The 115,343-nt window shown below is 69.1% G+C and carries 99 protein-coding genes, 2 tRNA genes and 1 pseudogene (1 of these 102 only partly in view); 51 read left to right on the plus strand and 51 right to left on the minus strand.

Translation table 11 applies throughout. The features are described from left to right. Positions 1–67: 67 nt before the first annotated feature. Positions 68–541 carry an SSI family serine proteinase inhibitor gene (locus tag BA175_RS13630; RefSeq protein ID WP_069171537.1) on the plus strand — a complete coding sequence of 158 codons (474 nt, stop codon included), beginning with the start codon at positions 68–70 and terminating at the stop codon, positions 539–541. Positions 542–799: 258 nt separating this feature from the next. Beyond that, the gene (locus BA175_RS13635) at positions 800–5,023 is read left to right on the plus strand and encodes a PAS domain-containing protein (RefSeq protein WP_069171538.1); all 4,224 of its coding nucleotides are present in this window, start codon (positions 800–802) and stop codon (positions 5,021–5,023) included. A 108-nt stretch (positions 5,024–5,131) separates the two neighbouring features. Here the strand turns inward: BA175_RS13635 and BA175_RS13640 are convergent, their stop codons facing one another. Both BA175_RS13640 and BA175_RS13645 read right to left on the minus strand, forming a co-directional pair. Further along, positions 5,132–6,778, minus strand: coding sequence for a long-chain fatty acid--CoA ligase (locus BA175_RS13640; RefSeq protein WP_069171539.1), 1,647 nt, complete (start codon positions 6,776–6,778; stop codon positions 5,132–5,134). 275 nt (positions 6,779–7,053) lie between these two features. After that, positions 7,054–7,608 carry a SigE family RNA polymerase sigma factor gene (locus BA175_RS13645; RefSeq protein WP_069171540.1) on the minus strand — a complete coding sequence of 185 codons (555 nt, stop codon included), beginning with the start codon at positions 7,606–7,608 and terminating at the stop codon, positions 7,054–7,056. Between the two features lie 243 nt (positions 7,609–7,851). Between BA175_RS13645 and BA175_RS13650 the strand changes: the two genes are divergently transcribed. Together BA175_RS13650 and BA175_RS13655 are read left to right on the plus strand one after the other, a co-directional pair. Further along, a complete protein-coding gene (locus BA175_RS13650; RefSeq protein WP_069171541.1) occupies positions 7,852–8,343 on the plus strand; it encodes a hypothetical protein in 492 nt (163 codons plus the stop codon). A gap of 469 nt (positions 8,344–8,812) precedes the next feature. Then, complete coding sequence (locus BA175_RS13655; protein WP_069171542.1) at positions 8,813–9,292, plus strand: hypothetical protein; 480 nt, start codon at positions 8,813–8,815, stop codon at positions 9,290–9,292. A gap of 81 nt (positions 9,293–9,373) precedes the next feature. On the opposite strand, the gene BA175_RS13660 is transcribed toward BA175_RS13655, so the two are convergent. From BA175_RS13660 to BA175_RS13710, 12 genes are all read right to left on the minus strand, one after another. Then, positions 9,374–10,519 carry a tyrosine-type recombinase/integrase gene (locus BA175_RS13660; RefSeq protein ID WP_069171543.1) on the minus strand — a complete coding sequence of 382 codons (1,146 nt, stop codon included), beginning with the start codon at positions 10,517–10,519 and terminating at the stop codon, positions 9,374–9,376. Next, positions 10,519–10,740: a helix-turn-helix domain-containing protein gene (locus BA175_RS13665; RefSeq protein ID WP_069172103.1), complete on the minus strand. Its 222-nt coding sequence runs from the start codon at positions 10,738–10,740 to the stop codon at positions 10,519–10,521. Before BA175_RS13665 ends, BA175_RS13660 begins: the two co-directional genes overlap by 1 nt. Before the next feature lie 2 nt (positions 10,741–10,742). Continuing rightward, positions 10,743–12,158, minus strand: a complete 1,416-nt coding sequence (repSA, locus tag BA175_RS13670; protein WP_069171544.1) for a replication initiator protein RepSA — start codon at positions 12,156–12,158, stop codon at positions 10,743–10,745. A 91-nt stretch (positions 12,159–12,249) separates the two neighbouring features. Continuing rightward, positions 12,250–12,564 (minus strand): SpdD-like protein, encoded by a 315-nt coding sequence (locus BA175_RS13675; protein ID WP_069171545.1) that lies wholly within the window; start codon positions 12,562–12,564, stop codon positions 12,250–12,252. A 27-nt stretch (positions 12,565–12,591) separates the two neighbouring features. Then, entirely contained in the window at positions 12,592–12,747 is a 156-nt protein-coding gene (locus BA175_RS30550; RefSeq protein ID WP_098894951.1) for a hypothetical protein, read from the minus strand. A 12-nt stretch (positions 12,748–12,759) separates the two neighbouring features. Beyond that, positions 12,760–12,951: a mobile element transfer protein gene (locus BA175_RS13680; protein ID WP_003967784.1), complete on the minus strand. Its 192-nt coding sequence runs from the start codon at positions 12,949–12,951 to the stop codon at positions 12,760–12,762. Between the two features lie 5 nt (positions 12,952–12,956). Next, positions 12,957–13,142 carry a hypothetical protein gene (locus BA175_RS13685; RefSeq protein WP_069171546.1) on the minus strand — a complete coding sequence of 62 codons (186 nt, stop codon included), beginning with the start codon at positions 13,140–13,142 and terminating at the stop codon, positions 12,957–12,959. 18 nt (positions 13,143–13,160) lie between these two features. Continuing rightward, positions 13,161–13,826 (minus strand): DUF2637 domain-containing protein, encoded by a 666-nt coding sequence (locus BA175_RS13690; protein ID WP_069171547.1) that lies wholly within the window; start codon positions 13,824–13,826, stop codon positions 13,161–13,163. Then, a complete protein-coding gene (locus tag BA175_RS13695; RefSeq protein WP_069171548.1) occupies positions 13,826–14,008 on the minus strand; it encodes a hypothetical protein in 183 nt (60 codons plus the stop codon). The genes BA175_RS13690 and BA175_RS13695 overlap by 1 nt, the downstream gene beginning before the upstream one ends. Positions 14,009–14,087: 79 nt before the next feature. Then, entirely contained in the window at positions 14,088–15,440 is a 1,353-nt protein-coding gene (locus BA175_RS13700; RefSeq protein WP_069171549.1) for an FtsK/SpoIIIE domain-containing protein, read from the minus strand. 2 nt (positions 15,441–15,442) lie between these two features. After that, the gene (locus BA175_RS13705) at positions 15,443–15,802 is read right to left on the minus strand and encodes an SCO3933 family regulatory protein (protein WP_069171550.1); all 360 of its coding nucleotides are present in this window, start codon (positions 15,800–15,802) and stop codon (positions 15,443–15,445) included. Between the two features lie 139 nt (positions 15,803–15,941). Then, on the minus strand, positions 15,942–16,721 hold the full coding sequence (locus tag BA175_RS13710) for a GntR family transcriptional regulator (RefSeq protein WP_003967790.1): 780 nt from the start codon (positions 16,719–16,721) through the stop codon (positions 15,942–15,944). A gap of 18 nt (positions 16,722–16,739) precedes the next feature. On the opposite strand from BA175_RS13710, the gene BA175_RS13715 reads away from it, so the two are divergent. The 4 genes from BA175_RS13715 to BA175_RS30875 all read left to right on the plus strand — a co-directional run bounded on the left by BA175_RS13715 (position 16,740) and on the right by BA175_RS30875 (position 23,793). Then, complete coding sequence (locus BA175_RS13715; protein WP_026241770.1) at positions 16,740–17,204, plus strand: NUDIX hydrolase; 465 nt, start codon at positions 16,740–16,742, stop codon at positions 17,202–17,204. 566 nt (positions 17,205–17,770) lie between these two features. After that, entirely contained in the window at positions 17,771–18,976 is a 1,206-nt protein-coding gene (locus BA175_RS13720) for a DNA cytosine methyltransferase (protein WP_217493216.1), read from the plus strand. A gap of 39 nt (positions 18,977–19,015) precedes the next feature. Beyond that, complete coding sequence (locus BA175_RS29570; RefSeq protein WP_139131390.1) at positions 19,016–22,015, plus strand: ATP-binding protein; 3,000 nt, start codon at positions 19,016–19,018, stop codon at positions 22,013–22,015. Positions 22,016–22,092: 77 nt separating this feature from the next. Further along, positions 22,093–23,793, plus strand: a complete 1,701-nt coding sequence (locus BA175_RS30875; RefSeq protein ID WP_139131391.1) for a response regulator receiver domain — start codon at positions 22,093–22,095, stop codon at positions 23,791–23,793. A 540-nt stretch (positions 23,794–24,333) separates the two neighbouring features. Here BA175_RS30875 and BA175_RS13725 read toward each other — a convergent pair. From BA175_RS13725 to BA175_RS31760, 4 genes are all read right to left on the minus strand, one after another. Continuing rightward, positions 24,334–24,642, minus strand: coding sequence for a hypothetical protein (locus BA175_RS13725; protein WP_069171552.1), 309 nt, complete (start codon positions 24,640–24,642; stop codon positions 24,334–24,336). Beyond that, complete coding sequence (locus BA175_RS13730) at positions 24,639–25,382, minus strand: GntR family transcriptional regulator (protein ID WP_069171553.1); 744 nt, start codon at positions 25,380–25,382, stop codon at positions 24,639–24,641. The genes BA175_RS13725 and BA175_RS13730 overlap by 4 nt, the downstream gene beginning before the upstream one ends. Further along, positions 25,379–25,603: a hypothetical protein gene (locus BA175_RS30555; RefSeq protein ID WP_069171554.1), complete on the minus strand. Its 225-nt coding sequence runs from the start codon at positions 25,601–25,603 to the stop codon at positions 25,379–25,381. Before BA175_RS30555 ends, BA175_RS13730 begins: the two co-directional genes overlap by 4 nt. 526 nt (positions 25,604–26,129) lie before the next feature. Beyond that, positions 26,130–26,408, minus strand: coding sequence for a hypothetical protein (locus tag BA175_RS31760; RefSeq protein ID WP_069171556.1), 279 nt, complete (start codon positions 26,406–26,408; stop codon positions 26,130–26,132). 78 nt (positions 26,409–26,486) lie between these two features. On the opposite strand from BA175_RS31760, the gene BA175_RS13750 reads away from it, so the two are divergent. After that, positions 26,487–27,242, plus strand: a complete 756-nt coding sequence (locus BA175_RS13750) for a GntR family transcriptional regulator (RefSeq protein WP_024491523.1) — start codon at positions 26,487–26,489, stop codon at positions 27,240–27,242. Positions 27,243–27,405: 163 nt separating this feature from the next. Here BA175_RS13750 and BA175_RS13755 read toward each other — a convergent pair. Continuing rightward, positions 27,406–27,492, minus strand: a tRNA-Ser gene (locus tag BA175_RS13755). Positions 27,493–27,549: 57 nt separating this feature from the next. Then, positions 27,550–29,046 (minus strand): S1C family serine protease, encoded by a 1,497-nt coding sequence (locus BA175_RS13760; protein ID WP_069171557.1) that lies wholly within the window; start codon positions 29,044–29,046, stop codon positions 27,550–27,552. Between the two features lie 197 nt (positions 29,047–29,243). Between BA175_RS13760 and BA175_RS13765 the strand changes: the two genes are divergently transcribed. From BA175_RS13765 to BA175_RS13775, 3 genes are all read left to right on the plus strand, one after another. After that, positions 29,244–30,071, plus strand: a complete 828-nt coding sequence (locus BA175_RS13765) for a glycerophosphodiester phosphodiesterase (RefSeq protein ID WP_069172104.1) — start codon at positions 29,244–29,246, stop codon at positions 30,069–30,071. 140 nt (positions 30,072–30,211) lie between these two features. Next, a complete protein-coding gene (locus BA175_RS13770) occupies positions 30,212–30,829 on the plus strand; it encodes an ATP-binding protein (protein ID WP_254667863.1) in 618 nt (205 codons plus the stop codon). A gap of 387 nt (positions 30,830–31,216) precedes the next feature. Next, positions 31,217–32,182: a DUF5926 family protein gene (locus BA175_RS13775; protein ID WP_069171559.1), complete on the plus strand. Its 966-nt coding sequence runs from the start codon at positions 31,217–31,219 to the stop codon at positions 32,180–32,182. A gap of 380 nt (positions 32,183–32,562) precedes the next feature. Here BA175_RS13775 and BA175_RS13780 read toward each other — a convergent pair whose 3' ends face one another. After that, the gene (locus BA175_RS13780) at positions 32,563–33,246 is read right to left on the minus strand and encodes a bifunctional DNA primase/polymerase (protein ID WP_069171560.1); all 684 of its coding nucleotides are present in this window, start codon (positions 33,244–33,246) and stop codon (positions 32,563–32,565) included. Positions 33,247–33,836: 590 nt separating this feature from the next. Here BA175_RS13780 and BA175_RS13785 point away from each other — a divergent pair. Next, positions 33,837–35,261 carry a PP2C family protein-serine/threonine phosphatase gene (locus tag BA175_RS13785; protein ID WP_254667892.1) on the plus strand — a complete coding sequence of 475 codons (1,425 nt, stop codon included), beginning with the start codon at positions 33,837–33,839 and terminating at the stop codon, positions 35,259–35,261. 99 nt (positions 35,262–35,360) lie between these two features. After that, a complete protein-coding gene (locus BA175_RS13790) occupies positions 35,361–36,839 on the plus strand; it encodes an aminopeptidase P family protein (protein WP_069171562.1) in 1,479 nt (492 codons plus the stop codon). Positions 36,840–36,878: 39 nt separating this feature from the next. Here BA175_RS13790 and BA175_RS13795 read toward each other — a convergent pair whose 3' ends face one another. Continuing rightward, the gene (locus BA175_RS13795) at positions 36,879–37,469 is read right to left on the minus strand and encodes an ATP-binding protein (protein ID WP_069171563.1); all 591 of its coding nucleotides are present in this window, start codon (positions 37,467–37,469) and stop codon (positions 36,879–36,881) included. A gap of 257 nt (positions 37,470–37,726) precedes the next feature. Between BA175_RS13795 and BA175_RS13800 the strand changes: the two genes are divergently transcribed. From BA175_RS13800 to BA175_RS13840, 9 genes are all read left to right on the plus strand, one after another. Next, positions 37,727–38,527: a hypothetical protein gene (locus BA175_RS13800; protein WP_069171564.1), complete on the plus strand. Its 801-nt coding sequence runs from the start codon at positions 37,727–37,729 to the stop codon at positions 38,525–38,527. A 102-nt stretch (positions 38,528–38,629) separates the two neighbouring features. After that, positions 38,630–39,373 carry a YcnI family copper-binding membrane protein gene (locus BA175_RS13805; RefSeq protein ID WP_069171565.1) on the plus strand — a complete coding sequence of 248 codons (744 nt, stop codon included), beginning with the start codon at positions 38,630–38,632 and terminating at the stop codon, positions 39,371–39,373. 46 nt (positions 39,374–39,419) lie between these two features. Further along, positions 39,420–40,073: an SCO family protein gene (locus BA175_RS13810; protein WP_069171566.1), complete on the plus strand. Its 654-nt coding sequence runs from the start codon at positions 39,420–39,422 to the stop codon at positions 40,071–40,073. After that, positions 40,070–40,516, plus strand: a complete 447-nt coding sequence (locus tag BA175_RS13815) for a copper chaperone PCu(A)C (RefSeq protein WP_069171567.1) — start codon at positions 40,070–40,072, stop codon at positions 40,514–40,516. The genes BA175_RS13810 and BA175_RS13815 overlap by 4 nt, the downstream gene beginning before the upstream one ends. Positions 40,517–40,530: 14 nt before the next feature. Then, positions 40,531–42,498 carry a copper resistance CopC/CopD family protein gene (locus BA175_RS13820; protein WP_069171568.1) on the plus strand — a complete coding sequence of 656 codons (1,968 nt, stop codon included), beginning with the start codon at positions 40,531–40,533 and terminating at the stop codon, positions 42,496–42,498. A 17-nt stretch (positions 42,499–42,515) separates the two neighbouring features. After that, positions 42,516–43,796, plus strand: coding sequence for an iron uptake transporter deferrochelatase/peroxidase subunit (gene efeB, locus BA175_RS13825; RefSeq protein WP_069171569.1), 1,281 nt, complete (start codon positions 42,516–42,518; stop codon positions 43,794–43,796). 40 nt (positions 43,797–43,836) lie between these two features. Next, complete coding sequence (gene pheA / locus BA175_RS13830; protein WP_069171570.1) at positions 43,837–44,772, plus strand: prephenate dehydratase; 936 nt, start codon at positions 43,837–43,839, stop codon at positions 44,770–44,772. 863 nt (positions 44,773–45,635) lie between these two features. Then, a complete protein-coding gene (gene serS, locus BA175_RS13835; RefSeq protein ID WP_069171571.1) occupies positions 45,636–46,913 on the plus strand; it encodes a serine--tRNA ligase in 1,278 nt (425 codons plus the stop codon). Next, on the plus strand, positions 46,910–47,725 hold the full coding sequence (locus tag BA175_RS13840) for an HAD family hydrolase (protein WP_069171572.1): 816 nt from the start codon (positions 46,910–46,912) through the stop codon (positions 47,723–47,725). Before serS ends, BA175_RS13840 begins: the two co-directional genes overlap by 4 nt. Positions 47,726–47,906: 181 nt before the next feature. On the opposite strand, the gene BA175_RS13845 is transcribed toward BA175_RS13840, so the two are convergent. The 6 genes from BA175_RS13845 to BA175_RS13870 form a co-directional block, all read right to left on the minus strand. Then, positions 47,907–47,992 (minus strand) — tRNA-Ser (locus BA175_RS13845). Positions 47,993–48,289: 297 nt separating this feature from the next. Continuing rightward, on the minus strand, positions 48,290–48,982 hold the full coding sequence (locus BA175_RS13850) for a hypothetical protein (RefSeq protein ID WP_069172105.1): 693 nt from the start codon (positions 48,980–48,982) through the stop codon (positions 48,290–48,292). Between the two features lie 279 nt (positions 48,983–49,261). Continuing rightward, positions 49,262–49,981 carry an ABC transporter permease gene (locus BA175_RS13855; RefSeq protein ID WP_069171573.1) on the minus strand — a complete coding sequence of 240 codons (720 nt, stop codon included), beginning with the start codon at positions 49,979–49,981 and terminating at the stop codon, positions 49,262–49,264. Positions 49,982–50,011: 30 nt separating this feature from the next. Then, entirely contained in the window at positions 50,012–50,923 is a 912-nt protein-coding gene (locus tag BA175_RS13860; RefSeq protein WP_069171574.1) for an ABC transporter ATP-binding protein, read from the minus strand. After that, positions 50,920–51,828 carry an ABC transporter permease gene (locus BA175_RS13865; protein ID WP_069171575.1) on the minus strand — a complete coding sequence of 303 codons (909 nt, stop codon included), beginning with the start codon at positions 51,826–51,828 and terminating at the stop codon, positions 50,920–50,922. Before BA175_RS13865 ends, BA175_RS13860 begins: the two co-directional genes overlap by 4 nt. Beyond that, a complete protein-coding gene (locus tag BA175_RS13870) occupies positions 51,818–52,837 on the minus strand; it encodes an ABC transporter ATP-binding protein (RefSeq protein ID WP_175420822.1) in 1,020 nt (339 codons plus the stop codon). Before BA175_RS13870 ends, BA175_RS13865 begins: the two co-directional genes overlap by 11 nt. 331 nt (positions 52,838–53,168) lie before the next feature. On the opposite strand from BA175_RS13870, the pseudogene BA175_RS13875 reads away from it, so the two are divergent. Next, positions 53,169–54,268 (plus strand): annotated as a pseudogene (locus BA175_RS13875) (SDR family oxidoreductase); the annotation flags it as partial. A gap of 335 nt (positions 54,269–54,603) precedes the next feature. Next, entirely contained in the window at positions 54,604–55,146 is a 543-nt protein-coding gene (locus BA175_RS13880) for an RNA 2'-phosphotransferase (RefSeq protein WP_069171577.1), read from the plus strand. Here BA175_RS13880 and BA175_RS29590 read toward each other — a convergent pair. Further along, positions 55,103–55,483 carry a hypothetical protein gene (locus BA175_RS29590; RefSeq protein WP_254667864.1) on the minus strand — a complete coding sequence of 127 codons (381 nt, stop codon included), beginning with the start codon at positions 55,481–55,483 and terminating at the stop codon, positions 55,103–55,105. The genes BA175_RS13880 and BA175_RS29590 overlap by 44 nt on opposite strands. Positions 55,484–55,684: 201 nt before the next feature. Between BA175_RS29590 and BA175_RS13885 the strand changes: the two genes are divergently transcribed. Further along, positions 55,685–56,581 carry an LLM class flavin-dependent oxidoreductase gene (locus tag BA175_RS13885; RefSeq protein ID WP_175420823.1) on the plus strand — a complete coding sequence of 299 codons (897 nt, stop codon included), beginning with the start codon at positions 55,685–55,687 and terminating at the stop codon, positions 56,579–56,581. 345 nt (positions 56,582–56,926) lie between these two features. Further along, positions 56,927–57,772, plus strand: coding sequence for a Cof-type HAD-IIB family hydrolase (locus BA175_RS13890; protein WP_069171578.1), 846 nt, complete (start codon positions 56,927–56,929; stop codon positions 57,770–57,772). Positions 57,773–58,031: 259 nt separating this feature from the next. On the opposite strand, the gene BA175_RS13895 is transcribed toward BA175_RS13890, so the two are convergent. The 5 genes from BA175_RS13895 to hisC all read right to left on the minus strand — a co-directional run bounded on the left by BA175_RS13895 (position 58,032) and on the right by hisC (position 67,498). Further along, complete coding sequence (locus BA175_RS13895; protein WP_069171579.1) at positions 58,032–59,732, minus strand: sensor histidine kinase; 1,701 nt, start codon at positions 59,730–59,732, stop codon at positions 58,032–58,034. Positions 59,733–59,902: 170 nt separating this feature from the next. Beyond that, a complete protein-coding gene (gene cydD / locus BA175_RS13900; protein WP_069171580.1) occupies positions 59,903–63,457 on the minus strand; it encodes a thiol reductant ABC exporter subunit CydD in 3,555 nt (1,184 codons plus the stop codon). Positions 63,458–63,505: 48 nt separating this feature from the next. Further along, the gene (cydB, locus tag BA175_RS13905; protein WP_069171581.1) at positions 63,506–64,516 is read right to left on the minus strand and encodes a cytochrome d ubiquinol oxidase subunit II; all 1,011 of its coding nucleotides are present in this window, start codon (positions 64,514–64,516) and stop codon (positions 63,506–63,508) included. A gap of 18 nt (positions 64,517–64,534) precedes the next feature. Further along, positions 64,535–66,043 (minus strand): cytochrome ubiquinol oxidase subunit I, encoded by a 1,509-nt coding sequence (locus BA175_RS13910; RefSeq protein ID WP_069172107.1) that lies wholly within the window; start codon positions 66,041–66,043, stop codon positions 64,535–64,537. A 375-nt stretch (positions 66,044–66,418) separates the two neighbouring features. Further along, positions 66,419–67,498, minus strand: a complete 1,080-nt coding sequence (hisC, locus tag BA175_RS13915) for a histidinol-phosphate transaminase (RefSeq protein WP_069171582.1) — start codon at positions 67,496–67,498, stop codon at positions 66,419–66,421. A gap of 425 nt (positions 67,499–67,923) precedes the next feature. On the opposite strand from hisC, the gene BA175_RS13920 reads away from it, so the two are divergent. The 3 genes from BA175_RS13920 to BA175_RS13930 all read left to right on the plus strand — a co-directional run bounded on the left by BA175_RS13920 (position 67,924) and on the right by BA175_RS13930 (position 71,433). Continuing rightward, positions 67,924–69,033 (plus strand): LacI family DNA-binding transcriptional regulator, encoded by a 1,110-nt coding sequence (locus BA175_RS13920; RefSeq protein WP_069171583.1) that lies wholly within the window; start codon positions 67,924–67,926, stop codon positions 69,031–69,033. A 174-nt stretch (positions 69,034–69,207) separates the two neighbouring features. Next, a complete protein-coding gene (locus BA175_RS13925) occupies positions 69,208–70,266 on the plus strand; it encodes a metallophosphoesterase (RefSeq protein ID WP_069172108.1) in 1,059 nt (352 codons plus the stop codon). A gap of 345 nt (positions 70,267–70,611) precedes the next feature. After that, positions 70,612–71,433 (plus strand): hypothetical protein, encoded by an 822-nt coding sequence (locus BA175_RS13930; RefSeq protein WP_069171584.1) that lies wholly within the window; start codon positions 70,612–70,614, stop codon positions 71,431–71,433. A 188-nt stretch (positions 71,434–71,621) separates the two neighbouring features. On the opposite strand, the gene BA175_RS13935 is transcribed toward BA175_RS13930, so the two are convergent. Both BA175_RS13935 and thiC read right to left on the minus strand, forming a co-directional pair. Beyond that, positions 71,622–71,978, minus strand: a complete 357-nt coding sequence (locus BA175_RS13935) for a DUF805 domain-containing protein (RefSeq protein ID WP_069171585.1) — start codon at positions 71,976–71,978, stop codon at positions 71,622–71,624. Positions 71,979–72,350: 372 nt separating this feature from the next. After that, positions 72,351–74,135 (minus strand): phosphomethylpyrimidine synthase ThiC, encoded by a 1,785-nt coding sequence (gene thiC, locus BA175_RS13940; RefSeq protein ID WP_069171586.1) that lies wholly within the window; start codon positions 74,133–74,135, stop codon positions 72,351–72,353. A 197-nt stretch (positions 74,136–74,332) separates the two neighbouring features. Here thiC and BA175_RS13945 point away from each other — a divergent pair, with 197 nt between their 5' ends. Continuing rightward, the gene (locus BA175_RS13945; RefSeq protein ID WP_069171587.1) at positions 74,333–75,688 is read left to right on the plus strand and encodes a YibE/F family protein; all 1,356 of its coding nucleotides are present in this window, start codon (positions 74,333–74,335) and stop codon (positions 75,686–75,688) included. 72 nt (positions 75,689–75,760) lie between these two features. Here BA175_RS13945 and BA175_RS13950 read toward each other — a convergent pair whose 3' ends face one another. From BA175_RS13950 to BA175_RS13965, 4 genes are all read right to left on the minus strand, one after another. Further along, the gene (locus BA175_RS13950; RefSeq protein ID WP_069171588.1) at positions 75,761–76,198 is read right to left on the minus strand and encodes an SsgA family sporulation/cell division regulator; all 438 of its coding nucleotides are present in this window, start codon (positions 76,196–76,198) and stop codon (positions 75,761–75,763) included. Between the two features lie 101 nt (positions 76,199–76,299). Then, positions 76,300–77,034, minus strand: coding sequence for a helix-turn-helix domain-containing protein (locus tag BA175_RS13955; protein ID WP_079159638.1), 735 nt, complete (start codon positions 77,032–77,034; stop codon positions 76,300–76,302). A 334-nt stretch (positions 77,035–77,368) separates the two neighbouring features. Continuing rightward, positions 77,369–77,578 carry a DUF5326 family protein gene (locus BA175_RS13960; RefSeq protein WP_069172110.1) on the minus strand — a complete coding sequence of 70 codons (210 nt, stop codon included), beginning with the start codon at positions 77,576–77,578 and terminating at the stop codon, positions 77,369–77,371. Positions 77,579–77,704: 126 nt separating this feature from the next. Then, on the minus strand, positions 77,705–78,022 hold the full coding sequence (locus BA175_RS13965; protein ID WP_069172111.1) for a cupin domain-containing protein: 318 nt from the start codon (positions 78,020–78,022) through the stop codon (positions 77,705–77,707). A 76-nt stretch (positions 78,023–78,098) separates the two neighbouring features. Between BA175_RS13965 and BA175_RS13970 the strand changes: the two genes are divergently transcribed. The 3 genes from BA175_RS13970 to BA175_RS13980 all read left to right on the plus strand — a co-directional run bounded on the left by BA175_RS13970 (position 78,099) and on the right by BA175_RS13980 (position 80,820). Next, positions 78,099–78,476 (plus strand): phage holin family protein, encoded by a 378-nt coding sequence (locus BA175_RS13970; protein ID WP_069171589.1) that lies wholly within the window; start codon positions 78,099–78,101, stop codon positions 78,474–78,476. Between the two features lie 63 nt (positions 78,477–78,539). Further along, positions 78,540–79,664, plus strand: coding sequence for a cystathionine gamma-lyase (locus BA175_RS13975; RefSeq protein ID WP_069171590.1), 1,125 nt, complete (start codon positions 78,540–78,542; stop codon positions 79,662–79,664). 676 nt (positions 79,665–80,340) lie between these two features. Next, positions 80,341–80,820: an NUDIX hydrolase gene (locus BA175_RS13980; RefSeq protein ID WP_069172112.1), complete on the plus strand. Its 480-nt coding sequence runs from the start codon at positions 80,341–80,343 to the stop codon at positions 80,818–80,820. Between the two features lie 313 nt (positions 80,821–81,133). On the opposite strand, the gene BA175_RS13985 is transcribed toward BA175_RS13980, so the two are convergent. Then, complete coding sequence (locus BA175_RS13985; RefSeq protein WP_069171591.1) at positions 81,134–82,345, minus strand: MFS transporter; 1,212 nt, start codon at positions 82,343–82,345, stop codon at positions 81,134–81,136. Positions 82,346–82,491: 146 nt separating this feature from the next. On the opposite strand from BA175_RS13985, the gene BA175_RS13990 reads away from it, so the two are divergent. The 3 genes from BA175_RS13990 to BA175_RS14000 are packed head-to-tail and all read left to right on the plus strand — an operon-like array spanning position 82,492 to position 84,638. Continuing rightward, positions 82,492–82,950, plus strand: coding sequence for a MarR family winged helix-turn-helix transcriptional regulator (locus BA175_RS13990; RefSeq protein WP_069171592.1), 459 nt, complete (start codon positions 82,492–82,494; stop codon positions 82,948–82,950). Positions 82,951–82,977: 27 nt separating this feature from the next. Beyond that, complete coding sequence (locus BA175_RS13995; RefSeq protein ID WP_069171593.1) at positions 82,978–83,430, plus strand: GNAT family N-acetyltransferase; 453 nt, start codon at positions 82,978–82,980, stop codon at positions 83,428–83,430. A 44-nt stretch (positions 83,431–83,474) separates the two neighbouring features. Beyond that, positions 83,475–84,638 carry a winged helix DNA-binding domain-containing protein gene (locus BA175_RS14000; RefSeq protein ID WP_069171594.1) on the plus strand — a complete coding sequence of 388 codons (1,164 nt, stop codon included), beginning with the start codon at positions 83,475–83,477 and terminating at the stop codon, positions 84,636–84,638. An 83-nt stretch (positions 84,639–84,721) separates the two neighbouring features. Here the strand turns inward: BA175_RS14000 and BA175_RS14005 are convergent, their stop codons facing one another. Beyond that, the gene (locus BA175_RS14005) at positions 84,722–86,101 is read right to left on the minus strand and encodes a serine hydrolase domain-containing protein (RefSeq protein ID WP_069171595.1); all 1,380 of its coding nucleotides are present in this window, start codon (positions 86,099–86,101) and stop codon (positions 84,722–84,724) included. 141 nt (positions 86,102–86,242) lie between these two features. Between BA175_RS14005 and BA175_RS14010 the strand changes: the two genes are divergently transcribed. Next, positions 86,243–86,716 carry a hypothetical protein gene (locus tag BA175_RS14010; protein WP_069171596.1) on the plus strand — a complete coding sequence of 158 codons (474 nt, stop codon included), beginning with the start codon at positions 86,243–86,245 and terminating at the stop codon, positions 86,714–86,716. A 553-nt stretch (positions 86,717–87,269) separates the two neighbouring features. Here BA175_RS14010 and BA175_RS14015 read toward each other — a convergent pair. Further along, a complete protein-coding gene (locus BA175_RS14015; protein WP_069171597.1) occupies positions 87,270–87,899 on the minus strand; it encodes an SMI1/KNR4 family protein in 630 nt (209 codons plus the stop codon). 231 nt (positions 87,900–88,130) lie between these two features. After that, positions 88,131–89,609, minus strand: a complete 1,479-nt coding sequence (gene dnaB / locus BA175_RS14020; RefSeq protein ID WP_069171598.1) for a replicative DNA helicase — start codon at positions 89,607–89,609, stop codon at positions 88,131–88,133. 458 nt (positions 89,610–90,067) lie between these two features. Here dnaB and BA175_RS14025 point away from each other — a divergent pair, with 458 nt between their 5' ends. Further along, positions 90,068–91,405: an MATE family efflux transporter gene (locus tag BA175_RS14025; RefSeq protein WP_069171599.1), complete on the plus strand. Its 1,338-nt coding sequence runs from the start codon at positions 90,068–90,070 to the stop codon at positions 91,403–91,405. Positions 91,406–91,702: 297 nt separating this feature from the next. Here the strand turns inward: BA175_RS14025 and rplI are convergent, their stop codons facing one another. The 4 genes from rplI to rpsF form a co-directional block, all read right to left on the minus strand. Continuing rightward, positions 91,703–92,149, minus strand: a complete 447-nt coding sequence (gene rplI / locus BA175_RS14030; protein WP_014155197.1) for a 50S ribosomal protein L9 — start codon at positions 92,147–92,149, stop codon at positions 91,703–91,705. Between the two features lie 18 nt (positions 92,150–92,167). Next, positions 92,168–92,404: a 30S ribosomal protein S18 gene (rpsR, locus tag BA175_RS14035; RefSeq protein WP_003967857.1), complete on the minus strand. Its 237-nt coding sequence runs from the start codon at positions 92,402–92,404 to the stop codon at positions 92,168–92,170. 43 nt (positions 92,405–92,447) lie between these two features. Beyond that, complete coding sequence (locus BA175_RS14040) at positions 92,448–93,065, minus strand: single-stranded DNA-binding protein (RefSeq protein WP_069171600.1); 618 nt, start codon at positions 93,063–93,065, stop codon at positions 92,448–92,450. 71 nt (positions 93,066–93,136) lie between these two features. Continuing rightward, complete coding sequence (gene rpsF, locus BA175_RS14045) at positions 93,137–93,427, minus strand: 30S ribosomal protein S6 (RefSeq protein WP_031090355.1); 291 nt, start codon at positions 93,425–93,427, stop codon at positions 93,137–93,139. A gap of 285 nt (positions 93,428–93,712) precedes the next feature. Here rpsF and BA175_RS14050 point away from each other — a divergent pair, with 285 nt between their 5' ends. The 3 genes from BA175_RS14050 (at position 93,713) to BA175_RS14060 (ending at position 96,500) form a co-directional block, all read left to right on the plus strand. After that, positions 93,713–94,069, plus strand: a complete 357-nt coding sequence (locus tag BA175_RS14050) for a hypothetical protein (RefSeq protein WP_069171601.1) — start codon at positions 93,713–93,715, stop codon at positions 94,067–94,069. Positions 94,070–94,252: 183 nt separating this feature from the next. Beyond that, positions 94,253–95,371 carry a lipid II:glycine glycyltransferase FemX gene (locus BA175_RS14055; protein ID WP_069171602.1) on the plus strand — a complete coding sequence of 373 codons (1,119 nt, stop codon included), beginning with the start codon at positions 94,253–94,255 and terminating at the stop codon, positions 95,369–95,371. Positions 95,372–95,468: 97 nt separating this feature from the next. Further along, the gene (locus BA175_RS14060) at positions 95,469–96,500 is read left to right on the plus strand and encodes an alanine racemase (protein ID WP_069171603.1); all 1,032 of its coding nucleotides are present in this window, start codon (positions 95,469–95,471) and stop codon (positions 96,498–96,500) included. 7 nt (positions 96,501–96,507) lie between these two features. On the opposite strand, the gene BA175_RS14065 is transcribed toward BA175_RS14060, so the two are convergent. Both BA175_RS14065 and BA175_RS14070 read right to left on the minus strand, forming a co-directional pair. Beyond that, positions 96,508–98,013, minus strand: a complete 1,506-nt coding sequence (locus BA175_RS14065) for a glycosyltransferase family 87 protein (protein ID WP_175420825.1) — start codon at positions 98,011–98,013, stop codon at positions 96,508–96,510. A gap of 139 nt (positions 98,014–98,152) precedes the next feature. Further along, positions 98,153–100,873: a transglycosylase domain-containing protein gene (locus BA175_RS14070; RefSeq protein WP_079159536.1), complete on the minus strand. Its 2,721-nt coding sequence runs from the start codon at positions 100,871–100,873 to the stop codon at positions 98,153–98,155. Between the two features lie 386 nt (positions 100,874–101,259). On the opposite strand from BA175_RS14070, the gene BA175_RS14075 reads away from it, so the two are divergent. From BA175_RS14075 to BA175_RS14085, 3 genes are all read left to right on the plus strand, one after another. After that, positions 101,260–101,961 carry a PadR family transcriptional regulator gene (locus BA175_RS14075; protein ID WP_069171605.1) on the plus strand — a complete coding sequence of 234 codons (702 nt, stop codon included), beginning with the start codon at positions 101,260–101,262 and terminating at the stop codon, positions 101,959–101,961. A 62-nt stretch (positions 101,962–102,023) separates the two neighbouring features. Beyond that, positions 102,024–103,106: an inositol-3-phosphate synthase gene (locus BA175_RS14080; protein WP_069171606.1), complete on the plus strand. Its 1,083-nt coding sequence runs from the start codon at positions 102,024–102,026 to the stop codon at positions 103,104–103,106. 120 nt (positions 103,107–103,226) lie between these two features. Continuing rightward, positions 103,227–104,516 carry an MFS transporter gene (locus BA175_RS14085; protein WP_069171607.1) on the plus strand — a complete coding sequence of 430 codons (1,290 nt, stop codon included), beginning with the start codon at positions 103,227–103,229 and terminating at the stop codon, positions 104,514–104,516. 151 nt (positions 104,517–104,667) lie between these two features. Here BA175_RS14085 and BA175_RS14090 read toward each other — a convergent pair whose 3' ends face one another. Continuing rightward, the gene (locus tag BA175_RS14090) at positions 104,668–106,110 is read right to left on the minus strand and encodes a CCA tRNA nucleotidyltransferase (RefSeq protein WP_069171608.1); all 1,443 of its coding nucleotides are present in this window, start codon (positions 106,108–106,110) and stop codon (positions 104,668–104,670) included. A 180-nt stretch (positions 106,111–106,290) separates the two neighbouring features. Between BA175_RS14090 and BA175_RS14095 the strand changes: the two genes are divergently transcribed. From BA175_RS14095 to trxB, 6 genes are all read left to right on the plus strand, one after another. Continuing rightward, positions 106,291–108,588 (plus strand): DUF6049 family protein, encoded by a 2,298-nt coding sequence (locus BA175_RS14095; protein ID WP_069171609.1) that lies wholly within the window; start codon positions 106,291–106,293, stop codon positions 108,586–108,588. A 49-nt stretch (positions 108,589–108,637) separates the two neighbouring features. After that, positions 108,638–110,797: a murein biosynthesis integral membrane protein MurJ gene (murJ, locus tag BA175_RS14100; RefSeq protein WP_069171610.1), complete on the plus strand. Its 2,160-nt coding sequence runs from the start codon at positions 108,638–108,640 to the stop codon at positions 110,795–110,797. Between the two features lie 153 nt (positions 110,798–110,950). Continuing rightward, positions 110,951–112,660 (plus strand): protein kinase family protein, encoded by a 1,710-nt coding sequence (locus BA175_RS14105; RefSeq protein WP_069171611.1) that lies wholly within the window; start codon positions 110,951–110,953, stop codon positions 112,658–112,660. A gap of 631 nt (positions 112,661–113,291) precedes the next feature. Further along, entirely contained in the window at positions 113,292–113,987 is a 696-nt protein-coding gene (gene sigM / locus BA175_RS14110; RefSeq protein ID WP_069171612.1) for an RNA polymerase sigma factor SigM, read from the plus strand. Then, complete coding sequence (locus BA175_RS14115; protein ID WP_069171613.1) at positions 113,984–114,892, plus strand: hypothetical protein; 909 nt, start codon at positions 113,984–113,986, stop codon at positions 114,890–114,892. The genes sigM and BA175_RS14115 overlap by 4 nt, the downstream gene beginning before the upstream one ends. 126 nt (positions 114,893–115,018) lie before the next feature. Further along, positions 115,019–115,343, plus strand: partial view of a thioredoxin-disulfide reductase gene (trxB, locus tag BA175_RS14120; protein ID WP_069171614.1) — the beginning only. Its footprint extends 647 nt past the window's final position; the window shows 325 of its 972 coding nt (coding positions 1–325); it begins with the start codon at positions 115,019–115,021; its stop codon lies off the right edge, out of view.

The following is a 115,343-nucleotide window of genomic DNA, read 5'->3' on the forward strand; positions in this document are numbered from 1 at the left end:
AACCACCGCGCGCCTGCCGAGCAGCCCGGCGCGCGCCCGCGTGCGCCAGAACACAACAGGAGCCCGCATGCTGCGCCGTCTCACCGTCACCGCCGTCGCCTCCCTCGCCGTGCTGTCGGCCGCCGCGCCCGCCGCCACGGCCGCCTCCCCGCTCGTACCGCTGCCCCCGCTGCTGCCCGTGCTCCAGGGCGACTGGCTGGACGGGAAGGAAGCGCAGACCCGGCTCACGGTGACCGTCTCGGAGTCCGGCAACCCGGCGGCCGACGGCACCTTCGAGCTGAAGTGCGGTCCGGCGGGCGGGAGCCACCCCGCGGCGCAGCGGGCCTGCGACCTTCTCGACGAGGCCGCGGCCTCGGGCGAGAACCCCTTCGTACCGACGGACCGGAACGCCATGTGCACCCTCCAGGCCGGCGGGCCGGCGGCCGCCCGGGTCCAGGGGACATGGCAGGGCGAGGAGATCGACGCCCGCTTCAGCCGCTCCAACGGCTGCGAGATCTCCCGCTGGAACAACCTCGTGCCGGTCCTTCCCTCGGCGAGGTAACCCCCGGGCCAGGACGTGCGCCGGTGCGCCCACGGGGACCGGCCGGCGCATGTCCGTGCATGTCGTAGGGGGGCGCTCGCGGTCACGGCCCGACCGCCGGCGTGCACCGTGTGCACAGAACCTTGGTGAGAGCTCCCCCTCATCCGCCGCCCCATGTACCGTCCCAGCCTTTAGACTCGTCCCGTGACAGCCTGAGGCCCGAGGGGCAGGATGGGGCCCGCTGTCGGCAAGGTGCGGTAATCAGGGAGGAAGCGTCTCGTGAGCAGCAGGCCATCCAGAGGCGCTGCTCGCCTCGCAGCCATACTCGACGCCCTCCCGGACGGGCTCCTGCTCGTCAACTGCAACGGCACGGTCGTCAACGCCAACACCATCGCCCTCGAAATGTTCGAGACCCCGGGCACCGCCCTCGTGGGGCGCGGGCTGCTCGATCTGCTCCCGGAGTTCGACTCCAGGCTGATCCCGGGTTCGATGCGCAGGCCGGATGCTGCGGACGAGCAGGGCAGGACCAAGCCGACGCGGATGACCGCGCGCCGCACCGACGGCAGCGAGTACCCCGTCGAGGTCACCAGCGCCAGCCTGGACAGCGGCCAGGCCGGGTACAACGACATCCACTCCAGCTACACGGGCGACGAGCTCCTCATGCTCGTCGTGCGGGATCTCTCCGGCACCGTCGACACCGAGGCCGAGCTGGCCCGTTCGCAACGTCAGACCGAGATGATCCTGCGGGCCGCCTCGGAGGGCGTCGTCGGTACGGACATGGACGGCCGGGTCGTCCTGGTCAACCCCGCCGCCGCCCAGATCCTCGGTTTCCGCGCCAGCGACCTCGGCGGCAAGGAACTCCACACGCTGGTCCTGCACTCCCGGGCGGACGGCGAGCCGTTCCCCTACGACGGCTCTCCGCTCGCGGACACGCTCAAGTCCGGCCGGAAGCACAGGGTGCGCGGGCAGGTGCTCTGGTCCAAGAGCGGGGCACAGGTGCCGGTCGACCTGACGACCGCACCGGTACGCGACGGGGACCAGCTGGTCGGCGCCGTCATGACGTTCACCGACCGCAGGCCGTTCGAGGAGCTCGCCCAGCAGCACACCGACGAGGTCACCGGGCTGACCGAACGGCACGCCGCCGCGGTCGCCGAACTCACCGAGAGCCACCGGGCCGAGATCGACGAACTCACCGAACGGCACGCGGCCGAGCTGGCCGACCGGACCGAGCGGTACGCGTCCGAACTCGAGGAGCAGACCGAGCGCCTGGCCGACCTCGGCGAGCGTCACACCCAGTTGACCGCGGTGCTCGGGGAGTCCCTGCGTGGTCCGCTGGAGGAACTCCGCGGCGAACTGTCCGCACTCGCCGCGGACCCGGCCGGCCAGCTCTGGCCCGAGGCCAACCAGATCCTGCACCACCTGGCCGCCGGCTACGCCCGGATGACGACGCTCGTCGACAACGTCCTGGGCTACCAGCGGCTGGACAGCGGCGCGGAGGAGCTCGTCAAGCAGCGGGTGCTGCTCGACTCCGTGGTGACCGCCGGTATCGACGGGGCGGTCGAGCTGATCGGGCCCGGCCGCGCCCAGTTCGCGGTGCACGCGCCCCCGATCGAGGCGGAGGTGGACCCGGGCCGGCTGATCACGGCACTGGCCCACCTCGTCGCGGACGTGGCCGGTGTCGACTCGACCGGCAAGGCACGGCTGGTCCCGGGCGGCGGCTACGTCGACTCGACGGTCGTCGTGGCCGCGGCGCAGCGTGGGGACGTCGTACGGATCGAGGTGCGTGGGCCGTTCGCCGGGGGAGACCCGGTGCACGTGCCGATCGTGCGCGGGATCGTACGGGCGCACGGCGGCGTGCTCCAGACGCACGAGATGCCGGGGATGAGCGGCAGCGCGTACGTCCTGGAGGTGCCCCTCGGTGCGGGTGCCGGGACGGTCGTGCCCCCGCCGCCGGTGGCCGCAGAGGCTCCCGGCCCGGTGCCCGCAGAGGCCCCCGCCCCGGTGCCCGCAGAAGCTCCGGTCCCGGAGCCCGAGGCCGCTCCCGCGTCCCAGCCCCAGCCCGGTGGCCGGCGCAGGGCGCGCCGGTCGTCGACGGACGCGTTTCTGGAGAGTGCCGTCGAGGCGCCGCCGGCCGGGGACACCGAGGCGGCGGAGCCCACCGGGCGGCGCAGGGCCCGGCGTGCGGCGGCCCCCGGCGAACAGCAGGAGCAGGAGGACGTGGTCCTGCCGCAGCAGAGTGGGGGTTCCGGCCGCCGGCGCGGCCGTCCCAGCCCTGCCGAGACGGGTACGGAGGCCTCGGTGGCCGAACCCCGTCGAGCGCTGGCCCTGCCCGCGGCGGCCTCCGCGGCTCCCGCCCCGTCCGAGGGGTCCGTGGTGACGGCGGCGGAGGGCGCGCAGGGTGCCGGCGGGCGCCCGCAGCGCGGCCGGACCGTGCCGCCGCAGGGCGTGCCGCACGGTGCCCAGGGGCGTCCGGAGGGTGGGCACCAGCAGGCGCTCCCGGCCCTCGCCTCCTCCGAGACGTCGTCGCAGCAGGCTCACCAGCAGTCCGCGCAGCAGCCCGGGGGGCGGCGGGCCCGGCGGGCTCTCGCCGCGGCCCAGGAACGCTCCGCCGCCGCCCAGCCGACGGGGCCCCGTACCGCGTTCGCGCTGCCGCCCGCCGACGCCGACCGCGTACCGCCGGCCGCACCGGGTGCCTCCGCCGCCCCGGTCCCGCCCACCGCACCGGTCCCAGCACCCGCTACCGCCCCGTCACCCGCGGCCGTCCCGCCGGGAGCGCCGGGGCCCGCCGCACCGGTCCCGCCGGGAGCGCCGGGTCCGGCCGCACCGGTCCCGCCCGCCTCCACCGGGGTACCCGCGTACCCCGGGCCGGTGGGCCCCGGTGCTCCCGGTATGCCGGTCGCTCCGGACGGGTTCGGTGCGGCCGGTGCGCCGGTGGAGCGGCACGACGCCGCCCGTACCGCACCGGACGCGGACCACACCTCTCCGCAGGCCCACCCCGTACCGTCCGGCCGCCGCAGGGCGCGCCGGGTGGACGTACCGGAGCAGCAGCAGCCCCGGCCCGGCCACCCCGTCCCGGGGCAGCCGCTGCCGGCCGTTCCCCCGCAGCCCGACTGGGCGCAGCCGGGCGCCCCGGGTCGGGAGCCGGCCGCGCCGACGGCGGACGAGTCCGCTCCCGCCGCCGCACCTGGTCACGCCGATGACGAGTCCTGGGCCGGCCCCGGCAGCACCACACACACCTCGGGCACCATGAGCGTGCCGGGCGATGCCGTCCCGGATCCGTCCCCCGCAGCGGCGCATCATCCCGCCGACGCCGACGCGCAGGCCCTTCCCGTGCGGGACGCCCGGCGGCAGCCGCTGCCCGCGGAGACGCCGTCGCCGGCGGGCGCCTCGCCGGACTCGACCCAGGGACGGGCGTTCAGCGTGCGGACGCTGGGTCAGGGCGTGCCGTTCGCGCAGCACCTCGCTCATCAGCAGAACCAGACGTTCAGCGGTGCCGGACGCCGGCGCAAGCTCGCGGCCCCGCCCGAGACGGAACCCGCGGCCCAGCCCGGCCCGGCCCCCGTTCCGCCGCAGCCCCACGTGCCGGGTGCGCCCGGTGCCGCGCAGGGCAGCACGACGCAGGGCTCGGGGCAGTTGCTGTCCGCGCCCGCGGCGGAGGGGCGCGCCTACGCCATAGGGGCGCCCGACGAGGGCGCCGAGGGCCCGGAGCCACTGGACGGCCCCGGGGGCGCGGTGGAGGTGGCCAACCGCCCGCAGCCGCTGCCCGTCGACGACGAACTGCCCCCGGAGCCGCTGGACAACCCCCGGCGGCTGCTCGTCTGGCCCGCCCCGGACGCCTCCACCCAGCAGGCCCTCAGCGACCGCGGCTACCGTCCGGTGATCGTGCACTCCCGCGAGGAGGTCGACGCCCAGATCGCGGCCTTCCCCGCCGCGCTGTTCGTCGACCCCCTGACCGGGCCGATCACCCGTACGGCGCTCCAGTCGCTGCGCCAGGCCGCCGTGGCGGCGGAGGTGCCGGTGCTGGTGACGGCCGGCCTGGGGCAGGCGACCCGGGAGGCTGCGTACGGCGCCGACCCCGCGGTACTCCTCAAGGCGCTCGCGCCGCGCGACAGCGGCCAGCACCCGCCGCGGGTGCTGGTGATCGAGGAGCACGAGGAGATCGCGCTGGCGCTCACCGAGACGCTGGAGCGCCGCGGCATGCAGGTCGTCCGGGCGTCCGGCGACAGCGAGGCGGTCGACCTCGCCACCCGGATGCGGCCGAATCTGGTGGTGATGGACCTGATGCAGGTGCGCCGCCGGCGCGCCGGGATCATCGACTGGCTGCGGGCGAACGGGCACCTGAACCGCACGCCCCTGGTCGTCTACACCTCGGCCGCCATGGACGAGTCGGATCTGGCGCGGCTGGGTTCGGGGGAGACCGTGCTCTTCCTGGCCGAACGATCCACGAGTGACGAGGTGCAGTCCCGGATCGTGGACCTGCTGGCGAAGATAGGGACCAACTGAGCACCGCGCGCGGCACGCACACGTCGAGGGCGGTACGGGAGGATCCGTACCGCCCTCGAAGCGAACCGGGCCCGGGCGACCCTCGGGCCCTGGAAGCGTCCGGGCTCGTCAGAGCCGGGTGACGTCCAGCTCGCCCTCCGCGTACTGCCGGCGGATCACCTTCTTGTCGAACTTGCCGACACTCGTCTTCGGCACCGCCGGAATGATCGTCCACCGCTCCGGGAGCTGCCACTTGGCGACGGACCGGGCGAGGAACGTCTTCAGGGAGGCGTAGTCGGCCGTGGCGCCCTCCTTGAGGACGACGGTCGCCAGCGGGCGCTCGCCCCACTTGTCGTCGGGAACGGCGACGACGGCCGCCTCGGCCACATCCGGGTGCGCCATGATCGCGTTCTCCAGCTCCACGCTGGAGATCCACTCACCACCGGACTTGATGACGTCCTTCGCCCGGTCGGTGAGCGTGAGGAAACCCTCCGCGCTGATCACCCCGACGTCGCCTGTCTTCAGCCAGCCGTCCTCGCTGAACTTGTCCTCGGGCCGCAGAGGCTCGCCGTCCGCCCCGCCGTAGTACGCACCGGCGATCCAGGCCCCGCGCACCTCCAGCTCTCCTGCGGACTCGCCGTCCCACGGCAGGCGTTCGCCGCCGGGGCCGGTCAGGCGTGCCTCGACGCCGGCCGGGAAACGGCCCTGCGTGATGCGGTAGGGCCACTGCTCCTCGTCGGTCAGCCCGGCGGGCGGGTTGGCCATCGTGCCGAGCGGTGACGTCTCCGTCATGCCCCAGGCGTGGTGGAGCCGGACGCCCAGCTTGTCGTACGCCTCCATCAGGGAGGGCGGACAGGCCGCGCCGCCGATCGTGACGCTGGCCATGGACGTGAGGTCGCGCGGGCGGGCGGTGACCTCGGCCAGCAGCCCCTGCCAGATGGTGGGGACCGCGGCGGCGTGCGTCGGCTTCTCGCGCTCGATCATGTCGGCGAGCGGGCCCGGCTGGAGGAAACGGTCGGGCATGAGCATGTTGACGCCCGTCATGAACGTCGCGTGCGGCAGACCCCACGCGTTCACGTGGAACTGCGGGACGACCACGAGGGTCGTGTCCTTGTCCGTCAGCCCCATCGACTCCGCCATGTTGACCTGCATGGAGTGGAGGTAGACGGAGCGGTGGGAGTAGACCACGCCCTTGGGGTCGCCGGTGGTCCCGGAGGTGTAGCACATGGCGGCGGCCTGGCGTTCGTCCAGCTCGGGCCAGTCGTACGTGGTGGGGCGGCCGGCGAGCAGGTCCTCGTACTCGTGCACCCGCGGTGCGAGGCCGTCGAGCACCGACCGGTCACCCGGCCCGGAGACGACCACGTGCTCGACGGAGGGCAGGTGCGGGAGGAGTGCCGCGAGCAGCGGCAGCACGGAGCCGTTGACGAGAACAACCTTGTCGTCGGCGTGGTTGACGATCCAGATCAGCTGCTCGGCGGGGAGCCGGAGGTTGAGCGTGTGGAGCACGGCGCCCATGGACGGGATCGCGAGATAGGCCTCGACGTGCTCCGCGTTGTTCCACATGAGGGTCGCCACACGCTGATCGCCGTCGATGCCCAGCTCCTCGCGGAGGGCGTGCGCCAACTGCGTGGCACGCCTGCCGATCTCGGCGAAGCTGCGCCGCTGCGGCTCCGGATCGCCGGTCCAGGTCGTCACCTGCGACTTCCCGTGGATGGTCATCCCATGGTTCAGGATGCGGGTGACAGTCAGCGGTACGTCCTGCATGGTGCTCAGCACGGCGTCCTCCCGGTGGGCGCTACGTGGCAGTAGGGGTTCCGCTGATTCTGCTCACATACCGAGCGGTATGTCACTAGTCCCGGGAGTACCAATCCGACGTCGGCGGGCAGGCCGGCGGCCCGGGGGCACCGCGGCGCGACGGTGGCGGCGGGCAGGACGGGGGCCCATCGGTGGCCGTGACAGGCAGCGTGCGGCCGGACGTACGGACGCCACGCAGGCCGTCGTCCCACCGGGGGCACGCGGGACGTCGCCCAGGCGGCGCGCGGGTGGCCGGGTCAGCGCACCGGGGTGAGGTCCGGGTCCTCACGGAGCTTCCCGAGGGCCCGGGAGACGGCGCTCTTGACGGTACCGACGGACACCCCGAGCAGCTCGGCCGTCTGCGCCTCGCTGAGGTCCTCGTAGTACCGCAGGACGACCATGGCCCGCTGACGGTCGGGGAGCTTGAGGACGGCACGCCACATCGTGTCGTGCAGGGCCTGGTGCTCCGCCGGGTCGGGAGCGGGTGCGGCCTCCTTCTCGGGAAGCTCCTCACAGGCGAACTCGTCGACCTTGCGCTTGCGCCACTGCGAGGTGCGGGTGTTCACCAGAGCGCGGCGGACGTACCCGTCCAGGGCACCGTGGTCCTCGATCCGCTCCCAGGCGACGTAGGTCTTGGTGAGCGCGGTCTGCAGCAGGTCCTCGGCGTCGCTCGGGTTGGCGGTGAGCGAGCGGGCGGTGCGCAGGAGTACGGGGCCCCGCGCCCGTACGTAGGACGAGAACGACGGGTAGCGGCGGTTTCCGGCGGAGGCAGCGAGCGCCGTGGAGGCGCCGGTGCACACTGGCGTGGTCATAGCCCCACGCTAGGAGCGGGCGCCGTCGAGGGGATCGGCCCCAGGTCGCGAAGCCACGTCCGCCTCAGGTTGTAGAGGTAGGGCAGGCCCCACCTCCTGAAGGTGGAGGGGCCCGCCCGGACTCCTCGGGGCCGCCACCCGGGGGGCCCGGTGCCGCCGGCCCGGGCGTCACGACGCCCGAACCGCCGTCCGGCCCGGGCGCGGCGCAGGTAGCGTCACGGCCATGATGCCGCCATAGCCACCATGCTCACCGCAGTCGCCGGAGTCCTCGGCACGCTGTTCGCACCGCTGGTCGCCAGCCGGGTGACGGCGCGTCAACGCGCCGAGGCGGCCCTGGCCGACGGGAAGCGACGGAACTTCGAGGAACGACGCGCCGCGTACACCTCGATGAACCGGGCTTCCCGCCACTTCCACACGCTCCTCAAGGACGCCCTCCATCGCCTGCGGGACGGGGTCTACACCGACGAGGACAGGGTCCAGCTCGAAGTGGGCCGCCGGGACTACCGCGACCGGTACGCCGAAGCCCAGATGATCATCCCCACTACGGTGATCAACGCCTCGCGCGACCTCAACACCGTCCTCGCCGCCGTGGACTCCGCCGTCAAACGCATCGACCGCGGCAGGGCTGCGGGAACCGAGAACCCGGAACAGGTACTCCTGGCCCTGAAGGCGGCGGAGCCCAAACTCACCGCCATGCACCGCATCATGCGCGAGGACCTCGGCATCAGCGACTGACGGTGCCGGCCGTCGGGCTCCCGCCACCGGAACCGGCACGGGACCGGGAGCGCCCCTCGTCCACAGGGGCATTGCCGTCGCCCGTGTGGCACGGGTCCCGGAGGGTGTGCGAGGTGCCCCTGACGTGCCCGGTCAGCGGAGGGCCGACGGAAGATCCGTGGTTCCCGACGACTGCGCGAAAGAGGACGGCCCCCGACCGATTCGCCTGGTCAGGGGCCGTTCACCTGCGGTGGGTGTGGGATTTGAACCCACGGTCACATCGCTGCGACGACGGTTTTCAAGACCTTTCGGCGGGTGGAAGGCTACCGGTCTCCGCCGCAGGTCAGAGGGATATGAGCGTCCCAGTAGAGCCACAGTCATCGTTGTCGTGCCCGCTACGTGCCCCCAGGCGTGATCGTGCTCGTTGAGTTGGGGATCCACCTCTTCAATGCCCCGAACCGCAGCGTCCCGCGAAGGTACGTTGTCAATCATGGCCACCCAGATCTTCACCTTGGTCGGCGTCCTGATCGGCGCCTTGACGTCCTACTTCGCAACGACCACGGCTGAACGGGTGAAGTTTCGACGGGAGATGGCCACGCGTTGGGACGAGCGAAAGCTTGATACGTACATCGAGTACCTGTCGTGCATCAAGGAAATCCAGAGGGCTGCCATGGAAGCCGGGCGGGTCCGCGACCAGGGAGCCGACGCGTCCGACCCTTTGAACGAGATGGAGGCCAGCGAGAACAGAAGGTCGATCCTCTTCGAGACCTTCATCCTGCTGAGCAACGAGCAGGCTGCCACCGCTGCTCACACGGTCAACCAGCGGACGTGGGAGCTGCTGCGGATTGCCCGGATCCCCTCAAGTGGGATAGCCGAACTTCGCACGGTTCCGCTGGTGGAGGCCCTCAACGTGCTCCACGAGGCAGCGCGATCCGATCTGACGATATCGAGGAGCGTCCCCGTCCGGTGAAGTCTGCACGCGCCGGGACACGCCGCGACCCCCGACCACGTTCATGGTCAGGGGCCTGGACCCGGTGGGGGGGCTGCGCCTTCAGTCCGAAGTGGCTTCCACAGCACCGCCGTTCTCGGCGTCCGACCCGCTGAGCCAGAAGTCCGACGCCTTCGCCACCTGGTCGTCGCGACCGGCGACAGGCCGGGCGTAGTGCCGAGTGGTAACGCTCGCGTTCGAGTGCCCGAGCCGGTGCGCGGCGGTCATCACGCCATACCGGTCAGCGACCCACGTCCCGTGTGAGGCGCGGAGATCGTGCGGCGTGACGTCGGTGAGCCCGGCAGCCGCCACGGCGGGATCGAAGTACGCCTTGCGCCACTGGTTGTAGCGCAGAGGCTTGCCGCCGGGCGTGACGAAGAGGAGAGCGTCCTCCGCACCCGACAGCGTCTCCAGGTGCCGGCCGATCCGCGCCGCGAGTGACGGCCCGATCCGCAGGACCCGCTTCTGATGGGACTTGGGAGTGTCGAAGACCAGGGTGCCGTTCGCTTCGGCCAGGTTCTCATCTACGAGGACCAGGCCACCGGACACATCGATGTCCGCTCGCCGCAACGCGAACGCCTCCCCGACCCGCAGACCCGCGTAGGCGAGCAAGGAGATCAGCAGGTCATGCGGTTTCGTCGCGCTCCGCACAATCCATGAGGCTTCCAGCGGGGTGAGGATGTGCGGCTCGGTCTGCGGCATGCGGGGCAGCTTCACGCCCCTGCACGGGGTCTGCCCGATCATCTCGTTGTCGACGGCCGCCCGCATGATCTGCGAGAGCACCCGGTAGGCCTGCCTGATCCGCGAGGCGCTGAGACCACGGGTCTTCATCGCACCGACCCATTCGACGATGGTGATCGGCCGAAGGCTGGAAAGCTCACGATCACCGAGCGCCGGAACGATCAGCGAGTTGATCAGGGATCGGTACGAGGCCTGTGTCTTGTGCTTGAGCTGCGGGGAGACCGCGGTGAGCCATCGTGCCGACCAATCGCGGACGGTGGTCCGTCCCTCGGCGGGGTCGAGCCAGCGGCCCTCCTCCATCTCGATTCGCTTCCGTGCCAGCCAGCGATCGGCGTCCGTCGTTGTCGCGAATGTCTGATCAGCGGCACGCAGCACGCCATCAGGCCCCGGATACCGAGCCTGGAACCGGCCGGACGGCAGCTTACGGATCCGCCCGAAGGCGCGTCGGGACTTACGCTTGGCGGCCATCAGGCAGCCCTCCGGTACGAGTACGCCGAGGCGGGCCGCAGGACGATCGGCGCCACCGTGTGGGCACTGACGTACTCCTCCACGGCACTCTCGGGGATGCGGACGTGTCGGCCGACCTTGACGAACGTGATGCGGCGTTCCTCGATGAGCCGGCGAGGGAAGCGGAGACCGGTGCCGAGGCGTTCGGCGACCTGGTGCACGGTGAGCAGTCGGTCTGCCACGGTCACCACTCCCCCTCGTCGGTAGTGCGCTCCTTCAGTGCGTCGCGGGCGGTCTCGCGGTTGGTCTGGAGGTCACGGGCGATGGTGGCGGCGAGAGCGCCTTCGCCGGGGGTGTGCCCGTGGCCGACGTACTGCCAGTCCGTCAGGACGAGGACAGTGTCAGGTTCACGGTCGGCCAGGCCGAGGACGGTCGCTTCCTGTGAAGCGCGGTAGTCGGCGCGTTCCTGGCGGAGGGCACCGAGGGTGGTCGAGTACGTGCGGGACTTGGACGAGAAGTGGCCGCGAAAGCCGAGCATGTGCGCCCAGGCCCAGAGGCGCCGGTCCGGATAGAGGCTGTCGAGCTCACGGCATACGGTGATGAGTCGGCGGGTGTGAACGGGAACGCGGTGGCGGTCAAGTTCGGCGAGTTCACCGATACGGCGGTCCAGGGTGCCGGTGTTCTCGGCGGCTTTGGTGGCGTACTTGGCCACGTACGAGGCGACAGCCTGTTCGGTGACATCTGAACCGTCGCCGAAAGCCTTGACCGGGCGGACGTCGAGCTGTCGGCCCCACCGGAAGGTCCGGGCCGGCTGTTCACCGGCAGCCGGGACGGAGACCGACGTGTACGAGTGCGCGGCTGCGGCGCGTATCGCGTCGGTGAGGAGATCAACGGTGGCCCAAGAGGGCGGCGGCGTACGAGGTCCCTCGGGGCCGTCGAGACGTACGACAGCGTGGAAGTGGAGGGCTCCGCGCTTCTGGAATTCGGCGACCTTGCCGAAGGAGACGCGGAGATGGTCGCCCAGCTCACGGCGTGGGATGCCCGTGTGGATGGCGAGTTCGCGGCGGAGTCGGGTGGTGAAACGCTGCCAGAGCTCCCCGGCGTGGTTGTTGAAGAGCACGGCGCCCGCGTAGTCGTAGGTCTCCGGATCAAGGGCGGAGCCCAGGTCCCCGGAGTCCGAGGCGTGCGCGATGCCGCAACGGCAGGTGCCCCGGTCGGGTCGGTTGTGGACAGGGCCGAACGAGGGTGCGGTGAGGGTGGCGAAGACGCGCGGGTGGTCGCGTACGGCGGCGGTGATGTCGCGGCGGTCGTCTCCGGCGAGGCCAGCGCGGATCAGGTGGTAGGTGTCGCCCGCGTAGGTCCAGGCGCAGGAAGGACAGCGGGAGGCGCGGCGGTTGCCACAGGCGATACGAAGGCGTCCGCCCGGCTCGTACGCGGTCGAGTAGCGGTGCAGGGTCTCGCCGGTGGTCTTGTCCTTGTGGGTTACCCAGCCGCTCAGATGGACGGGGTCGGCACAGCCGCCGGTGCGGCGGATCTGGTCCTCCCAGCGGGTGTAGTCGGAGGCCGAGGCCACCCGGAGGACGTCCCCGAGGACGGTCGGGTCGAGCTGTGGGGCGGGCATGGACCGCTTCTCTTTCGAGGGTGAGGGCCGGTGGGCCATGCTGGGGGTTCCTTCCGGTTGCGAGATCGATCGGTGGGCACGGCTCCCGGGCGGCGGATGCTTGGCGGTATCGAGGCCGCCCGGGGGCCGGTCAGCGGCGTTTGGCGTCGGACGCGATCAGGGATCGCAGGACGACCGTGCAGACCGCGACCGAGGCACTGGTGACGGCGACCGCCAGGAGCAGCGAGACCAGGACGGTGCCGACGACCAGGACGACGGCAGTGCCGGCACCGACGAGCGCGACCGCGGTGCCTGGGGTGAGCTGTACGACCGGACGGGACGGCTCAGGGGCGGCGGCGGGTGCCGGGGCAGGCGTGCCCGGCGTGATGGTGGTCGGCTGGACGACGGCGGGCGGGGTGACCAGGCCCGAGGGCTGCGGCATGGTCGGGATCTTGGGCTGGAACATGGGTGGTTCTCCTCTCCCGGGCGCGGGCTACTTGACGGCGGTGTCGATGACGGAGGCGAAGAGGCTGTCGGCGAGGAGGTAGCCGCCGAGGAGGAGCACGCAGATCAGCCACGCCGGCGGACGGAAGAGCTTGATGCCGAGGTAGCCGACGACCAGCAGGGCGATCCAGAGGGGGACGTCCATGGACGCTGTCTCCTAACGGACGGTGCAGCGATGGGTACGGGCGGCGAGTTGGGCGGCGGTCCGGCTGGAGTAGTCGGCGGACCAGCCGCAGCGGTCGGCCGTGCAGACGGCGGCGTGGGCGGTGCGGCCGGTGCGGTCGCGGTGGGTGCCGATCTGCACGGGGCCGATTCGCATCACGGAGTGGAAGCTGTCGCGGGCGGGCATGCCGGTCAGCCCCTGTCGGTCGTCGGGTCGGTGTACTGGGTGCGGATGCTGCGGGCGGTGGCCGGGTCGTCGACGCGCCGTGCGGCTTCCTCGGCGAGCAGGTGGGCGGGGTACGGACGTCCGGCTGCGGCCATCTCACGCGCTCCGTCGAGGTAGTCGGCCACGGTCAGGCCGGCGGGATCGTGGGTCATCTCAGTTCTCCTCTGCGGTCAGCTGAGGCGGGCAGCGATGGCATCGGCGAGGTGGGGCGGAACGCCGAGGCGGGAGCGGAGGGTGTCGGTGTCGATCGGTGATCCGGTACGGGTGCGGTACTCGTCGGCGACCTTGCGGGCGTGGTCGATCAGCACGGCGGGAACTGGCGTATCCGGGGACGGGGCCGGTGGCGAGGACAGGGCCGTTGTCGCAGGGAGTTCATCGGCCGGGGATGAGGTCGGGGCGGCGTCAGGCACACGCGTCGGCCCGACGTCCTTTGCCTCCGTGACGGCGGCTGGAGGAACCGGCTCCGGCTTCCCCGACGAGTGGGCGAGGAGAGTGCCACCGAGGAAGGCGAGTGCGGGCCATCCGGCGATGCCGAGCCGGAGCAGGGCCGGCGGGTCGGCCAGGTCGAGGAACCCGGCGGTGGCGACGTTGGCGCCGAGCGACGCGAACAGGGCGATCAGGAACCAGCACCAGGCCAATCGGGACGGGCCCTCACTGCGCAGCCGACGCCAGGAGGCGACAAGGAGCAGGTCGACGCTGACCGGGTAGGCCCATGCCTTCCAGCCGTCCTGTCCGGCCGCGGCCGCGAGGTCGTGCAGGTGGGCGAAGGACAGAGCTCCGGCGATGACCGCCTGGATCAACACCGCGTCGATCCGGAGACCGTGCCGGGCGCCCATCAGGAGTCCTCAGCGGGGTCGGAGCCGTCCGGGAACGTGCCCGGCGGCTCCGGCAGCGACACGGCGAGGGCCTGGCTGACGACGTCCACGAAGTCGAGGTCGGCGCCGGCCATGTCGGCGTACAGAGCGAGTTGGCCGAGCAGAAGCACGGTCCGGGCGAAGTCCTCGCAGTCGGGGCACATGGCGGTTCTCCCTTCTTTGGGCATGGCGGTGGTAGGGACTCGGCGCGAAGACGGTCACGCCTACCGGTGGGGGGAGAGATCAGGCGGTGGCCGGAGAGGCCTTCGCTGATGGCACAAGGTCGGTGGCGGTGCCGGTGGTGGGCCGGAAAGGGGCCAGCTCTGGCAGGTCCGGTGCCCTGTCGGCGTACCGGTTGCAGAGGTTCACGGCCTGGCGGAGCGAGGTGTGCGGAGCGCGAATGCGGTGCCAACCGCCGGACGCGTCTCCCGCGATGGCGAGGCCTCGCAGTTCGGCGGGAATCTGGATGGCGGCGAGGACCGCGTCCGGGGAGATGTCGCCGAAGGCCATGTTGGCAGAGGTCTCGTCGTTGAGACGGTGGGCGGTGCGGCCGGTGAGTTGGGCGCGAAGCATGGTGATGCCCTTGCCGAGTTCGGAGCCGAAGCGCTGTCCGCAGATTTCGAGGTAGATACCGGCGGCGCGGCCGAGCTGCGCGAGACGGACCAGGGCGGTGATGATGCGGTCCCGTCGCCTCTCCTCCTCCTTCGTTGCGTACAGGGCGAGTTCGGCCACCTCGTCGACCAGGACGACGACGGGGGTCGGGCGGAGCTCATCAGGCAGGTCCCAGATGTCGGCGGCGATCTCCGCGTCCGGCACATCGACGGTGATGCGCTGCTGGGTACGGATGAGGCGGTAGACGTCCGCCATCCGCGCCACGAGTGCATCGAGGAGTTCGGCGGCGGTGTCCGGGCTGTCGGCCAGCGCTGAGAACCGGCGGGCCAGCGGGAAGAGCTCGACCCCTTGCTTGCAGTCGATGCCGACGAGGGCGACGTCCAGAGGTGCAAGGCCGGCGACCAGGTTGCGTTGGTAGACCGACTTGCCGGACTCCGTGGCGCCGAGGGTGAGGGCGTGAGGTATCGCGCGGTAGTCGCGGTAGTGCACCGCCCCGTCCTCCCGAAGGGCGACCGGTACCCGCATCGCCCGGGTCTCCGTCTCAGCAGGCATCTGCACCCGCTTGAGCACGTCGTATCCGGTCATTCGCACCTCGACGACCCCAGACCGCACCTCACGCGAGGTCACGCCGAACATCGAGAACGAGTGCCGAAGCCGGTCCGAGGCCGCAGCGATGTCGAAGATGTCCTGGCCGGGACGGAGCTTGAGTCGGAGGACCAGGCCGGTGCGAGTCGGCCGCAGTCGCCGGATACGCGGTGGGCGGGGCTCAGGTATCGGCCGGTTGGTGGCCCGAGCCAGAGATAACCGCCATCGCGCCGGCGGAACGGTCAACCCGCACGCGTCCATGACCGAGCGGTACCGGACCAAGACCCGCAGTGCGGCCAGGGTGGCCCCGAAGGCCAGCCAGTACCAGGCGGGCAGCCGCCACCGCAGGAGACCCGCAGCGGCGACGACCAGCACCAGAGCGACCGTGAAGGCGGTCATGATCAGGCCGCCTTCGACCCTGCGGTGGCGACGTCGGCGAGCGAGGTGACCGCGACCGCGCGGAACGCGATGCCATGCCGCCGCTGACCGTTGAAGTCGTTCTCCCACGGACGGGCGACCAGGCCGGTGAGCGCGACCGGCGTGCCCATGGACAGCTCACCGGTGATCCCGGGCTCCGGAACGGTGACGGACAGGATCTCCACCTCCTCGTTCGCCGCGAACATCACGTCCACGGTCATGAGCTGAGCACCGGTCTCCGTGTCGGTGGCGACCTCACCGGTGCGGCGGTCACGGACCTTGACCTGCGGAGTCTTGGCGACCATCACGACAGCGCTGGAGGTGTCGACGGGAATCTGACGCACAGCAGATCACTCCTCTATAGATGCTGAACTCCGTCACTCATGTATATGAGTGACATGAAGAAGAGTGCATGACTCCTGTACATGAGTCAACCCGCCGCGAAGAAGAACTCGCGACGGGTTGCGGGGAGTTGAGCGGCCGTCAGTCGTCGGCAGGGATCCGGTACTCGAAAACGAACTGGTCAGCGGCCATGAGCGTGTCGCACACCTCGACCACCCGACCCGCGGTCGTACGGGCCTCCCGGATCAGGTGGACCACGGGCGCACCGGGGCTGAGCGCCAGTTCCGACGCCTCCGACTTCGAGGCCGGGCGCGCTTGCAGCGTCTCGACGAACTCCGCGAACTCATGCCCGTGATCTTCGAGTCGGGCATAGATGCCACCGCCCCCGGGGTTCTCGGCGAACAGCTCGGGGATCTCCTTCACCACGTCCCAGGGCAGGTACGACGAGGCGGTTTCCACCGGGGTGCCGTTGCGGAAGTAGAGGCGCCGGCGGGCCAACACCTGCGTACCGGCGGGAACGCCGAGGCGCTCGGCGGCGTCCTCGGGCGCGTCCATGGGACCGATGTAGAGGACGCTGACTTTGGCAGTGGCGCCGGACTGTGCGGACTCCGCGAGGTAGGCGGCCTGGCCCCCTTGCCGGAGCGAGCGCCGGAACCGGTCGGAGGAGCGGTGCCGTACGGGGGGCCGGTTCTTCACGATCGAGCCCTTGCCGTGCCTGGTCTCGACGAGCCCACTCGCCCGTACCTCGACCATGGCCTTACGGATCGTCCCGCCGGAGACGCCGTAGCGGTCCACCAGCTCGGATTCGCTCGGCACCATGTCGCCGGCTTTGAGAACCCCCGCCCGGATCTGCTGCACGAGGTCATCAGCGATCTGCACATATCGAGGACCGGAACCGGCCCCTCCCGCCGCAGTTCCCATAGTCCTTCCCTGCCTCCTATGCTCCTCTACATGAGTCAATCACAGGAAGCGGCACCCACTCCCCTGCACTCCGTGTCCGTCGCCGGAGTAGTGGTGCGCGAGGACGGCCGTCTCCTGGCGATCCGCCGAGCCGACAACGGCACCTGGGAGCTCCCCGGCGGCATCCTCGAACTCAACGAGACACCCGAGGCCGGCGTTGCACGCGAGGTCTGGGAAGAGACAGGCATCCACGTCGAGGTGGACCAGCTCACCGGCGTCTACAAGAACACGACCCGAGGCATCGTCGCCCTGGTCTTCCGCTGCAAGCCCTCCGGCGGCACCGAGCGCACATCAAGCGAGTCGACAGCCGTCTCCTGGCTCACACCCGACGAAGTCAGCGAGCGCATGGCCGAGGTCTACGCGGTCCGTCTCCTGGACGCCCTGGACGGCAACGGCCCTCACGTGCGGAGCCACGACGGCAAGCAGCTCATCACAGCGGGATAAGACTTTCTCTACTTCATCAAGGCCCGCGCACGGCGCGGGCGCGCGCCGCCTCTGCGGCGCGGCCTGCCTCCTGTCTCCGCCCCGGCTGGCCGCGCCCGGCGGCGCGCTCGACGGCTGCGGGCATGAAGTGGGGAGACACCCTCTTTGGCTGGGGCGGTCGGCTCCACGGCTTTAGCCACCTCCCCGGTTCGGGTCCCGCGTCGAGCAAGACCAGGGGGCCACTCGTTCAAATTCCGGGCAGGATCACAGCCTGCCCGAGTTGCCGGCCAGCGTACGGCCCCCTGATCATGCTCGACCCCAAACCGGGCAGGACACCGGCCAAACCCGCTCCGCCGACCTCAACAGGGCTACCACGGCCATGCGGGGAACTGGACACCCATGGCCCCCTCCGGCATCGGTGAGAAGCTATACCAAAGGCCTGGAAGTGAACGCTGCGTAAGCTACCATCTCCCCATGTGCGCCCTCTTGATCCACTGCCCCCAATCGAGCGCGGAGCTTCCCCGCTGGGCGGCCTTCCTGCCGCAAGGTCAGTGACCGCGCGCGATAGACGCTGGACAGTTGTTGACTTGTTCAGCGGCGCTGGGGGAATGAGCTGTGGGTTCCATGCTCATCCGGCATTTCGCATCGCAGCGGCGGTGGATGCCCAGAAAAGCAAGCCGAGCCGAAGCACGCTTGATTGCAATGATACTTACGAACGCAATATTGGCATCAAGCCCCTCGCGTACGATCTTCAGGAAATAGGCGCTTCAGAGCTGCTTAAAGCAGTTCGCCGTGAGGGCAAATTTCGCAGCCCCACAATTCTGCTTGCCTGCCCTCCCTGCACTGGATTCACTCGAACGCTGCCCAAAAATCATCTCGAGGACGACCCTCGCAATAGCCTAGTAGGTCGCGTAGCTGAGTTTGCGGCGATCCTGAAACCCAAAATTATAGTTCTCGAGAACGCTAGAGAGTTGATTCGAGGTTCTTTTAGGTCACATTCAGAGAATCTTACTTCGCAGCTCGAGAAGTTGGGCTACTCAGTCCACTCGCAAATTTACCGATTTGACCGGATGGGGCTGCCACAGCGCCGCGAGCGCGCCATCATTATTGCAGTGGCCCCCGATATGCCACTCCGCACCCTTGACGACCTTTGGGCGGGATGGGAGGTCGACCCAAAGGCGACCACGGTCCGGCATGCGATTTACGACCTACCCGAAGTCAGTGCCGGCGAAGCGCACCCGGCGGATCGATCGCATGTGAGCAGCAATGTGACAGATGTAGTTCTGCGCCGAATTCAGGCAATTCCGACAGACGGCGGATCCTGGATTAGCCTCTTCGAAAAGCCTGAGACAGTCGAACTGGCTACGCCAGCGATGCGAAGGTCGGTGGAAGCTGCTCGCACGAACCACTTCAGCGATGTGTACGGTCGAATGGCATGGGATGCACCCGCACCAGTCGTTAAGCGCGAATGTAGTCACGTAGGAAACGGCCGCTACACACATCCGCGGCAGGATCGTCTTTGTACCGTGCGAGAGCTTGCGCTGCTACAAGGATTTCCGACCACCTACGATTTCGAAGGAACCAGCCGACAGAACGCTTACCGTCACGTAGGCGACGCCGTTCCCCCTCTGATTAGCCATCAACTAGCTTGGGTATGCAGTTGGATGTTGGGCGGAAAGAGGCCAAATCCAGACCAGTTCGTGCTGCCGGGTACGACACTTCACGCACGCGACATACTTGAATCCAAGGCGCCACACGTCAAACAGCTCAAGATTTCTACAGAACAAGCCTAGTGGCTCGAGGGGAAACCACAAACCGGAGGTCTGCACAGAATGGCTAATTTTAAAGCCCGTGCCCGTGCAGTCGACATGCTCGGGCGCCAACAGATCGCCGGCATCCCTACGGCAATCAATGAGCTCTTCAAGAACGCACACGACGCCTACGCTGAGAACGTCATCGGGGATTACTTCCGCGAGGAGAATGTTCTAGTAATTCGTGACGACGGTGTCGGCATGACCCAGCGTGATTTTCTTGAAAAATGGCTTGTTGTTGGAACAGAGAGCAAGGTCAACGCAGCCTCCTCTCCCGATGTTCCGGACGGGACGCGGCGCCCCATCCTTGGGGAGAAGGGCATCGGACGTCTGGCTGTGGCTGCGGTTGGCCCTCAGGTCATGGTTCTGACCCGCAGCACTAAGGATCGCTTCCTGACCTTGTCCCTCGTTAATTGGACCCTATTCACAGCACCTGGGATTGACCTTGAAGAGGTTGAAATCCCCGTCCGCCAGATCCCAGTCGGACGACTTCCCGACCAGAATGACGTCCGCCAACTCGTACAGGCAATTCGAGATAATCTCAGCCTGCTCGACGGAAGAATCGCCGAGAATATCTCTCAGACGGTCCATCATGAGATCTCATTGCTGGAGAATCTGGACCCTGTCGTTATTTCTCAGCGCATGTCTGGTCCGAGTCTTCGAGAGGCATCAGGGACCCAGTTCTGGATCACTCCGACTGACGAGATGCTCGCATTCGACGTAAGCGGAGATCCCAGAGGTGAGCAAGAAGCCTCACCTCTCTTTAGGACGCTGATCGGCTTCAGCGATACTATGGTCCCCGGCAATCCGCCGCCACCCATGGTCGCTCACTTCTATGATCATCGCTCGCGTGAAGTATCTCTGGACGTGATCGGCGACGGCGAGTTTTTCACGCCTCAGGATTTCCAACTCGCAGATCACCAAATTTCGGGCCGCTTCGATGAGCATGGCCAATTTACGGGTCAAGTGTCCGTATACGGCAGAGAACCTGTTTCTCACGTAGTTCCGTGGCCAGGATCCCGAGGGAATAGAACTCTTTGTGGTGAGTTTGAGCTAAACCTCGCATATGTGCAAGGGAATAAGAGTCAATCCCGTTTGGGAGACGAAGACTTCAACAGGCTGGCGCGTAAGCTCGCCCGCGTCGGAGGCCTGTACGTCTATCGAGACAGGGTCCGTATGCTTCCATACGGACGCAGTGATTTCGACTGGCTCGACATTGAACGCGAGCGCAGCAAAAGCGCTTCTGATTACTTCTGGTCCTACCGGCGCATGTTTGGCGTCGTTGGGATCAACAGTAGGGAAAACTTTCGCCTGCAGGAAAAGGCGGGACGCGAGGGTTTCCGAGCAAACGCGGCATATCGCGAGTTTAGAGATCTGCTTCAAAACTTCCTCGTACAAACAGCTCGAGACTTCTTCCGTAATGACAGCTCGGACGATTCCTGGAGAATCACTCGCAGCGAACTGGAACGCGAATCGGAAGCACGGCAGAGACACGATAAGCAATCTCGAGTACGGAAGGCAGATTTTCGGCGTGAACTACAGCTCGCGGAACAGCGCCTGAATAGTGGAACACCAGAACAGGAGGTAGGGGTCCTTCTTCGAGAACTTGAGATAAACCTTGCTGATGCCACCTCCGACACAAACCAAGCGAGGGCATCTGAGAAGGTCGTGATGGCTGAGACGCGAGCGCTTCGAGCCATTATCGAGATCCGGACCAGATATAGGGTTTCCAAGCCTAGAGGAGTGGCGCTACCAAAGAGTGTCGCCCAGGACTGGGACGACTATCAGCGAGAATTTGAGGTCATGGAACACGGCCTACTAGATGAAATTAGAAAGGAAGTTGAGAGGCGGAGCTCCGCAGCAGCTGAGCGGTTGGGCTCTTCTCTTGATAGGCGCCGGCGTCTAGAGTCGGGAATCAAGGGTCGAATTTCCGACGCGCAAGGAACCCTGGGACGGACGCACCGACAGACTACTGAAGTCGTAGAGGTGATGCGCGAATCGCTAACGCGTCAAGCAAGCGACAGCCGGAAGGCCTTCGAAGACGATTGCCGACTTGTCCTTCTTGAACTTGCAGGCATGGACACCGACAGGCTTAACGATCAGGAAATCGCAGACATCCGTCGTCGTTTTGAGGACAGGATCGATGGAGCCCTGTCACGAGACCTTTCGAAACTGAACCAGCTCGTTGATCGTGTAAATATGTCGCTCGGAAGTGAAACTGATTCTTCCAATGGAGATTTTGTCGATGTAATCGGCTCCCTCGAGCAAGAAGTAGTCTCACTGCGAGACCGAGCCGATGAAGATCTAGAACTTGCCCAACTCGGCTTGGCACTTCAGGTCATTAATCACGAATTTTCCTCTAGCATTCGAGCAGTTCGAAATAACCTACGCAGGTTGAAGTCCTGGGCAGACGCTAACAAGGGCCTGCGCCCCGTATATTCTGATCTTCGAGCCAGCTTCGAGCACTTGGATGCGTACCTTCGACTCTTCACGCCTCTAAACCGTCGCCTCTATAGGCGGGACACAATCATGAAGGGGGCCGAGGTTGAGCGATTTCTTGTCGACCTGTTTCAAGAGCGAATTTCGCAAGAAAGTATTCAACTCGAAGCAACCGCGGAATTTCGCTCTGCAAAAGTACGAGCTTACCCATCGACACTCTATCCAGTCTTCGTCAACTTGGTTGACAATGCCATTTACTGGCTAAGTACGCGCGGCAACCCGCGTGTACTTCGCCTAGACCATAAAGAAGGGGAATGGATCGTCGAGGACAATGGCCCTGGCGTTCCCACAGTAGACCAGGCTCGAATCTTTGAGCTCGGATTCTCTCGTAAGCCAAGTGGCCGCGGAATGGGTCTGCATATTAGTCGAGACGTTCTTAAGAAAGAGTCGTGGTCCTTGTCTCTATCGACGTCGCCCCTCGGCGGAGCAAGATTCACTCTCGGCGAGCCTGATGATGACTCCGCATCTCCATCGAAGGAGCAGGATATTGCGGACACGCTAGCCCTGGAGTTCGATGACTAAGGGCTGATCTTTGGTACCGCTTCATCCATTGCACTACCCTGACTCATAGCGAAATAGATCGACAGGAGACCGCACAGATGGCAGCGACTAAAATGTCGTCTTCTTTGCATCCGGTAGATTCAGCTCTGAATTACCAGGATCTTTGCATACGTGCGGCCCAGGAGTTTATCCACACGATTGTGGTTGTCGATGATCGCGCTACTTATGGGGAGCAGGAGAAGGTAACAGGGCTTATCGATCCTAACTCAGGCACCGCCTTTTCGGAGTCCTTCGATGACTCGACTGATTTTGAGCTTGGTGGGGCATCTCTCGATGTTTCGGTACTCACTGATGCCAGCGCAGATATCGGTCTGACCTGCGCGGTCCTTCGTCCGTCTCAGGATGAGCAGGACGATGGGACCCTCAATAGGCGGCTCGTAAAAGCAGCACGCCGCGCAGATGTTTTGGTCCTGGACTGGCAGCTAAACGACGCTGTCGACGGCCAAGCGGCCCTAAAGCTGCTGTCTGAGGTGGCAGCAGAGGACCAACTGGGTCAAGGTCGACTCAGATTGGTGTGCTTCTATACTAGTCATCCAGATTTGGAGAGCGTTTTTCAATCAATCGCAGGCCATCTCGACACCGCAGTTCTTTCTTCATCTGGACCAAACGATTCGTCGCGTTGGCTTGACTGCGGCTGCATGCGAGTTGTGGTGCTTGCAAAAGCTGGCGGCCTGACAATAGATTCAGTGCACTCAAATCTCCAGGTAGAAGAAAATGATTTGCCTCAGAAGTTGGTGGAGGAGTTTGCCGTACTCACTGCCGGCTTGGTGAGCAACGTTGCCGTGGCCTCACTTGCTGCCGTTAGGGCTGATGCACACAGGCTGCTCACCCGATTCGGGGTCAACCTCGACACACCATTCCTGTCGCATCGATTCTACGAGGGCGGCCCTGAGAGTGAGGAGCTGCTTGTTCGTTTGGTCTCTGATGAGATTAAGACCCTTTTGGACAGCGCAGACGTTCGTCGCTGGTTGGAGCCCAAGGCCATCGCGCTTTGGGCTGAGCAGCATATAGCCGATCAAGTCGAGTTGACAGTCAAGAAGAAGACTGCCTTGATATCTAAAGATGAGCTAGTCCAGGCCATTTCCGGCGACAGGCACCGAGGTCAATTCGAGGTGACCAATCAGGCCATGGCTGGCCATAAATTTAACCTGGGCCGAGAGTACAAAGAAACCATTACTAGCGTACTCTCTCCCGATGGATCTGCCGAGAGCTTGGATTATGATTTCGCTCGCCTGACATGCCTAGCCCGAAATGATCCCTCTCCTTTCCCGGGAGATCGGACACCTATTTTGACAGAAGGCACCGTGGTGAGAGGGCGGTATGGTCAGGAAAAGATATACCTTCTTTGCTCCATGCCTCTGTGTGACACCGTCCGCGTAGGCAGCGAACGTTCATTTCCCTTCGTTCCTCTTAAATCTGTCGGCCCCGCAGACCGATACGACCTCGTTGCCTTGAGCCCGGAAGGGCAGCGCCTTTATCTCGCTTTCTCGACCGGAAAGCACTATGACACTGTCCGTCACACTTTCGCTGGCGATGAGAGTGGCGTCGTTCGCTCGAGAAAAAAGTCTGGTCAACTGGCGCAGTTCGTCTTCTACGATTCAAGCAGGAAGCCGTGGGTCTGGGTAGCAGAACTTCGGTTCCAACATGCCCATCGCAAACTGAATGACCTCGGTGCCGCTGCCAGTCGAGTAGGACTTGATGAGGCTTCCATACTGCGTTCCGCAAGCCAGAGGAAATAGTGGGACGAAAGCCTCTCACCCCACCCGAAAGCCGTTGGCCGGGTCTGGGACCGAGTACCCGTCGAACGCGGCATAGCCGCCCAGCGATCAACATCCTGAGCGCCCGGGCGCCTCTGCGGCGGCACCGACGCTACGGTATGAACGCACAGGTTGCGACCTAGTCGACCGAGCAGGTGCCATAGCGCTTTGCCGGTCTTGTTGCACAATCTGGCTACGGCGCACACCCACCAGATCATCCGGAGTTATGACGAAGATGACGCCCCGGTCCTAGCCGGCCGGGCACGTGAGCTCCCGGGCTCCTCGGTTGCCACCAGTCGCAGGCAGCCGCTCGGCTGACGGCTGTCCCACCACACTGTGCTCCTTACGCCAGGTGAGAGCCAGGTCAGCCCAAGGCAGCGTTCTTACCAGGTTGCTGGGGGGCGCAGCAGTCCTCAGGCCGTCCAAGATCAGCGGAAGTCAGTCGGCAAAGCCAGACGCCCACGGCATCTGATCTGGTCAGAGCCGTGGGCCTCTTTTGCTGTGCTGTTCGGCGTGGGTAGATCAGTAGGCGGACTCACACGGATCGCTCGTTGCCCGAAGGTGGCCGCGGCTCGTTGCGACGCGGTAGACGTCCCGTAGAGCCCCGGTCAGCTCTTTGACCAGGCCCCGCATGTCGTCGAGTGACGTCCCCTGGTTGTCGAGAGCCCCTGAGGCTTCTTCCAACAGTTCCTTCGCCGTGCCGAGTTGGATCGCTTCGATGCCGTCCGCGAGGCGGGACATGTAGCCGTCCGGGTCGTCAGTGCTCAGGTAGCAGGGCTTGTCCCCCGGGCCTGACCACGGGAGGAGCCGAAGTTCGTTCGGTGTTGTCATCCTTGGGTTGGCCTCTCGTTGAGCAGATGGTGGGCGGTGAAGACGGCGTCGACTCGGTCTCCCGGAAAGGCCAGGAGCGCGGCTTCAACGACGCGGCCGTTGGTGTCGGTGGCAATGCGCGTGATCGCGAGAACCGCCATGTTGTTTCCGATGCGGAGGGCCGACGCTTCGTCTGGGGTGGGAGAGCGGGCAGAGACCGTCTCTCGGATGGTGGCTGGCGACGGGCCGAGGACGGCGAATCGCGTGGCTGCCTCCTGGCACGCGGAGTCGTCGTCGAGGACTCCGGCCGGGGCCAGGTCGCGCGGGATGTAGATGCGGGCCAGGCCGTGCGGCGAGCCTTGTTCGAGGCTGAGACAGGTGTACTCCGCGAGGGGGCTGCCCGTTGGCACCTTCAGCAACGTCGTCAGGTGCACGGAGGCCGGAACCGTGGTGCTGCGAACCGTGATGCGCAACGTTGGCTCAGCGGCGGTCCAGGGGTCCAGCGTGCCCCAGCCTCCGACGTACATGATCTTGCGGCGAGGGTGACGTACGTAGTTGCCCTTGCCGTGAATCTTCTCGACGAGTCCTTCGCCCTGGAGCAAGGCGAGAGCGCGTCGCGGGGTCACCGTGCTGACCCTGTACCGGGCGGCCAGGCCAGCTTCGGACGGGAGGCGTTCGCCAGGCTTGATGCTGCCCGTTGCGATCTGGTGGCGTAGGTCGTCGGCGATGTCGTGATGGCGTCGGGGCACGGAGCGAGTCACCGCCTTCTCAGCGGTCGCAGGGCGGTGAGCCGGGTGCGGGCGTGTATGGCCAGCAGTTCGCCCGACTCGAAGACCAGTTGCTTGGCCCCGCAGGGAAGCTGGAAGAGGTCGCTCACTCGGCAGGCCTGACCGCCGAGTTGCATGATGTCGCCGCGTTGCACGGTGGCCGGCGTGACCTCGACGGTGGAAACCAGCGCGCCGCCGGGGGCTGGTGCCCTCATGCCATCACCTTCACGGGCGCGGACGGGCCGGGGGTCGAGTGGCACGGGCAGATGCACACTTCGTAGATCACTGGTACGTCGTCCGTCGTCGCAGGCGGGGACGGCTCGATGCAGGAGTGGTGCGTCCCGATCCAGCAGGCGATCGAGCGGTAGGGGACTGAAGTCGTGTCCGTTGGGTGCGGTTGCCGGCGAGGAGGCATCAGTGGGCCCCCGCGAGGGCCGACCAGGCATCGGCCGGCAAGTGCGGGGCGACGAACACTGAGCGCGTCCGTGCACGCTGCTCTTCCCACGCCAGCAGGTACGGACGGACAAGCGCGACGTCCTCTCCCCTCAGCGGGTAACGGTGGAGCGGGCCGACGGGAATCCGCCTCAGGGCGACGGTCGAAGCGTCAGCGGGCGCGGGGCAGGTGAGAGGGGCCAGCGGCCGGGCGGGCATTAACGCGCGGCGGTGCCGACCGTTGGGGAAGCACCGCGCTCTGGTGCGCGAGATGGCTCGGCGGATACGGTTGAGCATGCTGTTCAGCTCCTATCGCTGATAGCCCGGTCCCCCGACGTCGCCTGTCGTGGGGACCGTTTTACGTACGACCGCCCATAAGGTGCGGCCGTTCAAGCTGGTGGCCACGAGCCCGAATCGATCGGCATCGGCCACCGCGTCCAGGACCTCCCGCCATGAATCGGCGGAGAGCGTGTCCGGTACTTCTGCCTCGACCGTCGTGAACTGGGTGTCCTCCTCCACACGCGGGCGGAGACCAGCGGCAGACAAGCGGGCGGCGATAGCCGCCGCGGTCACTTCCGAAGCGGACACAGCGCACCCTCCGTTGCCAGCGATCACTTTCAGTGAAGCTAGTTAACTAGATTAGAGCTAGTGGACTAGATTTTCCATATGTCTGAGCAACCGCCGTACCTCCGCATCGCCGACGAACTCCGGCAACGCATCGCGGAGCACGTCTGGGAACCGGGCGACCGCCTCCCATCCCGCGCCCAGATCGGCCAGGAGTGCGGCGTGGGCGAGAACGTGGTGCGCAGAGCCCAGGAGTTGTTGATCTCCCAAGGCGTGCTGGAAGGCCGGGCCGGATCGGGGACCTACGTCGCCGAGCCCCGGGAGCGCGTGAGAGTCGTCCGGTCGTCGGCGCGTGAGCAGCCCAGCGGATCCCCGTTCCGCCAGGACATGAAGGCCCTTCGCCTACAGAGCGACTGGGAGAGCCGGACCGACGCGAAGGTGCCGGCCCCGGCGGAGATCGCGACGCGGCTCGGGATCGCCGAAGGCGAGCCGTGCGTGCGGACGACGTACGAGTTCCTTGCGGACGGGAAGCCGGTTCAGCTGTCGACGAGTTGGGAGCCGTACGCCGTCACTGGCGGAACCCTCGTCGTTCTTCCCGAGGGAGGGCCCCACGCGGGGGCCGGGGTCGTGAACCGCATGGCCGAGATCGGAGTCACCATCAGCCACGCGGTGGAGCAGCCCGAACCCAGGCACGCGACCGCCGAGGAAGCATCGCTACTCGGCATCCAGAAAGCCGCACTCGTGACGCACATCCGGCGGACGTACTACAGCGACGACGGTCGTCCCGTGGAGACAGCGGACATCGTGGTGCCCGCAGCGCACTGCGAGATCGTCTACGAGATCCCCATCAACCGCTGACGAGCTGGCCCCGGCAGCTCCAAAGCCATGGCCCAGCCGTGCCCCCCGCGTGCCCCTTCCGTGCCCGACAGAGCGGGAAACCGGGGGGAACAGCGGTGCCCGGCGGGGAGCAGGCATGGCAGAGGCCCCCGACCATATGTACTGGTCGGGGGCCTCTCGCCTGCGGTGGGTGTGGGATTTGAACCCACGGTGACATCGCTGCCACGACGGTTTTCAAGACCGTTCCCTTAGGCCGCTCGGGCAACCCACCCCGCGTCGTCGGCCCCGGCAGTGGGGTCCGGCTCGACGCGAGGGACAGCCTAGCCGGTCAGCTGTCGCCCTCGCGCTCGCCCAGGGTGAGTTCGGCCGTCGCCGTCCTGCCGTCGCGCTTGTAGGTGAGGGTGACCTTGTCCCCCGGCTTGTGGGTCCAGATCTCGCCGATCAGGGTCGGCCCGCTCTCGACCACCGTGTCGTTGAACCTGGTGATCACGTCGCCGGCCTTCAACCCCGCCTTGGCCGCGGGGCCTCCGGGGGTGACTGCGGCGGTGCCGCCCGCGCCCTGGTCGGAGATGACGGCGCCGCCCGTCTTCTCCTCCATGGTCACCGTGGCGCCGATCACCGGGTAGACGGGCCGGCCCGTCTTGATCAGCTGCTCGGCGACGTTCTTCGCCTGGTTGACCGGGATGGCGAAGCCGAGGCCGATCGAGCCGGCCTGCGACTGGCCGACGCCGCCTCCGCTGGTCGACTGGATGGCCGAGTTGATCCCGATGACCGCGCCGCCCGCGTCCAGCAGCGGGCCGCCGGAGTTGCCCGGGTTGATCGAGGCGTCCGTCTGCAGGGCGCTCATGTACGAGTTCTTGTTGCTGGAGCCGTCTCCGGAGGCGACCGGGCGGTTCTTCGCGCTGATGATGCCGGTGGTGACCGTGTTGGAGAGGCCGAACGGGGCGCCGATCGCGATGGTGGAGTCGCCCACCGCGACCTTGTCCGAGTCACCCAGGGGCAGCGGAGTCAGTCCGTCAGGGGCCTTCTTCAACTTCAGCACGGCCACGTCGTAGCCCTGGGCCCGGCCGATGACCTCGGCGTCGTACTTCTTGCCGTCCGAGAACGTCGCGGTCAGCTGACCGCTGTCCGCCGCGGAGGCCACCACGTGGTTGTTCGTGAGGATGTGGCCTTCCTTGTCGTACACGAAGCCGGTGCCCGTGCCGCCCTCACCGTCACCGGACTGAGCGTCGATGGTGACGACGCTGGGCAGTGCCTGCGCCGCGACGCCCGCGACCGTGCCCGCGGGGCGCTTGAAGTCCTTGGGGCTGTTCGAGGCGGCGACCGTGGTCGAGCCCGCCGAAGAGCCGCCGTCCCTGCTGTCGGCCGCCCAGAAGCCGAGGGCGCCACCGATGCCTCCCGCGACGAGTGCGGCCACGGCCACGGCGGCGACGAGGCCGTTGACACGTCGCTTACGGGGTGGTTCGTGGGCCGACGGTGCCGGGGCACCCCACTCCGCCGTAGCACCGTCCGCGTAGGCCGGAACCGCCGGAGGCGGCGGCGGCCAGCCGGCCGGGCCGGCAGGCGGCTGCGGGGGGGCAGGCGGCTGGTGGGATGGCTGCTGGTGGCCGTCGAAGGGCGACCCGGCTCCGTGCGGGTGCGCCGCGCCCGGAACCTGCGGAGCCGGTGCCTCCCCGTGCGCCGTGGGAGTCCCCTCGGCGCCGGACGCCGGCGGGGCCTCCTGCGGGGTGCCCTCAGGAGCGGCAGCCGGCACGGGAGGTACGGACGGAACAGACGGTACGGGCGGAACCGTGTTGCCCTCGTTGCCCTCGTTCTCGGTGCTCACAGCTCTTTACTCCTCGGTTCCACTCGGCATTCGGCAAGAGATCCGCTGTGCACGTGTCTGCGCCCAGCTTTTCCCACAGCACGTCAGGCCACTGTAAGCAGGACCTGTGCATCCGCACACCAATCTTTACATCAGACAAAACGGTCCGACCTGGCATCGCGGCGACCTCCGTCGCGTCACGGTGACACCATGTGGCCGTGACTCACGCACGCCTACCCTCCCCGGGCCGCCCCATCCAGGTCATCGCGCACCGTGGAGCCTCGGACGACGCCCCCGAGCACACCCTGGCCGCGTACCGGAAGGCGATCGAGGACGGTGCCGACGCCCTGGAGTGCGACGTCCGTCTCACCGCGGACGGCCATCTCGTCTGCGTGCACGACCGCAGGGTGAACCGCACGTCCAACGGCAGGGGCGCCGTCTCCGCCCTGGAACTCGCCGATCTGGCCGCCCTCGACTTCGGCTCCTGGAAGGACCGCGAGGAGTCCCCGGACTGGGACCCGGTGCCGGGCGAACTCACCTCCGTACTCACGCTGGAACGGCTCCTCGACCTGTTCACCGAGGTACGGGCGACCGGGCGGCCGTTGCAGCTCGCCATCGAGACCAAACACCCCACCCGCTGGGCCGGACAGGTAGAGGAGCGGCTGCTCGACCTGCTGAGGCGTTACGGCCTGGACGCACCGCCGGCCGACGGGCCGTCCCCGGTGCGCGTCATGAGCTTCTCCGCACGGTCCCTGTACCGCGTCAGGTCCGCCGCGCCCACCCTGCCCACCGTCTACCTGCTGCAGTTCGTCTCACCGCGGCTGCGCGACGGACGGCTGCCCGCCGGCGCGCGCATCGCCGGGCCGGGGATGCGGGTCGTACGCAATCACCCCGCATACATCGACCGCCTGCACCGCGCGGGCCACCGCGTGCACGTGTGGACCGTGAACGAACCGGAGGACGTGGAGCTCTGCGTGCGCCTGGGCGTGGAGGCGATCATCACCAACCGGCCCAGACAGGTTCTGTCGCAACTAGGACGCTTTTAGCATCAGTCACCCGTAGTGCACCGGCGCATTCACTCCGTATCCGAACGTTGCGAGTGCATCACCGACAAGGCTTTGGCCGGTTTCCGGCGGAGTTCAGGGGGGCATCCCATTCGTGGCGTGGGGCAAAGGAGGTCTCGGGGGTGACGTTTGTGGTGGCACAGGAGGTGCCCGCGTCGTCGAGCATGGCCGTACCCCATGGTCCTGCGGGTGTGGGACAGGCGCGGCACCGCATGCGGGAGCAGCTGCGCGGCAACGGGGTATCGGACGCGGTGGTCGACGACGCAGTCCTGATCCTTTCCGAACTTCTCAGCAACGCCTGCCGTCACGGCAGGCCACTGGGCCGGCACACGGAGGTCGGTGACGGCGACATCCGCGCCGCCTGGCGCGTGGACGGAGCGGGCGACCTGACCGTCGAGGTCACGGACGGCGGCGGCCCGACCAGACCGGTCCCGTCCACCCCGTCGGTCACCGCGCGGGGCGGACGCGGGCTCACCATCATCGGTGCCCTCGCCCGGGAATGGGGCGTACGGGACGGCACCTCGGGCGAGGTCACCGTCTGGGCGCTGGTCTCCGGGCATCACGCGAAGAAGGCCCACGGGTCACACGCCGCACACCTCGGCCGTACGGGCCCCGGGCGTACGGCCCCCGGCCGGCGGGAGGCGGGCAGGCTGCACGGACAGGCCGGGCACAGTGGGCTCGGCTCCCTGGACGGGCTCGACCTCTCCGACATCCTCGACGCCCTCGACGACGCGGGCTGAACGCGGGACCGGCCGCACCGCTCACGCGGGCGACGGGTACGAAGCCCGGAGACCGTCGGCACCGGCACGCCCTGCCGAACCTGCGTACCGGCACGCGAGGGGCAGGCGCGACGACCGGACGCCGTAGGCACGCCCTGCCGAACCGGCTCGCCCGGGACCCGGCGGGCGGCCGCGACGCCCGGACCTCGTAGGCACGCCCTGCCGAACCGGCGTACCGGCACCCGGTTCCGACGGTGCGGCACCTTCGTGCGCCCCACCCGGCGCCGACGGGCGGGGCGGCACGGTGGTGCCGTCGCGGCCCGGCGTGGAACGAGTGGCCTCGGGTGGGGACGGGGACGGCTAGGCTCGCGGCGAGACCGCACTGTCGCAATCGGGAGAACGCCCACCATGGCCAAGAAGCGCCCTCAGTCCAAGGCAGGGAAGCCGCAGCTCAAGGACGGTGAGATTCCGGTCGTCGGGGCCCGCGAACCCTGCCCGTGCGGATCGGGCCGCCGCTACAAGGCCTGTCACGGGCGCGCCGCCGCCCACGCGGTGACCGAGCTGGTCCAGCGCCCGTTCGAGGGACTGGCCGGGGAGTGCGACTGGGTCGCGCTGCGCGAGCTCGTCCCCGCCGCGACGGTCGAACTGACCCTGAAGGGCGGGCTTCCGGAGGGCGTGCCGTCCGTGTCGCTCGCGACCGTCCTGCCGATGGCCTGGCCCGCGCTGCGACGTGACGACGGCTCCGTCCTGCTGGCCCTGCAGAACGACACCTCGTCCGGCGACCTCAGCCGCGACCTCGCGGACACCCTGCAGCGCGCGCTCGAGGCGGAGCCGGGCTCGCCCGTCGCCGCCCGCCGGGTACCCGTCGACGGCCCGCGCCTGCAGGACCTCCTCGACCCCGGCGCCGCCTTCGAGCCGGTCGTGCACCCGGGGTTCGAGTTCTGGGTCCCGGATGCGGAGAACGCCTCCCCCGAGGTGTCCGCCTCCCTCGAGCGTGCCAACGCGGCGGCCATCCCGACCACGCTGCTCTCCGGTGTGGACGCCGCCTACTGGTGCGAGACCCCGGAGAAGAACCACCTCCGCTGGGTCATGCCACACCCCGAGGAGCATCTCCTGGACGCCCTCGCCCGGTTGCACGCGGCCGGCACGTCCTCGCTCGGCGAGGGAACCCGCCTCGTCGGTTCGTTCCGCGCGCACGGACTCATGGTCCCGGTCTGGGACCTGCCCAGCGCGATGGGTGCCGAGGAGTGCGAGAAGCCGGCCGCGCAGTTCGCGGAACGCCTCGCCGAGGCGCTCGCGTCGGACGCCCCGCTCACGGGTGAGGAGCGCCGGGCACGGGGCGGGCTCACCAACCGCCAGGTGACGCTCAGCTGACAGTGACAGGAGCCGGTGCAGTCCCGTGACTCGCGTCACAACAGCTCGTACTCACCGGTAAATCGCCGCTCTGACAGGCGAGATCGAATTTGCTCAGGGCAGATCTCTTGTTACCGTTCTGGAAGCCCGGTCGCTGGTGCATCCCCCGTCGCCAGCGATCGGGCGTCCTCGTTCCCGGGCGCAGCAGCCGGGCATACCAGCCGGGCCGGGCCGAACAGGCGCACGCCGGAGCACCGGCGGTTCGACGCCGTGGCCGCCCGCCCCTCCGGCGCTCCGCCTGACCGGCGTGTACGCCTCCGCCCGGGCCACCGCGTTCCGTAGGCCGGGCGCCCCCGCGCGCGTCCGGCGCGCGAGGCGGCACCTCACACCCCCGCCGACGCTCAGAACGCGAGTCGACTACCACCGTCGGGTGCGCTGTTGCTCGCTTCCACGAGCGCGTCCAGCACCGTTCCCACATCCGGAAGCCACGGCGCCTCGGTGTCGGACGAGGGCGGTCGTACCCAGCGCACCTGCCCCGAACCGATCTCCGAGGGGGGCAGGACCAGATAACCGCCCTCGCCGTGGAACCGCAGCGAGCTGGGCACCCGGTCCTGGGCGTGCAGCAGCTCGCCGAGCCGCTCCAGTGTGTACGGAGCCACCAGCACCGACCACCGGGTGGGCGTGGCCACCACAGGACCGAGCCGCAGCCCCATGCCGTCGAGCGCGGTCAGCGCCCGGACACCCGCCACGGCCGGCAGGCTCAGCGCGCAGGGCGCCCTGCCACCGGTGGCCAGGACGACGGGGGCCTCGGGCCGGCTCGTCCACCACCAGCGCACCATGCGGATGTCGGTGGTCGCCGCGAGGAGACCGGGGTCGAAGGGGTGCGCGCCGGGCACGGCGCACTCGGGGTCGGGGCAGGCACAACCGCGGCCGCGTTCACCGCGCACTCCGGACGCCGCAAGCCCCACTCCGGGGAGTAGGGGCCACTTCCAGGCGGTGGCACAGGTGAGCGCCGCGTCGAGCCGGGCGGAACTCTGCTTGCGCCGGGACCGGCGCCTGCGTCGCCTTCCGAGGATCTCGCGCATGTGCGCTCGTTCCTTTCCGTTGAACGCCGAGGTTCACATCACAGCACGCGACCGTCACTCCGCGCGTGTGTCTGTTCACTGTGCGTACGTGCTCATCGGGTCTGCGGTACGGACGGGTCAGTCGGTGCCGAGCGTGAGCCGAGCCGAACAGAGTGGAACCGAACTGATGGAGCTGAACCGAGTTGAACTGAGCCGCGCCCAGTCAGGACATCGCGCGGACGGCGTGCGCTTCGCGCGTGCCGCCCTGGTGCAGACCCCGCCGCTCGTGGACCGGGGTGCGGTCGTCACGGGTGGGGACGTCCGGGCACACTGTCGGGTTCCGGGGCATTGGCAACCGCCCCTGGCCATCAACGCTTACGTACCCAGCATGACCGGAATGACGCGCCCCCCGGCACTTCACCCCGGGAGCGCCCCTTGTCGGGCACGCCCAGTCGATCGCAAATAGCCGCGCGGGGGTGCATTTTCTGGCCAAGTTACCTGACTTATGGACCGCTCGAATACCCCGGGGACAATGCTGGACATCACCTTCCTTGTGCGTGTAGATGTGGGTGCGTGTACCTGTGGACGCACTGATAGCGGCGCAGATCGACATGGGGGTTTGCGATGCTACTCACCGAAACGCACCGCTCGGAAAGCCGACTGCCATGAGCGCCCCGCATCTGCCGAAAGTGGCTGGAATCGATCCCACAGTTCCCGTTTCGACGCACACTGCCGCACCGCTGAAGGGCGTACCGCCCGCGCCCGCAGCCTTCCTGCAGGACCGGCTGGCGAGCTGGGTCTCCGACCTCACGACGCTGCACGAACTCACCGAGCGACTGGCCGGCACCCGCACCCTCGACAGCGCCCTGGACGAACTGCTCGGCGCCGGAGCCGTCCTGGTAGGAGCCCGCCGCGGCCTTCTGGTGCTCGAACCGGCCGACGGGGCCGTGCCGTCCCGGACCGTCGGGCTCGGCCTCGCCCACGCGGAACTCGGACACATCGAGACGGTCCCGCGCGGCGCCACCGCCTACGGCCGGTTCCTCGAGGGCCTTCCGGACACGGACGGCCCGCTGGCCACCCCCGACATCCTCGGCGACACGAGCCTCGACCCCCGCTGCCGCGAGGTCGCCGCACTGCTCGGATACGCCGCCAGTTACACCGTCCCCCTGTCCACCGAGGCCACCGGCCGGCTCGGCGCCGCCGTATGGCTGTACGACGAGCCTGCCGAACCGCTGGAACGCCAGTGCCATGTGGCCGGGCTGTACACCCGGTACGCCGCGGCCCACCTGGCCCGTCTGGTGGAACTGGAGCGCGCCAGGGCGGATGCCGCCGTCATCGCCGAGGAACTCCTCCCCAGCAGACTGCCCCGCCTGCCCGGAGTGCGGCTGGCGGTACGCCGCCGGAACACGCCCCGGGGCGGCGGCGACTGGTACGACGCGCTGCCCCTGCCGGACAACAGCCTCGGCCTGGCCGTCGGCTCCGTCGGCGGTTCCGGGCCGGCCGCCCTGGCGTCCATGGGCCGGCTCCGCGCCGGTCTGCGGGCCTACGCCGTCATGGAGGGCGAGGACCCCGTCGCCGTACTGGCCGATCTCGAACTGCTGCTGCGGATGACCGAACCGGCGACCGCCGCCACGGCCCTGTACGCGTACTGCGAACCCGACCGCCGCACGGTCCTGCTGGCGGGAGCGGGGCACACCCCGCCGCTCGTGACGGGTGACCGGCGGACCGCGTTCGTGGAGACGTCCCTCTCCGCACCGCTCGGCATGCTCTCCTGCTGGGAAGCGCCGAGCGTCGAGTTCTCCCCGGGACCCGGAGAAACGGTGCTGCTGTACACCGACGGGCTGTTGCGCCGCACCGGGGACTCCATGGACCGCGCGTTGGAACGGCTGCACGCTGCGGCGGCCGGTGTGCCGAAGGTGCTCCGGCAGGACCCGGGAGCCGTCGCCGACCATGTGCTGCGGACGGTCCTGCCGGACGGCTTGGACGGGGGCGGCGACGGCGAGGACGTCGTCGTCCTGGCGGCACGCTTCGACTGACCGCGGCTCCCGGCAGGTAAGAGGTCCTCCGACCCTGTGCCCCCTTCCGTACGCCCGTACGATGGACGGGGCCCAGTGTCGTATAAGGAGAGACAAATCGTGTCTGAGGAGCTCATCCCGGAGACCCCGGAAGAAGCCGCAGAAGCAGAGCCGATCAAGCAGCGGAAGAACGGCCTGTACCCGGGCATTTCCGATGAGCTCGCCGAGAACATGAAGTCCGGCTGGGCCGACACCGAACTGCACGGTCTGGAGCCGATCCCCCAGGCCGTCCACACCGCCGCGCGCCGCGCGGCGCTCTCCGCCCGCTTCCCCGGCGAGCGGCTCGTCATTCCCGCGGGCAACCTGAAGACCCGCTCCAACGACACCGAGTACGCCTTCCGCGCCTCCACCGAGTACGCCTACCTCACCGGCGACCGCACCCAGGACAGCGTCCTGGTGCTCGAGCCGGCCGGCTCCGGCGACCGGGCCGGCCACGAGGCGACGCTCTACCTGCTGCCCCGCTCCAACCGCGAGAACGGCGAGTTCTGGCTCGACGGGCAGGGCGAACTCTGGGTCGGCCGCCGCAACTCCCTCGCCGAGGCAGGACAGCTGCTGGGCATCCCGGCGAAGGACGTCCGCGAACTCCCGGCCGCGCTCGCCGAGGCCACCGGTCCCGTGCGCGTCGTCCGGGGTCACGACGCCGGCGTCGAGGGCGCCCTGACCGACAAGGTCACGGCGGAGCGGGACGAGGAGCTGCGCGTCTTCCTCTCCGAGGCGCGGCTGGTCAAGGACGCCTTCGAGGTGGCCGAGCTCCAGAAGGCCTGCGACGCCACGGCGCGCGGCTTCGAGGACGTCGTGAGGGTGCTCGACAAGGCCGAGGCGACGAGCGAGCGCTACATCGAGGGCACGTTCTTCCTGCGCGCCCGCGTCGAGGGCAACGACATCGGTTACGGGTCGATCTGCGCCGCCGGTCCGCACGCCACCACCCTGCACTGGGTCCGCAACGACGGCGCCGTCCGTCCCGGCGAACTCCTGCTGCTCGACGCGGGCGTGGAGACCGACGAGCTGTACACCGCGGACGTGACCCGCACGCTGCCGATCAACGGCACCTTCAGCCCGCTGCAGCGCAAGATCTACGACGCCGTGTACGAGGCGCAGGAAGCGGGTATCGCGGCGGTCAAGCCCGGCGCCGCCTTCCGCGACTTCCACGACGCCGCGCAGCGCGTCCTCGTCGAGAAGCTCGTCGAGTGGGGCCTGCTGGGCGACCTGTCCGTGGAGAAGGTCCTGGAGCTGGGACTGCAGCGCCGCTGGACCCTGCACGGCACCGGCCACATGCTCGGCATGGACGTCCACGACTGCGCGGCCGCCCGCACCGAGTCCTACGTCAACGGCATCCTGGAGCCGGGTGTCTGCCTCACGGTCGAGCCCGGACTGTACTTCCAGGCCGACGACCTGACCGTGCCCGAGGAGTACCGCGGTATCGGGGTCCGGATCGAGGACGACATCCTGGTCACCGAGGACGGCAACCGGAACCTCTCCGACAAGCTGCCGCGCCGGGCCGAGGACATCGAGGCGTGGATGGCCGGGCTCAAGGGCTGACGCCCCCGGCGCCGCACGGCTCACCCCGGGGCGCGCTGCTCAGGACACCATGAGCAGCGCGCCCTCGCGCCACTTCAGGACCTTGTCGAAGCTGACGACCGCACCGTGCCCCGGACGGTTCGCGAAGTGGACGTGATCGGCGAGCTCCTCGATCAGGCAGAGCCCCCGGCCGCTCTCGGCCATGGCAGGGGGGTGTTCCACCGGCCGGCCGGCGTACCCGCAGGAAGACGGCGGGTGCTCCGCCGGCGGCTGCGGGTCCGGCGGAAGTCCCGGGGACGGATGTGCTGCGGTGCGAAGCGTGCGCCGGGTCGGGAAACCGGGTCCCGAGTCGGCGACTTCGATACGGCATTTCTCGCCGTCCAGATAAGCGGTGACCCGGTACTGCTCGCCGCTGTCCCCGGGCGGCCCGTCGTCCGTGCGGTCGGCGCCGGGGCCTGCGGCGCCGTTCCCGTCCGGGCGGCCGCCACCGTGTTCCACGGCGTTCGCGCAGGCCTCGCTGAGCGCGACCGACAGGTCGTAGGAGATGTCCGGATCCACTCCCGCGGTCTCCATGGTGCCCAGCAGGAAACGACGGGCGAGCGGAACGCTCGCAGCTTCGCGCCGCAGATGGAGTGACCACCACATGCTCATGCTCCAGCCTCCTGGCTGCGGCTCGACATACGGTTACGTATTGCCGCAGGGCACACTCCGTAAGCACGAATCCTCTGTGACAGCGCTCATTCGGCGGATGCGAATGTTCCGTATACCGGTGTATGCCCGGTCCAGGCGCCCTCACCGAGCCTCCGTGAACAGGTACAACACTCCACGATCGACCCGATGGGGACGGATACCGACCTTCCGGACCTGCCGTACGGGGACGGGGGGCACAGTGCGATGATGACCTCGCCATGTCTATGCCCGTCGCACGCGCCGGAGCCGGTCTGCGGCTCCTGAGGACCGCGGTGTTCACCGCGGTCTGTGTCGTGCTGGCCGCGGCCGGACACGGGCTGGCCGCAGGTGCGCCCGTCCCCGGACGGATCCTGCTCGCCGCGTTCCTCGGGGTCTTCGTCGTCACGGCGGCGCTCGCCGGACGCGAACGGTCCCTCCCCGCGATCGCCGCCGCGCTGGCGACCGGGCAGATCGCCCTGCACACCGCCTTCGGGCTGGGGCGTCACGCACCGCACCCCGCGATGCCGTCCGCGGACGACTCGCTGATCAGGTTCGCCGCCGGGCTGGTGTGCGGAGCCGGGCCTTCGCAGATCAGTGCCGGGCAGGCCCACCGCATCGTCTCGGCCGCGGGCATCGATCCGGCGACCGTGACGGGCGGGCACACGCACCTCGCGGCCGACCCCGGCGTGTCGGGCGCGCTCCTGTCCGGGCTGATGCCGAGTCTGCCCATGTTCCTCGGGCACCTCGTCGCCGCCCTCGCCACCGGCTGGCTGCTGCGCCGAGGCGAGATCGCGGTGTTCCGGCTGGCGAGGCTCTCGGTGCACGGCGCCCGGCAGCTCGCGGCCGGGGCCAGGCTGCGGGCGCTGCGTGCCGCCATGGCCCTCGTACGCGCCCTGCGTGCCGGCCTTCCCGGGCTGCCCGCCAACGGGCCGCTCCGTCCCCGCAGCGCCGCCGACACACCGGCGCCCGCCACCGGGGAGCTCCTTCAGCACATGGTGATCAGGCGGGGCCCACCGCCCGTGTACGTACGCGCAGCCTGACGCGGCCCCTCCGCCGGAAACCGGGACGAGGTGGCCGTGACGCCGTCGCGCACCTGCGCGCCGGACCACCCTTCCTTCGTGCCTTGTGGAGTGACTCCTGCCATGTACGTTTCACGCATCGCCCTCGCGGGCGGCATCGCCGCTTCCACCGTCCTGCTGCTCTCCGGCCCCGCCTTCGCGCACGTCAGCGTGCAGCCGCAGGGCGAAGCCGCCAAGGGCGGTTACGCCACGATCAACTTCAAGGTCCCCAACGAGCGCGACGACGCCTCGACCGTGAAGCTCGAGGTGAACTTCCCGGCCGACCACCCGCTGGCCTCCGTCAGCCCGCAGGCGGTCCCCGGCTGGAAGGTCGTCGTCACGAAGAGCAAGCTCGCCGAGCCCATCGACGTACACGGCAAGAAGATCGGTGAGGCCGTCTCCAAGGTCACCTGGACCGCTGACGGCAACGGCATCCGGCCGGGCTACTTCCAGCAGTTCCCGCTCTCGGTCGGCCAGCTCCCCGAGAACGCCGACCAGTTGGTCTTCAAGACGCTGCAGACGTACGACAACAAGGAAGTCGTCCGTTGGATCGAGGAGCCCACCGCAGGCGGTGAGGAGCCCGAGAGCCCCGCGCCCGTCCTGGCGCTGACCGCCGCGTCGGCCGACGCCCACGGCGGTGCCGCGGCCGACAAGGGCGGCGAGGACGACCGGGCGAAGGAGACGAAGGAGGCGACGGCCTCCTCCGACGAGGCGTCCTCGTCGTCGGCCGACGACACCACCGCCCGGGTCCTGGGCATCGTCGGCATCGTCGTCGGGATCGCGGGCGTCGCCTTCGGCGTCCTGGCGGGCCGTCGCCGCTCCGCCTGACCGCCCGACTCCACCACCCGCACCACAGACCAGGAACCAGCTCTCCATGCACAGCAAGAAGAAGGTGCTGGCCGCGGCGTTCGCCGCCGTGGCCGCACTGACCCTGTCCTCGTGCGGCACCGACGCCCCGAAGGACACATCCGTCGCGGACGTCTCCGGCAGCACGCCGTCGAAGCCGGCGACCGTACTCGACCAGCCCTTCACCAAGCCCGACCTCGTCCTCACCGACACCCACGGCAAGACGTACGACCTGCGCGAGCGGACCAAGGGCAAGCCGACGCTCATCTACTTCGGCTACACCAACTGCCCGGACGTCTGCCCGCTGACCATGAGCAACATCGCACTCGCCAAGCGGGCCCTGCCCGAGGCCGACCAGGACAAGCTCCAGGTCGTCTTCGTCACGACCGACCCGGAGCGGGACACCCCGGCGTCCCTGGGCAGCTGGCTCAAGGCCCAGGACCCCGACTTCACCGGCCTCACCGGTGACTTCCCGGCCATCCAGGCGGGCGCCCGGCAGATCGGCATCGGCATCGACGCGCCGAAGAAGGAGAAGGACGGCACCATCGTCTCGATGCACGGGGCCCAGGTCATCGCGTTCTCCCCGAAGACCGACCAGGGATACGTGCTCTACGGCGAGGACACCACGGCCGAGGACTACACCAAGGACCTCCCCGCGCTCGTCGAGGGGAAGAACCCGTGAACCGCGGTACCTCCCTCCTCGGCGCGGCCGCGCTCACCGCCGGACTGGCACTCACGGGATGCTCCTCGTCCGGCGGCCCCGAGCTCGAGGTGACCGGCGCCTTCATGCCGCAGCCCGTCAGCGACATGGCGGCCGGGTTCCTCGTCGTGAGGAACAGCGGCGGTGACGCCGACCGGCTCACCTCGGTGACCTCCTCCCTCTCGGAGAACGTCACCATCCACGAGACGAAGAACCAGGCGATGCGCATGGTCTCCTCGTTCGAGATCCCGGCCGGTGGTGAGCTCGACCTCGAGCGCGGCGGGAACCACATCATGTTCATGGACCTCAAGGAGCGGCCCAAGCAGGGGGAGACGGTCGCCCTGCAGCTGCACTTCGAGAAAGCCGATCCCATCACGGTCGACGTGCCCGTGAAGGAGACCACCTACAACCCGAAGAAGCAGTGAGGTACTGACATCCCATGACAGTCACCGCCCCGCACCTCGGGCACTCTCCGGCACGACGGCCGCTCGCGGCGGCCGCGCTCCTCGCCACGCTGTTCAGCCTGCTGTTCGGCCTGGTGCTGGCCGGCGCGGGCCCCGCGTCCGCGCATGCCGCGCTCACCGGGAGCGATCCGCAGGACGGGGCGGTGATCGCCACGGCCCCCGAGGAGGTCACGCTCACCTTCTCGGAACAGGTCGCCATGGGGGACGGCTCGATCCGGGTCCTCGACCCCAGCGGTGAACGGGCCGACGACGGGGCCCCCCGCGATCTGACGGGCGGGGGCACCGTCCGGTACGCAGTCGCACTCCACAGCGGTCTGCCCGACGGCACCTACACCGTCGCCTGGCAGGCCGTCTCCGCGGACTCCCACCCGGTGTCCGGAGCCTTCACCTTCTCCGTCGGCGCCCCCTCGGAAACGACGGTCACGCTGCCCTCGCAGGGGGCCGGCGGCGGCCTCGTCGGGGTTCTCTACGGCATCGCCCGCTACGCCGCGTACGCGGGGTTCGTCCTGCTGGCCGGCGGGGCGGCCTTCGTACTCGCCTGCTGGCAGCGCGGGGCGGGCGCACGGGCCCTGCAGCGTCTGGTCGTACGCGGCTGGGTCACGCTCACCGCGGCCACCCTGGCCATGCTGCTCCTGCGCAACCCGTACACCGGGTCGGGGGAACTCTCCGACGCCTTCGACCTCGACGGGCTCCAGACCGTCCTGGACACCAAGCCGGGGGCCGCGCTGGTCTCCCGGCTCCTCCTGCTGGGTGCCTCCGCACTGTTCATCGCCGTTCTCTTCGGGGCGTACGCCCGGCGCGAGGACGAGAAGGCGAAGCAGGACCTCACCTTCGGGCTCGCGGTCGGCGGCTCGGTCATCGCCATCGGCATCGCCGGTACGTGGGCCCTGGCCGAGCACGCCTCGACCGGCATCCAGCCGGAGATCGCCATGCCGGTCGACATCCTGCACCTGCTCGCCGTGGCCACCTGGCTGGGCGGACTGGCCGCGCTGCTGGTCGCCCTGTACCGCACCCCGGGCATCACGACGGGTGCCGTACGGCGTTTCTCCCGGCTGGCGTTCGGCAGCGTGCTCGTACTCACGGCGACCGGTCTCTACCAGTCCTGGCGGCAGGTCGGTTCCTGGTCCGCCCTGACCGGTACCCGCTACGGGCAGCTGCTGATCGTCAAGGTGGCGCTGATCGCCGTGCTCGTCGGCGTCGCGTGGATCTCGCGGCAGTGGACGGCACGGCTGGCGGAGGGCGGGGACGATACGGAGCAGGAGGATGCCGGACCGGGTGCGGACACGGCTCCGGCTCCGGCCTCGGAAGTGTCCGTCACCGACACCGGGCGGGCACCGGCGGAGGCCGCCGACGAGAGCCCTGTGGGCCCCGAGCGTGCTGCACAGCTCGCCCGGCAGCGCGCCGCCCTGACGGCGGCCGAGAAGAAGCGGGCACGCGACGCCGATCCTGACCGCTCCGGGCTGCGCCGGTCCGTGCTGGTCGAAACGGCCGTCGCCGTCGTGATTCTCGCGGTCACGACGGTCCTGACGTCCACCGAGCCCGGACGTACCGAGGAAGAGGCCGCCCGCAGCACGACGGCCGCCGCCGCCCCGGTGGGTGGGGGGCAGGTGAACCTGAGCATGCCGTTCGACACCGGCGGCACGAACGGCAAGGGCACCGTACGGCTGGACATCACCCCGGGACGTACCGGCTCGAACGAGGTGCACCTCTGGGTGGACGGCGCCGACGACCGCCCGAGGGATGTTCCCGAAGTGAAAGTGGCCTTCACCCTGGAGGCCAAGGACATCGGCCCGCTGCCGGTCGTCCCCGAGCGTCTCACCGTGGGGCACTGGACGGCGAGCGATGTACGGATCCCCATGGCGGGCGAATGGAAGGTCGCGGTGACCGTACGTACCTCGGACATCGACCAGACGACCATCGACAAGAACGTGAAGATCGGCTGAGCAGGTTGAGCAAGAAGATGGACGACCACAGCGCACGCCCCGCCGACGGGGCCCAGGGGCCGGGCCTCTCCCGACGGCGGCTGATCGGCGGCGCGGGCGCCGCCGGGGCGGCCGGCCTGGTGCTCGGCGCGGCAGGAGGCGCCGGTGGCTACGCCGTGGCACGCGACGACGCTCCGACCGCGCTGACCGCGATCGGCGCTACCGAGGCGATGTTTCACGGGAAACATCAACCGGGGATCACCACCCCGCTTCAAGCACGCGGGCACCTGATCGCTTTCGACCTGGCGGCCGGGGCGGGGCGCAGGGAAGCCGCCGCGCTCATGCGCAGATGGTCGGCCGTGGCGGAACGGCTCATGGCCGGGGAACCGGCGGAGGGTGGCCGGGGACACGACACGGGGGTGGCCCTCGACGCCGGGCCGTCCTCCCTGACCGTCACCTTCGGATTCGGCCGGACCTTCTTCGACCGTACGGGCCTGACCGCGTACCGGCCGTCCGCTCTGGATCCGCTGCCGCCGTTCTCCTCCGACCGCCTCGACCCCAAGCGGTCCGACGGCGACCTCTGGATCCAGATCGGTGCCGACGACGCACTCGTCGCCTTCCACGCTCTGCGCGCCCTGCAGAAGGAGGCCGGCCCGACGGCCCGGGTGCGGTGGCAGATGAACGGCTTCAACCGCACCCCGGGCGCCACGGACCGGCCGAGGACCACACGCAACCTGATGGGCCAGGTAGACGGCACCAACAACCCGAAACCGACCGAGGACGACTTCGACGGGCGGATCTTCGTACCGTCCGGGGGCTCCTCGGCGCACGCCTGGATGGCCGACGGCTCGTACGCCGTCGTCCGGCGGATCCGGATGCTCATGGACGACTGGGAGGCGCTCACGATCGAGCGCCAGGAGAAGGTCATCGGACGGCGCAAGGCGGACGGCGCACCGTTGAGCGGCGGCTCCGAGAGCACCCCCATGGACCTGGACAAGGCAGATCCGGACGGGAAACTGCTGATCCCCGACAACGCCCACGCCCGGGTCGCCTCTCCCGGGAAGAACGGTGGCGCCGCGATGCTGCGCCGCCCCTTCTCGTACCACGACGGCATGTCCGCGGACGGCACCCCGGACGCGGGTCTGCTGTTCGTCTGCTGGCAGGCCGATCCGTTCAAGGGCTTCATCCCGGTGCAGCGCAAGCTCGACCGCGGGGACGCGCTCTCGCGGTTCATCCGGCACGAGACGAGCGGTCTCTTCGCAGTTCCGGGCGGTGCCGCGGCCGGGGAGTACGTGGGGCAGCGGCTGCTGGAGGCGTGAGACCGCACGGTCGCCTCCGGCAGCCCATTAGGGTGACCGTATGTCAGCCACGCGCTACGCCTACCTCGGACCCGAAGGCACCTTCACCGAGGTCGCCCTCCGTACTCTCCCGGAAGCCGCCACACGCGAACTCGTGCCCATGCTCTCGGTGCCGGCGGCTCTGGACGCGGTGCGCAACGGGGAGGCGGCGGCAGCGCTCGTCCCGATCGAGAACTCCGTCGAGGGCGGGATCACGGCGACGCTGGACGAGCTGGCCACCGGCGCACCGCTGATGATCTACCGCGAGGTGCTGCTCTCCATCACGTTCGCGCTGCTGGTACGCCCGGGTACGAAGCTGTCGGACGTCAAGACCGTCACCGCGCACCCGGCCGCGCAACCGCAGGTACGCAACTGGATGGCGGCCCATCTCCCGAACGCGGTGTGGGAGTCCGCCGCGTCGAACGCCGACGGGGCACGGCTGGTGCAGGAGGGGCGGTACGACGCCGCCTTCGCCGGTGAGTTCGCCGCGGCGACCTACGGGCTCGAGCCCCTGGTGACGGAGATCCACGACGCGGAGAACGCGCAGACCCGCTTCGTACTGGTGGGCCGTCCCGCCAGGCCGTCCGCGCCGACCGGGGCCGACAAGACGTCCGTGGTCATCTGGCTCGGGGACGACCACCCGGGTGCGCTGCTCGAACTGCTGCAGGAGTTCGCCGTGCGCGGGGTGAACCTGATGCTCATCCAGTCGCGGCCCACCGGCGAGGGCATCGGCAACTACTGCTTCGCCGTGGACGCGGAGGGGCACATCGCCGACCGCCGGGTGGGCGAGGCGCTGATGGGTCTGAAGCGGATCTGCCCGAAGGTGCGGTTCCTGGGGTCCTATCCGCGGGCCGGGGTGTCTCCGGAAGAGGTGAGGGACCTACGGCCCGGTACGTCGGACCAGGACTTCACGGAGGCGTCCGACTGGCTGGCCCGGAGCCAGGACGGACGGGTCTGACGGCCGCGGACGGCTTCGGGGAACGGGAGCCTCGGGGGTCGGCGACGACCTCGGAGTCGGTGGCGGAGTCGGGGCCGGGGTCGGTGACGGCGTCCGGGCCGGAGTCGGGGTCGGTGATGGTGCCGGGGTCGGGGTGCCGGGCCCGGGGTGCCGGGGTCGGTGAGCCCGTCCGGGCCGGCCGGCAGGGGCGGGATACGGCGCCTGCCGCGGTGGGCCGGACGGGGCCACACCCGACGGGCGTGATCGCGACGGCGGAGCCGTGCTTCCCGGACGGAGCCGACCGTCCCGTGGGGACTCGGCTGCCCCGACCGGTCGTACCTGCGGATTGTCACTCACTCACAGAGTTATCCACAGGCGCGTGTCTTCGCCTGGGGACAAGTCGACACCTCCGGGCGGCGGGGCCGGTACATCACCTCGCGACAGCGGCTCGACCGAAGGGGTGCGGACCGGCCGGCGCCACTCGAATTCCGCTGATCAACTCCCCAGGGCGCGGAATTCCCACTCGAATGAGTGCATGGGCCAGGTTTGAGTGGTGAATCGGCGCCTCGAACAGTCCCTTGGGACGATCACTTCCGATGTCCACAGATCTTCCACACAGCCTGTGGATAACCGAATCGACCCAAGGGCCCCTGTGGACAAGATGGCCGCCCCCGTGCCCCAACTCCCTTGCCGCGCACCGCTGATGCGTCACCTGGAGGGGCACTTGCCCCCTTTTCGAGGTAATGGGCATCCTTTATTGACCATCCTCACCCCTTGGCCCGACAGTTTCCCCGCACGATTCCCAATTCCGGCAATTAGGTCAAAGTGCCACGCTCGGCTATATCGGTTCGGGTGGCGGATCCCCGCACCGGTAGCCTTGAGGGGTGATTGACCTTCGCCTGCTCCGTGAGGACCCCGACCGTGTTCGCGCCTCCCAGCGCGCCCGTGGAGAGGACGTCGCCCTCGTCGACGCCCTGCTCTCCGCCGACGAGCTGCGCAGGTCGTCCGGCGTCCGTTTCGACGAACTCCGATCCGAGCAGAAAGCGCTCGGAAAGCTGATCCCCAAGGCCGGCCCCGAGGAGCGCACCGAGCTCCTCAGGAAGGCCGATGAGCTGAAGACCGAGGTCAGGGCGGCGGATGCCGCTCAGGACGCGGCCGACGCCGAGGCCAAGCGGCTGCTCCTGCTCCTCGGCAACGTCGTCCACGAGGACGTGCCGGTCGGCGGCGAGGAGGACTTCGTCGTCCTCGAGACGCACGGCACGATCCGCGACTTCGGCGCGGAGGGCTTCGAGCCGAAGGACCACCTGGAGCTCGGCGAGGCGCTCGGCGCCATCGACATGGAACGGGGCGCCAAGGTCTCAGGATCGCGCTTCTACTACCTGACGGGCGTCGGCGCTCTCCTCGAACTGGCCCTCGTCAACGCGGCGATCGCGCAGGCGACGGAAGCCGGGTTCGTCCCGATGCTCACCCCGGCCCTGGTACGCCCGCGCGCCATGGAGGGGACGGGCTTCCTCGGCCAGGCCGCGGAGAACGTCTACCACCTGGAGAAGGACGACTACTACCTGGTCGGCACGTCCGAGGTCCCGCTCGCGGCGTACCACATGGACGAGATCATCGACGCCGAGAAGCTGCCGTTGCGCTACGCCGGCTTCTCGCCGTGCTTCCGCCGCGAGGCAGGCACGTACGGCAAGGACACCCGCGGCATCTTCCGCGTCCACCAGTTCGACAAGGTGGAGATGTTCTCGTACGTCGACCCTGCCGACGCCGAGGCCGAGCACCGCAGGCTGCTGGACTGGGAGAAGCAGTGGCTCACCGCCCTCGAGCTGCCGTTCCAGGTGATCGATGTCGCCACGGGTGACCTCGGTGCGTCCGCCTCCCGCAAGTTCGACTGCGAGGCCTGGATCCCCACCCAGGGCAAGTACCGCGAGCTGACATCCGCGTCGAACTGCGACGGCTTCCAGGCCCGCAGGCTCTCCGTGCGCATGCGGGACGGCAAGAAGGTGCAGCCGCTGGCCACGCTGAACGGCACGCTCTGCGCCGTGCCCCGCACCATCGTGGCCATCCTGGAGAACCACCAGCTCCCCGACGGCTCCGTACGGGTGCCGGAGGTGTTGCGTCCGTATCTCGGCGGACGCGAGCTCCTGGAGCCGGTCGCCACGTGACCTTTCCCTACAAGCTCGTCGCGACCGACCTCGACGGCACACTGCTGCGCGACGACCACACGGTTTCCGCACGCACGCGGGAGGCGCTGGCCGCGGTCACCGCGGCCGGCGCGGCCCACATCGTCGTCACCGGGCGCGCCGTGCCGTGGACCCGGCACATCCTGGACGATCTGGGCTACGACGGCCTCGCGGTATGCGGCCAGGGCGCGCAGGTCTACCACGCCGGCGAGCACAGGCTGCTGACCTCCCTGACCCTGGACCGGCAGCTCGCGGCCCTTGCCGTGTCCAAGATCGAGGCGGAGGTCGGTCCGCTCGCGCTGGCCGCGAGCCGCGACGGGCTGGAGGGCGAGGTGCTCGTCGGGCCCGGCTACCGGGTGCAGGAAGGGCCGCTGCCCGCGCTCCTGGCCGACGACCCCGCCGAGATGTGGGCCGCTCCCCTGAACAAGGTCTACATCCAGCACCCCGAACTCGGCGACGACGCCCTGGCGGCGTCCGCTCGGCAGGCCGTCGGCGGACTGGTCGACATCGTGATGGCGGGCCCGGGGGTCGTGGAGATCCTGCCCCTCGGACTGAGCAAGGCGACCGGCCTGTCCCTGGCCGCCCGCCGTCTCGGGCTGAAGGCGGCGGACACGCTGGCCTTCGGCGACATGCCGAACGACATCCCCATGTTCGGCTGGGCTCAGCACGGCGTGGCCATGGCCAACGCGCACGACGACCTGAAGGCCGTAGCGCACGAGATCACCGCGTCGAACGAGCACGACGGCATAGCGGTGGTCCTGGAGGAACTGCTCCGGGCGCCGAGGGGGGCGTAAGGCCGAGGCACGCGCCGGACTGCTGCCGGCCCCGCGCCGGCGAGCGGGGGACCCGGCGGACGTGGGTTCCACCACGCCGTACTCCGCGTGCGGGTCGCGGGTCTGCGGGCCGCGGGGTGCGGTCTGCGGTCCGTGTCTACGGGCCGCAGTCTGCGGGCCGCGGTCTGCGGGCCGCGGTCTGCGGAGGATGCGCGGATCGAACGCGCGCGGGGCTGCGCCCCGACGACGGCTTAGCAAGCCGCTGCCTTACCACTCGGCCAATCCTCCGGGAAGTGGCCTGGCGCGCGAAGCGCGCCGAAGGCCACCCGGGGTCCTGCTGCGCCCGACTCCGCGTAGCTGATGAAGCTACCGGGGTGCCGGCTGCGGACCACCCTGCAGGGAACTCGACGGACTCCTACCGGTCATCGCCGCGCTCCTCTCCCGGTCCTGGTGGGCGCCGTGGTCCGGGACGGCTCCTCGTGCCGTCCCCTGCGCCGCTCCTCACTGTGCCCGAGGACGCCGCCCAGGGACCACCGGATTTCCGGACGGCCCCCGGACAGCATTCCTCCACGTGCGGCCGAACGGTCAGCCCTGCTTGCGCCGACTCAGGTCCTTGAGCCGGCGGGCGAGTTCGTCCATGCGCGTGTCGAGCCGGATGACGTCCTGGGACACGTCGGTGAGCCGGAGGCTGATGGCGCCGACGATCTGGTGGGTGATCTCCAGCTTCCGGTCGAGGGAGTCGAGCCGATGTGACATCCGGCCGAGCACGGGGCCGAGCTCCCGGAGCGCGCTTCCCACTCCGGCGAGGCAGCCCTCGATGCGGGTGACCCGTTTGTCGAGTGACACGTAGGAATCCCGGAGGTCCTCCTCGGCGTCGAGCAGGTGGGTCCGGACGCTGCGCGCGATGTCGCTGTCGCGAAGAAGCATGGCGACGTTGAGCACTGTCCTGCGGGTGTAGAGCCGCAACTGGGTTGCCGCCTGTGGATAACTTGCCGGCACCTCCCCTTCCCATAGCGACACCATGTCGCCATGGAAGGACCGCAGCTCAGCGCCTCGCAGCACCCTCATTCCATTACTGATCAGCTCTTGCTGGTGCCGGTCGGTCAGCCTCCTGACCGAAGCTGTGGATACTTCGAAGTAACGAGCCACATCCCCTGTGCGAAGGTGAATACCATCGGGGAGCAGGACGAGGCTCTTGACCTTGTCGAGGGCTTCGACGCGCCCCATCTGCTCGACACGCAGAGCGTGTGATTCGAGCAAGGCGACTTCCGTGGGCATGGGCATGCCTTTCGTGCGCGGGTACGGAAATGGACGGCCCTGACCCCGAGCTGCAGGGGAGGAGGACGCTCACGGTTGCCACTTGCTCGATGACCGACCCGGCGGGCACTGCCTCACCGCTGCCGGCATTCCCCGAATTCACGAAAGCTCGACGCCACAGATTCCAGTTGCCTCCACGCATCTCACCCAACGAGCCGACAACCGTACCGTCACGGTTCTCATGACCCGCTCACGGAACAGCCCCCACCCGAAGGGCAGGGGCTGCGGGCGGATCCGGTCTCACTCCTCGCCGGCGAGCTTCAGCGCCCGTAGCTTCTGGCCGGCGTACCAGGTGGCCACGACCGTGACGCCGATCAGCAGAGCGGTGGCCAGCGGCAGGCCGACGTCCGAGGTGACCTGGCCTTCCCCGGCGACCTTCTCGGCGACCGAGAGGGACCACTGCTGCACGCTGAGCGTCCTGGCGCCCGGCACCAGGCTGCCGAACAGCGCTTCCCACACCAGCGCGTAGACCAGGCCGAAGACCACGGCGTGCCGGCTGACCGTACCGAGCAGGAGGAACAGCGCGCTGTACGCGATCGAGGCGACCAGCGCCGCGATGGTGTAGGCCACGGCGATCTGGCCGCCGTTGCCGTTGAGGATCAGTCCCGCGACGAACGTCGGCAGCGCCGAGAAGAGCATCGTCACCGCCACGGCCACGATCAGCTTGGTGAAGATGATCGTGGGCCGCCTCACCGGCTTGGCCAGCAGATAGACGATGGATCCGTCGTCGATCTCCGGACCGATGGCCCCGGTCCCCGCGATGACGCCGATGAGCGGCACCATCGTGGCGATGGCGAATCCGCCGAGCACACCGGAGGCCACTCCGTCATCGGCTCCGGCGAAGGCGCGGACGGCGACGGCGATGGCCACCAGGAGGACGGGCAGGACGAACAGGATGGCGGCCCGGCGCCGGCCGAGCAGGGCCCGGTAGGTGAGCCGGGCGACTGTGGGGTCGTACATGACGCTTCACAGCTCCTTTCAGGCCACTACTCAGGCCGCTACGAGATAGGAAAAGACCGATTCGAGTGATTCGTCGGAAGGTGAAACGGTCAGCAGCCGGATGCCGTTCTCGCGTGCCACCCGCGGCAGCAGCGTCGTGAAGCGCCCGAAGTCGACGGCCTGGATGCGCAGGGCCCCCTCGGCCACGTCGACCTCGATCCCCGCGGTCGAGGGGTCCGCGATGAGCGCTGCGGCGAGCGCCCGGTCGTCGCTGGACCGTACGAGGTATCGGTGCGGCCGGTCCGTCATCAGCCGACGGATCTTCCGGAAGTCGCCGGACGCGGCGTGGCGGCCGGCCACGATCACCTCGATGTGCGAGGCGAGCTGCTCGACCTCTTCCAGGATGTGCGAGGAGAAGAGGACCGTGCGGCCTTCCGCGCCCATCCGTCGCAGCAGTTCCATCAGCTGCATCCGCTGCCGCGGATCCATGCCGTTGAACGGCTCGTCGAGGAGCAGCACGGAGGGGTCGTGGACCAGGGCGGAGGCCATCTTCACCCGCTGGCGCATGCCCTTGCTGTAGGTGGAGATCTTGCGGTCCTGCGCGTACTGCATCTCGACGGTGGCCAGCGCCTTGTGGGCGGCCGCTTCCCCCAGTCCGTGCAGCTCCGCGTTGGCGACGACGAACTCGCGGCCGGTCAGGAAGTCGTACATCCCCTCCCGCTCCGGCACGATCCCGATCGACTTGTAGACCGCCTCGTTGCGCCAGATCCGGGTGCCGTCGAGCGTGACCTCGCCGGTCGAGGGGGCGAGGAAGCCGGCCATCATGTTGATCAGCGTGGACTTGCCGGCACCGTTGGGGCCGAGCAGCCCGGTGACTCCCGGGCCCACGGTCATGCTCACGTCGTTGACGGCGACCACGTTGCCGAACCAGCGGGAGGTGTGGTCGATCTCGATGGTGGTCACAGCCCGACCCTCCGGTAGCGGCGCATCAGGACGGCGTACGAGCCGGCGACGAGCGCGAGTACAACGATCAGATAGGCGACACCGGCGGCGGCTCCGGGGCCCTCGCCCCCGGGGAAGGCGGAGGAGGCGCCGAGGAACGCCGTCTGCACCCCGTCGATCAGCGTGATGGGCGAGAACAGCCCCAGCCAGGTGATGGCACCGGCGGAGTCCGTCTCCCAGGCGATCGCCTGGACCGTGGAGACCGCACCGTAGGTGATGGTCAGTACGGCGATGACGGCGGCGACCCCGAAGCCCCGGCGCGGGGTCAGCGCGGCGACGACCAGCCCGAGTCCGGCGAACAGCACGGAGAGCAGCGCCACCGAGACCATCCCCTGCCCGAAGCCCTTGGTCTGGTCACCGAAGTCGAACTTCGCGAGCAGCGCGCCCACGTAGAGGATGACGAGCGGAAGCCCGGTGAGGATCAGCAGGGCAGACGCCATGGCGGCGAACTTCGCCAGGACGTAGTCGATCCGCTCGATCGGCCGCGAGAAGTACAGGGGGACACTCTTGAAACGCAGGTCCCGGGAGACGGACTGCGGGGCCTGGGAGGCGACGAAGAGCCCGATCACGGCCTGCAGGTAGATCGCGAAGTCCGTGTACTTGATGGGGAGTTTCGTCAGGGTGGGCGTGGCCATGGCCACCGCGACGAGGATCAGCGCCACCATGCACATCACCCCGCACAGGAGCATCGGCAGCACCTTGGACTTGGCGGAGCGGCCCAGCCCGAAGGAGCCCCGCAGGGACTGCGAGTACAGCGAGCGGCGGGCGTAGGCCCGGCCCAGGCGTACGCCGTCGTAGGAGCGGTAGCCGATGTTGTGGATCCGGGAGGTGTCGCTCCCGGTCGCGGTCCCGGTCTCAGTGCTCATCCCGACCGCTCCCCTTCTGCTGTCCGGCCCCGGCTGCCACGGTCATGGCCGCCTCTGCTGTCCTCGCGGTGCGGAAGACCTCGGCGATGTGGTGGCGCCGCTGTTCCATCCGGACGAGACCGAGTCCGAGCTCGGCGACGCTGTCCCGCACCAGGTCGTACGTCTCCTCGCCCGTCGCCTCCACGAGGAGGATGTGTCCCGCACCGGGCAGGCCCTCGGCGTCGACGCCGTCGTGTCCGACGAGCTTGATGCCGGCGCCGGTGAGGATGCGGCGCAGCGCGTCCGTGCCGTCCGGGTGGGTGTCGCTGTCGGTGACCTCGACCGCCAGCGTGGTGGTGGTCTGCGTGAAGTCGCGGGTGGAGCTGGACCGCAGCAGCGTTCCGCCGTCGATGACGACGACGTGGTCGCAGGTCCGCTCCAACTCCCCCAGGAGGTGGGAGGTGACCAGGACCGAGATCCCGAAGTCGGTGTGGACGCGGCGGATCAGGCCGAGCATCTCGTCGCGGCCGACCGGGTCGAGGCCGTTGGTCGGCTCGTCCAGCAGGACCAGCTGGGGGTCGTGGACCAGCGCCTGGGCCAGCTTCACCCGTTGCTTCATGCCGGTCGAGTAGCCGCCGATGGGGCGGTAGCGCTCCTCGTACAGCCCCACGTGGCGCAGGGTGTCGGCGGTGCGCTCGCGCGCCGCCGTGGGCGGCAGCCCGGACATCCGCGCCATGTGGACGACGAACTCGGTCGCCGACACGTCCGGCGGCAGACAGTCGTGCTCGGGCATGTACCCGACCCGCTCCCGGATGGCGGCGCCCTCGGTGGCGACGTCGAGCCCGAGCACCGCGGCCCGGCCCTCGGTGGCGGGGGACAGACCCAGCAGGATCTTGATCAAGGTGGACTTGCCGGCCCCGTTGGAACCCACCAGGCCGGTCACGCCCGGTCCGATGTCCAAGGAGAGCCGGTCAAGCGCGGTCACACGGGGGAACCGCTTGCTCAGGCTTTCGGTCGCGATCACAGTCACGTCGACGACGCTAGTGGCGGGCGCCACAGGAGTCGTCAGACCAGGCGGCTGTATCGGCGTCCGACTCGAGACGTACGGACCCGTAAGGGGACCGCACGGGGGAGGAGCCGGGGGCGGAGGCGCGACAGGCGCGAGGGGCCCGGCGGCGGATACATGAGCGGTGGTGTCCGTGAGCGCGTCGCCGCTCCGGCCTCGTCACAGGGGCTGTCCACAGGGGGCTGTCCACAGGTCCCGGTCCGCCCTTGACGCGGGCTCCTTCGGATTGCCACATTCGTCGGTGTCACGTTACGGGCACGTACCGCGACGGCCGTACATCGGACGAGGAGGCTGCGTGAATCTGCGGGGTGCGAGTGAGCGCTGGATCCGTACGGGCGGGATCGGGCTCTGCGTGGCCGAACTGGGTGATCGGACGCAGCCGACGATCGTGCTGGTGCACGGATACCCGGACAGCAAGGAGGTCTGGTCCGACGTCGCGCACCGGTTGGCGGAACGCTGGCACGTGGTGCTGTACGACGTGCGGGGACACGGACGATCGACGGCGCCCAGGCCGCTGCGCGGGGGCTTCACGCTGGAGAAGCTGACGGACGACTTCCTGGCCGTCGTGGACGCGGTGAGCCCCGACCATCCTGTTCATGTCGTCGGGCACGACTGGGGGTCCGTCCAGTCCTGGGAGTTCGCCACGGTGGAGAGGGCCAAGGGCCGTATCGCCTCGTTCACCTCGATATCCGGTCCGTCCCTCGACCACTTCGGCCACTGGATCAAGCAGCGGGTGTCCCGGCCGAGTCCCCGCCGCGTCGGCCAGCTGATCGGCCAGGCCGCAAAGTCCTGGTACATATACGCGTTGCACACGCCCGTGTTGCCCGAGATGGCCTGGCGCGGGGTGCTCGGCCGGCAGTGGCCGCGCATCCTGCAGCGGATGGAGAAGGTGTCCTCGGAGGACTATCCGACCGCCTCGCTCCCCCGCGACGCCGCACACGGGACATGGCTCTACCGTGACAACGTCAGGGCCCGCATGCGCCGGCCGCGTACGGACGCGTACGCCCATGTGCCGGTCCAGTTGATCACTCCGACCGGTGATGCCTTCCTGTCACCCACGCTCTACGACGACCTGGATTTCTGGGCCCCTCAGCTGGTCCGGCGATCGCTGCCCGCCACACACTGGGTACCGCGCACCAGGCCGGACCAGCTGTCGTCCTGGATAGGCGAGTTCGTCAGCACCGTCGAGGCAGCGGGCGAGGAGGGGCCGAACGTACGGGGCGACACCGCCACCTGAGCGCATGCGGACCGTTTCGGGGGCCAGTTGGTGGTGGTCACAGGAGCGGCCGAGGCATCGGCCGGGCCACCGCGCCCGCTCTCACCACAGCGGGCGCCCGGGTGGTGGCCGTGGAGCGGGACAAGGAGGGCGCGGCACGGACGGCCGAAGCAGCTCGGCCGGGGCGCGACCGACGTACCAAGCAATGTGTGCGGCACCCAATTTGGTGTCGTGTGAGGAGTATCGATGCTGCCGCGTTCCGTCGCGGCAAGCATCGCATGAGGTACCAACACTCCGCGATGTCTCTCCGACACCCACAGTGAGCAGCGGAGTTGTGCCTGACGAACGTATTAGCTTGCAGGGCACGGTAGTTGCGCAACTACGCTGCTTTTTAACTCAGTTGAAGTCGGAAGTCGGAACTCCCTTACTCGTGCAGCCATTTGTAACGTGCAGAGTGCAGCATGCGCGCTGAAACAGGGTGCGGACAGATATGCCGTGCAGGCATTCTGTCGGAATGAACGATCATCGCACCGTGAAGGTGTCCAAGTACCTTTCGAAGCACTTGCGTCACCAACCGGAAAGGATCGGGATCACTCTCGACGCGAACGGCTGGGTCGCCATCGACGAACTGCTGCTGGCGTGTGCCCGGCACGGTTTCACCGTCGGCCGGGCCGAGATCGATCACGTGGTCGCGTCCAACGACAAGAAGCGCTTCGCCGTGGCGGACGGACGCATCAGGGCGAGCCAGGGCCACACCGTACCGGTCGATCTCGGCCTGTCACCCGTCGATCCGCCGCCGTACCTCTACCACGGCACAGTGGCCCGGGTGCTCGATGTCATCCGCACGGAGGGGCTGCGCCCCATGGCCCGCCACCACGTCCACCTCTCACCCGACCGTGAGACGGCCACCCGCGTCGGCGCAAGGCGCGGAGCCCCTGTGGTGCTGTCCGTGGACGCCGGTGCCATGCATCGGGCAGGCCACTCGTTCTACGTCAGCGCGAACGGCGTATGGCTCACCGATTCGGTGCCCCCGCGCTTCCTGCGCCTGCGCGATTGACTCCCCGCCCGGCCGAGCCGCCGCAACCGCCGCTGTCCCCCGTGTTCGCCTCAGGCCACCACGCGTCCACCGGAGCGGACTCACCGCGGTGGGCGGCGTGGTAGGCGCGGATACGCTCGGCCTTGTCCGACACCTCGGCAGGGCCGACAGGGCCGTGCTCCGCTTCAACGGCGGCGATGTACTCATCGATGGCCTCGCGCTGGAGCTGCCGCTGTACGGCTTCCTCGATAGAGGAGGAGACGCCTTGCTTGCCGGGGCGTGCGCGGATCGCTTCCAGGGTCTCGGCGCGCAGGGAGACGCTGGTGACTCGGGTCTTGCCGGGGCGGGGCGTGTCCATAGGGGAAGTGCAGTACATGACCTATGAGCACTCTCGGCGCTCCGCGGTGCCCACCGGCGCCGGCGGCAAGCTTGGCTCAGCCCTGCCCAGCGTGCCCGCCGACGCCACGGTAGCGGCCGCCGTCGCGGCGTCGGCCTGGCTTCCCGAATCTGCTCCGTCGGCATATCCGTGACAGCGGGATGCCCGCGTATCGTCGAGGTCATGCGTCTGAGCACGGTGATCCTCCCCATCCACCGATGGGCCGAAGGGCAGAAGATCTGGCGGCGGGCCGAAGACCTCGGCTTCCATGCTGCGTACACCTACGACCACCTGGCCTGGCGGTCGTTCCGGGACGGGCCGTGGTTTGGTGCGATCCCGACGCTGACAGCGGCAGCGTCGGTCACGCGGAGTATGCGGTTGGGTACCCTCGTCACCTCTCCCAACTTCCGGCACCCGGTGACCCTCGCCAAGGACCTCATCACACTGGACGACGTGTCCGGTGGGCGGATCACGCTCGGCATCGGTGCGGGCGGGAACGGGTTCGACGCCACGACACTCCGCAGGGCCGGCGAGGAACCGTGGACGCCCCGCGAACGCGCCGACCACTTCGAGGAGTTCGTACCGCTGCTCGACCGGCTGCTCAGGGAGCCGACGGTCACCTACGAGGGGCAGTTCTACGCGGCGAACGAGGCCCGCAACATCCCCGGCTGCGTCCAGCGCCCGCGGCTGCCCTTCGCCGTGGCGGCCACCGGACCGCGCGGCCTCAAACTCGCCGCACAGTACGGTCAGGCATGGGTCACCACGGGCGACCCGAAGCTGTACGAAGCCGGGACCCCCGAGCAGTCCGTAGCAGCGATCCGCAGCCAGATCTCCCGGCTCGGCGTGGCAGGCGAGGCGGTCGGCCGGGACGTTTCGGGGATGGACAGGATTCTGCTCACCGGCTTCACTCCCGACCGGCCGCTGCAGTCCTTCGACGCCTTCGTGGACTTCGCGGGAACGCACTACGAGCTCGGTTTCACGGAGATCGTCCTCCACTGGCCGATACCGGACTCCGATTTCGCCGCGGACATGAAGGTGTTCGAGCGCATCGCCACCGAAGGCCTCGCCCAGCTCGGCTGACCATCCCCGTTGCGTGACCGCACCGGCCGACACGGCCGATGCTGGCCTCCGGCCCGGTCGGTCACGGCAGCCGGGCCCACCGCAGTCCTGAAGCCCGGACAGACGCCGGCAGCGGCTCAGTCACCGGAGGGTGCGGCCGGCCGGTGACAGGGCCGGTCGGGGACGCGGTGCGCGCAGCCCGGCCACGACCGACCCCGAGCCGATGGGCAGCCGAGGGGCGCACACCCCGGTCTCGACGCCACGCTCCAGGCATATGCCTTTGGTATGTACGGAGTTCAGCGGCTCGCGCTCTCATATGTGCGCCCCCCTGCACTCCCGTGCGGGTACGTACGGGAGAATGGCGGGGTGACCTCAGCGACCGACACGCCTCTGCCTGCCGTTACCCGGCTGATCGCCACCGATCTGGACGGCACCCTGCTGCGCGACGACAAGACTCTGTCGGACCGTACGATCGCGGCCCTCGCGGCGGCCGAGGAAGCGGGAATCGACGTCTTCTTCGTCACCGGCCGGCCGGCGCGCTGGATGGACGTCGTCAGCACCCACGTCCACGGCCACGGCATGGCGATCTGCGCCAACGGCGCGGCTGTCGCCGATCTGCACGCGGACGGCCGGCTGATCGAGGTCCGGCCCCTGGACCGGGTCGCAGCCCTCGAGGTGGTCGGCCTTCTGCGCGAGGTGGCTCCCGGCACGTCGTTCGCCGTCGAACTCACCACGGGCATCCACTACGAACCGGCCTACCCGCCGTTTCACCTGGACCCGGGAGCCACCGTGGCCGTAGCGGAGAAGCTGCTCCACGAGGAGGCGCCCGGCACCGGTGCTCCGGTGCTCAAAGTCCTCGCCCACCACCCCGAACTGGCTCCGGACACCTTCCTCACCGCTGCCCGCGAGGCCGCGGCGGAGCTGGCCTCGTTCACCCGCTCCAGCCCCACCGCGCTGTTGGAGATCAGCGGGCACGGTGTCTCGAAGGCCGGCACGCTCGCCGCCTGCTGCGCGGAGCGTGGCATCACCCCGGCCGAGGTGGTGGCCTTCGGGGACATGCCCAACGATGTGGAGATGCTGAGCTGGGCCGGTGCCTCGTTCGCCATGGGAAACGCCCACCCGGCCGCCATCGCCGCCGCTTCGGGTGTCACGCTCACCAACAACGAGGACGGCGTGGCGGTCGTCATCGAACGCATACTCGCCACCCGCTGAGCCACGGCCGGACCCATCGATCGGAACGACCCGCTGAACCACCGGCCGGAGCTCCCGGCCGAACGCCCTGCCGGGACGTCTACGGACGGGCTTCCACGGCGCCTACCGCAAGCGTCAGCCGAGGCGGTACGCCGGAACCGGGCACACGCGGCCTTCGCGCCGGTCCCGCACGCCCGGCGCCGCCCTCCCGGTCCCCCACGTCCCGGGCCACGCCCTGCCGCGCTCCCCGCCCGGGGCGGCGCCCCGGAAGCGCGGGGCGTCAGAGCGGGACCTGCCAGACCAGCGTCGTACCGCCGCCGTCCTCACCCGCCCCGGGCCCGAACCAGCTGGATCCGCCCAACGCCTCGGCACGGCGCGCCAGATTGCGCAGGCCGCTGCGCCTACCGCTGTCCGGGATGCCCACGCCGTCGTCCGCGACCGACAGCCGTACCGCCTCCCGGCCGTCCGGCAGGATGGCCGTCGCGTCCACGGTCACCTCGACCCGTGAGGCCGCGGCGTGCCGGAAGGTGTTGGACAGCGCCTCGCGCAGCGCCGCGATGAGGTTCTTGCCCGCGAGCTCCCCCACGAGCGATTCGACGGGGCCGACGAAACGGTGCGTCGGCCGGAAACCCAGAGGGACCGCGGCCAGGTTGATCTCCCGCAGCACCCGGGTCCGCAGCCCCGGCGGGGCCTCGGTCTGCTCCGGCTGCAAGGCGAAGACGGCCGTGCGGATCTCCTGGATGGTGACGTCCAGTTCGTCGACGGCCCGGCCGACGCCGGACCGCACCTCGGGGGCCACCGCGAGGCGCTGGGCACGTTCCAGCATCATCCCGGTGGCGAACAGCCGCTGGATGACGAGGTCGTGGAGGTCACGGGCGATCCGGTCCCGGTCCTCGAACACGGCGAGCCGCTCCCTGTCCCGCTGGGACTCGGCCATCTTGAGCGCCAGCGCGGCCTGCGCGGCGAACTGGGTGGCAAGGGTCCGCTCCGTCCCCGTGAACGGCCGGTCGCCCCGCGCGCGAGCCATGGCGAGGGCGCCGAGCACCCGGCCTCCGCTGCGCAGGGGCAGCAGCATGTGGGGGCCGTACCGGCCGGCCAGTCTGGTGATCACGCGGGTGTCGGTGGCCGCCTCGTCGACGAAGACCGCTTCACCCGCGAGGAGCGCCGCAGCCGTGGGACTCTCCGGCGGAATGATCAGTCCCAGGGAGACGGACGGTGTCTCCCCGGCGGCGGCGACGATCTCCAGGCCCCCGCTCCCCGCGGGCAGCAGCACGATCCCGGTGGCGGCCTCGGCCAGCCGGCGTGCCTGCTCGGCGACGACGGTGAGTGACTCGTCGGCATCCCCGCCGGACAGGAGTGCCGTGGTGACGGCCACGGAACCGTCGATCCACCGCTCGCGCTGCCGCGCCGCCTCGTACAGCCGCGCGTGACCGACGGCGATCCCGGCCTCCGTGGCGAGCACCCGCAGCACGTTCAGGTCGTCGTCACCGAAGGTCCCTCCGCCGCGCTTCTCCGCCACCCGCAGATGGCCGAAGACCTCCCGCTGGACCCGGATCGGGACCTCGAGGAACGTGCGCGTCTCCGGGTGGTCGGGCAGCAGCCCGTCGCGGCGCGGCCCGGCCGCCGGATCGGCCCGCGGGGCCCGGCCGGGCTCGTGGGTCGTCGCGCCCGCGAGACCCGTGACGCCGCCGGACCGGCCGGTCGCCCGGGCGTCCTCCTGGGGGAGGCCGTACGTCACGAGATCGGGCGGTCCCTCACCGGACACGTCGTCCACGGCGACGGCGGCACGACGGGCCCCGGTGAGTTGGGCCGCCGTCTCGCCGATGCGGGCCAGCGTCGAGTGGAGAGCTTCCGGCCCGGCGCACGTGGTGGCTTCCACCAGTCCCGGCACGCGCGCGGTCAGTCCGGCCGCGGGCCCCCGCAGATCTCCCCGTGCCGCGTTCCGGGCATCGGCCGAGTCCTTCGCGTCCTGCTCGGGCATACGTCGAGCCTAAGGGGTGTCCCGCGTTCCTGGAGGATCAGTGCCTGGCGTCGGAGGCGGTGCGCCGCCGGGCGAGGGACCGACCCAGGCCTGGTGTGCATGGCCGTTCCGACGACCCGGCGAGGTGCGGCAGCCGGCGTCGCGCGTCCGCCGGACCGGACGGCCTTCGTTCACGCATGCTGCCCGGAAGAGGTCGGCCACGCGGCCCTTCGGCCACCCACGAGCACCCCGGGTTCCCGCTCGCGGTCCAGCATCCGCCGCAGGGGCCCGTCCTGGGCGGCCAGCGCGGCGTAGGCCCCCCGTTGTGCCACCCGGCCCGCGTCCAGCACCAGGACCTCGTCCACGGCCTCCAGTCCGGCCAGCCGGTGCGTGATCAGTACGGTCGTGCGCCCCCTGGTGGCGTCCAGCAGGTCCGCGGTCAGGGCGTCGGCCGTCGCCAGGTCGAGGTGTTCCGCGGGCTCGTCGAGGACGAGCACGGGGAAGTCGGCCAGGAGCGCGCGGGCCAGCGCGAGCCGCTGACGCTGCCCGCCGGAGAGCCGGGCGCCGTGTTCGCCCACCAGGGTGTCGAGCCCGTCCGGCAGGGACCGGACCCAGTCCCCCAGCCTCGCCCCTGCGAGGGCGTCCCACAGTTCCTCGTCCGTCGCCCCGGTGCGGGCCAGGCGCAGGTTCTCGCGGACGGAGCTGTCGAACACATGGGCGTCCTGGGCGCACAGTCCCAGGAAGCGCCGCACGGTGTCCCCGTCGAGCTCCGACGCCTCGACGCCCCCGAGGCGGTAACTGCCCTCCCGGGCGTCCAGGAAGCGGAGCAGGACGTGGGCGAGCGTCGTCTTGCCCGAACCTGAGGCCCCGACCACGGCCACCCGCCTGCCGGGGAGCAGCGTCAGGTCGACGGAGTGCAGGGCGTCGCGCTCCGCACCGTCGTACCGGGCCGACAGCCCCCTCACGACGAGCGGGAACGGTGACGCGGGCACGTCGGCCGGTGCCGCGGGCTCCCGGACGGGAACGGGAGCGTCCAGTACCTCGTGGACCCGTTCCGCGCTGCGCCTGACCCGTCGGCGGTACTGGACCGCGAGCGGCAGGCCCGTCACGGCCTCGAAGGCCGCGAGCGGGGTGAGGACCACGACGGCGAGTTCGACACCCGCCAGCCGCCCGTCGTGCACCGCGGGCAGGGCGACGACCGCCGCGCCCACCACGGTGAGCCCGCAGATCAGGGCGGAGAGTCCGCCTCCGAGCGCGGTCGCCGTCGCGGCGCGCGAGGCGATCCGGGTCAGGAGCGCGTCGGCCACTCGTACCCGTTCCCTGCGTGCGGGCAGCGCGCCCGCGACCGTCAGTTCCGCCGTCCCTTCGAGAAGGTCGGCGACCCGGACGGCCAGCGCGGCCCGGGCGGGGGACAGCCGACGGTCCGCGTGCCGGGCGCAGGCCGCACTCACCAGGGGCACGCAGACGCCCGCGAGAAGCAGCCCGGCGGCGAGCACGGCACCTGCCTGGGGGAGCAGCCAGCCGGTGAACCCGACAGCCCCCGCCCCGACCAGGACGGCGGTGCCCGCGGGCAGGAGCCAGCGCAGCCAGTAGTCCTGCAGCGCGTCCACGTCCGAGACGAGCCGGGACAGCAGGTCACCGCGCCGCACCGTCCGCAGGCCGGCGGGCGCGATGCGCTCGAGCCCGCGGTACACGGCGACCCTGAGGTCGGCGAGCATCCTGAGCACCGCGTCATGGGACACCAGGCGCTCCGCGTAGCGGAAGACCGCCCGGCCCATTCCGAAGGCGCGGGTCGCCGTGACGGCCACCATCAGATAGAGCACCGGCGGCTGTTCGGAGGCCCGGGAGATCAGCCATCCGGAGACGGCCATGAGGCCGACGGACGACCCCACGGCCAGGCTTCCCAGCAGCAGCGCCAGGCCGAGCCTCCCCCGCCGGCCACCGGCCGCCCGCCGCACCCGCGCGAACACCCGGCGCCCGGCACCTACAGGGGCGTCCACGAGCGCCCCGTACTCCCCCGTGCCGGCCGGCTCACCCGGAGCCGGGGCGGGGGCGGTGATCCGGTGCTCGGGCTCGGTCGCCGCCGGCGCGCCACTCACCGTGGATGCCGGTTCACGGGGCCCCAGCGCCACCACCCGGTCCGCGACCGCCAGCAGTGCCGGACGGTGCACGACCAACAGGACGGTGCGTCCCGCCGCGAGCCGCCGTACCGCATCGACGATGCCGGCCTCCGTCTCGCCGTCGAGGCCGGCCGTCGGCTCGTCGAGCAGCAGCAACGGCCGGTCGGCGAGGAAAGCCCTGGCCAGCGCCAGCCGTTGCCGTTGGCCGGCGGAGAGTCCGGCGCCGTCCTCGCCGAGCACCGTTGCCGTCCCGTCGGGGAGGGCGGCCACGAAGGCGTGGGCGCCCGCCTGCCGGAGAGCTGCCGCGACCGCGTCGTCGTCCGCCTCGGGACGGGCCAGCCGTACGTTCTCGGCGATCGTTCCCGCGAAGAGGTGGGGGCGTTGCGGCACCCAGGCGATGTGCTCGCGCCAGTGCCCGGGGGAGAGGGCCGAGAGATCGGTTCCCCCGACGCGTACGCGTCCCTCGTCCGGTACCGCGAACCCCAGGATCACGTCCAGCAGCGTGGACTTGCCGATGCCGCTGGGGCCGACCAGGGCCACGGTCTCGCCCGGCTCCACCACCAGGGAGGCCGCGTCCAGCGACGGCGCGGCACGGCCCGGACGCCTGACCGTCACGCCCTCCAGCTCGAGTCGCAGCGAGGCCGGCACCGCCTCGTCGCCGGCCGCCCGGGGCTGCGTCTCCAGTACGGCGAAGATCTCCTCGGCCGCCGAGAGCCCCTCCGCCGCCGCGTGGTACTGCGCTCCGACCTGGCGGATCGGCAGGTATGCCTCGGGCGCCAGGATCAGGACGACGAGTCCCGTGTACAGGTCGAGTTCGCCGTGGACGAGCCGCATGCCGATCGTCACGGCGACCAGCGCGACGGAGAGGGTGGCGAGCAGTTCCAGGGCGAAGGAGGAGAGGAACGCGATCCGGAGGGTCTTCAGGGTCGCCCTGCGGTACTGCGCCGTGATCGTACGGATCGACTCGGCCTGTGCCTTGGCCCGGCCGAACACCTTCAGGGTCGGAAGCCCGGCGACGACGTCGAGGAAGTGGCCGGACAACCGCGACAGGAGACGCCACTGGCGGTCCATCCGGGACTGGGTGGCCCAGCCGATCAGGATCATGAAGAGCGGGATCAGCGGCAGCGTCACCACGATGATCGCTGCCGACACCCAGTCCTCGGTGACGATCCTGGCCAGAACCGCCACGGGGACCACGACGGCGAGCCCGAGCTGAGGGAGGTAACGGGAGAAGTAGTCGTCGAGGGCGTCGACACCCCGGGTGGCCAGCGCCACCAGGGACCCGGTGCGCTGCCCGCCCAGCCAGTCGGGTCCGAGCTGCGCGGCCCGCTCGACGAGCCGGCCGCGCAGCTCGGACTTGACCGCGGCACTCGCACGGTGAGCGGCGAGTTCGGTCAGCCAGGCCACGCAGGCCCGGCCCAGTGCCACCGCGGCGAGCAGCACCAAGGGCGTACGGAGCCCGGCAGTGGTCAGCCCGTCCTCGAATCCGCCGACCACCACCTCGGCCACGAGCATGGCCTGAGCGATCACCAGCGCCGCTCCGGCCATACCGAGGGCCACCACGGCCGCCAGGAAGAAGCGGGTGGTGCGCGCGTACCGGAGCAGGCGCGGGTCGATCGGTTTCACGTGAAACAGCTCCCCAGGGTGCTCATGGCGTTCGTCCGCCCGGTGCGTTCAGTGGGTGGGGTGGGCATCGGCTATGTGCTGGGTACCGATGCGCTTGCGGAACACCCAGTACGTCCACCCCTGGTAGAGCAGCACCACCGGGGTGGCGACGCCCGCACACCACGTCATGATCTTGAGGGTGTAGGGGCTGGACGAGGCATTGGTGACCGTGAGGTTCCATGCGTCGTTCAGCGAGGACGGCATGACGTTCGGGAAGAGAGTGAGGAAGAGCATCGCGACCGCCGCCGCGATGGTCAGGCCGGACAGGGCGAACGACCACCCCTCGCGGCCCCGTGCGATGGCACCGATCGCCGCCACCAGCGACACCGCGGCGACCACCAGGGCCAGCAGGCTCCATCCGTCACCGTGGTCGGCCTGGGTCAGGATCAGGAAGGCCAGCGCGAGCACGGCCGTGACGGGCCCGGTCTTCAGGGCCAGCCTGCGCGCCCGCTGCCGGATGTCCCCCACGGTCTTGAGCGCGGCGAAGACCGTGCCGTGGAAGGTGAAGAGGAACAGCGTGACCAGCCCGCCCAGGAGGGCGTACGGATTGAGCAGGTCCGTCAGGCTGCCGACGTACTCCATGTCGGCGTCGATCTTCACGCCCCGGACGATGTTGCCGAAGGCCACTCCCCAGAGCACGGCCGGGATCAGCGAGGTCCAGAAGATCGCGTGCTCCCAGTTGGTCTGCCAGCGCACCTCGGGCCGCTTGGCGCGGTACTCGAAGGCCACTCCGCGCACGATCAGACAGATCAGGATGACCAGCAGCGGCAGGTAGAAACCGGAGAAGAGCGTGGCGTACCACTCCGGGAAGGCGGCGAATGTCGCACCGCCGGCGCTGAGGAGCCACACCTCGTTCCCGTCCCAGACCGGGCCGATCGTGTTGATCAGGACCCGTCGCTCCGTGCGGTCACGGGCGAGCAGTTTGGTGAGGACACCGATGCCGAAGTCGAAACCCTCCAGGAAGAAGTAGCCGGTCCACAGGACGGCGATGAGTACGAACCAGACGTCGTGGAGTTCCATCTCTCAGCTCCGCTGCTCTCAGTAGGAGAAGGCCATCGGCCGGTCGGCGTCCTGGTCGTGACCGCCGATCCTGGTGGGCGGATTCAGGTCGTCCTCGGTGAGCTCCGGCGGTCCGGCCTTGACGTACTTCAGGAGCAGCCTCACCTCGATCACGGCGAGCACCGCGTACAGGGCGGTGAAGACGATCATGGAGGTGATGACCTCACCCTGTGATACGCCGGGGGACACCGCGTCGCGGGTCTGGAAGACGCCGTAGACCACCCAGGGCTGGCGGCCCATCTCCGTGAAGATCCAGCCCCACGAGTTGGCGATCAGCGGGAAGAGCATGGTCCAGAGGGCAGTGATCCAGTAGAGCTTGGTGAGCTTCGGGCTCAGTACCTTGTTCCCGAAGAGCACCAGATGCGGCACCTCGTCCTCGCCGGTGCGCAACGCCTGCGGCACCATGAACCTCTTGCGCGTCAGCCACAGGCCCAGCAGGCCGAGCATGAGGGACGCCATGCCGAACCCGATCATCCAGCGGAAACTCCAGAAGGCCACCGGGATGTTGGGCCGGTAGTCTCCCGGCCCGTACTTCTCCTGCTCCGCCTTGTTGATGTCGTTGATACCGGGCACGTAGGAGGTGAAACTGTCGTCCGCGAGGAAGGACAGGACTCCCGGGACCGAGATCTCGACGGTGTTGTGTCCCTCGGCGACGTCACCGACCGCGAAGAGCGAGAAGGGTGCTCCGTGCTCGCCCTCCCACAGGGCTTCGGCCGCCGCCATCTTCATGGGCTGCTGCTTGAACATCACCTTGCCGAGCACGTCACCGCTGACGGCGGTGAGCAGGCCGGCGACCACCACGGTGACCAGTCCGAGCCGAAGAGAGGTACGCATCACCGGGATGTGCTTCTTGCGCGCCAGGTGGAAGGCGGCGATGCCCACCATGAAGGCGCCGCCGACGAGGAAGGCGGCCGTGATCGTGTGGAAGAACTGGGCGAGCGCGGTGTTCTGGGTGAGCACGTGCCAGAAGTCCGTGAGTTCGGCACGGCCGCGTTCCTCGTTGATGCGGTAGCCGACCGGGTGCTGCATCCAGGAGTTCGCCGCCAGGATGAAGAACGTCGACAGGACGGTGCCGAGGGAGACCATCCATATGCAGGCGAGATGGATCTTCTTCGGCAGCTTGTCCCAGCCGAAGATCCACAGCCCGACGAAGGTGGACTCGAAGAAGAAGGCGATCAGCGCCTCGAAGGCGAGCGGGGCGCCGAACACGTCACCGACGAACCGCGAGTAGTCGGACCAGTTCATGCCGAACTGGAACTCCTGCACGATGCCGGTGACCACACCCATGGCGATGTTGATCAGGAACAGCTTGCCCCAGAACTTCGTGGCCCTGAGGTACTTCTCGTTGTCCGTGCGCACCCAGGCGGTCTGCAGGCCGGCAGTGAGCGCGGCGAGGGAAATCGTCAGAGGGACGAACAGGAAGTGGTAGACGGTGGTGATGCCGAACTGCCATCGCGCCAGAGTCTCTGGTGCCAGAGCTAGGTTCACGCCCATTTCTCCTTGCGTCGCCGCGATCACAGCCGCAGCCCGCCCACCCAGACCCATTGATCACGGGAGAAAACGGGACGCGCTTGTGAACGCGTTCACATTCACAAGCAATTATGGCGCACGCACTTTCGATCTCTTCGACGGGGGGTGGTTTTCGGCCGATGACCGCACAATCAGGTCGTCGGCGGGCGGCCGGGGCTCGGCTCCGCGTGCGGGAGGGGCGGACGGGCATCCGCACCGGGGGCCGGAAACCACGTCACCAGCACCACGGAACACAAACGCCGATGGCCCCCGGACCTCAGTGGTGAGGTCCGGGGGCCATCGAAGTGCATACGGGCCGGAGCCTCACGCTCCCCGCCCGTACCGAGATCGCGCCTACAGTCCCTGCCGGTACGACTCCGCCACCTTCAGGAACGCGTCGTTCGCCTCGGACTCCCCGATGGTGACCCGCACGCCCTCCCCTGCGAACGGCCGGATCACCACCCCAGCGCGTTCGCACACCGCGGCGAAATCGGACGTCCGATCCCCGAGCCGCAGCCAGACGAAGTTGGCCTGGGACTCGGGAACCGTCCAGCCCTGCCGTACCAGCCCCTCGTGGACCCGGGTGCGCTCGCAGACCAGGGAACCGACCCGGCCCAGCAGTTCGTCCTCGGCGCGCAGGGAGGCGACCGCGGCGTCCTGGGCGACCTGGCTGACGCCGAAGGGCACCGCCGTCTTGCGCAACGCCGCCGCGACCGGCTCGTGCGCCACCGCGAAACCGACCCGCAGACCCGCCAGCCCGTACGCCTTGGAGAAGGTCCGGAGCACCGCCACGTTGGGCCGGTCCCGGTAGATCTCGATGCCGTCCGGCACCTCGGGGTCGCGGACGAACTCCTTGTACGCCTCGTCGAGCACCACCAGCACGTCCGCCGGCACCCGGTCGAGGAACCGCTCCAGCTCCGCCCTGCGCACCACCGTCCCCGTCGGGTTGTTGGGGTTGCAGACGAAGATCAGCCGCGTACGGTCGGTGATCGCGTCCGCCATCGCGTCGAGGTCGTGCACGTCTCCGCCGGTCAGGGGCACCTTGACCGACGTGGCACCGCTGACCTGGGTGATGATCGGGTACGCCTCGAAGGAGCGCCAGGCGTAGACGACCTCGTCACCGGGGCCGGAGGTGGCCTGGAGCAGCTGCTGCGCGACCCCGACCGAGCCGGTTCCGGTGGCGAGGTGCGAGACCGGCACACCGAAGCGGTCGGCCAGCTCGTTCATCAGGCCGGTACAGGCCATGTCCGGGTACCTGTTGAAGTGGGCGGCGGCGGCGAGTGCCGACTCCATCACGCCCGGCAGCGGCGGATACGGGTTCTCGTTGGAGGACAGCTTGAAGGCGACCGGTCCGTCGGCGGCCGCCGGCTTCCCCGGTACGTACGCAGGGACGCCGTCCAGCTCGGCGCGCAGCTTGGGGCTCGTCTCGCTCACCGCAGGTCCTCCTCGACCGTCTGTTCACATCAATACTGCTCACCTTATGAGGATTGGCCTCCCCTGCGAACGGCCCGGGACGAATCGGCCCGGAGCACCGCCCCGGGACGGGAGCCGACGGGCGGATCCCGCTCCCCGGGGACGGCCCGGCCCGGGCGAGGAGGGGGGAGCGCCGAGCTTTTCGACGCACGCCGGTGGCTCGCGCCCTGGCGCGCATCCCTCGAAGAGGTGAGTTGAGACCTCTTCGAGACATGGGCCCTACGGCAGGCACGCACACACCGACACCTGTCTTATCGATGCCAGATCCGGTAAGTACCTTTTTTCGCAAGGTACTTACTCTCTCGCCGCCTTGCAGAAACGTGCCTGCCGACGCATGCCTGTGCGTCCGGCCCGACCCACCGTCTGAGCCCTACTATCGGCTCGCTATGACAGCAGCAGGAAAGCACCAGGTGAGCCGGACAGAGACGCCCCGGCGCAGTCGGCCGGGGCGGGCGGGGATCCGGGACGTAGCCGCGGCGGCCGGGGTCTCCATCACGACCGTGTCCGACGCGCTCAACGGAAAGGGCAGGCTCCCGGACGCCACCCGCCGCCATGTCCGCGAGGTCGCCGAACGACTGGGCTACCGCCCGTCCGCCGCGGCCAGAACCCTCCGTACCGGCAAGTCGGGGCTCATCGGCCTGACCGTGACCACCTACGGAGATGAACCTTTCACCTTCACCGAGTTCGCGTACTTCGCGGAGATGGCGAGAGCCGCCACCTCGGCGGCGCTCGCCCGCGGGTACGCCCTCGTGATCCTGCCCGCCACCTCGCGGCACGACGTCTGGTCCAACGTGGCCCTCGACGGCACCGTGGTCATCGACCCCTCGGACCAGGATCCCGTGGTCACCGAGCTCGTGCGCCAGGGCCTGCCCGTCGTCTCGGACGGCAGGCCGGCCGGAACCCTTCCGGTGACGGCCTGGGTGGACAACGACCACCGGGCTGCCGTGCTCGACCTCCTCGACCATCTCGCGGCCGCCGGCGCGCGCCGCATCGGCCTGCTCACGGGCACCACCACCGACACGTACACCCGTCTCTCCACCACCGCCTACCTCCACTGGTGCGAGCGGGTCGGCCAGGATCCGGTGTACGAGTCCTACCCGGCCCACGACCCCTGCGCGGGTGCCGTGGCCGCCGACCGTCTCCTCGCCCGGCCCGACCGCCCCGACGCGGTGTACGGCCTCTTCGACCCCAACGGGACCGATCTGCTCGCCGCGGCCCGCCGCTACGGCTTACGGGTCCCCGAGGACCTGCTGCTGGTCTGCTGCAGCGAGTCCACCGTCTACGCGGCGACGGAGCCGCCCATCACGACGCTCTCGCTCAAGCCCCGCAGGATCGGCACGGCGGTCGTCCAGCTCCTCATCGACGCCATCGAGGGAGTCGAACACGACGGCACCCTCGAGCAGGTGATACCGACGGAACTCATCGTCCGGACGTCCTCGCAACGGCGTCCGCCCCGCACCACGGTCAGTGCGCCTCGCTCACCGGCCGGGGATTGATCCCCTTAATCCGGACCAAACGGCCGGTGAACCACGTGTGGGCCCGGATTCACCACCCCTGGTGCGTCACACAGCACGATCCGCGTTCCTATGATGGGCGCACGACACCGCGGACCACCTCTACCAGGCAGGGCCCGTCAGGTGTACGGCGGCGCGACGGTGGTGGAGGGGTCGATGACTCAGGGGGCCGGTCAGGAACCCGTAGTGCGGACTGCGACGTTGCGTGACTTCCGCGTACCGCCGTATGCGCAGGCGCCGATGCCCCCGCCCGTGCCGCACCCCGGCAACGTCAGGGCGGGCGGCGAGCCGCCGGAGGGGTACACCCCCACCGAGCGCGACCTTCCCGTCATCAACCGCGGCGACACCGTCCAGGTGCGGGCCGCGGGCGAGACGCGTCCGGCCGGCGACGAGGGCCGCGGGCCCCTGTACGTCGTCGGGGACGTCCACGGCTACCTCGACGAACTGCTCGCCGCCCTCGGCGAGCAGGGCCTCGTCGACGCCGACGGCCACTGGGCCGCGGGTAACGCACGTCTCTGGTTCCTCGGGGACTTCACGGACCGTGGACCGGACGGCATCGGCGTCATCGACCTCGTGATGCGGCTCTCCGCCGAGGCAGCGGCGGCGGGCGGGTACTGCAAGGCGCTCATGGGCAACCACGAGCTCCTGCTCATCGGCGCCAAGAGATTCGGTGACACCCCGGTCAACTCGGGCGCCGGAACCGCCACCTTCCAGGCCGCCTGGCTGCTCAACGGCGGGCAGAAGACCGACATGGAGCGGCTCCAGGACGTCCACCTGCAGTGGATGGCGCGCCTCGACGCGGTCGTGGAGGAGGACGGCCACCTGCTCATGCACTCCGACACGACGGCCTACCTCGATTACGGATCCACCATCGAGGACGTCAACGACACGGTGCACGCCATCCTGACGCGGCATGACGCCGACGAGTGCTGGGACCTGTTCCGCAAGCTCACCAAGAGGTTCGCCTTCCGGGACGAGGGCGGGGCGCAGGCCGTGCGGGACCTGATGTCGACGTACGGCGGCCGGCGGATCGTCCACGGTCACAGCCCCATCCCGTACCTGCTCGGCGAGGTGGGGTCGGAGGACGGCGAGGACAGCGAGCGCACCGTGGTCGACGGTCCGCACGTGTACGCGGACGGGCTGGCCATCGCCATGGACGGTGGAGTGACCATGGCCGGAAAGCTCCTGGTCGTCCAACTCCCCCTGCCTGACTGACGGTCGCCGGGGAAGAGGCATCACGACCTGACTCCGCGGTCGGCCGGACCTCAGGGCTGTCCCGCACTTCCCGGTGGATCAGCGTGCGGCGTCGGATGCGGTGCAGCGCAAGGCGGAGGGACGTCCGCATACTGCATGTATGTGGACGTTCCGACAACGCGGCGAGGTGCCGTAGCTGCCGTCGCGCGCCCGCCGGGAAGTGCGGGACAGCCCTTATTTCCGGAAACCCCCTGTCACGCCGTGCCGTAGTCGCTCTACCATCGGCGTATCCGTAGCAGGCTCTCCTCCGTTCTGCCCGGTCGCCCGGCCCCACGCGGTCGATCAGGCCCTACGGAGCATCGGGGGATGCAGATGAACAGCGCTCCGCACCTGCTGGCCGAGGACCGCCCCGAGTACGAGCGGATCCTGGCCGACGCCCTGCGCCATGCCCGCGAACGCCCGGATCTGGACGGCGTCGGGGACCGGCTCAACGCGGAACAACTACGGACGAGGGCACTCGACGCGACCGCGTTCATCACGTCCGCAGCAGCCACCGAGTACGAGCACTACGTGAAGGCCCGCGCCGAACTGCGCGCCTCGGCGGCCGGGGCGTCGGAGGAAGCTCCGGGGACGGCCGAGGGTGAAGCGGAGCGCACGGGCGCCGGGACGGTGGCCGTGATCACCGCGCTGGCCCCCGTGCTCGCCGGAACGGCGGCCCTCATATTCCTGCTGTTCGGCTACCTCCTGAAGGCCGTGAGCCCCTCCCTGGCCTTCGCCGCCACGATGGTCACCGCCGGATGGGTCTTCGCGTCGGTCGCCGCCGCGGCCATACTGATGGCCGCGATAGGGCTCCTCGTCACCGCATTGCGCAACGGCGCCACGGCACTGCCGGCGGTCGACGAGGGGGGCGAACTGCCCGAGGAGGTCGCGCGCGCCCGGGAGGCCTGGCGCCACGCCCTGCTGGAACGCGGCATCCTGCCCTTCCTGCGGGACTCCCTGGCCGATCCGACGGCGGGACCCGCCGCCCGGATCCCGCACCCGTCCCCCGACCGCATCCCGAAGATCGGCTACAGCCGGCCCGCCTTCTCCGGCCCGCAGGACGGCCCGTCCGCCGGGCCGCGGCCCACTTTCACCAGCCCCGATTTCACCAGTCCCGACTTCGGTGGCCCCGAACACCGGCCTGAGTGAATACGGCCCGGCGTCCACGATGCCACCTCCCGTACTCACGGTGCGGCCCGTCGCGTACGGGTGGCGGCCCGCCGCACGACGTATCCGTCCCAGCACCTCGCCCCCTGCTCCCGGCACGGCAGAGGCCGGGACGGCTCACTGCCGTCCCGGCCTCTGCCGTGCCGCGAAGCCCCTGCCGGGGCACGCCATCAGACTCCCTGGGGAGCCAGCTTCGGGTCGGCGCCGTACTCGTTCGGCCCGCGCACACCCTCGAGGCACATGAAGACGAGCAGGATGATGCCGCCCACCAGAGGGACGAACGCGATCAGGAACCACCAGCCGGAGCGGCCGGTGTCGTGCAGCCGGCGGAAGACGACGGCCAGCGTCGGGACCAGCACCGCGGCCAGGTAGACGAAGTACGGGATCTGGGTGTCGATGGCCGCGCCTATCGCCACCAGCACCAGGGCAACGATGAAGTTGAAGAGTACGAACATCCAGTACTCCTTGCGGCGCGCACGCCCGCTGAAGCCCGCGTAGTTCTTGAGTACGTCCAGGTACCAGTTCACTGTGCATCCCTCCCCGGGCGCCCCCCGTCGGGGCGCACACATTTCGGCCAAGCACAGCGGAACATAAAGCACAGATAAGTGCGCGTCAACAGCCTTCGAGCTGCTGCGAGAACGTACATCTACCTGCTGCAATACCGTGTCCATACCGTCGCCGAACTGCCGCCGAAGGGCTCGCCGGAGAGCACTTCCCGGCCGAGACCGGACGCGACCGGACGCGACCGGACGCCCGTCACCGATCCGGCGGGACAGCCGGGAGGAAACGGCGGCGGCGCTGCCCGGGGCCGGGTGGCCCCGGGCAGCGCCGCCGGAGGGGAACACGACCACCGGTCGAACACCGTTCGATGTCCCCCCGGTTGGGCAGTGCGTCCCGGCTCAGTCCGCGATCGGGAGGTAGACCCTGTTCCCCGCCGCCGCGAACTCCCTCGACTTCTCGGCCATGCCTGCCTCGATCTCGTCCTGACCGGCGCCGTGCTGACGGCGGATGTCGCGTGAGATCTTCATCGAGCAGAACTTCGGTCCGCACATCGAGCAGAAGTGGGCCGTCTTGGCCGGCTCGGCGGGCAGCGTCTCGTCGTGGAACTCCCGTGCCGTGTCCGGATCGAGCGCGAGGTTGAACTGGTCCTCCCACCGGAACTCGAAACGGGCGTCCGACAGCGCGTCGTCCCACTCCTGCGCTCCCGGGTGCCCCTTGGCCAGATCGGCCGCGTGCGCGGCGATCTTGTACGTGATGACTCCGGTCTTCACGTCGTCCCGGTTCGGCAGCCCCAGGTGTTCCTTGGGGGTGACGTAGCAGAGCATCGCCGTTCCCCACCAGGCGATCATCGCCGCCCCGATGCCCGACGTGATGTGGTCGTACGCGGGTGCCACGTCGGTGGTCAGCGGGCCCAGCGTGTAGAACGGCGCCTCCTCGCAGATCTCCTGCTGGAGGTCGATGTTCTCCTTGATCTTGTGCATCGGCACGTGGCCCGGGCCCTCGATCATCGTCTGGACGCCGAAGCGCTTGGCCACGGTGTTGAGTTCACCGAGGGTGCGGAGTTCGGCGAACTGCGCCTCGTCGTTCGCATCGGCGATGGAGCCCGGCCGGAGCCCGTCCCCCAGCGAGTACGTGACGTCATAGGCCGCGAGGATCTCGCAGAGCTCCTCGAAGTGCTCGTAGAGGAACGACTCCTTGTGGTGCGCGAGACACCACGCCGCCATGATGGAGCCCCCGCGGGAGACGATGCCGGTCTTGCGGCGGGCCGTCAGCGGGACGTACGGCAGCCGGACTCCGGCGTGCACCGTCATGTAGTCGACGCCCTGTTCCGCCTGCTCGACGACGGTGTCCTTGTAGATCTCCCACGTCAGCTCCTCGGCCCGGCCGTCCACCTTCTCCAGGGCCTGGTACAGGGGCACGGTTCCGATCGGCACGGGGGAATTGCGCAGGACCCACTCACGGGTGGTGTGGATGTTGCGGCCGGTGGAGAGGTCCATGACCGTGTCCGCGCCCCACCGGGTGGCCCAGGTCATCTTGTCCACCTCCTCCTCGATGGAGGAGGTGACGGCGGAGTTGCCGATGTTCGCGTTGACCTTCACCAGGAACCGCTTGCCGATGATCATCGGCTCGATCTCGGGGTGGTTGACGTTGGCCGGCAGAACGGCCCGGCCCGCCGCGATCTCCTCGCGCACGATCTCCGGCGCGACGTTCTCCCGGATCGCGGCGTACTCCATCTCCGGGGTGATGTCGCCCCGGCGGGCGTACGCGAGCTGGGTGACCGGCCGGCCGTCACGGCTGCGACGAGGCCGGCGGGAGCGGCCCGGGAAGACCGCGTTCAGGTTGCGCAGTCCGCCCCGGGGCGCGGTGTGCTTCACCCCGTCGTCCTCGGGACGCGTGGGGCGGCCGGCGTACTCCTCGGTGTCCCCGCGGGCCGCGATCCAGTTCTCCCGCAGGGGCGCGAGTCCCCGCCGGACATCGGTCTCGACGGTGGGGTCGGTGTACGGCCCTGACGTGTCGTACAGCGTCACGTCCTTGCCGTTGGTGAGGTGCACCTGACGGACAGGCACCCGGAGTTCCGGGCGCGAGCCCTGGAGGTACCCCTTGTGCCAGCCGATGGACTTCCCGGCCTCGGTCTTCTGCGCGTTCTGCGCCGAGGCAGGCGTGCGTGCGTCCGCTGTGGTCATGAGACCTACTCCCTACGCCGGCATTACCCGGTAACAGGTTCGTCGGTCGGCGCAGCGTTTCCCGTAAGGAAATACGGAGGTCAGCGCCCTCTCAGCCCGGTGCTCCGAGCTCCCGCGTGTGCAAAGGTGTCTCCACGCTAGCCTCCCTCCTGGCGTGCTGGCCAGAGGGCCTCCTTCGTTCTTGGGATGATCGCAGGGTGACCTCCCCCGGAAACTCCCCCGAATCCCCCGGCCACCCGGCAGGCAGCACGCACTCCCCTGCGCACGGCCACACGCACAGCCACGGCCCCGCGGCACCCGTGTCCAAGCACCTGCGTAAGGTCATCGCCGCGGTCCTGATCCCGTTCGCCACGGCCGTCCTGGTCGGTCTCGTCGCGTTCTGGCCCGGCGGTGCCCCCGCGCACGAGCGCACGGGCGTCGGCTTCGACCGGCAGACCCAGGACGGCAAAGTGGTACGGGTCGACAAGGTCGACTGCGCGGACGTGAACGCCGCCCAGGTGCCCCCGACCGGGGACACGTCCACGCCTTCGGGCCGCGAGGCGGTCGCCGAACAGTCGGGGCTGTGCAAGAAGGCCACGGTCGAGGTCACGAGCGGCAAGGACAAGGGCCGCACGTTCGTCGAGGTCGTCCAGCCCGACGCTCCCCGGCAACTGCGCGAAGGCCAGGGGGTGGTCGTGGCGTACGCTCCCGACGCCCCCCACGACCTGCAGTACTCGGTGACGGACGTCGACCGTACGTTCCCGATGACCCTGCTGGCCGGTATTTTCGCGCTCGCGGTGGTCGTCGTGGGAAGACTGCGTGGGCTGATGGCCCTGATCGCGCTGGCGATCTCGTTCGCCGTGCTGACGCTGTTCATCCTGCCGGCAATCCTGCAGGGCTCGAACCCGCTGGTCGTCGCGGTGATCGGGGCCAGCGCGATCATGCTGATCGCCCTCTACACCTGCCACGGTCTGACGGCTCGCACCTCCGTGGCCGTCATCGGCACGCTCATCTCGCTGCTGCTGATCGGACTGCTGGGCTCCCTCTTCATCGGCTGGGCGAGCCTGACCGGCAACACCGATGACAACACGGGTCTCATCCACGGGCTGTACCCGGAGATCGACATGAGTGGACTTCTGCTGGCCGGCGTGATCATCGGCTCGCTGGGTGTGCTCGACGACGTGACGGTGACCCAGACCTCGGCGGTCTGGGAACTGCGCCAGGCGGACCCGACCATGGGCGTACGGCAGCTGTACCGCGCGGGCATCAGGATCGGGCGCGACCACATCGCGTCGGTCGTCAACACGCTCGTCCTGGCCTACGCGGGCGCGGCGCTGCCCCTCCTCCTGCTCTTCTCCATCGCACAGAGCAGCGTGGGGACGGTCGCCAACAGCGAACTGGTCGCCGAGGAGATCGTCCGGACCCTCGTCGGATCGATCGGCCTGGTCGCCTCGGTGCCGGTGACGACGGTGCTCGCGGCGCTGGTGGTCTCCGCGGACCGCACGGGGCTCGGCGCGGGAGCCGGAGCTCCTGCACCCGTACGGACCGGGAAGGGTCGGCGCCGTAGGGCCTGACCGGAAGCACCGGGCCACCGCTCCGTGTCCTCGTGCTCCGCTGTCGTGCGGCGTCCAGGCGTCCTTCCCTGGTCAGCCGGCGTTCTGCTCCTTGGCGAGAATGCGGCCCAGCGCCTCCTCCAGATTTCCGTCGAAGTCACCCAGCGTGTGCTCCTGACCCAATGGCACCAGCTTGTCCGTACGGTCGAGAAACGCCACAAGAGGTGCGGTGCCGGCCCGGAAGAGAGCGCGGTCCGCACCCACCTGAAGACGGATATGTACGTCCGACAGCCCCTCCGGCTCGGTGGGAGCGATGTGCACATCGCCGTCACCGCTGGGGCTGTTGAGGCCGTCGAGCAACAGCTCGCGGCCGAACGCCCAGGTGACGGGGGCGTCGCCGGGCAGGTGGAAGGTCATCCGGATCGCGTACGGATCACCCACCTCGTACCGGAGCTCCACCGGAATACGGAATGAAAGTTCCTCGGAGACGAGGAAGCTCATCATGACCTCTGCTTGAACCGACTCGCGCATCGTTCAACCCCGCAGTAGATGAATCTGGCCAGGAATGATCCCCCATGGCCCTATTGACGCCATCGTGGTGCACGCGATAGCGGATCACAAGGAGTGATTTTTCAGATACTGATAGAGAACACGAACGAGCGCAAGAGAGTGGTTACTTCGCAGCGTAGTTGTTCGATCGCAGCGAGCAACCGTTCTTCTTGTTCCAGAGGGAGAGAAACAGCCATCGCCGCCACGGCCGACCCGACGGTGATCGGAATCGCGGCACAGACCGTCCCCAGGGCATATTCCTGCCGCTCGACGACAGGCTCCGTCCGGTTCATGACCCTCAGCCGGTCGAGGAACTCCCGTCGGTCCCGTACGGAGTAGCGCGTGAGCTGCCGGACCGGGTGCCGGTCCAGATGGTCCTCGAGCGCCCGCTCGTCGAGCTGCCCCAGCAGACACTGGCCGAGGGCGTGGGCGTGGCCGGTCTCCGGGAACGCGGCCCACTCGCGCACGGCGGGGAACGCCGGGGTGTCGGCCACCGCGACCAGCTCGATCTCGCCGTCGCGGTACAGGGCGCAGTACACGGGGGCCCGAAGGGCGTCCGCCCATCGTGCGAGCGATTCGACGATCACGCCCGGCCGCGGGGTGGCCGGTCCCGCTCCGAGACGCTCAGCGGCGGCACCGAACAGGAAGACGCCGTTCTCCCTGCGCAGATAGCCCTCGTACGTCAGCGTGCGCAGGAGGTGGTAGGCGGTGGGCAGGGGCAACCCCGCCTCACGCGCGAGCTGCTTCGCCGGCGCCCCGTCCCGATGGGCGCCCACAGCCTCCAGCAGCCTCAACGCCCGCTGAACCGAGCCGATCAACGTCGGGACAGCGGTGGTACTCGATGCCGCGGTCACAGGTCACCCCCGGACATGGTGACGGGCGCTCAGCCCTCCCGCGGGGGCCGCCCCCACGGGCCCGCCGCGAGCCTGGGTCCGGGAGACCGGACGGTCGCACAAACCACTGAGCAGGATGGTGACGGTCTGTCATATCCCAGCCGCGGCAGCGTTGTGCAACTGTATCGGCACGCTCCGCAACCGTCGGAGTTTTGCCGCGTACTTAGCTCAGCTGGGCTAATCACCGGGCCGACCGTCCCGTGAGCCGCACCGTCCGGCCGGCCCGCCCCAGCCCCTCGGACGCCGGCCGGCGCCCGCCCTACCAGTCGCTGCGTGAGGAGGACGCCATGAACTTGCGTACGACGAAGATCAGACCGCCGACCAGGACGACGAAGACGAGCGCCTTGAACAGCAGGCCGATGACGAAGCCGACCACGCTGGCGATCAGACCTCCGAACACGACGATCGCGATGAGAGGCACCGCGACCCACTTCACCCACCAGGGCATCCCCGCGAACAGCTCCCGCATCGTCATCGTCCTTACCTCGTATCCGTGAGTTCCTGCTCCGATGCTAGAGGCGCGGAAGGGCCTCCCGGGGGGCCCGGAGCCCTTGAAGTCCCCTGAACGATCCCCTAGGGAGACCCGGGGAACGGCTCAACTCTCCGGCGGAGAGAAGACGACCATCACCCTGAGGTCCTCGGTGATGTGGTGGAACTTGTGGGCGGTCCCCGCGGGTACGTACACGACGCTTCCTCTGCCCACCTGGGTGGTCTCCGACCCGACGGTGATCGAGGCGCGGCCGCTGACGACGAGGTAGACCTCGTCCTGCTTGTGCGGCTGCTGGGGGTCGAGCTCACCGGCGTCCAGCGCATAGAGCCCGACGGACATGTTGCGCTCCCGGACGAACTGCAGATAAGCGCCTTCGTTGGCCGCGCGTTCCGCTTCCAGCTCGTCCAGTCTGAATGCCTTCATCGTCCGTCCGCCCCTCGCGCCGTTCTCGTCCGTCGGCCGGTGCCGACCACCGATCGTGTCTGCCACGATCAGACACATGAAGAATTTCGTAGTCAAGACGATCGCCAACGCGGGTGCGCTGGCCGTAGCCATCTGGCTGCTCCAGGACATCACGCTGACCGGTGACGACACCGGCCGCAAGATACTCACGCTGCTCGTGGTGGCGCTGCTGTTCGGCCTGGTCAACTTCGTGGTCAAGCCCGTGGTGAAGCTGCTCACGCTCCCCTTGTTCATCCTGACACTCGGGCTGATCACCCTGGTCGTCAATGCCCTGATGCTGATGCTGACCTCATGGCTGGCCGGCGTCTTCGACCTGGACTTCCATGTGGACGGTTTCTGGACCGCGGTGCTGGGCGGGCTGATCATCTCGGTCGTGTCCTGGGCCCTCAACGTGGTGCTCCCCGACGAGGACTGATACATCCCCTCCTGACACAGTGCGGAGCGGACCGGAGAACACCAGGGAGAAGAGGAAACCACGATGAGTACCACGGGCGACGGAACACGGGCCGTACGGGCGGGGCTGCCCGAACCGGAGCAGTACGGGCCCACGCTGCCCGGCCCGGTCTTCGCCGCACATTTCCATCTGTCCGGCGAACCCGTGGGCCCGTACACCTACGGCCGTGAGACCAACCCGACGTGGACCCACCTGGAACGGGCCATCGGTGAGCTGGAGGCACCGGGGGAGCAGGTCGAGACGACGGTCTTCGCCTCCGGGATGGCGGCCGTCTCGGGGGTGCTGTTGTCCCAGGTACGCGCCGGCGACATCGTGGTCCTGCCCGCCGACGGCTACCAGGCACTTCCCCTGGTCCGGGAACAGCTGGAGGCGTACGGCGTCGAGGTACGCACCGCGCCGACCGGTGGGGACGCCCAGCTGGCGGCCATCGACGGCGCGAGACTGCTGTGGATCGAGACCCCGTCCAACCCCGGGCTCGACGTCTGTGACGTGCGCAGACTCGTCGCCGCCGCACATGCGGCCGGTGCGCTTGTCGCCGTCGACAACACGCTTGCCACCCCTCTCGGCCAGCGCCCTCTGGAGCTGGGCGCGGACTTCTCGGTGGCCAGTGACACCAAGGGGACGACCGGTCACGGTGACATCCTGCTCGGCCATGTGACCTGCCGGGACCCGCAGCTCGCGGCCGGCGTACGGCGCTGGCGCAAGGTGGTCGGCGCGATTCCCGGACCCATGGAGGCCTGGCTCGCTCACCGCTCCCTGTCCACGCTCCAGCTGCGGATCGACCGGCAGTGCACCACCGCGCTCGCGCTCGCGGAGGCTCTTTCGCAGCGCGCCGAGGTGACGGGGCTTCGCTATCCGGGTCTGCTGGGCGACCCCTCGCATCGGATCGCCGTGCGACAGATGCGGCGCTTCGGTTCCGTGGTCTCCTTCGTGCTGGCGGACAAGGAGACCGCCGAGCGCTTCCTGGCGGGGCTTCGGCTGGTCGACGACGCGACGAGCTTCGGCGGCGTGCGCTCCACGGCCGAGCGCCGGGCCAGGTGGGGAGGCGACGCCGTACCGGAAGGCTTCGTCCGGTTCTCGGTCGGCGCCGAGGACCCGGCCGACCTGCTGGCGGACGTGGCACGCGCATTGGACGAAGCGGTGCGCTGAACATCCGGACGAAGCGGTGCGCTGATCGGCGCCACCGGGCGGCGCCGATCGGCGGGCGGCCCGGGACGGGCGTCGATCAGGCCGGCCCTGCAGACGGGTGGTCCGCTTCCCCCCGCGATGCGGACCTCACCGGTTCTCGGTGTACACGACCTATCGGCAAAGGTAGTTGCCGATCCGTCACCGTCCCCTTGCATGAACGACTGCCATTTGCCGGCATCTCCGTGGTGGGGGGGTGCGCGGGCGACGCGAAGGTGGCAGGTGCACCCACGGGCCTGGCGCTGCTGCGGACGTTCGCCACGGCGTACGCCCCTTCCCGAGGGCAGCCGCCACGGCTCGGCCCTCCCGGTCGGCCGTCACCTCGCAGGTCCGCGCACAGAGCGACACCCGGACGCCCGCTCGTCCCCCACACGGCCCCTGGAGTGCGCGGTGGTGCACGTCGGCCTCGCCACCCTTCCCCGCACCTCTGCCACACGCGTCGGAGCGTGATGCGCTCATGGACCGGCTCGGCTCTCGAGGGTGCCCCTGCTACGGGCGTACCTTTTCTTGTCGTGGGAGGGCCGGCACACCCTTCCCGCACCGTGCGCGGGCGCGCGAGTGACCGGCGCGTGCCGCCGTCGCCTGGTGGCCGTCGGCCCGGATGCGTTTCAAGCCGGGTTTCCTGGGCCACTCTCTTGCCATGACCGAACGCCCTGTGGTCAAGCGCACCGCCCGTGCCGTCCTGCTCGACGGTGACGACCTGATCCTCATCAAGCGCACCAAGCCCGGGGTCGATCCCTACTGGGTCACGCCAGGTGGCGGGGTCGAGCCGGAGGACGCCACCGTCATCGACGCTCTGCACCGCGAGGTCGACGAGGAGCTCGGTGCCAAGATCGTCGACGTCGTACCGTGCTTCGTGGATACCGTCGAACACATCGAGGGCGGTGGCATCACAGGAGTGAAGGTCCAGCACTTCTTCGTGTGCCGCCTCGAGTCGATGGACCCGTCACGCCGCCATGGTCCCGAGGTCGACCAGCCGTGCGGCGAATACGAGATCGTACGCGTGCCCTTCAGCCGGGTCGGAATCGCGGCCGTCCATCTGGTGCCGCTGTCCCTGCGCCACTACCTCGACGGAAACATCGAGGGCGTACGGGCACTGCAAGCTTCTGACCTCGGCTGATACCGGCTGATCCGCTCGCCCTGGGCCCCCTCTCCACTCGAAGGGTGCGCGTACCGCCGGCACACGCGGAGACCTCCACCGGACGACCGGCGTCGTGCTGCCGATCGCTGTGTTTCACGTGAAACGACGTGTTTCACGTGAAACCCGTTGACACGGCCGACGCCTACGGAGGTCGGCGGGGCCGCCGGGCGGACGGGTGCACGCTCACTGCGCGCCACCGATGACAGACACCGTCGAGCCGTGGGCCGGTGGACCGCTCGCGGCGGTGTCCCGGCCGACGGCCCCACGGTGGAGGTGCCGGACCGGCACTGATTCAGCTCTGTCCGGAAGTGGCCGGAACCGGCTCGGGGCTGCGCCCGGCGACCACCCGGCTGCGCGTTTCCGTGCGGCGCTCCAGGGTGCCGGAGACGAGCGCGAGAAGGAGGGCCGCTGCGGCCAGAGCGGCACCCACCCAGTTGGGGGCGGTGTAGCCGTAGCCGGCTGCGATGACCACGCCTCCGAGCCAGGCCGAGAGCGCGTTTCCGAGGTTGAAGGCACCGATGTTCACGGCCGACGCAAGGGTAGGAGCACCCGCGGCCTGGTCCAGGACGCGCTTCTGCAACGGGGGAACCGTCGCGAAGCCCAGACCACCGACAAGGAAGATCGTCACCGCAGCGGCGAACTTGTCGTGAGCCGTAAGAGTGAACAGGGCCAGGACGACGGCGAGGGATCCGAGTGACACGTACAGCATCGGCATCAGACGGCGGTCGGCGAACCTGCCCCCGATCAGATTGCCCCCGACCATGCCGAGCCCGAAGAGGACCAGCAGCCAGGTGACGGAGGACGACGCGAAGCCGGCGGTCTCGGTCATCATCGGAGTGATGTAGGTGATGGCCGCGAAGACCCCACCGAAGCCCAGCACCGTCATTGCCATGGCGAGCAGCACCTGGACGTTGCGGAACGCTGCCAGCTCAGGGCGGATCCGTACACCCTGGGGCTTCGGCTGCTCAGGGACGAGCTTCGCCACCCCGCCCAGACCCAGGACCCCCAGCCCCGCGACCACAAGAAAGGTGACCCTCCAGCCGGCGCTCTGACCGACGAACGTGCCGAGCGGGACGCCGACGACGTTGGCCACGGTGAGTCCCGTGAACATCATGGCGATCGCACCGGCCTTCTTCTCCGGAGCCACCAGATCCGCCGCCACGACCGATCCGATGCCGAAGAAGGCGCCGTGGGCGAGCGAGGCGATCACCCGTCCGGCGACCATCACGCCGAAGACGGGGGCGAGGGCGGACACCACGTTTCCCACGATGAAGAGGCCCATGAGGAGCATCAGCATGCGCTTGTGGGTGAACCGGGTGCCCAGCAAGGTCATCAGCGGCGCACCGAGGACCACCCCGAGGGCATAGCCCGTGACCAGGAGCCCTGCGGTCGGGATCGACACCTGGAAGTCCGCCGCGACGTCAGGAAGCAACCCCATGATCACGAACTCGGTGGTTCCGATACCGAATGCCCCGATGGCGAGGGCGAGAAGCGCGAGCGGCATGAGTAACACCTTCCTTGAAAGTTGCGTATGCGCTTTACGAGCGTAGACAATAATTGCAGACGCTCACTAATTGCAAGCGCGGGCTATTGCGTTCGTGCCCTATCCTGGGGGTGCAAGGAGGTCCCGTGCGTACGGAGGAGAGACCCATGACCGCGACCGATCCCGCGCTGACCGCCCTCTCCCAGAGCTGGTGCGCCCTCTCCCTGCTCCACGGAAAGATCGAGGCGCGCATCGAGCGGGCTCTGCAGTCGCACCACGGCCTCAGCGTGCGCGAGTACTCGCTGCTCGACGTGTTGAGCCGGCAGCACAGCGGGACGGGCGGCCACCTCCAGATGAAGCAGGTGGCCGACGCGGTGGTACTCAGCCAGAGCGCCACCACCCGGCTGGTCACCCGGCTCGAGGACCGCGGTCTGCTCACCCGATATCTGTGCGACACGGACCGGCGGGGCATCTACACCGATGTCACCCCAGCCGGTCTCGCCCTGCTCGATGCCGCCCGACCGACCAACGACACGGCCCTGCGCGACGCCCTGGACGAAGCGGCGAGGAATCCCGAACTGGCCCCGCTCGTGCGTACGGTCGAGGCGCTCAACGCGCCCGCGTGACCGTGCGGGTTGCGTAGTCTGCTGATCATGAGCGATCTCGAGATACGTCCCGCCGCACTCGTCGACCTCCCGGCCATCGTGGCCATGCTCGCCGACGATCCTCTCGGGGCTCAGCGCGAGTCGCCGGACGACCTCACGCCGTACCACGCGGCCTTCCGCAGGCTCGCGGATGATCCCAACCAGCATCTGGTCGTCGCCGCGCGCGAGGAGCGCGTCGTGGGTACCCTCCAGCTCACCGTCGTACCAGGGCTCTCCCGCCGCGGAGCGACCCGCTCCATCGTCGAAGCCATCCGCATTCACGCCGACGAACGCGGAGGCGGCCTCGGTACCCAGCTGATCCAGTGGGCGGTGGACGAATCCCGGCGCCAGGGGTGCCAGCTGGTCCAGCTGACGTCCGACGCCTCCCGGACCGATGCCCACCGCTTCTACGAGCGGCTCGGATTCACCGCCAGCCACGTAGGCTTCAAACTCACCCTCTGAGTCCCAGCGGCGCGTCGGCCGCATCCGGAGAACGAGAGGACAGCGTGCACCGCATCGATGACGAACAGCGCCGTACCAGGCTCGGCAGACGTCACCTGCTGGCCCCCTCGGTGCGCACCACCTCCGCAGTGACGGTGGCGGACGCACTCGTGGCCCTGCACGCCACGGATGCCGCCACGGTCCACCTCTCCGCATGCGCCAGGCTGTCGCGGCCCCAGGTGGAGGCGGTGGAGCGCGCCCTGTACGAGGACGTCTCGCTCGTTCGGCTCCTCGCGATGCGCAACACGTTGTTCACCGTCTCCGGTGAACTGGCACCGTTCGTCGACGCGGCGAACGCGCGGGCGGTGGCGGTGAAGGAGCGCCGCACCCTCCTCAAGCGCCTGCGGGAAGACGGCAACGGCCTCGATGAACACTGGCTCAGCGAGGTCGAAGAGGCCGCCGTCACCGAGCTGACCGCCCGGGGTCGGGCGACGGGAAGCGAGCTGTCGGCAGCGGTCCCCGCACTCCGCACCAAGATCACGGTCTTCCCCGGCACCAAGCAGGAGACGGTGCAGGGTGTCGCCTCCAGGGTCATCCGCCTGCTGGCCGCCGACGGCCGCATCCGACGCGACCGGCCACTCGGTTCCTGGACGTCCAGCCAGTTCCGCTGGACGGCAGCGGAGGCGTGGGCGCCCACGAAGACGGCCGAGGCGCAGGCAGAGCTGACACGGCGGTGGCTCCGCTCCTACGGCCCCGCCACAGAGGCCGACCTGAAGTGGTGGACCGGGTGGGGCCTGCGGGAGACGCGAAAGGCGCTGGCTGCCGCAGGTGGGCAGGAAGTCCTCCTCGACAACGGGGCCACCGGCTGGGTCGCCCCCGGCGACGTGGCCCCCGAACCGCCCCTGGAGCCCTGGATCGCTTTGCTCCCCAGCCTCGATCCGAGCGCCATGGGCTGGGCCGACCGCGGCTTCCACCTGCCTTCCCACCACCGGGCCGCGCTCTTCGACCGCGCCGGAAACATCGGCCCCACGGTGTGGTGGAACGGATCCGTCGTGGGCGGATGGGCGCAACGCGCAGACGGCGAAATCGTGTGGCGGCTCCTGTCCGACGTGGGGCGGGACGCCTCGCACCTCATCGAGGCGGAGGCGTCGCGGCTCGCTTCATGGGTGGGTGAGGCCCGGGTCACCCCCCGCTTCCGTACTCCTCTGGAACGCGAACTGACGTCCTGAGCAGGGCGGCTGATGTCGGGCGGGGCTGTGCGTGGCGCGGTAGGTGTTTCACGTGAAACAGCGGAGCTGCCGCCCGATCGGACTCAGGGAGCGAGCCCCTGCCAGCCGGCCCCGTCGACACCACCGGGGATGGCGGCCGACGCGTCGTAGGGCTCCCGCGTGAAGACGAACGATCCCAGGTCGAGGTGGTCCACCGTGCCGTCCTCGGCCCGCCTCACCTGCAGCGTCTCGCCTGCGTAGTACCCGTCAAGGCCGACCCAGGTCCCGTCCGGGCGTGCCTCGAAACGAGCGCCCCGACCGGCACCGCGCAACGGCCGCAGTTCGAGCCCTCGGCCCGCAAGGAGCTTCAGGGTGTGCACCTGGGTGCCCCAGTACCAGGGACCCGTCAGCGCGAGCAGTTCGTCGTCGACCTCGGGCAACGGTCTCCAGGGTTCGGGGATCCTGGGTTCCGCGTCGGCAACGATTCCCACGAGATCCGCGGCGATCGTACTGACGAGCGGGCCGGAAGTGGCATTGGTGAGCACGACAGCGGCGACGTCGTCCTCGACGCTGAACCACAGCGCCGCCAGGAACCCCGGCAGTGACCCCGAGTGGCCCAGGAGCGTACGCCCGGCCACTCGGAGGACCTGGAGGCCGAGACCGTACGCGCCGTCCCGGTCACCCGCTTCGGACGGTGCTGCCGGAGCGCGCATCTCTTGCACCGACGAGGCACTCAGCACGCGGTCGTCTCCTCGTTCGAGGAACGAAGCAAAGCGAAGAAGGTCCGTGGTCGTGGACCAGAGCTGCCCGGCGGGGGCCATCAGCCCGAGGTCCTCGGCCGGCTCGGAAAGCATGACGTCGGCCCACGGGTGCACGGCCCAGCCGCCCGCGTGCGGGTCCTGGGCCTGCGGAGTCGTACGGTCCATTCCCAGGGGCTCAAGAATCTCGCGACGCAGCACCTCGGCCCAGGAATCACCGCGCACTCTCTCGACGAGGGCTCCGAGCAGCGTGTAACCGGGGTTCGAGTAGTGGTGCCGTCGGCCGGGGGGATGCATCCGCGGCTGCTCACCGAGAACGTCGGCGAGTGTCGGCCGGGTCGTCCCGGGTGTCCTTTCCCACCACGGCGCGGGGGTCTCCGCCGCCAGACCCGCGCTGTGGGCCAGAAGCTGGTGGATGGTCACCTCGCCGGCTCCCGCGTCGGGGAGGTGTTTCTCCAGCGGGTCGTCCAGATCGAGCAGCCCTTCGTCGCGCAGGCGCAGTACCAGCACTGCGGTCAACGTCTTGGTGATCGAGCCGATTCTGAACTGGGTGTCGCCGTCGGGCGCATGGCCGTCCACGCATGTACGCGAGCCGCTCCAGACGATCCGGCCGCCTCGCTGCACTGCGGCGACGAGCGAGGGGGTCCGTCCTTCGGCCTGTGCGGTGGCGATGCGGTGAAGCAGGGCCCGGCTCGACGCGGGCAGCAGTTCTTCGGATGAGGTCATGGTCAAGGACTACCCTCGCGATGGCCGCCTGGCCAGCACTTTTCACTGCCGGAAACGCGTGCACCCGGTGCGCTCGGGGTAGCGTACGGCGGCGTCCCGGCCAGGCGCCTTCCCGCGCCCGCACAGCGAGAGGCGGTTCCGGTGGAGATCACGGTGCAGTGGATCAGGACGTCCTGGACCAAGCACTCCAGGGGCGGTGAGGCCGCTGCCCGCAGGAATTCGGCGCCGAGGGGGTTCTTGGTGTCACCGGTGCCGTCTTCCTTCGCCCAGGTTATCCAGATGTCCGAGCGTGACGGTTTCGAGCCGCACGAGGGCGAGAAGGACGTGCGCCAGGTCGGACTCAGTCTGCGGGACGAGGGCGATCGGCTCCGGGTGCTGGCCCGTGTAGAGCAGTTGTTCGGGTTGCCACCGCGCCCGCGGCGGCCGCCGGCGGTGCGTCTGGTCCCGGGGCAGTGGGTTCGTTGGCAGCTGAACTATCGGTTCAGTAGTGCCGCCGGCATACGGGACTGGTCGTACTGGCTCGACACGTTCAACGTTGCCTATGGGCCCGTCGGCCCGAAGGTGTTCCTGTCAGAGCCGACCCTCCTGGTCGATGAGTGCGGTCCTGTTCGATAGCCGTCCGTCGGCGATCGGCCGGTCATGGGGTCTGCGGAGGCGGGCGGCCACGAGGCGACAGGCATGCCGGTCTTGAGGGTGTTGCCGTCTGTTCGAGCGCCGTCGATGTCGCTCAGAGCGTCCTCACGGCTTGTCCGGCCCGGCTGGGGCGGAGTGCATCGCCCCGGCGGGGGCGGATGGAGAGCGGAACGTCCACATGCCGTCCCCCGGGAAGCGAACTGGGCGTGGAGGACTGCCGCGTGGCGGACGTGAACCGGCCGCGCTTCCGAAGCTGCACCGCTCTCCCACGCCCACCCCACAAGGTGAACGAGACCCTGGCCGACGCACGGGCCAGCCGACTCCCACAGGTGCTCCGGCGTGATGGGGCTGCCCGCTTCCTTCCCGCCTCCGGCGTCCGGAACATCGGCAACTTCCGCGCACCGATGTCGTATCCGACATCCGTCCGACATCGACCTTGAGATCTCGGCACGAAGAATGAGGCCCTACGAGCACTGGAGGTTCTCAGCCTCGATGTCATGTGATCGCCCGCGCCACCAGCGGCTCCGGCCCGCTCTCAATCGGATGGCACGACTCCGGATCCCCGGTCGCGTGGCAGATCCTCTCGGCTGCGGTGCTTCCGCAGAGCACGGTCGAGTGGCGCTCGCAGGGCGGGCGAGGTCAGTTCCAGGTCACGGTTGTCGCGCCCGTCGAGCATGTGGTCGAGCCAGCGTTCATACCAGGCCAGGAAGTCGGTGGCCGACGAGACGTCGGGGCCCCAGAAGCCGTCGGCGTTTCCGGTGGCGACGCGACCGGCCAGAGGACCGGTGATGCCGACAAGCACCAGGTCGGTGCACCCCGCCTCGACGATGTGCAGGAAAAGGTCACCTCGGTGAGGAGGGCCGCCGGCGAACGTGAACCCCCTAGGGCGGCCAGGCTCGCCGCGGGGGTCCATCGTGAACAGCCGACACGACTGCAACGGCAGTAGGCCGTAGAAGGGCGAGGCTCCGCCCCCGCCCAGTGTGGTCAGGAAGCTGCGGTAGGACTCGGGCAGTTCGATGTGATGGTCGGCCTCGAACTCGGCGACCTTCGTGTCCGGCAACGGGGGTTCGAGGCGGTGCTTCTCTTCGCCGAAGGAATGGCTTCGCATCGCGGCATAGGGCACCCTGGCCAGTTTGCGTCGGGTGCGGGCGATTCGGGAGTCCATGCGAACTCTTCTCTCCGTCCTCCCGCAAACTACCTGCTCACTGGCATGGAGGTCACCGAGGTGATCAGCTGCCCGTAAGCCGGCGGTGCCCCGTGTCACGCACTGGGACCCTCTCGCCAGAACGAGTGAGGGCGGTGGACAGCGGTTCTCAATCCCGTGCCGGTTCGGCCGGTCAGACGTCATGACGACTGAGCAAATGACACGGAATGTGAGAACCCGCAGCGCGCAGGGTCAGGTCTGGGCCATGTCCACGAAGCGGGAGTAGTGGCCCTGGAAAGCCACCGTGATCGTCGCCGTGGGGCCGTTACGGTGCTTGGCCACGATCAGGTCGGCCTCACCCGCGCGCGGTGACTCCTTCTCGTACGCGTCCTCACGGTGCAGCAGGATCACCATGTCGGCGTCCTGCTCGATGGAACCGGACTCACGCAGGTCGGAGACCATCGGCTTCTTGTCCGTGCGCTGCTCGGGGCCACGGTTCAGCTGGGACAGCGCGATGACGGGGAGCTCCAGCTCCTTGGCGAGGAGTTTGAGGTTTCGGGACATGTCCGAGACTTCCTGCTGCCGGCTCTCGGCACGCTTGGCGCCGCCGGACTGCATCAGCTGCAGATAGTCGATGACCACCAGCTTGAGATCGTTGCGCTGCTTGAGGCGGCGGCACTTCGCCCGGATCTCCATCATGGACAGGTTCGGGGAGTCGTCGATGTACAACGGTGCCGCCGAGACGTCCGGCATGCGCCGCGCCAGTCGCGTCCAGTCCTCGTCCGTCATCGTGCCGGAGCGCATGTGGTGCAGCGCGACCCTGGCTTCGGCGGACAACAGGCGCATGGCGATCTCGTTGCGTCCCATCTCGAGGGAGAAGATCACGCTCGGCAGGTTGCTCTTGATCGAACAGGCACGGGCGAAGTCCAGGGCGAGTGTGGACTTACCCATGGCGGGCCGGGCCGCGATGACGATCATCTGGCCCGGGTGCAGACCGTTGGTCAAGGCATCGAGATCGGTGAACCCCGTCGGCACCCCGGTCATCTCGCCGCTGCGCGAACCGATGGCCTCGATCTCGTCGAGCGCACCCTCCATGATGTCGCCGAGCGGCAGGTAGTCCTCGCTGGTGCGCTGCTCGGTGACGGCGTAGATCTCGGCCTGCGCCGAGTTGACGATCTCGTCCACGTCGCCGTCGGCCGCATACCCCATCTGCGTGATCTTCGTACCGGCCTCGACGAGGCGCCGAAGCACGGCACGCTCGTGGACGATCTCGGCGTAGTACGAAGCGTTGGCCGCGGTCGGCACCGACTGGACCAGCGTGTGGAGATAGGGGGCTCCACCGACCTTCGTGATCTCACCGCGTTTGACCAGCTCGGCCGCCACCGTGATCGGGTCGGCCGGCTCGCCCTTGGCATACAGGTCGAGGATCGCCGTGTAGACGGTCTCGTGGGCCGGACGGTAGAAGTCGTGCCCCTTGATGATCTCCACGACGTCGGCGATGGCGTCCTTGGACAGCAGCATGCCGCCGAGGACGGACTGCTCCGCGTCGAGATCCTGCGGGGGGACCCGCTCGAAGCCGGACGAACCACTGTCCCAGCCGCTCTCCCGCCCTCGCTCGTGCTGCTCCTCGCGCCCTCTGCCGCCCTCTCCACGGCGCTGACGGGACACAGGCAGACGGTCGCTGGGACCGACATCGGCCCAGGGGTCGTCCAACGGCTCGGGAATGCTCACCCGGCCACCTCCTCCCGTCCGCTTCGCGGACCTAGCCGTGCCACTCTTTCTTACGGCACGGCACCGACAAACAAGACGCCCGACTCCGATTCCGGCGCGTCAAGTTCTGCGGACTTCCAGGCCGGAACGGAGTGCGGGCGCCGCACCACGGTAGGCCGGTCCGCACCGTCAGCCAATCCGGTTATCCACAGGGCATGTGGATGACCAACCAGATGCTGTGGAGAACTCGCCGGATCCTGTGCACGGATCGGGGGACAGCACTGTGGACAAACTCATATCCCCACGCCAGGAACCACGCTGACCTGCGACTTCTCCATCCACCGGCTGTGGGGGAGAAAAACTTTTCCGCTTCTCTCAAGATCACCTGAAGCGGTCGGCGGCGCCGGTGCGGACCGTGCCAAAAGTAAGGACTCCTACCGCATTGCATCTCTTACCTGTGGAAGATTAGATTGGCACGCATGACCCAGGCCCCCGCGACCCCACCACCGTCCCGCCGTCGGCATGACCGCGAGATCATCGCCCTCGCTGTACCAGCCTTCGGCGCGCTCGTGGCCGAGCCCCTCTTCGTCATGGTCGACAGCGCCATCGTCGGCCATCTCGGCACCTCACAGTTGGCCGGCCTGGGAGTCGCGGCCGCCCTGCTGACCACCGCGGTGAGCATCTTCGTCTTTCTCGCCTACGCCACCACCTCGGCGGTTGCCCGCCGGGTCGGCGCGGGGGACCTTCCCGCCGCGATACGCCAAGGCATGGACGGCATCTGGCTCGCACTGCTGCTCGGCGCTGCGGTTGTCGCCGTCACACTCCCCTCGGCCCCCTGGCTGGTCCAGGCATTCGGGGCATCCGACACGGCCGCGCCGTACGCCACCACCTACCTGCGGATCTCCAGTCTCGGCATCCCCGCGATGCTCGTCGTACTCGCGGCGACCGGCGTGCTGCGCGGCTTGCAGGACACCAAAACACCTCTGTACGTGGCCATCGGCGGCTTCACGGCCAACGCGGTTCTCAATGTGGGGCTCGTGTACGGGGCCGGCCTGGGCATCGCCGGATCGGCCTGGGGCACCGTCATCGCCCAGGCGGGCATGGCACTCGTCTATCTGGTTGTCGTGGTGCGCGGGGCCCGGCGGCACGGGGCCTCCCTGCGCCCCGACAGCGCAGGGATCCGCGCCAGCGCACAGGCGGGTGTTCCGCTCCTGGTCCGTACGCTCTCCCTGCGCGCGGTCCTGATGATCGCCACCGCCGTCGCCGCACGGCTGGGCGACACCGAGATCGCCGCGCACCAGATCGTCCTGTCCCTCTGGAGCCTTACGGCCTTCGCGCTCGACGCCATCGCCATCGCAGGGCAAGCCATCATCGGCCGCTACCTCGGCGCGAACGATGCCAAGGGTGCCCGGGAAGCCTGTCGACGCATGGTCCAGTGGGGCATCGCCTCCGGCGTGGTCCTCGGGGTGTTGATCGTCCTGGCCAGGCCCCTGTTCGTGCCGATCTTCACGGACGACAGCAACGTCCGGGACACGCTTCTCCCGGCACTGCTTGTCGTGGCTCTCTCCCAGCCCGTCGCCGGAGTGGTCTTCGTCCTGGACGGCGTACTCATGGGGGCTGGTGACGGCCGTTATCTCGCCGGGGCCATGCTCCTGACCCTGGCGGTGTTCGCCCCGGTGGCGCTCCTGATCCCCAGCTTCGGGGGCGGCCTCACCGCACTGTGGTGGGCCATGGCGCTGATGATGACGGTCCGGCTGGGAACGCTCTGGCTACGGACGCGCTCGGGCCGGTGGATCATCACCGGCGCCACGCGCTGAACAGCGGTCACCGACTGGGAGCCGAGGGACGGGCTCGGTGAGCGGGGCCCCTGCCCGGCTGTGGTCCCCGACGGGCCGTTTCACGTGAAACAGCCTCCCGGCGCTCGGACCCCCGGCTTCCCGGCTCCCCGGCTCCCCGGCTCCCCGGCTCCCCGGCTCCCCGGACGATCCGACACCACAGTGATACCGGGGAACCCACGGCACTCACGGCATGACGCCCGCCGGGACACCCTGGCGCACGACGAAGGACCGCACCCAAAGGTGCGGCCCTTCACCTAGCTCTGCTGAGCTGTGCCCTTAGGCAGCAACGACCTCGATACCGAGCTTCGCGGCAACCTCGGGGTGCAGACGGACGGACACCTGGTGCCCACCCAGCGTCTTGATCGGCGAGCCGAGCTCGACGCGACGCTTGTCGACGTCCGGACCGCCGGCGGACTTGATCGCCGAGGCGATGTCGGCCGGGGTGACGGAGCCGAAGAGACGGCCGGCGTCGCCGGAGCGAACAGCCAGACGCACCTTCACGGCCTCGAGCTTGGCCTTGATCTCGTTGGCCTGCTCGATCGTCGCGATCTCGTGGATCTTGCGGGCGCGGCGGATCTGCGCCACGTCCTTCTCGCCACCCTTGGTCCAGCGGATGGCGAAGCCACGCGGAACCAGGTAGTTACGGGCGTACCCGTCCTTGACGTCCACGACGTCGCCGGCGGCACCGAGGCCAGTGACCTCGTGGGTGAGGATGATCTTCATGATTCGGTCACCCTTCCCTTATCGCGCGGTGGACGTGTAGGGCAGCAGCGCCATCTCACGGCTGTTCTTGACTGCCGTGGCGACGTCACGCTGGTGCTGCGTGCAGTTGCCGGTGACGCGGCGGGCACGGATCTTGCCACGGTCGGAAATGAACTTCCGCAGCATGTTCGTGTCCTTGTAGTCCACGTACTGGGTCTTGTCCTTGCAGAACGCGCAGACCTTCTTCTTAGGCTTGCGCACAGGCGGCTTCGCCATGGTGTTTCTCCTGTGTGATCAAGAAGTGGGGTACGAGCAGCCCTTAGAAGGGAGGCTCGTCCGAGTAGCCGCCGCCGGAACCGCCGGAACCGCCGGAGCTTCCGCCCCAGCCGCCTCCGCCGCCCTGCTGACCCCCGCCCTGCTGACCGCCGGCCGACGAACCGGTCGCCCACGGGTCGTCGGCGGGAGCACCGCCGCCGCCCTGCTGGCCACCGCCACCGGGACCGCCGCCCCAGTTGCCGCCGCCCTGCTGGCCACCGCCGTAACCACCCTGGCCGCCGCCCTGGCCACCTCGACCTGTCGTCTTGGTGACCTTGGCCGTGGCGTTCTTCAGGCTGGGGCCGACTTCCTCGACGTCCAGCTCGTAGACCGTGCGCTTGACGCCCTCACGGTCCTCGTAGGACCGCTGCTTCAGCCGGCCCTGCACGACGACGCGCATGCCTCGCTGAAGCGACTCCGCGACGTTCTCCGCCGCCTGACGCCAGACCGAGCAGGTGAGGAACAGGCCTTCGCCGTCCTTCCACTCATTGGTCTGCCGGTCGAAGATGCGGGGAGTGGACGCGACACGGAACTTCGCGACCGCCGCACCGGACGGGGTGAAGCGCAGCTCGGGGTCGTCGACGAGATTGCCGACGACCGTGATGACGGTCTCGCCTGCCATGGGTGAACCTCTCGGCGGGGATTGCTTCTGGCTGCTTGCTACTCGAACCCGATGACCGCTGAGCTAGACGCTCAGTGGATCTCGGGACGGAGGACCTTGGTCCGGAGGACCGACTCGTTCAGGTTCATCTGTCGGTCGAGCTCCTTGACAACCGCAGGCTCGGCCTGCAGGTCGATGACCGAGTAGATGCCCTCAGGCTTCTTCTTGATCTCGTAAGAGAGACGACGACGGCCCCAGGTGTCGACCTTCTCGACCTTTCCGTTGCCCTCACGGACGACGGAGAGGAAGTTCTCGATCAACGGGGAGACTGCGCGCTCCTCGAGATCGGGGTCGAGGATGACCATCACCTCGTAGTGACGCATGTGTAACCCACCTCCTTTGGACTCAGCGGCCACGGTCGTTCCGTGGCAGGAGGGTCGTGATGCGTGAGCATCAGTGTCTCCGAGTAAAACAGCCGCCACTGACAACGCCCTTCCGGGAAACCGAGGGGGGTCGTCGTGCCGACTCAGGGCAGACACCGGTGCAGACCGTACAGACTACCCGCAGACCGCCTTCCGGTTGAAATCCGGTGTTCAGGGAGCAGAATCGAGACAGACGCGGTGTGAGAGGCACTACATTGCACCGCCCTCTCGGCCTGGAGGTGCTTCATGGCACAGACAGTTCGTTCCCCCGGCAGGCGGCACGCTCCCGCCCGGGACTCCGGCAGGCGCCGGCCCACGGGTTCCCTCTTCGCGACGGACGGCAGACCGCATCCGCTGCAGGAGACCCTGATGGTGGTGACCGGGGTGCTGGGAATCCTCGCCTTCGTGACGGCGATGTTCCACAGCCTGCACCTGGTCAGCTCGTGGGCAGGACTGATCGGCATCCTGACGGGCGCCTACGGGCAGTACATCTCCAGGACCACCTGGGAGCGGTTCGGTCTGATCATGGGCCTCGGCTCCTCCGCCGTGGGCTTCTACCTCGGCATGGCGCACGGCGGCCTCTTCGGTGGCGTGATCGCCTGAGCGGCAGCGCCGCGACCGGCCCGCCGCCCACCCCCGCGCAGCGCTCCGGCAGGCGATCCCGGACAGTGGACACCCGGTCCGGTCCCGACGGGCCAGACCGGGCACCCGTCGGTCACAGTAGGCTTCGGCGCGAGAGCCGGAGCCCCTGACCGATGGGGACACACCTGCCGAGGAGCGCCCCGCATGAGCCTGACCCTGAGGACCATCAGCCGAGAGCAGCATCTGGCGTACATCCAGAGTCTGCCCTCGGCCAGTCACTGCCAGGTCCCGGCGTGGGCGGACGTGAAGACCGAATGGCGCTCGGAGAGCCTGGGCTGGTTCGACCGGAGTGGCGAGATCGTCGGCGCCGGCCTGGTGCTGTACCGGCAGCTACCCAAGATCAAGCGCTACCTCGCGTACCTTCCCGAGGGCCCGGTCATCAACTGGTACGCCCCCAATCTGGACGACTGGCTCCGGCCCATGCTCGCCCACCTGAAGCAGCAGGGTGCCTTCTCGGTGAAGATGGGCCCCCCCGTCGTCATCCGCCGCTGGGACTCGGCCGCGATCAAGTCGGGCATCCAGGACCCTGACGTGAAGCGCCTGCGGGACGTGGAGGCCAGCCACATCGAGCCGCGCGCCTTCGAGGTCGCGGACCGGCTGCGGAAGATGGGCTGGCAGCAGGGCGAGGACGGCGGAGCCGGTTTCGGCGACGTACAGCCCCGCTACGTCTTCCAGGTCCCGCTGGCCAACCGTTCGCTGGAGGACGTCCTCAAGGGCTTCAACCAGCTGTGGCGGCGCAACATCAAGAAGGCCGACAAGGCGGGCGTCGAGGTCGTCCAGGGCGGCTACGAGGACCTCGCGGAATGGCAGCGGCTCTACGAGATCACCGCGGTGCGCGACCACTTCCGGCCGCGTCCGCTCTCGTACTTCCAGCGCATGTGGACGGTGCTCAACAACGAGGACCCCAACCGCATGCGCCTGTACTTCGCCCGGCACAACGGCGTGAACCTCTCCGCCGCCACGATGCTCGTCGTCGGAGGGCACGTCTGGTACTCGTACGGCGCGTCCGACAACATCGGACGGGAGGTACGGCCCTCGAACGCGATGCAGTGGCGGATGCTGCGCGACTCCTACGCGATGGGTGCCACCGTCTACGACCTGCGTGGCATCAGTGACTCGCTGGACGAGACGGACCACCTCTTCGGGCTGATCCAGTTCAAGGTCGGCACGGGCGGCGAGGCCGTCGAGTACGTCGGCGAGTGGGACTTCCCCCTCAACAAGCTGCTGCACAAGGCGCTCGATATGTACATGTCGCGCCGCTGAGCAGCCCCGTCCCCGTCCCAGCCCTTCTCCTCCTCCTTTTCCTCCTTTCGATTCCTTCCGATTCCACCGCAGCCACCAGAAAGGTTCCGGGCCGGCCATGGCGCTCTCCCTCTACGTCGACACCGCGCGCTGGCGGGCGCACCAGAAGTCGGTGCTCGACCAGTTCCCCGGTCTCGTGCCCGTCTGCAAGGGCAACGGCTACGGCTTCGGCCACGAGCGGCTGGCCGACGAGGCCATCCGCTTCGGTTCCGACACGCTGGCGGTCGGCACCACGTACGAGGCCGCCCGCATCAAGGACTGGTTCAGCGGTGACCTGCTGGTGCTGACGCCCTTCCGCAGGGGCGAGGAGCCCGTGCCGCTGCCCGACCGGGTGATCCGCTCCGTCTCCTCCGTGGACGGCGTGCACGCCCTGGTGGGAGCGCGGGTGGTCATCGAGTGCATGAGCTCGATGAAGCGCCACGGGGTGAAGGAGGAGGAGCTGGGCCTGCTGCACGCCGCGATCGAGGACGTGCGCCTCGAAGGCTTCGCTCTGCACCTCCCGCTGGACCGCACGGACGGTTCGGACGCGGTCGAGGAGGTCATCGCCTGGATGGACCGGCTGCGCGCGGCCCGGCTTCCGCTCCACACCATGTTCGTCAGCCATCTGCGGGCGGAGGAGCTGGCCCGGCTGCAGCAGCAGTTCCCGCAGACCCGCTTCCGCGCCCGCATCGGCACGCGTCTGTGGCTCGGTGACCACGAGGCGACCGAGTACCGCGGCGCGGTGCTCGACGTGACGCCGGTCGTCAAGGGCGACCGGTTCGGCTACCGCCAGCAGAAGGCCGCCTCGGACGGCTGGCTGGTGGTCGTCGCCGGGGGGACGTCCCACGGTGTCGGGCTGGAGGCCCCCAAGGCCCTGCACGGGGTGATGCCGCGGGCCAAGGGGGTCGCACGCGCGGGTCTCGCCACGGTCAACCGCAATCTGTCGCCGTTCGTCTGGTCGGGCAAGCAGCGCTGGTTCGCCGAGCCTCCGCACATGCAGGTGTCGATCCTGTTCGTGCCCTCGGACGCGCAGGAGCCGAAGGTGGGCGACGAACTGGTGGCCCATCTGCGCCACACGACCACCCAGTTCGACCGCCTCGTGGACCGGTAACCGCAGGTCAGCCGAGGGCCGCTCCGCCTGCCGGGTGCCGGTCCCCGCCCGGCTCCCCGGCCTCAGGGTCTGTGCCGGGGCGGGCACGGTCCACCATCCGCCGCAGCGACACCTTGTCCGGGGCCCCGTCGAGCACCCCGCCCGACGGGTCGTCCGCTCCGTCGCGCCGTACCGGATCGCGCTCGGGCATCAGGATGTCCCTGACGATCACGGCGCAGAGGTACAGGGTGCCCAGGAGGTGCAGGGCGATCACGACCTGGTAGCCCTCCTGGGGCAGTCCCTGGTGCTTGTCGCCGCTCGTGGTGTACGCGAGGTACAGCCAGATCCCCAGGAAGTACACGACCTCGCAGGCCTGCCAGACGAGGAAGTCCCGCCAGCGCGGCCTGGCCAGCGCGGCCAGCGGGATCAGCCAGAGCACGTACTGCGGTGAGTAGACCTTGTTCGTGAGGATGAAGGCGGCCACCACCAGGAACGCGAGCTGGGCGAACCGCGGCCGGTGCCGGGCTCCCAGCGCCAGGCCCGCGATCCCCGCACACAGCACGATCATCAGCAGCACGGAGGCCGTGTTCACGGTGTCCACGCCGATGGGGCGTCCGGTGCGCTGGGTGATGATCAGCCAGAAGGAGCCGTAGTCGATCTGCCGTTCCTGGCTGAAGGTGTAGAACTTCTTCCAGCCCTCGGGCGCGTACAGCATGACCGGAAGGTTCACAGCCAGCCAGGCAGCCGCCGCGCCGAGCAGAGCGGACGTGTACTCCCGCCATCTGCCCGCCCGCCAGCACAGGACGAGCAGCGGCCCCAGGAGCAGCGCCGGGTACAGTTTCGCAGCCGTCGCCAGGCCGATGAGGACGCCGAAGGCGAGCACCCTGCCGCGGGACCACATCAGCATCGCCGCGGCCGTCAGCGCGACGGCGAACAGGTCCCAGTTGATCGTCGCGGTGAGCGCGAGCGCCGGTGCGAGGGCGACCAGGAGCCCGTCCCAGGGGCGGAGCCGGTGGGTGCGGGCGACGCACACCACGATGATCACGGCGCAGATCATCAGCATGCCCGCGTTGACCATCCAGTACATCTGTTCGTGCTGCTGCATGGAATCGGAGTCGGGGGTCGGCGTCAGCCAGGAGGCGATCTGCATGAACAGGCCCGTCAGGACCGGGTACTCGAGGTAGTCCATGTCGCCGCTGAGCCGGTCGGCGTAGGGGACGAGGCCCTCGGCGAAGCCGCGGCCGAGGTACAGGTGCGGGATGTCCGAGTAGCAGGCATGGGTGTACTGCGAGCTGGTCCCGCGGAACCAAGCCCAGTCGTAGCAGGGGATCTTCTGCACCATGCCGAGTGCGAACATCCCGATTGCCACGAGCACGACGACCCGTACCGGCGTGAGCGGTCCCGCTCCCAGGCGTGCCCAGCGGCCCACGGGGCCGCCGATCAGCTCGCTGCCGGCCGCGGCGATCTCGTCCTGCCGCGTCGGCCGTACGACGGGGCGCTCCTGGTGCACGCTCGTGTCCTCTGCGCTTGGCATGCCGCACATCCTGCCGTACCGGGCTGTGAGTGACACGTGGGCCGCCTGCGGGACACGAGAGGGCCGCCCGCACCTGGGGGGTGCGGGCGGCCCTCGTCACGCGTATCCGGCAGGTCCTGGGGGAGGCCGGAGGTCGGTACTACCCGCCGCCTCCGAAGAGCCCGCCGCCGTTGCCGTTGCCGTTGCCGTTGCCGCTCGTGGTTCCGGTCGATCCGTCGGTCGAGCCGTCGGTCGTCCCGGTGGTCGTTCCGGTGTCCGTCCCGCCGGTCGTGGTGTCGCCGGTCGTGGTCCCGCCGTTGGTGGTCCCGTCCGTGGTGCCGCCGTTGCCGTTCCCGGTGTTGGTGCCACCGTTGGGGTTCTGGCAGTCCCAGTCGAACGTGCCGCAGGTCTCCGTCGGTGTGGGGGACACGGTCGACGGCGTGGGCGCCGGCGGGGTGGGTGACTCGCTGGACTCGGACGGCGACGGGGTCGGGCTGGGGGTCGGGCTGGGACTGACCGCGCCGCCGCCGAACAGCTTCTCCCCGTACGGCTCGGGCTTGGGGAACTTGACGACCTTCATCCCCTTCACCGCCTCGGCCATGTAGTCGTGCCAGATGTGTGCGGGGAACGACGCACCGTGGATCTTGGCCTCGCCACCCGTGCCGAACATCTCCAGGAACTCGCGGTTCTTCTTCGTCTCGTCGTCGTCCATCCGGAACATGCTGACGGCCGTGGAGATCTGCGGGGTGTAGCCGACGAACCAGGCCGACTTGTTACCGTCCGTAGTACCGGTCTTGCCCGCCACGTCACGGCCGGGGAGCTGCGCGGGTGTACCGGTGCCGTTCTCCACGACGTTCTTCAGGACGTCGGTGACGTTGTCGGCGATGACCCGCTTCAAGGCGGTCTTGGTCACCGTCTCGTGCTGATAGATGACCTCACCCTTCTGCTTGACCTCGGTGACCGAGAAGGGGTCGTTCCGCTTACCGCTGGTGGCGAAGGTGGCGTACGCGCCGGCCATGCGGATGGCGCTCGGCGACGACGTGCCGATGGAGAACGACGGAACCTTCGAATCCGCCATGTACTCGTCGTCACGCAGACCCGCGGCGACGGCGACGTCCTTCACCTTGTCCGTACCGACGTCCATGCCCAGCTGCACGTAGGGGGAGTTGGCGGATTCCTGCATGGCGTACCGCAGGGTGATGTCACCGTAGGACTTACCGCCGTCGTTGGTCTGCAGCCACTGCTCTCCCTCAGCGTTCTGCCAGACGTCCCCGTTGTACAGCTTGATCTTCAGCTTGTTGTCGCCGTTGTACTGCGCCATGGGCGAGACAGGGGTCCGGTCCGTCTCGCTCTGCTCCGCGGGGAGCTTCGGATCGCGCTTCCCGTACTCCATGGCGGCGGCCAGCACGAAGGGCTTGAAGGTCGAACCGACCTGCGCGCCGGTCGCGTCGGCGTTGTTGGTGTAGTGCTTCGTCGCGTCCTGACCACCGTAGGTGGCGAGAATGGCCCCCGTCTCGGTGTCCACGGACGCCCCGCCGAACTCGACGTGCGTGTCCTTGTCCGGCCGCTTCTCCGGGTCGATCTTGGCCTTGTACACCTTCGTGACCGCGGCTTCGAGCGCCTTGACCTTCTTCTTGTCGAAGGTCGTGTGGATCTCGTAACCGCCCTGGGCCAGCTGCCGTTCGGTGACGCCCCGGTCGTTGTGCGCGAGGAAGTACTTCGTGGCCAGGTCCACCAGGTAACCCGTCTGGCCGCCCAGCTTGGCGTCCTTCTTCGGTTCGTGGGGCATGGGGAACGTCGTGTACTTGGCGCGCTCGGCCGCGCTCAGCCGGCTGTCCTTGACCTCTTCGTCGAGGATCCACTTCCAGCGCTTCTGCGCGCGTTCGGTGTTCTTCTCCCGCGTGGCCTGCACCGGGTCCACCTCGGGGGCGCCCGCCGGGTCGTAGTAGCTCGCACCCTTGAGCAGGCTCGCCAGGAAGGCGCACTCGCTCGCGTCCAGCGCCGTGGCGTCCTTGCCGTAGTACGCGCGTGCGGCGGCCTGCAGACCCGAGGCGCCGCGGCCGTAGTAGGAGATGTTGAGGTAGCCCTCCATGACCTTCTCCTTGCTCACGGTCCTGCCGACCTTGAGCGTGATGAAGAGCTCCTTGAACTTGCGGCTCAGCGTCTGGTCCTGCGTGAGCATCGAGTTCTTCACGTACTGCTGGGTGATCGTGGAACCGCCCTGCGTCTCACCGCCCTTGGCCATGTTCCAGAAGGCGCGGGCGATGCCCATGGGGTCGATGCCGTAGTCGTCCTTGAACGACTTGTTCTCGGCCGAGACGACCGCGCTCCGCATGGCCTTGGGGATCTGCTCGTAGCTGATCCACTGCCGGTTGACAGAACCGCCGGTGGCGACCATCTGCGTGTTGTCGGCCCAGTAGTAGACGTTGTTCTGCGCCAGGGCGTCCTTCTTCACCTCCGGCGTCGCGACGAGCGCGTACGCCACGCCGGCGGCGCCCATCATGAGGCCCAGGAAGCCCAGACACAGGCCGGAGACCAGCTTCCACGACGGCACCCAGCGGCGTACGCCGTACTTACCGGCCCGGGGGTAGTCGATGAAGCGCTTCTTGCCGGGGCGGCTTCCCGCCCGGCCACGCCCTTCCGGACCGCCGGCGTCGCCGCCGCCCCCGCGCCGCCTTCCCCCTCCGCCGCCCCGCTGGGCGCGACGTGCCTCAGCACGGCTGCCGTACGACGGTTCCTCGTCATAGGCCTCTGAGGGTGTTGCTGACGTTGCTCTGCGTGACGACCCATTGCGGCGTCCGGCAGGCTGTTGGGCGGCTCGTCTGGCCGCGGCACGTCCGCCACCTTGCGGTTGCGGCGCTTTGCGACGGTGCTCGCTCATCGAACGACTACTCCTCGGGCAGGCGAGAGCGCCTGGAAGCGGCAGTTGAGTTCCGGTCCCCCCGCATGACGGACAAGCCCTGCGGAAGGCTCATCCGCAGTACATCCGGCAGTCCGCGATGAGTGACGCACGACGGCGTCTCACGGTTCCCGGTGGTCTGCATCCCGCACAGACTACGCACGGTCGAAAACCTCCGGAGGCCGAACTTCATCCCAAATTACGCAAGTCACTCGCCGAGAATCTCCGATGTGACACCGCTCACCCTGCATCCCCTTGTCCAACATGACGCACCGATCTATCGTGCTGATGTATCGAGTCGATACATCAGCGTGGAACAGCGTGGCCGCCCAGGCCGCGCGGAAACGCCGGCGAAGGAGGAGGCGCAGGTGAGCAGACGCTCCGGCATCCTCGAATTCGCCGTCCTGGGCCTGCTCCGCGAATCCCCGATGCACGGGTACGAGCTGCGTAAACGCCTCAACACCTCGCTGGGCATCTTCCGCGCCTTCAGCTACGGCACCCTCTACCCCTGTCTCAAGACGCTGGTCGCCAACGGCTGGTTGATCGAGGAGACGGGGAGCGATCCGGCACTTCCGCCCGCGGCCGGCCGTGGGGTCGCCCCCGCGTCGTCACTCGCGGGGCGCCGCGCGAAGATCGTCTACCGGTTGACGGCGGAAGGTAAGGAGCACTTCGAGGAGCTGCTCTCCCACACCGGCCCCGACGCCTGGGAGGACGAGCACTTCGCCGCTCGCTTCGCCTTCTTCGGGCAGACGGAGCGCGAGGTGCGCATGCGCGTGCTCGAAGGCCGCCGCAGCAGGCTGGAGGAGCGGCTCGAGAAGATGCGCGCCTCCCTGGCCCGCACCCGTGAACGACTCGATGACTACACGCTTGAGCTGCAGCGGCACGGCATGGAGTCCGTGGAGCGCGAAGTGCGCTGGCTGAACGAGCTCATCGAGAGCGAGCGGTCGGGACGGGATCAGCGACGATCCTCGCCCGGGGGCTCCACTCAGCACGACACATCAGGAGAGACGGGCGGCCTGCCCCGGCACCGGGATGACACCCGGCCGGATCCGTCCGACGACACCAAGTGAAAGACCCCGCAGACCCGCAAGGCGTCACGGGCAACACCGAGAACACACAGGGAGCAATCGGCATGGGTTCGGTTCGCGTAGCCATCGTCGGCGTGGGCAACTGCGCCGCCTCACTGGTGCAGGGCGTCGAGTACTACAAGGACGCCGATCCGGCCGGCAAGGTGCCCGGTCTGATGCACGTCCAGTTCGGCGATTACCACGTGCGCGACGTCGAGTTCGTCGCCGCCTTCGACGTCGACGCGAAGAAGGTCGGCCTCGACCTCGCGGATGCCATCGGCGCCAGCGAGAACAACACCATCAAGATCGCCGACGTGCCGAACACCGGCGTGACCGTGCAGCGCGGCCACACCCACGACGGTCTGGGCAAGTACTACCGCGAGACGATCGAGGAGTCCGCCGAGGCCCCGGTCGACATCGTCCAGACCCTCAAGGACAAGCAGGTCGACGTCCTGGTCTGCTACCTGCCCGTCGGTTCCGAGGTCGCTGCGAAGTTCTACGCACAGTGCGCCATCGACGCCAAGGTCGCGTTCGTCAACGCCCTCCCGGTGTTCATCGCCGGCACCAAGGAGTGGGCGGACAAGTTCACCGAGGCCGGTGTCCCGATCGTCGGTGACGACATCAAGTCCCAGGTCGGCGCCACCATCACGCACCGCGTGATGGCGAAGCTCTTCGAGGACCGGGGCGTCATCCTGGACCGCACGATGCAGCTGAACGTCGGCGGCAACATGGACTTCAAGAACATGCTCGAGCGGGAGCGCCTGGAGTCCAAGAAGATCTCCAAGACCCAGGCCGTCACCTCGCAGATCCGTGACCGTGAGCTCGGTGCGGACAACGTCCACATCGGCCCCTCCGACTACGTGGCCTGGCTCGACGACCGCAAGTGGGCCTACGTGCGCCTCGAGGGCCGCGCCTTCGGCGACGTCCCGCTGAACCTCGAGTACAAGCTCGAGGTGTGGGACTCCCCGAACTCCGCGGGTGTCATCATCGACGCCGTGCGCGCGGCGAAGATCGCCAAGGACCGCGGCATCGGTGGCCCGATCCTCTCGGCCTCCTCGTACTTCATGAAGTCCCCGCCGGTCCAGTACTTCGACGACGAGGCCCGCGAGAACGTCGAGAAGTTCATCAACGGCGACGTCGAGCGCTGATCGGGGCCGTCACGGCTTCAGTCTCACCGGGGTGAGGGGCGGCAGCGCTCCCGCCTCCGCACGAGGGGGGTCCCCGGGCAATCCGCCCGGGGACCCCCCTCGTGTGTGACCCTTGCCCACATGCCTGTCGTGCGTGATCTTGGCGTACTCCTGCGCCTCCGGAACTTCCGTCGCCTCCTCGCCGTGCGGCTCCTCTCCCAGGCAGCCGACGGCGTCTATCAGGTCGCGCTCGCCACGTACGTCATCTTCTCCCCGGAGAACCAGACGACCCCAGGTGCCATCGCCTCCGCCATGGCCGTGCTGCTCCTCCCGTACTCACTGGTCGGCCCGTTCGCGGGAGTCCTGCTGGATCGCTGGCCACGACGCCAGGTCTTCCTCTACGGAAACCTCCTGCGGGCCGCCCTGGCCTGCTGCACCGCCCTTCTGCTCCTGCAGTCCGTGCCCGAGTGGATGTTCTACGTCTCAGCTCTCTTCGTCACCGCGGTCAACCGTTTCGTCCTGGCAGGGCTTTCCGCCGCCCTCCCCCATGTCGTCGACAACGACCGGCTCGTGGTGGCCAACTCGCTCTCCCCGACGGCAGGCACTCTGGCGGCCACTGCGGGCGGCGGCCTGGCACTGGCCATGCGGCTCCTGACGAACGGGTCCGACGCGGCCGTCGTCCTCCTGGGCGCGGTGCTCTACCTGCTGTCCGCGCTGACCTCGCTGTCACTGGCCCGTGAACTGCTCGGCCCGGACCGCGACCAGCCCCACGTGCGTCTACGGGAGGCCCTGGCCACGACCGCGCGTGGACTCGTCGCCGGCTTGCGCCATTTGGCGGAGCGGAAGGACGCGGCGCGCGCCCTGGCCGCCATGACCGTGATCCGTTTCTGCTACGGGGCTCTCACCGTGATGCTCCTGATGCTGTGCCGCTACGCGTGGTCCGACGGCGCGTCCGACGGCCTCGCCCTGCTCGGCCTGGCACTGGGCGCCTCCGCCGCCGGATTCTTCGTGGCCGCCGTCATCACCCCCTGGGCCGTCGGACGCTTCGGCCGCTACGGCTGGCTGGCGGTGTGCGCAGGCGCGGCAGCCGTCCTGGAGCCGGCCCTGGGACTGCCCTTCGCGCCCGCCCCGATGCTGCCTGCGGCGTTCGTACTCGGGTTGGTGACCCAGGGATCGAAGATCGCGACGGACACCGAGGTGCAGACCTCTGTGGACGACGCGTTCCGCGGCAGGGTCTTCTCGCTCTACGACGTGCTGTTCAACGTCGCATTCGTCGCCGCTGCCGGCATGGCCGCTCTCGCGCTTCCGGCGGACGGCAGATCCGTCGTGGTAGTGGTCACGGTGGCCGCTCTCTACGCCGCGGTAGCCCTGGCCATGCTCCGGTGGAGAGACGTCAGCACCGCGAAGCCGGACGCCCACCCCAGTGTGTGAGGACTACCGCTTCGCCGGTTCGTACACGCCGGGCACTGCGTCACACATGGATGAGGGGCGTTGTTTCACGTGAAACAGCGCCCCTCGATACTCGACGCCGGAATCCACCGGGTCATGTTTCACGTGAAACATGACCCAGTGAGGCGAGGTCTCACTGCTGCGCGGCCCACCACCGCTTGAGGGCGGCGACGGCCGCGTCACGTTCCATCGGCCCGTGCTCCAGCCGGAGCTCCAGCAAGTAGGAGTACGCCTGACCGATCACCGGTCCGGGGCCGACTCCCAGAATCTCCATGATCTCGTTGCCGTCGAGGTCCGGACGGATGGAGTCCAGCTCCTCCTGTTCCTGCAGTTGCGCGATGCGCTCCTCCAGGCCGTCGTACGTCCGCGAGAGGGCGTTCGCCTTGCGCTTGTTCCGCGTCGTGCAGTCCGAGCGTGTGAGCTTGTGGAGCCGTTCCAGGAGGGGCCCCGCATCCCGTACGTACCGGCGGACCGCGGAATCGGTCCACTCCCCGTCGCCGTAGCCGTGGAAGCGCAGGTGAAGCTCCACCAGCTTCGCCACGTCCTTGACCATGTCGTTGGAGTACTTGAGCTCGGTCATCCGCTTCCTGGCCATCTTGGCGCCGACCACTTCGTGGTGGTGGAACGAGACCCGGCCGTCCTTCTCGAATCGCCGCGTCCTCGGCTTCCCGATGTCGTGGAGCAGGGCGGCGAGGCGCAGGACGAGATCGGGGCCGTTCTCCTCGAGGTCGATGGCCTGCTCCAGCACGGTCAGTGAGTGCTCGTAGACGTCCTTGTGACGGTGATGCTCGTCACTCTCCAGTCGCAGCGCGGGGAGCTCGGGGAGCACCCGGTCGGCGAGGCCCGTGTCGACGAGGAGACCGAGCCCCTTACGTGGGTGCCCGGAGAGGAGCAGCTTGTTCAGCTCCTCCCGGACCCGTTCGGCCGACACGATCTCGATCCGGCCGGCCATGTCCGTCATCGCCGTGATGACGTCCGGGGCGACCTCGAAATCGAGCTGAGCGGCGAAGCGGGCGGCGCGCAGCATCCGCAGCGGGTCGTCGGAGAAGGAGTCCTCGGCCGTGCCCGGCGTACGGAGCACACGCTCCGCGAGATCCTCGAGCCCACCGTGGGGGTCGATGAACTCCTTCCGAGGCAGGGCTACGGCCATGGCGTTGACGGTGAAGTCACGCCGCACGAGGTCTTCCTCGATCGAATCACCGTAGGAGACCTCCGGCTTGCGGGAGGTCCTGTCGTAGGCCTCCGACCGGTAGGTCGTGACCTCGATCTGGTAGCCGTCCTTCTGCGATCCGACCGTGCCGAACGCGATCCCGACCTCCCAGACGGAGTCGGCCCACGGCCGGACGATCTTGAGTACGTCTTCGGGCCGGGCGTCCGTGGTGAAGTCCAGATCGTTCCCGAGCCTGCCGAGCAACGCGTCACGGACCGACCCCCCGACCAGAGCGAGGCCGAATCCCGCCTGCTCGAAGCGGCGGGCGAGGTCGTCGGCGACGGGGGACACCCGCAGCAGTTCACTTACTGCGCGCTGCTGCACCTGACTCAGTGCACTGGCGTTGTCTTCGTTGGCGTTCGGCACAACAGAAAAGGGTACGTGCCCCGACCGGCCCGGGCGTCCTCGTTTCTCCGGGCCCTGCGAGACTCTCCCGATCATGTGGCACGGTCCCCGGCACTCAGCCGTCGGGCACATCGTTACCATGCGTGGACGCAGAGACCGGCAAGACCGGTACCAGCTGACGACGACGAGGGACGGATACGCGTGGCCGAGGCGGCAGACTCTCAGGGGATGAATCCCTCCCCTGCCCGCCGGTGGCTCCGGCGCACAGCCTCCTTGATCGTCGGAGTGCCGCTGATCGCCGGCCTCCTGGCCGGCCCGGCGGCGCCGTCGGCCCAGGCCGGCGTCACGGCCGAGGCACCGACCGGATCACGCACCGTCGATGTGTCCCTGGACACCCTCGCGCCGAGCGCACCGGTCGAGGGCGACACGCTCACCGTGTCCGGCACCCTGACCAACAAGGGCAGGAAAACGATCACGGACGCCGAGGTGGACCTGCGCGTCGGGCCGCGGCTCTCCGGCAGGTCCGCGATCGACGAGGCCGCGCGGCGGACCGGGTACCTGCCCGGCAGCGATCCGGCGAAGCTCGGCGGCCCGTACACGGTGAAGATCGCCGAGCTCGCGTCCGGCATAAGCCAGGACTTCACGCTCTCCGTCCCGGTGGAGAAGCTGGGCCTGGACGACGCGGGCGTCTATCAGCTCGGTGTCTCCCTCACGGGCCACACCTCCGACAGCGTCTACGACCAGGTGCTGGGTATCCGGCGGACCTTCCTTCCCTGGCAGCCGGAGGACGCGGAGCGCAAGACCGGCCTGACCTTCCTCTGGCCACTGATCGCGTCGGCGCACGTCACGGCGGAGACGGGGTCCGACGAACAGCAGACTCCTGTCTTCGCCGACGACGAACTCGCCCTCGATCTCGCCCCCGGGGGCCGGCTGGAGCAGATGGTCTCCCTGGGCCGTCAGCTCCCCGTCACCTGGGTGATCGACCCGGATCTGCTGGCAGCGGCCGACGCCATGACGAAGAACTACCGGGTGAGGGTCGGCGACACCACCGTCGCGGGCACCAATCAGGCCATCGCCAAGCAGTGGCTCACCTCGCTCGAAGCCGCGGTCAAGGACGGCACGGTGGTGGCCCTGCCGTTCGCGGATCCGGACCTCGCCTCCATCGCTCACCGCGGCAAGAACGTGACGGGCACGCTCAGTCATCTGCAGACGGCGACCGAGGCTGCGGGAGTCACCGTGGAGACGGTTCTCCATGTGAAGCCGTCCACCGACTTCGCCTGGCCCGTGAACGGTGCCATCGACCCTTCCATCGTCGACGTGGCCACATCGGCCGGCGCCCACAAGGTGATCGCCCGCAGCGACAGCCTCGAGGAGACCGGTGACCTTCCCTACACGCCGACGGCAGCCCGTCCCATCGGTGGGGGCACCACCGCGGTGGTCTCCGACCACCGTCTCTCCACCGCGTTCGAGGGCGACCTGTCCAAGGCGGGGAAGGCGACGCTGGCCGTCCAGAAGTTCCTCGCTCACACGCTGACACTGACCGAACAGGCACCGGATCGCGAGCGCAGCATCGTCGTAGCGCCGCAGCGGACGCCCACGGCCGCCCAGGCACAGGCCATGGCCCGCGCTGTGCAGGCGTTGACCGACGAGCACTGGACGCAGCCTCTCGACCTCGTCGCCGCAGCGGGGAAGAAGCCCGACGCACAGGCCACGACGAAGGTGCCGAGGGCCTCCCGGTACCCGAAGAAGCTCCGCAGCCAGGAGCTGCCCACCCAGGCCTTCCAGGACATCAGGACGACACAGGACTCGCTCAACAGCTTCCAGGTCATCCTCACCCAGCCCGACCGCGTGGTCACGCCGTTCGGCAACGCGATCAACCGCTCGATGTCGACGTCCTGGCGCGGCAGTGCCCTGGAAGCCCAGCGCTACCGTGATGCCGTCCGTATCTATCTGCGGAGCCTCACCAACGAGGTGCAGCTCATCGCGAAGTCCGACGTCACCCTGTCCGGACGCAGTGCGACGATCCCCGTGACCGTGCAGAACAAGCTGGTGCAGGGTGTCGACCACCTCGTGCTCCGCCTGACGTCGGGCAACGCCACCCGGCTCAACCTGAACGACGGCGGAGCCGTGGCCGAGCAGCCGGTCCGGATCGCCGGCGGTCACAGCCAGTCGGTGAAGTTCGACGCCTCGGCCAACGCCAACGGACAGGCTCAGGTCACCGCCCGCCTCTTCACGCCGGACGGAACGCCGTACGGCGAGGAGATGACCTTCACCGTGAAGGTCTCGGAAGTCACACCCACGGTGCTTCTGGTGATCGCCGGAGGCCTGCTGCTGCTGGTCCTCGCCGGTATCAGGATGTACACCCACCGCAAGCGCACCGCGGCGGCGGGCCTGGCGGAGAACGACGGCGGTGAACCCGAGCAGCCGAGTGACCCGGCGCCGGACACCGGTCCGGAAAGCGGGAAGCCGTCGGGCCCGGGTGAGAAAGTGGACCGTTGAGCGATGTCTGTCGTGGCCGGTCGGCCGGGGACAATGAGGTGGGGTTTCGATGAACGCGCCGTACGACGGTGACCGCGGCCAGGGCGCGGGCGGAGCTGGGTCTTCCGGCGGTCCGCCGGCACCACCCGGATCCGGGCAGGACGGGGTGACGCCCGACCCGTACCTCCAGCACGCCTACGACCACGATCCGTACCGTGCGCAGGACCTCGCCGCGCAGGACCCGGTGGCCGAGGCCCTCTACGACCGCGCCTCCCACCCCCCGCCGCCCCCCGGCACGTATCAGGAGCCCCCGGCGCTCTACCAGCAGCCTCCCGCGGGCCAGTACGCCCCCGACCCCCGCATCTGGGCCCAGACGCCGCCACCGGAGCCCGCAGGTCCCTCACGGCACCTTCCGTACGGGGACAACCCGGCGACCACCCAGTACGTCGGTGTGGACGACCTGGTCACCCAGGCCGCCGCGGACGGTGAGCAGCCCGACGCCTTCGCCCACCTCTTCCGTGACCAGGAAGGGTCGGGGCGCCCTCCGGCACCGCCGGCCGAGCCGGAGGCAGCTCCGGCACCCGTACCGCCGAAGTCCGGTGGCCGTGCCGCGGGAATACTGAAGTCGAGCGCCCTGATGGCGGCAGGGACCCTCGTGTCCCGGCTCACGGGCTTCATCCGCAGCCTGGTGATCACCGCGGCGCTGGGTGCGGCACTGCTCGGTGACAGCTTCACCATCGCGTACACCCTGCCCACCATGATCTACATCCTCACCGTGGGCGGCGGGCTCAACTCGGTCTTCGTCCCCCAGCTCGTCCGCTCCATGAAGGACGACGCGGACGGCGGCGAGGCGTTCGCCAACCGTCTGCTGACACTGGTCATGGTCGCGCTCGGTGCGATCGTGGCCCTGGCGGTCTTCGCCGCCCCCCTGCTCATCCGCATGATGTCCTTGCCGATCGCGAACGATCCGGCTGCCAACAGCGTCGCCGTCACGTTCGCCCGCTTCTGCCTGCCGACCATCTTCTTCATGGGCATCCATGTGGTGATGGGCCAGATCCTCAACGCCCGCGGAAAGTTCGGCGCGATGATGTGGACGCCGGTCCTCAACAACATCGTCATGATCTTCACGTTCGGCATGTTCATCTGGGTCTACGGCACCTCGGCCGAATCCCGGATGGGCGTCGAGACGATCCCGCCGGAGGGCGTCCGCCTCCTCGGCATCGGCACGCTGCTCGGTCTGGCCGTCCAGGCCCTGGCGATGATCCCGTACCTCCGCGAAACCGGCTTCCGCTTCCGTCCGCGCTTCGACTGGAAGGGCCACGGGCTCGGCAAGACGGTCAAGCTCGCCAAGTGGACGGTCCTGTTCGTCCTGGCCAACCAGGCAGGTGTGCTGGTCGTCACCCAGCTCGCCACCTCGGCGGGCAAGCTCGCGGACAAGGACGGCTCCGGCTTCCTCGCCTACTCCAACGCCCAGCTGATCTGGGGGATGCCGCAGGCGATCATCACCGTCTCCGTCATGGCCGCGCTGCTGCCGCGTATCTCCCGCGCGGCCCACGACAACGACCCAGGAGCCGTCCGCGACGACATCTCGCAGGGACTGCGCAACTCCGCCGTCGCGATCGTGCCCGTCGCCTTCACGTTCCTGGCGCTCGGCCTGCCGATGTGCACCCTGCTCTACGCGTCGAGCGGCACGGAGGCCGCCCGGTCCATGGGCTTCATCCTGATGGCGTTCGGCCTGGGCCTCATCCCGTACTCCGTGCAGTACGTCGTGCTGCGCGGTTTCTACGCGTACGAGGACACCCGCACCCCCTTCTACAACACGGTCATCGTCGCCGCCGTCAACGCCGCCGCGTCCGCACTCTGCTACGTGGTCCTCCCCGCTCAGTGGGCGGTCGTCGGAATGGCCGCCTCCTACGGGCTGGCCTACGCGGTCGGCGTGGGGATCGCCTGGCGGCGCCTGCGCAACCGGCTGGGGGGCGACCTCGACGGCGCCCGGGTGGTGCGCACCTACGCCCGCCTCTGCCTGGCCGCGATCCCCGCGGCACTCCTGGGCGGAGCCGTGGGCTTCGCTCTTCTCGAGACGCTGGGGGAGGGGGCCGGCGGGTCGGTGGTCGCCCTCGTCTGCGGCAGTGTGGTCCTGCTCGGCGTCTTCTTCGTCGCCGCCCGGAAGATGCGGATCGAGGAGCTCAACAGCATGGTCGGCATGGTCCGGGGGCGGCTCGGCCGCTGACGGCCACACGTGGGGAGGTCGTGAAGGGGGCACCGGGCCGCACAACCATCGCTGGGCACCGCGTGTCGTGCATAGCGCGGGAGTGTGGGCACAATTGACGTGACTGTGCAGAGCTGGCTGGTTCGCGCAACGGATGGGGAGGCAGGAACGACGGTGGCGGAACGTAGCACGGCTGCTGTGGATGTGGCCGACAACGACGGCGACAAACCGTCGGCCGCCAAGGCGGACGAGGCGACGCCCGAAGGGACGTCCCAGGACTCCGAGGGCGCGAGCCCGGAGAGCCCGGGCGGCGGACCGGCGGGTGCGGGCCCCGTACCGGCGACCCCCGATCTGCACAGTGGTCACAAACTGGCCGGACGCTACCGCCTCGAGGAGTGCGTCACCCGTTTGGACGGATTCAGCAGCTGGCGTGCCGTCGACGAGAAGCTGCGGCGGGCGGTGGGCGTCCACCTGCTGACCGCCGACCACCCGCGTGCCCGCTCGGTGCTCGCGGCCGCCCGCTCCTCCGCGCTTCTGGGGGACCCACGCTTCGTGCAGGTCCTGGACGCCGTCGAGGAGAACGACCTCGTCTACGTCGTCCACGAGTGGCTCCCCGACGCCACGGAGCTCACCGCCCTGCTCGCGGCCGGGCCGCTGGAGGCCCACGACGCGTACCAGCTGGTGAGCCAGGTCTCCCAGGCCATGGCCGCCGCACACCGGGAAGGCCTCGCGCACCTGCGGCTCACTCCCGGCGCCGTGCTGCGCAGCTCGACCGGGCAGTACCGGATCCGCGGCCTCGCCGTGAACGCCGCACTGCGGGGCATCACCGCGGACCAGCCACTGCGTACGGACACCGAGGCCATCGGCGCGCTCCTCTACGCGGCCCTGACCCGGCGCTGGCCCTACGAGAGCGACGCCTACGGCCTGGCCGGGCTGCCCAAGGACCTGGGACTGATTCCCCCGGACCAGGTGCGGGCGGGCGTCCACCGAGGCCTCTCGGAGCTCGCCATGCGGGCACTCGTCAACGACGGCGCCACCGCTTCACGCCAGGAACAGCCCTGCACCACGCCGGACGAGCTGGCGAAGGCGGTCGCCGCCATGCCGCGCATCCTGCCTCCTGAGCCCGTCTTCACCGCACCGCCCGAATACCAGCGCACGACGTACCAGCAGGGCACCTACGGGCGCCCCTCGGTACGCCCCACCTCGGCCACCCAGCCGGTCGTCACGGCTCCCCCGCCCCCTCTCCAGAGCCGCACGGGCAAGGCGCTCAAGTGGGCCGTGTCCGCGCTGCTCATCGCCGCTCTGGGCCTCGGAAGCTGGCAGCTGGCAGAGACCGTGCTCAACCGGGACAACGATTCCGGGGAGCCGGCGCCGACACAGACCACGGAGGAAGGGGCCGACGACAAGGTGCCGGCCGCCCTCAAGGACCTCCGCATCGTCGACGCGGAGGAATTCACCCCCAGCGGTTCGGGAATTCAGCAGCAGGATGTCCCGAACACCATCGACGGCAAGCCTGACACCGCTTGGGTCACTCCCCGGTACGTGGGGTACGCCAACTTCGGCAACCTCGCGAACCGCAAGCAGGGCAGCGGCATAATCGTCGACCTCGGCAGCGCACAGGACGTCTCCGGCATCGACATCAAGATGTACCGCAGCCAGCAGAAGGCCGAAGTGCTGGCAGCAGACGCGAACGCCTCCCAGCCCACGTCACTGTCCGACTTCCCTCATCGCCTCACGAACCTGGAGACGACGGGAAGCACCCTGCACAAGACCCTCACCGAGCCGGTCCGGACCCGCTACATCCTGGTCCGCATCGCGGAGTTGCCCCCGGACGGCTCATCAGGCTTCCGGGGCGGCATCTCGGAGATCTCGGTCCTCGGATGAGCGAACGGGCCGGCGAGGAACCATCTCGCCGGCCCGTCTGCGTGCCGCCGCCTGCGTGATCCCGCCCCGTCTCGCCGCGGTGTCACGGCAGTGGGAGAACCAGCCGCAGTGGCCCGCGACGCTCTCCGGGCCGAACGCGCCCCTGCGCCCGCCCAACTGCAGTCACATGCCTTTCACTTGGGTTGCGACAGGGCCGGCGTACCGGCTGTGGAGACCGTTGCCGGCCGCCTGGGTGCCACCGTCCACACTGAGGGAGACCGCACTTGAGGCGTGACGGCGTGGTGGTGTCCGGGGACAGCCACGGCGCAGTCGTCACACCGCCCGCCTACGGATCGAAGCTCGTTCCCCCGATCCAGCTCCGAGTCCTCACGCCGCTGCCCTTTCCGTACCTCCTCCAACGCCTCCCACACCGGAAGGCGTTGCACCTGAGATACTCATGGCCGCAGCCCTCTGCACGCTAGGCTTCTCCATCTCTATGCTCTCCTCGGTCGCACCGTGACGGACAGGCCGGCACACCGAGCAGGTCGGCCCGTCCGCGATCCCCTGCGTACGGGCGGACTGTTCGCAGCGAGATCGAGCAAGAGTGCTGGCGATCGCAGGCAGCCAGGGCCCAGAAGTAGGGAGGGGGACCGTGCATCAATCCGACCCACCCAGCGACCAGGATCTCCTGGCTCAGCACGTCGCAGGCGAACCGGACGCCTTCGGTGAGCTCGTGAGGCGGCATCGAGACCGCCTCTGGGCAGTCGCGATCCGCACTCTCGGCGACCGCGAGGAAGCCGCCGACGCAGTGCAGGACGCCCTCGTGTCCGCCTTTCGCGCGGCCCACACCTTCCGTGGCCAGTCAGCCGTCACCACCTGGCTGCACCGCATCACCGTCAACGCCTGCCTGGACCGGGCCCGTAAGGCAGCCTCACGCAGAACCTCGCCCGTCGACGACGCCGAGCGGCTCGAGCAGCTTCTGGAGCCGCACGAGTCCGCCGCGGCTCCCGCCGAGCGGCAGGATCTGCACCGTGAACTCTTGGCGGCGTTGGCCACCCTTCCCGCCGAGCAGCGAGCAGCACTGATCCTCGTGGACATGCAGGCCTACCCCGTCGCGGAGGCCGCCCGCATTCTCGACGTACCGACCGGCACGGTGAAGAGCCGCTGCGCCCGCGGCCGGGCAAAGCTGCTTCCGCTGCTCACCCATCTACGGGACACAGGTGACAGCGCGAGCGGCATCATGGAAAGGAACCGGACGCACGGGACATCCGTCCCACCGGCGTCAGGACCAAGGGATGCAGGCACAAGCGATCCTGCTGGTGTACAGGGTGGAGGTGGGCTCGCATGACATCCACGGCCGACACGGTTCAGCACCCGGACGTATCGGAGATCTCCGACCTCACCGAAGGTCTCCTCCCCCCCTCCCGCGCCGAAGCCCTCCGTCGCCACATCGGCGCCTGTGCTCCCTGCGGCGAGGTTCGTGCCTCTCTGGAGGAGATCCGCTCCCTTCTCGGCACTGTGCCCTCGGAAGAGCCCATGCCCGCCGATGTCGCCGACCGCATCACCACGGCGCTGGCGGCGGAGGCGCTCCCCACCCCTGCGGGTACGTCAGAGCATGTTTCACGTGAAACACGCGATCAGTCTCCGGACGGCACGGCCCCCGAGCGTCCTCAAGGACACCCCCGCGGAGCCACCGGCCCTGGTCGGCGTTCCGGTCGGCGTCGCCGACGCGCACTCGTTCTCGGCACCGCCCTGGGAGCGGCCGTGGTCGGCATGAGCGTCTTCATGCTCCAGACGGTGCAGCGGTCAGGGGATTCAGCGGGAACGCAGGCCGACCATGGCCTCAGTGCCGCCTCCGACGAAAAGCGTCGCGAGTTCGCCGAAGGCACTCTGGAGAGGGATGTCCATACCCTGCTGAGCGACACGGACAGGAGCGCGAAGCAGGACGAGCCTTCCATGGACACGCAAGCGTCCCCACGAAACCTTTCCCCCGGCGCCTCGTCGCCCCACACCCCCTTGCTGGCCCCCGCGGTGGAGGTGCCTCCCTGCATCCAGCAGGGAACCGGCCGAGACGCGCCGGCCCTGGCGGTGGAAGAGGGCAGGTACGAAGGAACCGCCGCGTTCCTGGTCGTCCTGCCCCACGCGACCGACCCGAGCCGCGTACAGGCCTATGTCGTGGATGCTGCGTGCACGGACTCCGGTGCTGCGGACAAGGGCAGCCTGCTCCTCACGCACACGTACACACGTCGCTGAGGGACGCCCCCGGACCGGATCCGATACTTCGGGAATGCACGCCCCGTAGGATCCGTTGGGTGGGGTGAGAGTCGTGGAACCGACCCCAGTAGGCAGTAGGCAGTCTGCAGAGACGAGGAAGAACCCGTGAGCGACGTCCGTAATGTGATCATCATCGGCTCCGGGCCGGCCGGTTACACCGCCGCCCTGTACACCGCTCGCGCGTCGCTGAAGCCGCTGGTTTTCGAGGGCGCCGTCACCGCAGGCGGTGCGCTGATGAACACCACCGACGTGGAGAACTTCCCGGGCTTCCAGGACGGAATCATGGGCCCTGAGCTCATGGACAACATGCGGGCCCAGGCAGAGCGTTTCGGGGCCGACCTCATCCCTGACGACGTGGTCTCCGTCGACCTCTCCGGCGACATCAAGACCGTCACGGACACCGCCGGCACAGTGCACCGGGCCAAGGCGG

The sequence above is a fragment of the Streptomyces griseus genome (assembly GCF_001715295.1).
GTDB lineage: Bacteria > Actinomycetota > Actinomycetes > Streptomycetales > Streptomycetaceae > Streptomyces > Streptomyces griseus_G.

What these genes read in the sequence shown, in the direction of transcription:
- BA175_RS13660 (WP_069171543.1), bottom strand. Translation starts at nt 10,519, where the DNA reads ATGGCCGCCAAGCGTAAGTCCCGACGCGCCTTCGGGCGGATCCGTAAG.
- rplI (WP_014155197.1), bottom strand. Translation starts at nt 92,149, where the DNA reads ATGAAGATCATCCTCACCCACGAGGTCACTGGCCTCGGTGCCGCCGGC.
- BA175_RS30555 (WP_069171554.1), bottom strand. Translation starts at nt 25,603, where the DNA reads ATGAGGGCACCAGCCCCCGGCGGCGCGCTGGTTTCCACCGTCGAGGTC.
- BA175_RS13960 (WP_069172110.1), bottom strand. Translation starts at nt 77,578, where the DNA reads ATGCGGGAGCTGTTCGCGGGGATGCCCTGGTGGGTGAAGTGGGTCGCG.
- BA175_RS13885 (WP_175420823.1), top strand. Translation starts at nt 55,685, where the DNA reads ATGCGTCTGAGCACGGTGATCCTCCCCATCCACCGATGGGCCGAAGGG.
- BA175_RS14050 (WP_069171601.1), top strand. Translation starts at nt 93,713, where the DNA reads ATGGCACAGACAGTTCGTTCCCCCGGCAGGCGGCACGCTCCCGCCCGG.
- BA175_RS13855 (WP_069171573.1), bottom strand. Translation starts at nt 49,981, where the DNA reads ATGTACGACCCCACAGTCGCCCGGCTCACCTACCGGGCCCTGCTCGGC.
- BA175_RS13850 (WP_069172105.1), bottom strand. Translation starts at nt 48,982, where the DNA reads ATGCCCACGGAAGTCGCCTTGCTCGAATCACACGCTCTGCGTGTCGAG.
- BA175_RS13700 (WP_069171549.1), bottom strand. Translation starts at nt 15,440, where the DNA reads ATGACCGCCTTCACGGTCGCTCTGGTGCTGGTCGTCGCCGCTGCGGGT.
- BA175_RS13920 (WP_069171583.1), top strand. Translation starts at nt 67,924, where the DNA reads ATGACAGCAGCAGGAAAGCACCAGGTGAGCCGGACAGAGACGCCCCGG.
- BA175_RS13785 (WP_254667892.1), top strand. Translation starts at nt 33,837, where the DNA reads ATGGGGGTTTGCGATGCTACTCACCGAAACGCACCGCTCGGAAAGCCG.
- BA175_RS13980 (WP_069172112.1), top strand. Translation starts at nt 80,341, where the DNA reads ATGACCGAACGCCCTGTGGTCAAGCGCACCGCCCGTGCCGTCCTGCTC.
- BA175_RS14015 (WP_069171597.1), bottom strand. Translation starts at nt 87,899, where the DNA reads ATGGACTCCCGAATCGCCCGCACCCGACGCAAACTGGCCAGGGTGCCC.
- BA175_RS13795 (WP_069171563.1), bottom strand. Translation starts at nt 37,469, where the DNA reads ATGAGCATGTGGTGGTCACTCCATCTGCGGCGCGAAGCTGCGAGCGTT.
- BA175_RS13985 (WP_069171591.1), bottom strand. Translation starts at nt 82,345, where the DNA reads ATGCCGCTCGCGCTTCTCGCCCTCGCCATCGGGGCATTCGGTATCGGA.
- repSA (WP_069171544.1), bottom strand. Translation starts at nt 12,158, where the DNA reads ATGGCCCACCGGCCCTCACCCTCGAAAGAGAAGCGGTCCATGCCCGCC.
- BA175_RS13725 (WP_069171552.1), bottom strand. Translation starts at nt 24,642, where the DNA reads ATGACAACACCGAACGAACTTCGGCTCCTCCCGTGGTCAGGCCCGGGG.
- BA175_RS30550 (WP_098894951.1), bottom strand. Translation starts at nt 12,747, where the DNA reads ATGGACGTCCCCCTCTGGATCGCCCTGCTGGTCGTCGGCTACCTCGGC.
- BA175_RS13645 (WP_069171540.1), bottom strand. Translation starts at nt 7,608, where the DNA reads ATGACCACGCCAGTGTGCACCGGCGCCTCCACGGCGCTCGCTGCCTCC.
- BA175_RS14060 (WP_069171603.1), top strand. Translation starts at nt 95,469, where the DNA reads ATGGCGCTCTCCCTCTACGTCGACACCGCGCGCTGGCGGGCGCACCAG.
- BA175_RS14025 (WP_069171599.1), top strand. Translation starts at nt 90,068, where the DNA reads ATGACCCAGGCCCCCGCGACCCCACCACCGTCCCGCCGTCGGCATGAC.
- BA175_RS14085 (WP_069171607.1), top strand. Translation starts at nt 103,227, where the DNA reads ATGCCTGTCGTGCGTGATCTTGGCGTACTCCTGCGCCTCCGGAACTTC.
- BA175_RS13675 (WP_069171545.1), bottom strand. Translation starts at nt 12,564, where the DNA reads ATGTTCCAGCCCAAGATCCCGACCATGCCGCAGCCCTCGGGCCTGGTC.
- BA175_RS13750 (WP_024491523.1), top strand. Translation starts at nt 26,487, where the DNA reads ATGTCTGAGCAACCGCCGTACCTCCGCATCGCCGACGAACTCCGGCAA.
- cydB (WP_069171581.1), bottom strand. Translation starts at nt 64,516, where the DNA reads ATGGAACTCCACGACGTCTGGTTCGTACTCATCGCCGTCCTGTGGACC.
- thiC (WP_069171586.1), bottom strand. Translation starts at nt 74,135, where the DNA reads ATGACCACAGCGGACGCACGCACGCCTGCCTCGGCGCAGAACGCGCAG.
- BA175_RS13775 (WP_069171559.1), top strand. Translation starts at nt 31,217, where the DNA reads ATGGCCAAGAAGCGCCCTCAGTCCAAGGCAGGGAAGCCGCAGCTCAAG.
- BA175_RS13820 (WP_069171568.1), top strand. Translation starts at nt 40,531, where the DNA reads ATGACAGTCACCGCCCCGCACCTCGGGCACTCTCCGGCACGACGGCCG.
- BA175_RS29570 (WP_139131390.1), top strand. Translation starts at nt 19,016, where the DNA reads ATGGCTAATTTTAAAGCCCGTGCCCGTGCAGTCGACATGCTCGGGCGC.
- BA175_RS13805 (WP_069171565.1), top strand. Translation starts at nt 38,630, where the DNA reads ATGTACGTTTCACGCATCGCCCTCGCGGGCGGCATCGCCGCTTCCACC.
- rpsR (WP_003967857.1), bottom strand. Translation starts at nt 92,404, where the DNA reads ATGGCGAAGCCGCCTGTGCGCAAGCCTAAGAAGAAGGTCTGCGCGTTC.
- BA175_RS13655 (WP_069171542.1), top strand. Translation starts at nt 8,813, where the DNA reads ATGGCCACCCAGATCTTCACCTTGGTCGGCGTCCTGATCGGCGCCTTG.
- murJ (WP_069171610.1), top strand. Translation starts at nt 108,638, where the DNA reads ATGAACGCGCCGTACGACGGTGACCGCGGCCAGGGCGCGGGCGGAGCT.
- BA175_RS13930 (WP_069171584.1), top strand. Translation starts at nt 70,612, where the DNA reads ATGCAGATGAACAGCGCTCCGCACCTGCTGGCCGAGGACCGCCCCGAG.
- BA175_RS14115 (WP_069171613.1), top strand. Translation starts at nt 113,984, where the DNA reads ATGACATCCACGGCCGACACGGTTCAGCACCCGGACGTATCGGAGATC.
- BA175_RS13975 (WP_069171590.1), top strand. Translation starts at nt 78,540, where the DNA reads ATGAGTACCACGGGCGACGGAACACGGGCCGTACGGGCGGGGCTGCCC.
- BA175_RS14005 (WP_069171595.1), bottom strand. Translation starts at nt 86,101, where the DNA reads ATGACCTCATCCGAAGAACTGCTGCCCGCGTCGAGCCGGGCCCTGCTT.
- BA175_RS13880 (WP_069171577.1), top strand. Translation starts at nt 54,604, where the DNA reads ATGAACGATCATCGCACCGTGAAGGTGTCCAAGTACCTTTCGAAGCAC.
- BA175_RS13715 (WP_026241770.1), top strand. Translation starts at nt 16,740, where the DNA reads ATGCTCCTCTACATGAGTCAATCACAGGAAGCGGCACCCACTCCCCTG.
- rpsF (WP_031090355.1), bottom strand. Translation starts at nt 93,427, where the DNA reads ATGCGTCACTACGAGGTGATGGTCATCCTCGACCCCGATCTCGAGGAG.
- BA175_RS13685 (WP_069171546.1), bottom strand. Translation starts at nt 13,142, where the DNA reads ATGACCCACGATCCCGCCGGCCTGACCGTGGCCGACTACCTCGACGGA.
- BA175_RS13810 (WP_069171566.1), top strand. Translation starts at nt 39,420, where the DNA reads ATGCACAGCAAGAAGAAGGTGCTGGCCGCGGCGTTCGCCGCCGTGGCC.
- BA175_RS13650 (WP_069171541.1), top strand. Translation starts at nt 7,852, where the DNA reads ATGCTCACCGCAGTCGCCGGAGTCCTCGGCACGCTGTTCGCACCGCTG.
- BA175_RS13970 (WP_069171589.1), top strand. Translation starts at nt 78,099, where the DNA reads ATGAAGAATTTCGTAGTCAAGACGATCGCCAACGCGGGTGCGCTGGCC.
- BA175_RS13950 (WP_069171588.1), bottom strand. Translation starts at nt 76,198, where the DNA reads ATGCGCGAGTCGGTTCAAGCAGAGGTCATGATGAGCTTCCTCGTCTCC.
- BA175_RS14070 (WP_079159536.1), bottom strand. Translation starts at nt 100,873, where the DNA reads ATGAGCGAGCACCGTCGCAAAGCGCCGCAACCGCAAGGTGGCGGACGT.
- BA175_RS29590 (WP_254667864.1), bottom strand. Translation starts at nt 55,483, where the DNA reads ATGGACACGCCCCGCCCCGGCAAGACCCGAGTCACCAGCGTCTCCCTG.
- BA175_RS30875 (WP_139131391.1), top strand. Translation starts at nt 22,093, where the DNA reads ATGGCAGCGACTAAAATGTCGTCTTCTTTGCATCCGGTAGATTCAGCT.
- BA175_RS13630 (WP_069171537.1), top strand. Translation starts at nt 68, where the DNA reads ATGCTGCGCCGTCTCACCGTCACCGCCGTCGCCTCCCTCGCCGTGCTG.
- BA175_RS14065 (WP_175420825.1), bottom strand. Translation starts at nt 98,013, where the DNA reads ATGCCAAGCGCAGAGGACACGAGCGTGCACCAGGAGCGCCCCGTCGTA.
- BA175_RS13680 (WP_003967784.1), bottom strand. Translation starts at nt 12,951, where the DNA reads ATGCCCGCCCGCGACAGCTTCCACTCCGTGATGCGAATCGGCCCCGTG.
- BA175_RS13800 (WP_069171564.1), top strand. Translation starts at nt 37,727, where the DNA reads ATGTCTATGCCCGTCGCACGCGCCGGAGCCGGTCTGCGGCTCCTGAGG.
- BA175_RS14040 (WP_069171600.1), bottom strand. Translation starts at nt 93,065, where the DNA reads ATGGCAGGCGAGACCGTCATCACGGTCGTCGGCAATCTCGTCGACGAC.
- BA175_RS13895 (WP_069171579.1), bottom strand. Translation starts at nt 59,732, where the DNA reads ATGCCCGAGCAGGACGCGAAGGACTCGGCCGATGCCCGGAACGCGGCA.
- BA175_RS13780 (WP_069171560.1), bottom strand. Translation starts at nt 33,246, where the DNA reads ATGCGCGAGATCCTCGGAAGGCGACGCAGGCGCCGGTCCCGGCGCAAG.
- BA175_RS13865 (WP_069171575.1), bottom strand. Translation starts at nt 51,828, where the DNA reads ATGAGCACTGAGACCGGGACCGCGACCGGGAGCGACACCTCCCGGATC.
- BA175_RS13690 (WP_069171547.1), bottom strand. Translation starts at nt 13,826, where the DNA reads ATGGGCGCCCGGCACGGTCTCCGGATCGACGCGGTGTTGATCCAGGCG.
- BA175_RS13995 (WP_069171593.1), top strand. Translation starts at nt 82,978, where the DNA reads ATGAGCGATCTCGAGATACGTCCCGCCGCACTCGTCGACCTCCCGGCC.
- BA175_RS14055 (WP_069171602.1), top strand. Translation starts at nt 94,253, where the DNA reads ATGAGCCTGACCCTGAGGACCATCAGCCGAGAGCAGCATCTGGCGTAC.
- BA175_RS13990 (WP_069171592.1), top strand. Translation starts at nt 82,492, where the DNA reads ATGACCGCGACCGATCCCGCGCTGACCGCCCTCTCCCAGAGCTGGTGC.
- BA175_RS14080 (WP_069171606.1), top strand. Translation starts at nt 102,024, where the DNA reads ATGGGTTCGGTTCGCGTAGCCATCGTCGGCGTGGGCAACTGCGCCGCC.
- BA175_RS13695 (WP_069171548.1), bottom strand. Translation starts at nt 14,008, where the DNA reads ATGTGCCCCGACTGCGAGGACTTCGCCCGGACCGTGCTTCTGCTCGGC.
- pheA (WP_069171570.1), top strand. Translation starts at nt 43,837, where the DNA reads ATGTCAGCCACGCGCTACGCCTACCTCGGACCCGAAGGCACCTTCACC.
- BA175_RS13710 (WP_003967790.1), bottom strand. Translation starts at nt 16,721, where the DNA reads ATGGGAACTGCGGCGGGAGGGGCCGGTTCCGGTCCTCGATATGTGCAG.
- BA175_RS13965 (WP_069172111.1), bottom strand. Translation starts at nt 78,022, where the DNA reads ATGAAGGCATTCAGACTGGACGAGCTGGAAGCGGAACGCGCGGCCAAC.
- BA175_RS13925 (WP_069172108.1), top strand. Translation starts at nt 69,208, where the DNA reads ATGACTCAGGGGGCCGGTCAGGAACCCGTAGTGCGGACTGCGACGTTG.
- efeB (WP_069171569.1), top strand. Translation starts at nt 42,516, where the DNA reads ATGGACGACCACAGCGCACGCCCCGCCGACGGGGCCCAGGGGCCGGGC.